Source organism: Flavobacterium sp. (assembly GCF_050696275.1).
GTDB lineage: Bacteria > Bacteroidota > Bacteroidia > Flavobacteriales > Flavobacteriaceae > Flavobacterium.
Genome location: NZ_JBOGUT010000003.1, coordinates 1 through 115,343, shown reverse-complemented (window position 1 = coordinate 115,343; position 115,343 = coordinate 1). Strand labels below are relative to the sequence as shown.

Here is a 115,343-nt window from a genome sequence, read left to right as displayed (position 1 = left end):
CAATATGAGCTTTTAAAACAACAGGTTAATCCGCATTTTTTATTTAACAGCCTTAATACCTTAAAATCAATGGTAGAGATTCAGGATCCGCAAAGCGCTGATTTTATTCTCAAACTTTCCGATTTTTACCGTTTTACGCTGGAAAGCAGAAAACTGGATTTAATTCCATTACGGGAAGAACTCCAAATATTAGAATCGTATACTTACTTGCTGAAAGCCCGTTTTGAAGAAGGTTTTATTGTAACAAATGACATCAACTCTTCTTGTTACGATTCAGCTATTCCGCCATTTACCCTGCAATTATTGATAGAAAACTGTATTAAACACAATATTGTATCACTTGATAAACCTTTGGAAATTCGATTGTATACAGCCGATGACTTTCTTGTGGTCGAAAACAAAATACAATTGAAAAAAGGAGCATTATCAACAGGTGTCGGACTCAATAATATCAACCAGCGGTTTATGCATCTAATCCATAAATCAATCGAAATTGAAAAAGAGGAAACGGTCTTTAAAGTAAAAATACCCCTAATTTATGACTATAGTAATCATTGAAGATGAAGTAAAAACAGCCAAAGCTCTTGGCCAGCTTATTTTCAGCATCAGACCAGATGCCCAGATCTTATCTTATATTCAAAGTGTGGACGGAGCTGTGACCTATCTTTCGGAAAATGACCAGCCCGATCTTATTTTTATGGACATTCAGTTAGCAGATGGTCTTTGTTTTGAAATTTTCAAAAATGTAGAAGTACTGTCTCCTGTGGTATTCTGTACTGCTTTTGACGATTATGCGATAGAGGCTTTCAAATCCAATGGCATCGATTATATCCTGAAGCCTTTTTCAAGAGAAAGCATTGCACAAGCCATCAAAAAGGCCGGTGAATTGAAAAACTTTTTCCAGAGGAATAAAAAAGCGCTGCCCGATTTTGATTACCTGCTGACCCGGTCTGGAGAATATACTGGAAAAAGCAGTTTTCTGGTATTTAAAAACAATAAATACATGACGGTACAAACCGAAAACATTGCTTACTTTTTCATCAAAAACGAAACTCCGACTATTATGTCCTTCGATAAGTCGGAGTATCAGATAACCCAATCATTGGACGAAGTGCACAAATTGTTATCTCCGAATCAGTTTTTCAGAATTAACAGACAGTACTTAGTCAATTTTACTGCCATAAGGGAAACTGAGCACTATTTTTCACGTAAGCTGATTGTCAAATTAACTGTTCCAACCGAAGAAAAATTATTAGTCGGCAAAGACAAAGCCACTGCCTTTCTGAATTGGCTGGAAAACCGATAAACAAAATCTTATAGAAATAAGAGTAAACTATTAATCGAGTTGGGCTTTTGAAGCAGCATTAATACTACCTGTAGCTTTCTTTTGTATGAACCCTATAATTTCCCAGTTTTTGGTATTGAAGTCTTTCGGCTTTGCAATAACCAGATGACCATCTTTTTTAGAAAGAGCAATGCTATTGGCTTGTCTTACAATTTGGACATGATGCAGCAAACGTCCTCCGTTTTCCCCACGTTTTACTTTTGTGTCAGCTTCTTTCAGCACTGTCGCAATAAACAAATCAGTATTTTTAATTTCTGCATCCGTTTTATATTCAACTTTCAGCGAATCACCTTTCGATTGAGTATGCAATGCTAAAACAGTATTCGGACTCATTTGCAATGCATTAGAAATTTGGTTATAAAGTGTTCTCGTATCGTCTCCCCCAAATTCCGAAGCGCCATTTATAACGAATTGCGGTGTGTACAGGACGTTCTGCCCCATCCAATCTGCATATTGTTGCTGACGGTTCGTAAATTGAGCATCACTGAAACTGTCTTTCCAGTTCAGATGATTCCAATAATCAACATGGAAGGCTAAAAAGTAAATATCTTTTCCGTTTGCTTCTTTTTGGATTTTAGCCATAAGAGCATCCGCTGGAGGACAACTCGAACATCCTTCAGAAGTAAAAAGTTCTACTACCGCGAATCCTTGGTTTTTTGTCGTTTGAAGGTACGGTACTCCAAGCCAGTTTCTGTTGGGAAACAGAAAATAATAGAACACCATAGAAATAACTATCAAGCTGGTTATCAAGGCAATCTTATCTTTCTTTTGCATATCATTAGTTTTTTTAAGTAAATTTTATCCAAAGATAAGAGCGTACTATCAGAACCGAGCAGAGAAAAAGGCCAACCCGCCCGATTAACAGCTGATAAGGACATTTGAAACCTTTAAAAGAATGTTGGACTCCTGTCATTTTCAATACTGATAAAGCCTAATTTCAGTAAAATAAATAATTTTTATATTTTTTTAAAAAAATTTGTCCAATATCGAAAGTCCGGTTGTCATTAGGGTATAACATTTAAATTTAATAAAAATGGAAACAAGAATTAATGTATTCGAAAAAGGACAAAAAGCGTTAAGCACTTTATTTGGTATTACTGGTCATCTAAAAAAATCAGCTCTTGAAAGCTCGCTTCTGGAATTAGTTAATTTCAGGGTATCACAAATTAACAACTGTGCTTATTGTCTGGATATGCATTCTAAAGATGCTCGCGCGGCCGGTGAAACGGAACAACGTCTTTATGGTTTAAGCGCTTGGAAGGAAACTCCTTATTATACAACACGTGAAAGAGCCGCTTTGGCCTGGGCAGAAGCTGTAACAGCATGCCATGTGCCTGACGAAGTTTACAATGAAACAAAAAAAGAATTCTCAGATGAAGAATTGATAGATCTTACCCTTGCTGTTACTACTATTAACACCTGGAACCGTTTCAACCTGTCTTTTCCTAATACTGTCGGTACTTATAGAGTAGGTCAATTCGGATAATATAAGATATGAAGGTTTTTTTGTAAATTGTGGCAGCGTTTGCCATCTGACAAAAATGTTGACCTTAAAAATACCATACGAAAATACGTATCACCTTTAAAAAAATAAAAAATGAATGAGTTCCTATTAATTTTCCGCAGGGATTTTACTACCAAAGAAATTCAGCCCTCACCAGAAGAGCTGCAGCAACAGCTAAGACAGTGGCAGGAATGGTTCGGCAGTCTGGCAGCTCAGGACAAACTAGCCAGGCCTTTACAGCGATGGGACGGTCAAGGCATGATTGTAGATCCAAAAGGCGTTACAAACGGCCCTTATGCCGAGATTAAAGAATCTATTGGCGGCCTTATTATCGTTAAAGCAAAAGATTATGACGAAGCAGCCCACATAGCCAAAGACTGTCCTATCCTTATTCTGGGCGGTAATGTAGAAATCAGAATGGCTATTTAAGATCCGAATTGGTTAATAATTAAAAAATGCCTTTGTATATTTACGAAGGCATTTTACTTTAGTATGGACAGCAACCAACTTATTCCCAAATTATTCAGAACCGAATACCAGAAAATAGTTTCGGTTCTTTGTCATTTATTCGGTATTCAGCATATTGAGATTGCTGAAGATATCGTCAGTGATACCTTTCTTGCCGCTACGGAAACCTGGAGTATCAAAGGAGTCCCGGAAAACCCAACAGCATGGTTGTATACTGTAGCCAAAAACAAGTCCAAAAACTATTTTAAGAGAAGTGCCGTCTTTGAGCAGAAGATTGCTACTGAGCTGAAATACAATGCTTCCAAAAGCGGAGAAGAAATCGAAATTGATTTATCCGATAAAAATATTGCAGACAGCCAGCTTGCGATGCTATTTACCACCTGTAATCCGTGCAATTCAAACGAAGCACAAATTGCATTGGCTCTTAACCTTCTTTGTGGTTTTGGGATAAATGAAATAGCAGAAGCATTTCTTTCCAACAAAGAAGTGATTTATAAAAGGATTAATCGGGCCAAGGAAAAATTAAAAGAAGAAAACATCAAAATAGAACAGCCTACAGCTTCTGAAATAAAAAGCAGACTGGAAACCGTTTTGAAAACCATCTACCTGCTTTTCTCAGAAGGTTACTATTCTACTTCACAAAACACAACCCTTCGCCAGGATCTTTGTGCCGAAGCGATGCGTCTGACGTATCTGTTACTTCAAAATAAAACTACAAATCTGCCTACGGTAAATGCGCTGATGGCACTGATGTGTTTTCATTCTTCCCGGTTTGAAGCCAGAACAAACGAAAACGGCGAGATTATCTTGTATCAGGATCAGGATGAAAGCCTTTGGAATATGGAATTAATCGATCGCGGTATCTATTTTCTCAGTGAGTCTTCCAGCGGAGATACACTTTCAAAATACCATCTCGAAGCCGGCATAGCCTATTGGCATACACAGAAAAAAGACACACCCGAAAAATGGGGACACATATTGGAACTGTACAATAACCTGCTTATTTTAGAGTACTCTCCTATTGCGGCCTTAAACAGAACTTTTGTCTTATCTAAAGTTAAAGGGACGGCAGTTGCCATTGTTGAAGCCGAAAAACTGAATCTGAAAGACAACCATTTTTACCACTCGCTATTAGGAAACCTATATACCGGCTATGACAATACGAAAGCGATACAGCATTTTGAGATCGCATTATCCCTTGCTAAATCCTCTTCAGACAAGGCTATTATTATTAAAAACAGGGATAAAATCAATACTTCTGCTTAAAGTGCTCTTGCGCTGACAAAATGATGGAACAATGCAATGAAAATAAATCCCGCAGGAACTACAACAGCAAAAACCCTTCCGAATTTGGCGAATGCCCTGGAATATTTATTACTGAAACCCACTGATTGCATCGAAGAATAAAATCCATGCCATAAATGAAACCCTAATAACACAAAAGCGGTACAATAGAATCCTGTTCTAAACGGATTTTTGAATTTATGGACGAGCTCTCCGAAATACCTCTCAGAATCCGGCACTTTTACAGCTATAAATTTATAATGCAGTTCCTGAAACCAGAAATCATACCAATGCAATCCGAAGTAAGTCAGGATGACCAATCCGGAAATAATCATATTTCGGGAACTCCAGGTAGAGCTTGCCCCGGGACTGTTATAAGCGTAGGCAACCGGTCTTGCTCTGCTGTTCTGTATTTCCAGAATGAATCCCATAAAAAAATGAAAAAATACTCCAAAAGCCAATATCGGCTGGCCAATATATTGTACCAAAGGATTGTATCCCATAAAATGAGAAATCTCATTAAAGAGCTTTGCACTGATAACCGAAGTCATATTCAGTGATACGTGAAGGCATAAAAAAGTGATTAAGAAAACACCCGATAGCGCCATGGCTGTTTTTCTCAAAATAGACGATGTCATTAGTTGTTTTTTTGTCATAGTTTGCTGAGTTATGGGCATACCCATTTATATACATTAAATATTATTCAATTGCCATTCTTATCTCGATGACAGCACCATAGCGCAGTGCCGGACAGCCTTTTGCAATGGCAACGGCTTCCTTGTAATCTTTGGCCTTTATTAAAAATAAACCTCCGATTGATTTTCTTCTTTCGGTTAACAGTTCATTGGGCTTTTCCTGATTTTGCCTTACAATATGACTTTCCAAATCCCATATTTTAGGCAGATTCACAAACTTATCCTGCACGGTAATGCTGCCAATCCAATCCCGGAACAATTGAGTTGAAGCCTCTATTGCTTCGGACAGAACTGCTGTTGCCAAATCATCATGAATCAGTATTAAAAATTCGTTCATTTTGCTTACTGGCTAATTTTACTTTTCTGAATCAGGCACTTCACCTTCTTTACTGATACTATCATCAATCCCTTCATCTCCTTCGTTTTTATCGTAATGATGCTTGGATGGAGGAGCGATACTTTTGCCTGTAAAAAACCTGTAGATTGCTAAAAATATTTTTTTCATGATTCTCTTTTTTAAAGTTTAAGAACAGATCATAGCTGACTTTGTTTTTTGAACCAATCTTCGTACCGGATGGAACCAATACGCGGATTATCGCCTGGTACCAGCGTTTTATCATTTAGTGCTGCCCCAAAATAGCGAGCATGAACATCCGTAACAACTTCCTGAGTGCTATGGGTTAATCCAAAGAATTTCCGAACCAATTCATCAAGGCGGAATTGTTCCGGTCCGGCAATTTCAATCGTACCATTAATTGGCGTTCCAGTTACAATGGGTACTATTGCTGCAACAACATCGTCAGAAGCAATGGGTTGTATGAGTGCCGGTGACATGTGAATCTTTTCTCCCACTATTCCTGACTGTGCGATCCCAGCTACGAATTCGAAGAACTGTGTAGAATGTACAATAGTGTACGGAATCTTAGCGGCTTTGATTATATTTTCCTGTACTTGCTTGGCACGGAAATAACCGCTTTCCTGAAGCCGTTCGGTCCCAACAACCGACAAAGCAATAAAATGTCCTATACCCGCCGAAGCCGATGCTGTCAGAAGATTATGTCCCGATGTTTGAAAAAAGGCCAAGACAGCATTATCTTCAAAAGAAGGAGCATTAGCCACATCAACTACAACCTGAGTTCCCTTCAGCGCTTCAGCCAATCCTTCTCCCGTAATGGTATTGACACCTGATGAAGGAGAAGCCGCTATTACTTCGTGTCCAAGCTGCCGAAGACTGTTAACTAATTTAGATCCAATAAGGCCAGTGCCTCCAATAACTGTTATTTTCATACTATTAATTTTAAGCTGCGCTCGATTTTAAGTTTTTACTTTCGATTAAAGAATGATGTTGTGTTACGGTTTTGATAAAGGAGGAATGTCTGTTTCTCCTAACATTTCTCTTAAATCCATTTCGGCCATATGACATAGTTGTGAAATGGGTACATCATTGGCATTTCCTTCAAATGGATTTTCTGTACTTTCACCAACTTGCACTAATGATGCATATATCCAGGAAAGAATCACACTGAAAGGGACAACAAGCCAAACCATATTCCCTTTCATTACGCCTTCGATACTTTCGTTGAGTTTGTCAAACTCTTTGAGCATTCCAAAAGGCAGCAAAAAGCAAAACAAACTGACCAAAAGAGTATTGATAATCGCATATTGTCTTGGGTACGGAGAATTTTTTATATGTTCACTCTTTGACTGCTGCACATAAAATTCCTTAACTGTTCGTTGCATTTCCACAAATTGAAGTACTACAATAGCCTGAGCATCGTAAAGTTCTTTTATTGTTTTACTTTGCAATGCCATGATTTGAGTTGACTTGTTTGCTGTTTTAAGAATTTGCTGCAATTCTTCGGCAGGCATGTATTTAGAAAGTTCGGTTTCAAGAGCTACCTCATGTTCTGGTACGGTGTAAAACTTCCGGTATTCTGCATTGTGTCTTTTCTCAGTTGTTTCCCAAACTCTATAGCCTCTCATTTCATAACGCAATGCCGTTAACCAGGCAAAATGACGGTAAATCAATTCTTTGGTTTTTTCCGGATTGTTCAGGAAATCCCTGCTCATAGTGCCCCAGATCCTGCTGCTGCTTAAAATGGCTGTCCAGATTTGATGCGCTTCCCAAGTCCTGTTATAGGTTTGCGTATTTTTAAAACCCACGATAAAGGCTGTAGCCGTTCCCAAAAGAGCTACCACAGTCCAAGGAATACTCAGCCATTTGAACCCTACAACCTGATACAATACAACAGGAATAACTCCTAAAAAAAGTAACTTATAAATACTTTTTCTTGTCCACACCAGAAACTCTGAAAGTTTATATGATTTACCTACATGCATATTTTATTTGTTCGTTATAACTATTTAGATAACAATCGAGATTTCAGAATTGGACAAGACAGTTGCCTTATTTCACACATAAAGTTAACACAAAAAACCGAATAGCTATTCAATCATTTAAAAATCAATTACTTATAACTTCAACCCAATAAAGTTTTTTTCTAATTTATTTTTTAAAAAAGTGAATTCGAAGCCCGAACAATTCCAATTATTACAGTCTTATAAAATCAGATAAATTCTTAAAAAATATTTTTTAACGTATTTCGTAGGTTTTATCTTGCATTTTATCGATTTTATTCGTAACATTGATTAAGTAAATTATAAGAATTTTTTTAACAAAATTGTTTTGACATTATTTATTTAAAAGTTTAAAAAAATAACTATTATGTATTCTTATAGTTAAAATTATTTTTTTATAAAAAACAACCAATCGTATCGTATTGCTTGAGTTTAAACCAAAAAACAATCAAATTATGGGAAAAAAAATACTTCTTGGCTTGTGGCTAACCATTATATTCGCCGCCATATCCGTTTTGTTTTGGGAGAATGAATACAAATACAGCCTGCCTACTCCGATTCCTAAAAATCATCATGATATTGCTATGGGAACGCTGATAGATTTAACAGAAAAGATTTCAGAAAAAAGCAAACCGATCTTCATTCACTTTTTCAACCCAGATTGTCCTTGTTCCCGTTTTAATGTGCCTCACGTAAGCGAATTGATTAAAAAATATGGAGATAGAATCAATTTCAATATTGTAGTTCTCAATAAGGAGAAAAATTTTACAGTAGCAGAAATCCAGCAAAAATTCAATGCGGATATTCCTGTTTTCTTTGATGAGGCTATTGCCGAAAAGTGTGGTGTTTTTTCTACTCCGCAGGCGGTTCTCCTTGATGCTTCACAAAAATTATATTATCGGGGAAACTATAACAAAACCAGGTATTGTACGGATGCCAGCACCAATTTTGCACAAATGGCTATCGACTCTCTGATACACCGGAATAACAATCCTTCGTTTGATGCTTTAGCACTGCGAAGTTATGGGTGCTCATTACCAAAATGCAACAAATAAAACCTAACCTTAATCTAATACTATGAAAACAAAAGCAAGTTTGAATGAACAAGATTACCTTCACAATTTTATGTCAACCATGACACAAAAATCAGACAATATTATCAACTACGTTCTTGCGGCTTATTTCCTCCTTGGAGTAGCTTTAGCCTTCAAATACGATACATGGGAAATTGGAATTGGAGTTGGAGCCCTGAATCTGATCGCTTATTATTCTGCAAAATTCTTTCTCAAGAAATCAAAACTTTACCAATATATTCTCGCCGTGATCCTGGCGGTATTTATGGCTCAATATATTTATCAGATGCATGGTATGTTCGAAATGCACTTTACCGTATTTATTGCCAGTACCATCCTGATTATTTACCAGAACTGGAAACTACAAGTACCGCTTACGCTTTTGGTAGTAGCTCATCACGGAGGATTGGCTTACTTACAAAACTATGTCTATAATGATCCAAACGGTCCTCAAGTCTATTTTTCACAGGTTAATTTTGATTTGGAAACATTCCTTGTCCACGTTGTACTGGCGGCAGTTGTGTTTATTATGAATGGCTATTGGTCTTACTATTTTAAAGAACACAGTGAAGTTCATATTTCTAAAATATCCGATGAATATGAATTGGAAAATATCAAACTGGCTTCTGCAAAATACAGTTCGCTGTCAGCCACAAATGAGTTCAATAATTTTGTTCACAAAACAGCTCAGGATTTAAGGTTTCCAGTCAATTCCGTATTGAATCTTATCGATGTTTCCAAAGAACAAACGGATAATGAAGTCCTCCTTGGCTATTTTGACCTGATTAAGGAAAATACGAAAAAGATTGACGTTCTGGTAAATGATATTCACGGTAAATCAGTCGACAGGGTTTCATAATTATTCGGAAAGAAAATCTTCCGGTGCTTTTTGAAAATACAATGGCATCAGAAACGGTTTTTGTTACCATTATTAAAAAGCTACAAATTAATTTTAAAATAACTATTTTATGGAAATACGAACTACACGCCCAAACCCTTCTGACAGGGAAGTTGATTGGAATAAAAACAAAGTACTGCTAAGTAAAACAGACACAAAAGGAACGATTTTATATGCTAATGAAGATTTTATTGACGTGTCGGGTTATGACGAGTTTGAGCTAATTGGGCAACCACACAATATCATACGGCACCCTGATATGCCAAAAGTAATTTTTAAGTTTTTATGGGATAGTATTAAAGCTAATAAAAACATCCATGCTATCATCAAAAACATGTCTAAAACAGGCAGATACTATTGGGTCATTACCGATTTTAAAATCATTGCCGATACTGATGGTGAAATTGCCGGATACTTCGGAACAAGAAAATCAGTGTCTGAAGAAATTGTTGTGAAGTTTATCGAGCCTATTTATAAGAAACTGCTGCATATAGAAGAAGTGAGTGGTATGTCTGCTGCTGAAGAATATCTTATCGGTTTTCTGGAAGAACGCAACAAGACTTATATGGAGTATATAGACCATTTGGTAGCCACTGGAAAAGACGATAAGGAAAAAATAAAAAAAGGATTCCTTAACGGCATTTTTGAGAAAAAGAATGGAGTTAAGAAATAGATTGAAGAAAATAAATAATAGAAAAAGACGCTTTGAGGCGTCTTTTTCTATTATTACAACTTGATAATCTTGTTATCTGATTAAAATATAATTACATTTAACTACATTGCATGCTATTATTTACCTTAGTTTAATAGTAATCCCAAAAATTACTGCATGAGAAAAATTATTTTACTGGTATTTTTATATTCCGTTCCCTTCACTTGTTTCGCTCAGGAAATCAAAGACAGAGATAGTATTGCTGTAGATACACTGCAAAACATTAAATTTAACTACAAACAGGTAGTAATTCCTGCCGTGCTCATTGGTTATGGTTTTTGGGGTATGGAAAGCGGGCAAATCAAAAATTTCAACCATCAGATCCGAGATAAAATAACCGATATAGACCAGAAGACAACTATTGATGATTTTTCTAGATGGGCTCCGGCAGCCTCCGTCTATGCCCTGAATGCCTTTGGAGTGGAAGGAAAAAACAACCTCAAAGACCGCTCTGTCATCTTTGTTACTTCTTATGTTATTATGGGTGGTACTGTGTTTGGGTTGAAATCGGTTACTCACATGGAACGGCCTGACGGAACTTCAAACAATTCTTTTCCCTCAGGACATACTGCAGCTGCTTTTGCCGGTGCCGAGTTTCTATATCAGGAATACAAAGACAAATCGATATGGTATGGCATTGCCGGCTATGCGGTAGCCACCGGAACGGGCTTATTTCGGATGTACAATAACAGACATTGGCTGACAGACGTTGCTGCCGGTGCCGGAATAGGTATTATGAGTACTAAAATAGCCTATTGGATTTATCCTTACGTAAACCGTACTTTATTTGGTGGAAAAGAGTCAAAATCAACCTCATTTATAGCTCCTTCTTATAATGGAAAACAGCTAAGCCTTTGTTTTGTAAAAATTTTTTAAGAATAACACACCGTTAAGCCGTGGATTTTATTTTCATTTTCATTATTTTAACTAAAAATATAAGAATTTTATGATTTTTAGTATATTCGCACCACCAAATATTTTCACAATTTCCTAAAATGAAAACAAATTGCCTATTCCTGCTTTTGAGTGTATTTTTTATCTCTTGTTCTTCAGACAGTTCGGGAGATGATTCTTCCGACCTTCCCGCTACGCTTTATTATCCGTCGAATACAGGAAATTTTTGGACCTATGATATCGAAGGAACTCCTTCCGGCAGGGATTCTCTTTATATTTCAAATGATACGGTAATCAATGCTCTTATTTATAAGAAATTCAAAACCAAAAACCAGCCACTAGGATTTTATTCCAATTCGCTTTCCAAAAACGGAGTACGAAAGTCCGGAGACCAATTATTAGTTTCAGGAAAACTGGGTCTGAACTTTACCGATCAGTTTCCGTTAAACATTACCCTCTCTGATTTTATTGCTTTTAAAGAAAGTGCCGCACCAAATGAAATTCTGGGTACAACTACCGGTTCTTTTCAGCAAACTGTCCAGGGATATCCTTTAACCTTTGACTATTCCCTGACCTCAAAAGCAATTGGTACACTTGCCAGCTTTACTTCTCCAAATACGGATGTATATCCGGATGTGAAATCAATAAGCGTTACTTTAAACTTAAAAATAACTACAATTTATCAAGCTCCTGGCCTTCCAATCTCAATACCAGTGACCATTTTACCTGCTCAGGATGTAATTATTTCAACTCAATACTATGCCAAAAATATTGGAGTAGTTCACACCAACACGGATATCCATTATCAATTGGCTTCGCTGCCTTCACAAATACAGCTGCCGATTCCAAGTTCCGGAAGCCAAAATCAGCAGGAGTTTTTAGATACTTATCATATCAATTAATTTTTTTTACAGGTAAAAGCCTGTTTTCCGTAACCATATGTTTCGTGTTTATCCTAAAATATAGGCGATGCAATTCTCAACATTGTCCTATTATTTTCATACACTGTAAGAACTTTATTACTATTTTTGAAATATAGAATAATAACACTCTTACAAATCCCAAATATGAACAAGAGAATCTTCCTGCTATTATGCTTTTTTTGCTTTTTGATAGGCAATGCACAAAAATTGTATTTTCCTAAAACCAATTATACAGACAGTATTACTATAGCAAAAAATTTGCCTGTCCTGGCTGATAAAATCATCACTGCCTATAAAGAAAAAGACCGGTCCGTTTATCTGGACAACATATTTAGAATCCAGTTTGCAGCCCAAAAGTATAATGACATGCAGGCTACACTGAACGCTTTCGGACGGGAAATTTTGGGTGACAGTACCAAAAATAAATACCTTGGTTTCGGATATAAAGTACACGCCAATACTATAGCCCGAAAGCCGAAAACCAAATCGGAATTTGAATCAACGTTCAATACGGTATTCCACAGCTTATACAAGCAATTGCCTAAAGAGGACCAACCTGCTGCAGACAGCTTTTATACTGGCTCACTGGCAGATATCAAAGCTGGGTTCGAACTTCAGGTCAAAACTGCCCAAGCCAGTGACAGTATCGCTATTGAAGATGCTATTACCTTATGCAGAAGTTATGCTTTTTATACTTTTTCTTCTGCTACTCTTTCTTTGGGCAAAAAAATATTGGATGCCTATGAAAAGGAGAAATACATCATTGACAACAATATTATCATCACACTTCCTAACGGTAGTACTATAGCTGGTACCATGGTACGAAACAGGACAATAACCGAACCGCAGCCTGTTGTGATGATGTACAATATTTATGCAAGTATCGAACTGCGATTATGCAAAGAAATAGCCAACAGAGGTTATGTAGGTTTTATTGCCAATACCCGAGGAAAGCGGCTGAGTAATGATCCTATTGAACCTTACGAACACGATGGCGACGATGCCTATCATATCATCGATTGGGTAAGCAAACAAACTTGGTGCAATGGCAAAATAGGAATGTACGGCGGTAGTTATTTAGGCTTTAGCCAATGGAGTACTGTCAAAAAAGTACATCCGGCCCTAAAAACCATTGTTCCTCAGGTGTCTGTGGGCGCAGGTATCGATTTTCCAATGCAAAACGGCGTTTTTATGAGTTATGCTCTGCGATGGATTCATTTTGTAGCCAACAATAAATTAATCGATAGAGATGCCTTTGGAAATAGCAGCAAGTGGGATGCTATTTTTACGGAATATTTCAAAAAAGGCAGTGCTTTTCGCTCGCTAGACCGTATTGAAGGTAAACCTTCAGTATTGTTTCAGCGATGGCTGGATCATCCGGATTATGATGCCTATTGGCAAAATATGACTCCGCAAAAGGAAGCGTTCGGACAAATCAATATACCGATACTTACCACAACAGGATATTATGACGACGACCAGTTAGGCGCGATGTATTATTACAAACAATATCAGAAATGGAATAAAAGTGATAATTACTACCTGCTTATCGGTCCATACGACCATGGAGGGGCACAAGGACACCCAAGCAGCCAATTGGGAGGCCATACGATTGATGAAAAGGCAAACATTTCTATTACCGATGTCGTTTTCGAATGGTTTGATCATATTTTAAAAGAAGCGAAACGTCCTGAAATACTGAAAGACAAAGTAAACTTTCAGGTTATGGGAACAAACGAATGGAAACATGTACCTGCTCTGGATCAAATGCACAACCAGCAATTGACTTTCTATTTGGGCACGGAAAACCAAAAACCTGCTTTACTCCAAATAGCACCCAAAAAGACAGGCAGCATTGCACAAACCGTCGATTTTAAAGACCGCAGCGAAATCAATATCTATTCAGACAGTAACTTATGTGGTTTTACTGCCATAAACCATGAGAGTTTAAACCCTGAAAAACAAATGCTGGTTTTTGAAAGCAAACCAATAACAGCTCCCCTTACCATTAGCGGTTCATTGTCGGCTTCACTCAAGGTAAGCAGCAATAAAAAAGATCTGGATATTGTGATTCAATTGTATGAAAAAACTCCGGACGGGCATTATTTTGCTTTAACCAATAACCTGCAAAGAGCAAGTTATACCAAAGACCGATCCAAAAGACAATTACTGAAACCCAACAAAACAGAAACTATTACATTGCATAATACTTTTATTATTTCCAAACAATTGCAGAAAGGAAGTTCAATAGTCATTGTGCTTGGAGTCAATAAAAACCCGAATTGGGAAGTCAATTACGGTACCGGGAAAGCGGTAAGCGAAGAAACAATGAAAGATGCAGCCATACCATTAGAAATCAAATGGCATAATGACAGCAGTATTAGCATTCCTATTTTAAAGGATGCCATACAGGGGACCAACTAAATCCCAGTTTCCGTTGCCTGAAGTTCTCGAGGGCAACGGGAATTACTCAATAGTACAATGTAAATCCTAACGTTTTAGACAGCGCATATTGTTTCTGGTACAATTCCTCTACGATATCAACCACATCATCATGCTCTTGGCACAAATCAAAAAAGACACAATCCAGCACCGTACTCAAAATAGGAACGGACTGACTGTAACCTGAAACTGCCCTCGCTCCTGTTACATCTATAAAATACTGCGCGGCATCTTCGCTCAATTCTAAGTTCATGGTATTGGCAAAATGCAATATTTTTCCTTTTAGCTTTCCTTCAAAAACTTCGGCAATTTCTTCAAGGCTGTAGTAATAATGGTTTAAAATAATACTATTTTCTTTACCTCCAAAGACTAGGTAAATGATACTATAATCACTGAAATTATTATCTCCGTACAACAACGCACTCAAACTTTCTTCCAGTCCTTCGATAGTGTCACAGGTTTTATAAATACTTGTAATTCTTTGTTGCAGGGCCAAGGATTCTAAGGCTGGTAAAATGGGGCTATGATGGCTTGCATCAATATCTGCAACACCTTCCAGGCAAAAAAGTTTCAAATTTTCAATATCGTAGGGCATCTCGATAATTTTTAAGTCGTCATTTTTTTAGAAAGCCCTAATGTGGAAAAGCTTTCCAATGTACAAAACTACTAAAATCAATGTAATGCTATTGTTAATATCTGTAAAATCACTATCTGGGCCAGTTTGTGCGTTACCATAAAAAGACACTAACAATAATGCAAATAGTAGTTTTTTCTTCATCAACTTTGGTTTAAGTTGAGAATGTATCTTTTTTTGATGGATTGAATTTTGCTTTAGAGATATTTAACTATTTCATTATGAGTGCAACACAGTAGGGTTGTCATTGCAAACGCAACGTAGAGAAGCAACCTTACTGCAGCGATAATCCATCCCCAATTCCCCCACCACAAAAAAACAAAAACCCCATACTCAACAGCACAGGGTTTCAAAAAAATCAAAAAGCAGAAAACAAACAACCTACACCACCTCTAAGATATTTAACACGTTATATTCCTCATTCTTCAAAGAATACTGTACCCCGTTCACTTGCTGATAGAACGAAATCAGCAGCAGGAAAAACTGCTGTCCGCTTCCGGCAGGTATATTCGCCGGCGTCAGCGTAACGCTTGTTAGAGTCAGGTTCAGCGGTTTGTTCACTATAGGGCTGTACGCAATCTCTGAATCTTTGGTGTCAAAATCCAATACCAGTATGGCACTCTGAAAGCTCACATGCGTCGCACCCTCTAGAAAATGCACCTGTTCTGATGGAATAAAATTCGTCAGACTGACAACCCCAGTATTCATATTCAATGAGTAAGGAGCAAAAAGTACGCCGTTCAGATGCGCATTGGCATTAAAATCAAAACCGCGCAATACCTGTTTTCCTTCTGCTGTCTCAAGACCAACACTCACTCTCCCCGACCCTCTCAGCGAAACCGCATCCGTATTTTTAACCTGTAGCATCACACCCATCAGCCTGCTGGTAAGCTTACTGTCCTTCGCTTTAAGCACCATACTTCCCAATGCATTTCGCAACGCTTTCCCACTGGTACCGCTGTGCCCAAACTCTAAATTATTTTCCCTCGTACGTACAAAATTGGGTTCGCTGCCAATTCGCTCTTTAGAGATGTCCCCTTTTTTACGCACATAACTTACCCCGTCTATTTTGTAGAACGTCAAACCTTCTACTGTTCCTTCGATCTTAATGATCCAGCTAACTTTTGCCATCTTTTTATATTTTAATAGATTAATAATACAAAAGCAGCAACAAAGGCCAAGCCAGAATTTCGTGTCATTTCCGAAATCGTCACAAGGGTACCTCGTCACTTCAATGAGTAGTACTGTTTAATTGTTGTACCTATTGAAAGTTCCGAAGCGAACAGTCGTATCCGAACTAATTTCTTTATTTTTGGGAGCGTATTCCAACTACCATAACAAAAACCATTACTTGTTGCAATGAAATCACTTTATTCCATCGCCATACAGCCTTCTGAAGAAATTATTGCTTCGGTTAAATTGATGAAAGAACAATTGGCAGCAAAAATAGGATGGTTCAACAGCAAGAACTCCCTCGCCCACATCACACTCAATGAGTTTGAGGCTTCGGATGCTGATCTGTTAAGAATTAAAAAACAGCTGACCCAACTATGTGACAGCCTGCACCCTACTCAGGTTTCTTTTACTTCTTATGGCAATTATCCTAACAATGGCGCCTTCTTTCTCGCGCCGGATGAAGAATCTAAAAAGGATCTGAAAGTCATTATGAAGCACATTAATGACGGTTTAAAAGCACCATCCAAGTTCAAAAGCAGTGACCCGCACATGTCTATAGCAAGGCGGTTATCTCCGGAGAAGCTGGCTGTAGCCGATGGGTTCTTCCCTCCTGCTGACTTTTCATTTTTATGCGATAGTGTGGTACTGCGGGAATTCAACCCGGAAAGAAAACAGTTTGAAGTAACGGAGGCTTTTACATTCAATGGCAATACCTCATCGGTATTTGTACAGGGAAGTCTATTCTAATCAATACCATTCCCCGTCCACATAGTACCAATTCTCACCTTCTTTCTTAAATGCAGATTTCTCATGATGGACCATTGGTGCCAGCTTACTATTTAAATAATAGGCTTTAAACTCCACAATGGTTGCTGAGGCTGTAACGATTTCGAGTTTTACCCAATGGTTTTCGGAAGCAAAAGCAAGTGTTTCCTTCTTGTCATGGTCTTTTCTAACCGAAGCATGCGTCGTTGCTATAAGATAATCGGCATCCTGAACACAATACGCTGAGTAACGGGAACGCATTAATGCTTCTGCTGTAGGGGCTTTTTCCTTCCCTGAAATCAAGGGCTGGCAACAATCTTCAAATGGTTTTTGGGAACCGCAATGGCATTTTTCCAAGGTGTTATTCTTTTCTTGTGTCATGAGACAAAAATAGATAATCTTATAGTGCTTACCACATCTCTCTTCACAAATAACACAATATAAAAGTAACCTTTTTATAATATCAGACCCTTTTCTGCACCTTCTTTTTTGGCCAAAAAGCAACAACAATCTACTGGTTTTATGACAATTACAGCAATTATTAGGATACAATGCAAAAACAATCTATTAGTAATGTGTTCTTAACGCTCATTTTATGTTACAGTCATAGGTTTGCCGGCTTAAACAACATCTTTAACTTATGAAAAAACTATTCTTTTTGTTTTTAATTTGCACCCTGATGCCCTCAGCTTATGCTCAGAAGAAAGGGATTATATCAGGAAAGATTACCGATGTGGAAGGGAAGATTTCATTACCCGGAGCCATTGTCCGTTTGCTGAATTCCAACAACCGCTACACTGTATCGGATTATACCGGGGATTATCAGTTCCTGAACGTACCGGCCGGAACCTATCAAATGGAAGTACAATACATTGGTTACCAATCAAAAACACAGGAAATCACTATATCGGAAGGCAAAAATACTATTGCTAACATTGCTTTAACTACACAAACCGAAGACCTCAAAGAAGTGGTTGTTACCGGTGCTTCTTTAAAAGGACAGGCAAGAGCAATCAACCAGCAAAAGAACAACCGAAATATTACTAATGTTATTTCTTCAGATCAGGTAGGCCGCTTCCCCGATGCCAATATAGGAGATGCTTTAAAAAGGGTTCCTGGAATTACCATGCAAAACGATCAGGGCGAAGCACGTAATATCATTATCCGTGGTTTGGCTCCTTCTTTAAACTCCGTTACTTTAAATGGAGATCGTATTCCTTCTGCCGAAGGTGACAATCGAAATGTGCAAATGGACCTTATTCCTTCTGATATGATTGCGACCATTCAGGTAAACAAAACCCTGACTCCGGATATGGATGCGGATGCTATTGGTGGTTCGGTGAATTTGGTTACTCGTGCTACTCCGAATACCGAAAGGATTTCAGCTACTTTGGCTGGTGGTTACGGCCCTATCCGAGAAAAAGGAAACTATACAGGTGGTCTTGTCTATGGAAACCGCTACCTGAAAAGCAACTTCGGAATGGTATTGAGCGGTTCTTACAATGTTAACAATTATGGCTCCGATAATATTGAAGCTTCTTGGGTAAAGGACGACTTTACTAACGTGTATGTAGAAGATGCTGAAATCAGAAGATACGATATCCAACGAATCCGTCGCAGTTTCTCTGCTGCTTTGGATTATAAATTCAATGACAACAATATCCTTTTTGCCAATGCTATTTACAATTGGAGAGACGATAGAGAGAATCGTTTTGGTGCTGTTTACGATGGTATGGAACCTGAATACACAGGAGAAATAATCACTGGTTTTACAGGAAGTGTGGTACGCCAGAACAAAGGTGGTATCGGCAATAACCGAAACAAAGACAGCCGCCTTGAGGAACAGCGTGTGCAGAATTATGCTTTGCGTGGCGAGCATTTATTAAGTGCGAAACTGGACTTAGACTGGTCTGTAAACTATGCTACTGCGAAAGAATATGCGCCCAACGAGCGTTATATCGAATTTGAACAGGAAGACGTTATCTTCTCTCAGGACCTCAGCAATCCCCGTAAACCTTTTATTGTACCTGCCGGTGAAGATGCTTCAGAATCGGAATTGGCTTCTTTAACTGAAAATACAGATAATACACATGAAAGCGAACTGGGTGCCAAAATCAATATCCGTTTTCCTTTTTCTGCTGTTAATGGTGAGAAAGGACGCTTGAGAACCGGCCTTCGCATGCGTATTAAAGACAAATCCAGAGAGAATATTTTCTATTCTTATGAGTCACTAAATGACCTTACTCTTGCTGATGTGCCTACTTCTTATTATGGAGGTAACGGCTTTAACCCCGGAAGTCAATATGTACCTGGCTTGTTTGCTTCTGCTTCTTATGTTGGAAGTTTAGACCTTAACAACCCTGCTCTATTTGAAGGTGAACTGGATCCGTCAGAGTACTTAGCGGTTAACTATAAAGCCAAAGAGAATATATATGCAGGTTACCTGCGCTGGGATCAGGATTTCAACAGCAAGCTTTCCATGATAGTGGGTGCTCGTGTAGAGCACACTGCTATTGAGTACACAGGAAACAGGGTTTTAGATGAAGAAGAACTGGAAGGAACGATCAATACTTCCAATTCTTATACTAACATTTTACCTAGCCTTTCATTCAAATACGATGCAAATAAAGATTTAGTATTTCGTGCCGCATTGACTACTGCATTGGCTCGTCCGGACTACTATGCACTGGCTCCGTATATCAATAACATCGCCGAAGATGCCGAAATAGAAGCAGGAAATCCGGAATTGAAAGCTACTTACTCTTACAATTTTGATCTGATGGGAGAGAATTACTTTAAATCGGTAGGTTTGTTCTCTGCTGGTTTCTTCTACAAAGAATTAGACGATTTTATTTATACATATAGTAACAATCAATACACTACTGCTGACTTCGCACAGGACTTCCCTACGCAAGCCAACCCTATTCCAACTGGAGAGAACTGGAGTTTTATCCAATCCAGAAACGGAGATAAAGTAAATGTATATGGTTTTGAGGTAGCTTTTCAAAGGCAATTGGACTTTCTTCCTACAGCATTTTTAAAAGGTTTTGGCGTATATGCCAACTATACTTACACGCAATCCAAAGCGAAAGGAATTGCTGACGAAGACGGTAACGAAAGAAAAGATGTAGTATTACCCGGAACAGCTCCTCATATGCTAAATGGCTCTCTTTCTTGGGAAAATAGTAAATTCTCGGCCAGAGCATCGGCTAATTTCACATCTGACTATCTGGACGAATTAGGTTCTGATGATTTTAATGATAGTTATTACGATAAACAATTCTTTCTGGATATGAATGCTTCGTATAAAATTACCAAAAATATCAGGATATTTGCTGAAGCCAACAATATCACTAACCAGCCTTTGCGTTATTATCAAGGGATTACTTCCCGTACAAAACAGCTGGAGTATTATCAGGCAAGGTATAATCTTGGTCTTAAATTAGACTTCTAATCATCACAACAATGCAAAAAAACATACATACAATGCAAAAGACATTACTGCTCTTCCTTGGTTTTCTACTATTTTCATGCAAAGGAAGACAACTGGCTCCCGTACGTCAGGATGCTATTAAACCGACAGTTACTACACAGCCCACACCACACGATACGGATGATCCTGCTATCTGGATCCATCCCTCAGATGCTTCAAAAAGTCTGATTATTGGTACCGATAAAGATTCCGATGGCGGATTATATGCTTACGATACAAACGGTAAAATCGTTGGTCGTTCTGAAAAGCTGCTAAGACCCAATAATGTCGATATCGCTTATGGGCTGCTTATTAATGGTTCCAAAATGGATATAGCTGTTACAACCGAACGGGAAACCAATAAAATAAGGGTTTTTTCTTTGCCTGATTTAAAGCCTATAGATAATGGCGGTATTGCTGTTTTTGAAGGGGAAACAGAACGCGATCCAATGGGGATTGCTTTGTACACCCGTCCCTCTGATCATGCTGTTTTTGCCATCGTTGGAAGAAAAACAGGAACTTCAGGTGCTTATTTATGGCAGTACAAACTTTCTGATTCAGGTAAAGGTTTTGTGAACGCTACCGTAGTGCGTAAGTTCGGCAGTTTTAGCGGTAAAAAAGAAATTGAAGCTATTGCAGTAGATAACGAATTAGGCTTTGTTTACTATTGTGACGAACAAATGGGTATAAAAAAATATTGGGCAGATCCTGAAGCAAACAACAATACGGAAATCGCTTTCTTTGGTCAAACAGATTTTAAAGAAGACCACGAAGGAATTGCTATTTACAAAAAAACAGCAACAACTGGTTATATCTTAGTCTCTAACCAACAGGCAAATACTTTTATGGTATATCCAAGAGAAGGACATAACGGCAACCCGAACGAATACCCTCTATTGGCAGAAATCCCAACATCGACCATTGAGTGTGATGGTGCCGATGTAACAAATATTTCACTAGGAAACCGTTTCCCTAATGGTATGTTTGTAGCCATGAGCAACGGTATGACTTTTCAGATGTACGACTGGAATCAAATTCAGGCTTTAATTGATGCTAATCTGAGAAAATAAGCGCCATAGAATATGTAATAAAATAAAAAGCCGGTCAGTAATAGACTGGCTTTTCAGATAAAAATACTATCTCCAACCTCCTCCAAGGTCTCTGTACACACATACATGAGCATTGAGTTGTTCCTTTTTAGTTTCGATCAGTTCTAATTTTGATTCCAATGCATAAGGATTTCAGGATTTAAGCGTTAAAAAAGCAAAATTTATCCTTTCAACAGATTAACACTTACAGTGGCATAATCAGTATTAGGAAACTTTTTAAAATACGAGTAATCTGGTTTTAAACCTGCTTCAGCTGCTATTTTATTCAGCACATCAATTTCTACGATATACTGGTCTGAGAAACCATGTGTAGCATCATAAGCCGTAGCAGCCGTTTTCCCTAAATGAACTGCAGTAAGCTCTGGTGCAATCGTATGCAATTCAATAATAAGCAAACCGAATTTATGCACAAAAGGAGCCCATTTATTGAAATGCTCCAACAAATTATCCTCTACATCGCTATTTGCTATCCGTTTCCCTCTGTGTGCAAAAGCCCCTGTTGAGGTACTGATTCTGTTTGCCGTTTTTACTTCTGGTTCAGACCAAATACGGTTGTGATCCAGAAAAGTTCTTACATTCAACAAGTCTTTTAAATCAATATTATAATTTTCCTGCAGGTCTTGAGCCAGTAAATCAGGTCTGCCAATATCTCCCCAGATTACTTTCGCCCAAATATCGGATTTGATTAAATTGGCTCTGGTTACTTTAAGTGCTGCCTGATTATAATCGGCTCCCACTAAAAATAAAGGATATTCATCGAACATCTTGCCCCGCAGTGTTTGTCGTTCTATAACTTCAAAAATATGCTGTAAGAAAGCACCGTTTCCACAACCCATGTCTAGAATACCTTTCGGTTGTTCTTGTATGGGTTTATTGAACAGTTCGATGATAATTTCATCAATTACTTTAAAATAAGTGGTATGTGCTCCTCCACTTCCCCATACGTTCATTTCCCTGTTAACATGAAGTTCTTCATCATTTACTCCAATATTTCGTAACAGCGAAGCATTTCCGAATAACATTTCATCCAAATGCTTGAACATAGGCAAATAAGAAACCGTTACACCATAAGCTGTAGCCCTTTTGGCGAAAAACAGCCCGGTTTCTGTAAATTGATAATTGCCGTTTTTTTCGGTAAACCAGTTAAGATGTGTGAAAAAATCAAGTATGATTTTAAATACTTCGGGTTCTTTATGAAATTCTTCAGGACGAAAAGACGTTTCCATAAAATACTTATGAAACATTCCTGTCATTCCCAAACTTACAATAATCGGCCCGACTAAATAGCCTTCAATATGCATCAGGACTTGCTCTTGCAGTGCTTTTTCTTCCGCATCATCCGAGGCAACGATTCCAAAGCGACTCTTATATTTCTTAAAAACGGCTTCCAGCTGATTCAGTGATTTTGTCGCAATATGTACCGAAGTAAATAAATCAGTCTGTTCTAAAAGTGCAACCACATCTTTATAAAATGGAAAAAGAGAAAAAGCATAAGCACTCTTAGCATTGATACTGATACTAATTTCATCTGTCTCATTGCTTAACTTATAATCAATAAATCCTTGTGAAGCGAGTGCTCGTAAAGCTACGTTGAGGTAACCTTCATTGACTTTGTGCTTTTCAACCAACGTTGTTAAACTGATTTTATCTGCAGTTAATAAAGTATTCAAAACTCCGTTTTTATGCAGTGCATAAGCTACAGGAGCAGTTACAAGTCCGTCTAAATGGGAAAATATAGTATTACGGTGTTCGTTTTTTTCTATCATAAGAAGTGGCTGTTTCCTCAAATTTAACAAAATAATTCAAATGACAGACGCAATGTCAAAATACAATTTTTTAATCTTTAAAAATAATTCAGCTACTGCAATTGTTATCTAAATTTTAAGAACCAAAATAAAATATATATCCTACTTTTGTGTTATCAAAAAGAAACAATAACAATGCATATAGAACAAATTTATACCGGATGTCTTGCACAGGGTGCCTACTATATCACTTCTGATGGAGAAGCAGCAATTATTGACCCGTTGCGTGAAATCCAGCCTTATTTGGAGCGATTGGAAAGAGATCATGTAAAACTGAAATATATTTTTGAGACTCATTTCCATGCTGATTTCGTTTCAGGACATTTGGATTTGAGCAAAAAAACAAATGCTCCTATCGTATATGGTCCAACTGCAAATCCTGCATTCGAAACCATTATTGCAACTGACAATCAAGTTTTTGAAATCGGTAAAATAAAAATACAAGTCCTACACACTCCCGGCCATACATTAGAAAGTTCTACTTATCTTCTGATTGACGAAAATGGAAAAGACCATGCTATTTTCTCAGGTGACACCTTGTTTATTGGTGATGTAGGAAGACCTGACTTAGCTCAAAAATCGGCTACAATGACTCAGGAGCAATTAGCCGCTATTTTATTTCATTCGTTGCGAACAAAGATCATGACCTTGTCTGACGATGTAATTGTATATCCTGCACATGGTGCTGGCAGTGCTTGCGGTAAAAATATGAGTAAAGAAACCGTTTCGACTATTGGTGAACAAAAACAAAAAAACTACGCTCTTCGTGCTGATATGACCGAAGCGGAATTTATAACCGAAGTTCTTGACGGATTAGCGCCACCTCCTGCTTATTTTGGAATGAACGTTGCTATGAATAAATCCGGTTATCAAAGTTTCGAAAAAATACTTAACAATGGAATGCGGTCTTTATCTGTAACCGAATTTGAAGTAGCTGCTGAAGAAACCGGCGCTTTGATTCTGGATACCCGTACAAGTGGCGATTTCTGCAAAGGATACATTCCACAATCCATCAATATTGGCATTGCCGGGGATTTTGCTCCTTGGGTTGGTGCCTTAATTGCTAATGTAGCTACTCCTCTATTACTGGTTACAGAAAAAGGGAAAGAAGAAGAAAGCATTACGCGTTTAAGCCGTGTTGGTTTTGATAATGTCATCGGGCATTTAGACGGCGGTTTTGAAACCTGGAAAAATTCAGGCAAAGAAATCGATACAGTAAAACGTATTACTGCCGAAGAATTTGCCAGCGAAGTGGTTATTCCTGAGCATACTGTTATCGATATCCGAAAAGAAAGCGAATATTCTGCTGAACATGTGGAAGAAGCCTATAACAAACCTCTGGCAGTTATTAATGACTGGATAAAAGATATTAATCCGCAGGAGCATTTTTACATTCACTGCGCTGGCGGATATCGTAGTATGATAGCGGCGTCAATACTTCAGGCAAGAGGCTACAGAAACTTCACTGAAGTAGAAGGTGGTTTTAATGCCATTGCAAAAACCGGCATTTCCAGAACCGATTTTGTGTGTCAAAGCAAAATGATGAAATAACCAATTGTACAACGAAGATTATTTATCAGGATTTTCTTCGTTGTATTTTTTTATAATGGCTTTTAGTTGAGCCGCCCGATCTAACTTCGCTTTTTTAGCTTTGTTTTGCGCCTTGTGCAGTTTGTCATTGTGCTTTTTGATATTTTTCTCATTGTTTCTGCTCATTGTATGTTTCGTTTTATTTCTTCCAAAGTCTTTCTGCTATAAATTAGCTCATTGACTATTATTTTCCTCAACTGATTTATGTCCTCGCTTTCAAAATAATTGACCCAATTGGTCAAAGTTAAAATATTTCTGGCTTGTTTGAGCCTTTTTCTGGTTTCCGAAGTATCAAACAAAATAGCTTTCTTGTCGTATTCAGGATTGTTTTTGTGTTGGTATTGGATTGTATTATTTACAAAATCTGCTTCTAAATAGTATAATTTTTCGATGTCATTATCAGGGTAAAATTCAGTCCAATTCGCATAACCCAGCTTCACTTTAGATCCTGAATCCATTTCCGAAACCAAGCGCCATTTACTGTTAGCTAACCTTCCCCAATGATTTGCTAACCGATACATTCCCAATTCTGTATAAAAATAATGACTGTTGGAATCGCTTGTAAAATCAGGCTTTTTATTTTCAATTTCACTTAAATCAACTTCCCTAAAAACGCAGAATGTATTTTTAAACGATTTTGGATGTGGTTTAAACGCTTTTGACATATCTTGTGGTTTGTAAAATTATTCTTTATAATTAACAACAAAATAACACATTTTGTGTCCATTTAAGAATAAAAGAATAAATAAAAAATCTATTTTTGTATCCAAATAATTTAAAAAGATGAAAAAAATACTTGTAATTGCATTTTCCGGACTATTATTATCATGTGGCGGGAATGGATATGAAATTTCCGGAGAAATTAATGGTTTAAGTGATGGAACACGTGTTTACCTTGAAAAACAAGATCCTGAAAAAGGAGTTGTTCCTGTTGATACAGTAAAAGTTGAAAAAGGTAAATTTACTTTTGAAGGCAAAGCAGATGAACCTGAAATTCACAGTATCCGTTTTGATGGTACTCAAGGTGGATTTATTGTTGTTGTTGAAAAAGGAGACATCAAAGCTGTTATCAATAAAGACAGTGTTTCAAGCCCAAAACTTAGCGGAACTTATAACAATGAAGAGTTAAATAAATACAACGCTGAAATGTCTAAAATTCAAAAAAGAATGATGGCATTTCAACAACAAAACGGACCGGTAATGCAACAAGCCCAACAAAAAATGGACACTGTTGTAATGAATAAATTAAGCAAAGAATACGCTAAATTCCAAGAAGATTTTGTGAATTACAACTATAAATATGTTGAAACAAGTCCAAAATCTTTCTTATCTGTTTTATTAATTGAAGGTATGTTTAATGAAATGCAGCCTAAATTAGATAAAATAAAAAAATACTACGACGCTCTTGATTCTGAAGTAAAAAATACGAAACCGGGAAAACGTATCCAAACTAAACTTGATGATTCAAAATCAGTTGAAGTTGGTAAACCGGCTCCGGATTTTTCTGCTAAAACTCCAGAAGGAAAAACAGTATCATTAAAAGAATCTTTAGGAAAAGTTACTGTTATCGATTTTTGGGCTTCATGGTGTGCTCCTTGTCGTCAGGAAAACCCAAATGTAGTTGCCTTATATAACGAATTCCATGCAAAAGGCCTTAACATCATCGGCGTTTCTCTAGACAGAGAAGGTGAAGCTGACAAATGGAAAGAAGCTATTGCTAAAGATAAATTGACATGGACACAGGTTTCAAACTTGAAATTCTGGGAAGATCCAATTGCTGTTAAATATGGTATCAAAAGTATTCCTGCCACATTCTTACTTGATGCAAGCGGAAAAATTATTGCTAAAGACCTTCACGGCGCTGAGCTAAAAGCTAAAATTGCCGAATTATTAGCTAAATAATTTTCCATATCATACATAAATAAAAAATCTCCTTTAACAGGAGATTTTTTATTTTGTTTACAACCAAACAGTTACAAAAAACCTTAAAATATTCTTTATTTTTTGTTTGCAAAGCCAAAAAACAATTTTATATTTGCAACCGCTTAGGGGGAGATACTCAAGCGGCCAACGAGGGCAGACTGTAAATCTGCTGTGTGAACTTCGCAGGTTCGAATCCTGCTCTCCCCACGATTGTAAAACCAATCAATCTCAAAACCCAGTAAATCTTATGATTTACTGGGTTTTTGCTTTTCTGATACCTTCAAAATATTCATTCAATCTTAAAACTTAGGATGCAAAATCGATGCCCTTTCAAATCACGAAAAAAAGGGCATCGCTAAATCTTCTTAAGCTTTACAAACACTGTACTTACGACCTGTATATTATACAGTTCAGTTAGTGTTAAAACAAAAACTTATCCAACAACCTTTTATAAAAAGTTCATAAAAATAAATATTTTCACCTAAAGAAAACTAACATGATTAATATCATATTTTACAAAATAACTACTCTCTAGCTTTGTAAAAAATATTTGATATGATACATTGTAATTCAGCTGAAGAAGCAGTAAAAATAATACGATCAAATAGCCGCGTATACGTACAAGCGGCTGCGGCTGCACCTTCACAATTAACAAAAGCTTTAAGTAATAGAGTTTCAGACCTTAGAAACGTAGAAATTTGTCATTTACACACCGAAGGTGAAGCACCTTATGCTCACCCTTCAATGTCCTATGCTTTTCATGTAAATTCCTTTTTTATTGGTAAAAATGTACGACACACACTTCAAACGGGTAATGGTTCTTATACGCCAGTATTCTTAAGTGAATTACCCAATCTTTTTAGAAAAAAAATAATTGCACTTGACTATACATTAATTCATGTCTCTCCTCCTGACATTCATGGTTATTGTTCACTTGGTGTTTCTGTTGAAGCTACACTCGCTGCTATTCAGAATTCTAAAGTTGTTATTGCACAGGTTAACCCTCAAATGCCTCGAACATTTGGTGATGGTATAATTCATATTTCTGAAATAGATTATCTAGTTGATGTTGATGTTCCAATTTTTGAACAACAGATGAAAAACCCTTCTGCTATCGAAAATAAAATTGGAAAATATATTGCATCACTAATCGATGACAAAAGTACACTGCAAATGGGTATAGGTTCTATACCAAACGCAGCATTGGCAAATCTGACTAATCATAAAGATTTAGGATTGCACACCGAAATGTTTTCAGATGGTGTTATCGATTTAATTGAAAGTGGTGTTATCAATTGTAAATACAAAGGAGTGAGTAATGGTAAAGTATTAGCAACCTTTCTTATAGGATCTAGAAGATTATATGATTTTGTCGACAATAATCCATTTATTGAAATGCGTGAATCATCTTATGTAAACGATACCGCTATTATCAGACAAAATCCAAAAATGATAGCTATTAATTCAGCTATTGAAGTTGACCTTACTGGACAAGTATGTGCTGATTCAATAGGCGCCCGAATGTATTCTGGTGTTGGTGGTCAAATGGATTTTATCCGAGGTGCTGCACTTAGTGACGGTGGAAAAGCAATTATTGCGCTACCTTCTACTACTCGCAATGGTGAAAGTCGTATTGTTCCATTTTTAAAACAAGGTGCAGGAGTAGTTACCACACGCTCACACGCTCAATATATTGTTACAGAATATGGTATTGCCGATTTATATGGCAAAACTCTCAAACAACGTGTTAAAGCTTTGGTCAATATTGCACATCCTGATCATCAGGAAAATATTGAAAGACTATATCACGAATTAATAGGTGATACCAATATAAAATTCATTGAATTCGCATAATAAATTGCAATATATCATAAAATAGAAATATCAAATTATGAAAATTTCACAACATATTATATCACTAGTCTTCTACTCCTTTTTTTTAATAGTAAATACATGTGCAAAGGATGATGAAGAAGCTTATGATGAAAACGTAATGGAAGTAACGTATGGCAAAAATGACCATGTAACGAAAGAAATGGCTATTGAGAATTGGGAACTATTTTTCAAACAATCGCAAAAATTAATCAGTATCACAGAAACCAATATTGCAAGTATTCAAGTTAAAATCGAAACAGCAAACGAATCTGAAAAAACCGAATTACAAAAAATTTACAATACTAGCAGATCTAAACTTTTAAAAATAAAAACAGCCCGTTTAAAACGTAATAGTGAATTTTCAACAGAAATTAAAAACTATAATGAATACATACAGCCAAAAAACGAAAAATTCAAAAAGCAATTCAAACAAAATATAATCTCAATAAATACAACTTTAGAAAATTATATTGAAAGAAACAAGTAGTAAATGTAACATCTTTTTTAAACTCGATAATTCTTAAAAAATCTTCGTGAAGATATGAATCTACATACTAACCAATATATAAAACTTCTAGAACATGATAATTGTCATGGTAACATAACAAAGCCATGGCTAATTTTACATTAGAAACAAAAAACATGAGAAAATCGCTCTTACAAAAATACAATGTGCCAGGACCAAGATATACTAGTTATCCCACTGTACCTTATTGGGACGAAAATTTCCATTACCAAGAATGGGAAAATACCTTTGTCAAAGCATATACAGAAAGTAAAGGCGAAGGCATTAGTCTTTATATTCATTTACCATTTTGTGAAAGTATGTGTACTTTTTGCGGTTGCCACAAGCGGATTACCAAAAATCATTCCGTTGAACATCCATACATTCAAGGCCTTTTAAAAGAATGGAGTCTTTATTGTAGCCTACTTAAAGAAAAACCATTAATTGCTGAAATTCATCTAGGTGGTGGAACACCAACATTTTTTTCAGAAAAAAACCTTGAAGATTTGATCAATGGAATTTTTTCATATTCTAGGAAAACCGAAAATTGCGAAATGAGTTTCGAAGGTCATCCTAACAATACTACCCGTGGTCATTTAGAAAAATTATATAATTTAGGATTTAGAAGAGTGAGTTTTGGAGTGCAGGATTATTCCCAAAAAGTCCAACATGCAATTAACCGAATTCAATCACTTAGCGAAGTTGCGAAAGTTACAATGTGGGCAAGAGATATTGGTTACACTTCAATTGGACATGATCTAATTTTTGGGTTACCATTTCAACGGGTAGAAGATATTGTAGATACTATAGAGAAAACTAAAACATTGCATCCCGACCGAATTGCTTTTTACAGTTATGCACATGTGCCCTGGATTAAAGGCAATGGACAGAGAGGTTTTAAAGAAGAAGACATTCCAAAAGATGACGAAAAAAGAATACTTTATGAAATTGGAAAAAAATTATTACAACTCAACGGGTATCATGAAATTGGCATGGATCATTTTGCTTTACTATCAGATTCATTATATCTTGCAACAGTAAATGGCAATTTACATCGTAATTTCATGGGATATAGTTCTTCAAAAACTAAAATAATGATAGGTTTAGGGGTTTCATCCATTGGTGACAGTTGGTATGGTTTTGCACAAAACGTCAAAAATCTTGAAGATTATTATCAAATCCTAGAGTGGAACAAATTACCTTTAACAAAAGGGCATATACTTACTTCAGAAGATCTAGTTATTCGTCAGCATATTTTAAACCTGATGTGTAATTTTGAAACTAAATGGGAAGATCAAGATTTATTCTTTCAGGAGATTCCAGAAGTGGTGTCACAACTACAGGAAATGAAAAAAGACGGCTTGCTTATAATTAATGATTCCGGAATTACAGTTACTACTGCTGGAAAAGCATTTATTCGCAATATCTGCATGGCTTTCGATCTAAGGATGAAACGTCAGATTCCTGAAATGCAGCTATTCTCTATGACTATTTAATAAATTCTTAATTTAATACTATGATGAATTTTTTTAAAAGAAAAACCTGTTGGTCAAATGCCGAAATGATATGGTTAAAACTTTGTATTGGAGCTACTTATCTTTTTATCGGCTCTTATTTTAGCCAATTTTTTAGTTCTTATTATTTTGCTATTCTAACAGTATTTGTAATAACAGTAATTCAGTCCCTTTTTTTGTGGCTTCAAAAAATGAAAGAAACTAAAAAAGATAATCTTAATGACAATTAGGAGCTGCTGTTACAAATAAGGAAATATTCGAAGGTGAAAGGCATGGTATATTTAAGCCCAATCCTCGTACAATAAACAAAATCCCAATGCAAGCTATTGCATATGGGATTATTTTTTGAATTTTATTTCGTACCGGCATAACCAACAATTGTTGAAGATAAACCACACCACTCATTAACGGAATAGTACCAACTCCAAATAATACCATATACAAAACAGAAAGATATAATTTTGGCATAGCCAAAGCACCGAAAACAGCTGCATAAACCATTCCACAGGGCAAAAAACCATTCAGTATGCCAATACTTAATATGGACTTAAAAGAACCTTTGGAAAACTGTTGACCTAAGCTATTTTTTATAGTTGAAACCAATTTATATATTGGTTTTGAAAAATTATATTTGGCAAAAATATTTATCGGGAGTAATACCATTATAATCATGGCTATTCCCGCAAAAATTGAAAGCTGTTGTTGTATTCCTGCCAAATAAAATCCTCGTCCAATTAATCCAAAAAGCAAACCAATACTCCCGTAAGCTAATAATCTTCCAGCGTGATAGGTTAAAATCTGAAGTGCTTTTTTCTCAGGATTGTTCTTTGCTACGGGAAGCATCATGGCAATTGGACCACACATACCTATGCAATGTAGGCTACTGATTAATCCAAGTAAAAGAGCAGAAAGCAACATCATTGGATATATAATTTTTGTTGCATAATATATTCCTTTCCTTGATAACTCCAAGAAATAGTCATGTCCCAGTTGCCGTCTGCAAAATCAGCTTTAGGTACGAGCAGCTTGGATCCGGATAATTGAATTGGACATTCAAAATCCAGGTGCTTAGCAGACGGACGATAAAGGGACACTTTACCTTTAATTTCTTTAGGCACAAAAGTTTTAGGAAAAACAATTGTTACTCCTTCAATAGTATTGGATATTATTGGTTTTTCTTTTAAATCTTGTGCATTTTGAATTTTAGCAAATTCATCACTAAAATGTGCATCATGTTTGTAATATTCTTCTACTACAAGTTCATTATTATACTTAGAATCGCTTTGCACCTTAAATACAAAATAAAGGATGAAACTCATAAAGAGTACAAATGCAATCACAATTGAAGTTCCCCAATTAATTTTCATATATGTAGAAATTATTTGTTAATAGTCATATATGTTATCGCTTTTTATTTATCGGTGTTTATTTGAAACAAACCTGTTGTTAATAGCGATTTCATAATTTAGTTAAAGGTTCTAGGTCCTAAAAAGTTTGTTTTTCTTGTTTCAATGAGGCGAGAGCCTTCATAAACTCCTATTTTAATTTTAGTTTTGTCACTACTCAGTAAGTGCTGGTTAATTTCGATGAACATAGTTCCTTGTGAAATTCCTTGCTTTGGAACAGTAAAATAATCCTTACCTACAATCCTAACATTCCCTTTTTGTGAAATCAGTGTAAAATGGATATTGTTAAAATCATGAACCGTTTTGTTGACCACTTTATAGGTATAAATATTACTAATATTCTCTCCTTTGTGCTGAAATAACTGCCCAGGCAAACGCAAAATATCCGCTTCCACATCATTTCTTAAAAACAATAAGCCAGTAAGAATACCCATCAGAATGAGTAATACAGCAGTGTAACCTTTCATTCTTGCAGTGAAATAAAAAGGTTCTTTTTTCTCTATTTCGTCTTCAGAAGCATATCGAATAAGTCCTTTCGGCAAACCCACACTTTCCATAATGGTATCACATTCATCAATGCAGGCTGTACAATTCGTACATTCAAGTTGTGTTCCATTCCGAATGTCAATGCCCATCGGACAAACATGAACACATTGCATACAATCAATACAATCCCCTTTTCCCAAAGCTGACCTATCTTCTTTCTTGTTAAATTTGGCGCGACCAACTTCTTTTTCTCCACGTACAAAATCATACGCAACATTAATCGATTTGTTATCTAAGAGAACACCTTGTAAACGACCATAAGGACAAACAATAATGCAAACCTGTTCTCGAAACCAAACAAATACAAAATAAAAAACTCCTGTAAAAATAAGCAGCGCAATGAAATTTCCAGATTGCTCCAGCGGACCTTCTTCAATCATAAGCCATAATGAGTCACTCCCTATTACATAAGCTAGAAAAACATTAGCAATCAAAAAAGAAATAACAAAAAACAAAAACCATTTCAATAATCGTTTTCTAATTTTTTCACCATCCCAAAGTTGTTTGTTAAGTCTAATCTGAGCACCACGATCACCATCAATCCAATACTCTATACGTCGAAAAACCATTTCGAGGAAAATCGTCTGAGGGCAAATCCAGCCACAAAATATCCTTCCAAAAACTACTGTGAATAAAATAACAAAAACCACCATTGTAATCATAACCATTACAAAAATGTAAAAATCTTGTGGCCAGAAAGGAAAACCGAAAATATTGAATCTTCTTTCAAGCACATTAAACATCATGAACTGGTTGCCATTTACCTTTATAAAAGGATTCGCAAGTAAAACAGCAAGTAGAAAATAACTCACTAACTTACGATAGTCATAGAACTTTCCTTTAGGTTTTTTAGGGAAAATAAATTTTCTTTTTCCCTGTTCATCCAAAGTTCCAATACTATCTCTAAAGGCTTCCTGTTCACTGTTTTTTGACATAATCCTTATTTTTTGGCTTCAACAGCTTCCGTTTTACTAAGTTCTGGATCTATCCAAACTTCACCATCAGGTGCTTTAGCGTCTTTTGGATTACTACCCTGTAATGATAGAACATAACTGGCAACCTGTTGTATTTCAGTAGGCTTTAACGTTCCTTTCCAAGCCACCATTCCCTTACCATCTCGGCCACCGTTTATAATCGTATGAAATAAGTTTTTAATATCACCACCAAAAAGCCAATGATTATCTGTAAGATTTGGTCCTATTTGTCCACCTCCATCTGCACGATGACAAGCAACACAATTATTCATAAAGATTCCTTTACCAGTGTTAATGCTCGGTGCATCGGTAAGTTTGGTGACTTTACTTTCGTCCATACGGTCGGGAGCAGTCAACATATATTTAGCAACATCAATCTTCGCTTGTGCCATTTCTTTTCGGAATTCAGTTTCTTGATCATCCCCTCCCATAATTTCATAATGTACAAAGTAGATACCTCCAAAAATGATTCCTCCATAAAAAAGATACAACCACCATGGCGGTAATTTATTGTCCAATTCCCTAATGCCATCATAATCATGATCAAGCAATAGTAAAGCTTCATTTTCAATAGGCTCTGATTGGGTAAGTCTTTTCATCAGATTTTTATACCATTGTCTTTGAGTGATAGCAAGGTTATTGGCTTCATCCAATTGGAGTTTCTGTTCATCACTCATGAGCTGATATTCAATATTTTGAATCGCAGCCATAATCATCTCTATGGCAATGAGCAGAAACATGAACAATAACAAAAACAATGCTACCATCGGGTATTTTATAAATGCTGGGCGGTCGCCAGAGTCAATAAAATATTCTATAGCTCCAAAAGTGGAAAAGAATATAACAAGAGCTCTGAGATAGGGTGGAAAAAACTTTTTCATTTCATTGAATTTAAAGGTTGGTCATTTTGTTTATCGAGTGGCATACTACTGAATATACCAATTGTTTCTTTTTTATAGGTAAATACCCAAATGCCAAGCACCAAAAAGAAGAGAAAAAAAATAAGCAACGATAGAATAGGATAAATTGCTACCCCTTCAATGGTTTCCATATTGTGTTTGATAGGTTCGAACATAGCTCTATTTTTTAGAAATATCTTTAACTTTTATATCTACTCCAAGTCTTTGGATGTAAGCAATCAATGCGACGATTTCTCTTTGATGCATTGGAACAAATTTTTCACCTCTGTCTTGCGCTTTTTTCTTGCTTTCTTCATAGCTTTTCACAAAATCAGGATCGCTATACAAGTTCTTTTCAATTCCCTTACTTTGAGCTTCAATCATTTTTGGTGCATTTTCGATTTCATAATCAGTATATGGAATACCAAGTTCACGCATCGCTTTCATTTTTTTCTCTATATCAGAAATATCCATCGCTCTATTATCAAAAAGCCATTTATAACCCGGCATGATTGATCCTGTGGAAATTGATTGCGGATCCCATAAGTGATTAAAGTGCCAGTTATCATTGTATTTACCGCCAACCCTTAATAAATCAGGTCCCGTTCTTTTCGAGCCCCATAAAAACGGATGATCGTATACAAATTCACCAGCTTTAGATTGTGGTCCATATCGTTCCACTTCACTACGGAAAGGACGTACCATTTGAGAATGGCAACTAACACAACCTTCACTGATATAAATATCACGGCCTTCAAGTTCAAGTGGTGTATAGGGTTTGACACTTGCAATAGTTGGAATATTAGATTTTACCATAATTGTTGGAACAATTTGAATAACTCCACCTATCAAAATAGCAACAGTTGCTAATAAAGTTAATTGTATTGGTCTTCTTTCAAGCCATGGATGGAATTTTTCACCCTTAATTCTTGAATTACTAATTCTTTGAAGTTCTGGAGCTTCAGCCAGTTCATCAGCAATGGCAGTATTGGCTTTTATGGTACGGATAATGTTATAAACAAGTATAAACATTCCAATAATATACATGGTACCTCCAACAGCACGCATCCAATACATTGGTATAATCTGTTGAACAGTTTCTAGAAAATTTCCATAAGTAAGTGTTCCGTCAGGATTAAATTGTTTCCACATGGAAGCCTGTACAAATCCGGCAACATACATGGGTAGTGTATACATAATGATTCCTAAAGTACCAATCCAGAAATGCCAGTTGGCTAATTTTGTTGAAAACAAAGGTCCTTTAGTCATTCTTGGAATTAACCAATAAATCATACCAAAAGCCATGAATCCATTCCAAGCTAAGGCACCTACGTGTACATGAGCAATAATCCAATCCGTGAAATGGGCAATAGCATTAACATTTTTAAGTGAAAGCATAGGTCCTTCAAAAGTTGCCATACCATACCCAGTAATCGCTACAACAAAGAACTTAAGCACTGGTTCAACACGTACTTTATCCCAAACACCTCTTAAAGTTAGTAATCCGTTAATCATACCACCCCAGGAAGGCGCAATAAGCATAATTGAAAAAACAACTCCAAGATTCTGGGCCCAAGTTGGCAATGCTGAATATAACAAATGATGAGGGCCAGCCCAGATGTAGATAAATATTAACGACCAGAAATGTACAATTGACAAACGGTAAGAATACACCGGACGATTGGCCGCCTTAGGAACAAAATAATACATAAGTCCGAGGAAAGGTGTCGTTAGGAAAAATGCAACAGCATTGTGTCCGTACCACCATTGTACCAAAGCATCCTGAACACCAGCATAAACCGAATAACTTTTCATAAGAGATACTGGAAGTTCTATACTATTGAAAATATGTAAAACAGCAACAGTTACAAATGTTGCCAGATAAAACCAAATTGCAACATACAAATGACGCTCTCGTCTGCGAAGAATAGTCCCAATCATATTAATACCAAAAATCACCCAAATTAGAGCAATAGCAATATCAATAGGCCACTCCAATTCAGCATATTCTTTTGAAGAAGTATAACCAAGTGGTAATGAAATAGCCGCAGCAACTATAATCAGTTGCCATCCCCAAAAATGGAGGTTGCTCAAAAAATCACTAAACATCCTCGTTTTCAGAAGGCGTTGTAAAGAATAATAAATACCGGCAAACATGGCATTTCCCACAAAAGCAAAGATTACCGCATTGGTATGTAGCGGACGAAGTCTTCCGAAACTAAGCCACGGAATACCATCTGTAAGATTTGGAAAAAGAAAGAGGAAAGCTAAAAGAAGTCCGACTGCCATTCCAACTACGCCAAAAATAATAGTGGCATAAAGGAATTTTTTTACAATTTTGTTGTCGTAATAAAACTGTTGTATCTCCATAATTAAATCTGTTTTTTATTTGGTTTGTATTGGTGTTTCTTTATCGTCTTTTTTTAATTCATCATCAAAAAGCATGCGTACCGAAGGGGTGTAATCATCTTCGTATTGACCACTTTTCACTGCTCTGATGAAAGCAATAAAAAAGCCTATAGCGACGATAATACTGATAGAAATTAATAAATAAATGACACTCATATCTTATGTTTGTGGGTTCAAAATTACTTTACCAGATTTTCGCAAACCATGATATATATCATACTTTTTAATTGTTGTATTTCTTTTTAGTCCATGAGCATAAAAATTACTCATCAGTGTTACAAAACTGATAATGGTTATGGTACTTAAAGGCATAATAATGGCAGCTACCAAAGGCAATAAATTTCCAGTAAGCGCGAATGTTAAGCCTACTAAATTATACAGCAACGAGAGTGTAAAACTCATTTTAATTGTAAGTATGGCTTTTTTGGAAAGGTGCAAGTATCGATCAAGTTTACCCAAAACCGAAGCATCGAGAATAGCATCACATGCTGGTGAAAAAACATTTACATTTTCGGAAATAGCTATGCCAACGTTGCTTTGTGCCAATGCTCCGGCATCATTAAGCCCATCCCCTATCATCATTACAAAATGTCCCTTTTGTTGCAGCTTGTGAATGAATTCTAGTTTTTGTTCGGGCGTTTGATTGAAAACCAATTCACTTTCTTTTGGAAGTAACTGTTCTAAAATTATACGTTCTCCATCATTATCACCAGAAAGCACTTTAATAGTATAATCTTTTTGAAGTCTGGCAAACAAATCTGAAAGTCCAGGACGGTATTCATTATGGAAAATATATTTTCCAAATACGACTTCATTAATACTGATATAAACTGCTGTTTGAATCAGCTTTTTTTCTTCAATTTTACCCACAAATTTTGCCGAGCCTATACGAATGAAATTACCTTCAATCTGAGCTTTAATTCCTTGTCCGTTAATTTCTTCAAAACTTTCAACTTCCATCGCTTTAGCAAAAGGCAATTCATCATAAAGCATTCGACTTAATGGATGATTAGACGCTTTTATAATATTCTTAATCCATGAGAGATGAGTATTGGAAAAAGGTTCTCCTTGATACATTATATCTGATAATTTTCCTGAAGTAATTGTTCCTGTTTTATCAAAAACAATAGTGTCAATTTTTGAAAGTTGCTCAATAACCGTAGTGTTTTTAAGGTAAAATTTAGCACGCCCATAAATACGTAGCACATTACCCAATGTGAAAGGAGCTGTAAGCGCTAAAGCGCATGGACAAGCAACTATAAGCACTGCTGTAAAAACATTAAATGCCGTATTGGTATCGTAAAAAATCCAATAGCCAAATCCTGCAAGGGCAATCAATAATAATAATGGTGTAAAATAACGGCTTACATTATCGGTAATAGATTCAAATTTTCGTGTTGCTTTCTTCTCAAAAACCTCATTACTCCAAAGTTGAGTGAGATAGCTTTGAGAAACGGATTGAAGCGCTTCCATTTCAATAAAAACACCGTTAAGTCTACCTCCTGCAAATATCTTATCTCCTGAAATTTTGTTCACAGGCACTGATTCACCTGTTACAAAACTATAATCTATAGCCGCGCTTTTAGATAAAAGAATTCCGTCGGCAGGTATTAATTCCTGATTCCGGATAAGCAATCGATTTCCTGTTGTTACTTCATAAATTGGTATATTTTCTTCAGTCCCATCATTTTTAATTCGAGTAACGGCAACTGGAAAATAAGATTTGTAATCACGTTCAAAACTTAAAAAACGATACGTTTTTACCTGAAAAGACCTACCGAGTAACATAAAAAAGATTAATCCGGTGAGACTATCAAAAAATCCTGGCCCATAATTAAATACAATATCTACCACGCTTCTAACGAACATGATGACAATCCCTAAAGCAATAGGAATTTCAATACTCAGCATCTTAGCCTTAAGGCTTTTATAAGCAGCAACATAATAACCACTTGCTGAATAGAAGAAACTCGGCAAGGAAAGTATAAAAATTAGTGTTCTGAAGAATCCACGATATTGATCGAGCCAAAATTCTTTCATTTCAAAATACTCTGGAAAAGAAAGCAACATGATATTCCCAAAACAAAAGAAGGCAACCCCTAGTTTATAGGTCAGTGATTTATCTAGTTTCTTTTTTTGAGCATCATATTGCTCAAGCGAAATATAAGGTTCATAACCAATTTTACATAAAAGCGCTACTATTTCTCTTAATGAAATGTTTTCTGAATCAAAAGTGATTCTAACTGTTTTTTCGTGAAAATTAACTTGTGAAGAAGTAATTTCAGGTTGCAATTTTCTTAGGTTTTCCAAAATCCAAATACAAGAACTGCAATGAATATGTGGAATGTGTAAAGAAACAATCTGAGTTTGACCTTCATTAAATTGCAGCAACCTTTCGGCAATTTTCTCATTATCTAAAAAATCATATTTGTTGCTATTTGTCAAAGGTGTTGCTCCTGGTGACTTTTCTAAATCATAATAAGAACTCAATCCGTTGCTGTTGAATATTTCATATACGGTTTTGCAACCATTACAACAGAAATTTCTATTATCAAATAGGATTTCTTCCGCTGGTTTTATATTCAATCCACAATGGAAACAATTTGTAGTATCCATAACTGCTCATTTTACCTGTGGCAAAGTTGAGGCTACAATTCTTTAAAAAATATGATATATATCATGTTAATAACTACCTTTGTTTGCCATTAATCCGTTTTAATATGAGCAAGTGTGAGCAGTGTATTGTAAGGGAGTTTAGCTCGTTAAAAGAACTAAATAAAGAAGAATTGGTCAAAATGGCCAATTGTAAAACATCTAAAATTGTCCGCAAGGGAGAAACTATTTTTAGTGAAGGAGAAAACATCAATGGTGTTTTTTGCGTTAAGGATGGCGTATGCAAAATGACAAAACTTAGCCCTAATGGTCGCGATCAGATTGTACACTTAGTAAAAAAAGGGGAACTATTAGGTCAGCGATCTATGATTAGTGATGAACCTGCTAATCTTTCTGCCATTGCAATTGAAGACATGCAGGTCTGTTTTATTCCAAAAAATGAAATCTTAGGTTTTTTTAATGATAATAATCGTTTTTCTATGAATGTCATGAAAACTATTTGTGGTAACCTTAGAGAATCAGATGACATTATGGTAAACATGGCACAAAAAACTGTCAAAGAAAGGCTTGCTTACACTTTATTATATTTAGAAAACAATTTTGGAGTCAATGCAGATAAATCACTTAAACTCCAATTGACAAGAGATGAAATTGCAAGTATGATTGGAACAGCGACTGAAAGCTGTATTCGTTTACTTTCTGAACTAAATAAATCAGGATACATAACAATTATTGGAAAAAAAATTAGTATCACAGATCATAAAGCCTTAGCAAAAATGTGTGATATATAATCCTGTTCGTCATTTTAAAAGAACAACAAAATTCATCCTTAAATACTTCTTCAATTAAAAGAAAAAAACATAATATGATATTTATCATCCTATTATAATCATAATTTGATAAAATTCGCAACTTAATCTATGATGTTGCCCATTTTATGAAAAAAACACCTATTCATACTTTCCACATTCCTGTAATGGGGTTAGCTTATACCATTGACAGCCCAATTCGAGTGGCGCAATACGGTATTTCTTCAGTCATTTCAATTACAGACGACGAGTTAATTGAAAAAATGAGAGCTTTTTACAGTAAAAAATTCGAACTCCCATACAAGGAAATATCACAAAAAATTCAAGATTACAGAGCAGAAAGAATTACAAGTTATCTGAATTTGGTCAATCGAATTGTAAAGGAAAAATTTGAAAATTTCAAAAAAGAAATAGTTGATAATAAAACATGTTTAGAAAATTTTATTTCCACACTTCCAAACAAATCAGAACTAAAAGAAAGATTACAAAACTTGATTAAAGAAGGAAGTGATAACATTCGTGACTTTCTGGAAGACTATTTATCTCCCGGTGAAATTGATGTCAATATCATGACTAAAGTAGATAAAGATAATTTTGACAAAGAATTGCAGTTATCTATCGAATTTAACGATGCTCATGCCTCATTAAGAGGTTTTGCTAATAGTGATTTGAATTCCTCAGTAGTACTTTCAGCAGGTATGAATCCAAGACTATATAGCTATTTTGAGAATTTTAGTGATTTTTTTCCTGATGCCAATTCTAACTTAAAAAAGAAGATCATTCTAAAAGTTAGTGACTTTCGTTCGGCAATGATACAAGGTAATTTTTTAGCCAAAAAAGGCTTATGGGTTTCAGAATATCGCATTGAATCAGGATTAAATTGTGGAGGACATGCTTTTGCAACAGATGGTTCTTTATTAGGTCCCATATTAGCGGAATTTAAACTAAAGAAAAAAGAATTAATTCAGTCTGCACACGATTTATTGGTAAAAGCATTAAATCAAAAAGAATTACCTATTCCTAAAAATCCACTTCCATTAAAAATAACGGCTCAAGGCGGAGTCGGTACCGCCGAGGAGCATGACTTTTTACTCGAACACTATCAATTGGATTCCATTGGTTGGGGCTCTCCTTTCTTATTAGTTCCAGAAGCCACATCTGTGGACAATGAAACTCGAAAATTACTACTAAACGCCAAAGAAAATGATTTTTACCTCAGTAATATTTCCCCATTAGGAGTCCCTTTTAACTCTGTTAAAGGAGTGACCAATGATATTTGGAAAGAAATGAGAATCAAACAAAATAAAGCGGGAAGCTCCTGTCCCAAAAAGCTGTTAGCACTGAGCAAGGAGTATGATAACAAAGGGATGTGTTCCGCATCAAAAAAATATCAGGATATTAAGTTGGAAGAATTAGAGAAAATTAAAAAAAAATTATCAGTAAAGGATTTTCAAAACAAAAAAGATAAAATCACAGAAAAATCCTGCTTGTGTGTCGGGTTGGTAAATGCAGCTTATCTCGAAAATAACATTGAAGTAAAAGGACAGCAGCAAGGAGTGGTTATTTGTCCAGGTCCAAATTTAGCCTATTTTGATAAAGAAGTTTCACTATCAGAAATGGTAAAACATATTTATGGGAATACCAACATCATCAGCAATGAAGACAGACCAAATATGTTTATCAAAGAATTGAAAATGTACATAGATTATCTAAAAAATGAAATCAATACTTTTTCCGGTGAAGTTAATGCTAACCAATTAAAAAAATGGAACACATTTAGGGCTAATATTAATGCAGGAATTGATTACTATCAAACATTATTCACAATAACACTCTTTTTGAAAAAAACAGCTCCAAAAATCTTCACCGAACTGGAATTCTATAAAAAAGAAATTAATACTATTGAAATATAAAAATGGAAAGCTGGCAAAAAATACCCTCAGAGGACCGATTAAAAAGAATCACAAAAGCATTACATGAAAATGTAAACTTTTCTAAAGATATAACCTTAGGTTACCCTGCATCAAAATTGGATGGAAAAGTGTTTTATGAGGATGCTTCTTTCTTAAAAGATGCTCCCGTTTTGATGACTTATCTTTCCAACCCAAATCACATTGGCTGTCACACTACAGGCGTTTCTGAAAAAGCTTTTAAAGGTACTCAGGAAATTGAGAAAGAAGTTTTAGAAATCGTAGCTGTGGATATTTTTAAAGCAAAAACTAATGAGTATGATGGTTACATTGCTACCGGTGGAACGGAAGCCAATATTGAAGCACTATGGATTTATAGAAACTTTTTTATGAATTCATACCAAGCAAATTTATCAGAAATTATGATTATTGCTTCAGAAGACACCCATTATTCTATCGCAAAAGGCAGCAATCTTTTAATGATTGATTGGATGAAAGTCCCTGTCGATTTTGAAAGTAGAAATATCCTTGAAAATGAATTTGAAGGATTGCTTTTAAAAGCAGTTTCAGATGGAAAAAAATATTTTATCATAGTAGCTAATATGGCTACAACTATGTTTGGTTCCATTGATGATCCTGAAGTATATACAAACATTTTAGAAAAATATGAATTAAAATTCAAACTCCATGTAGATGCAGCTTATGGTGGTTTTATATACCCTTTTCTTGTAACAGACAGTAAATTGGATTTTATGAATAAAAATGTCTCATCAATAACTATAGATGCTCACAAAATGTTACAAGCACCTTACGGAACAGGAATATTTATATGCAGAAAAAATTTAATAGAAAATGTATTAACCAAAGAAGCAGAATATGTAGAAGGAATGGATTTGACATTATGTGGCAGTCGTTCTGGAGCAAATGCCATTGCCGTTTGGATGATTTTGAAAACCTATGGAGAACATGATTGGTTTGAAAAAGTAAAAATTCTTCAAATGAGAACCGATTGGCTTTGCAATCAATTGGATTCTATGAAAGTGGAATATTTTAGAGAACCGTTTATGAATATTGTAACTATAAAATCGAAATACATACCAAATGAATTAGCTTTAAAATACAATTTGATACCTCAAAAACACAGTATTGACAACCATTGGTATAAAATTGTTTTAATGGATCATGTAAACGTTAGTGGTTTACAACAATTAATAAGCGATTTGAAAAAACTCGTTTTTGTTTAAATGGCATTTTATCTTTTTTGCAGCCATAAAATCTGAATAAGATAGTATTTATAATAAAAACTAATTACTTCATTTACAACAAAATGGAAGGAATATTTTTCATAACTTCGTTTTAAATCAACAAAAATACGTGCCATCAAAATAAACATAACGACACAAAGTTGAAAGACACTGCATCTAATTTTAAAAGCAACGAACAAAAGACAAAATGATTACAATTGACAATTATTTAGAAAATCATTATATCCATAGAAGCAATTGGTTAAGAGCTGCTGTCTTGGGTGCCAATGACGGTATAATTTCCATATCAAGTCTTGCTATAGGAATTTCTGCTGCAAGTTCAACTAGAGAGCCTATTATTTTAGCTACAGTCGCAGGACTTGTAGCGGGAGCATTATCTATGTCGGCAGGAGAATATGTTTCCGTAAGTTCACAAACTGACACTGAAAAAGCTGACATTGAAAGAGAAAAACAGGAATTAAGAGAAATGCCAGAAGAAGAGTTAAATATATTAACACAGATCTATGAAAAGAGAGGTCTAAAAAAGGAAACAGCAAGACAAGTTGCCATAGAATTAACAGAAAAAGATGTTTTAGGTACACATATTAGAGATGAATTAGGCATCAACGAAATTAGCAAAGCAAAGCCTATACAAGCCGCATTAGCTTCTGGATCAGCTTTTACAGTTGGAGGAGTTTTACCCCTTTTAGTCATACTTTTTGCTCCTTTAAAAGGTATGGAATATTGGTTATATGGTTTTACCATAATTTTTCTAATTATTTTAGGTGCAATTGCGGCAAAAACAGGAGGTTCAAGTATTAGAAAAGCTATTTTAAGGATAACTATTTGGGGTACAATTGCCATGGGATTATCTGCTTTAGTAGGCTACATGTTTGGAGTTAAAGTATAAATTTTAAAAATTAATCAATGTAAACAAAGCTTGTTTTCATCTAAATATATTAAATAAAAAACGAAAGCGAAAAGAATAAATATTACAGTAAATAAATTATGTAAGCTCATAACAAATCAAATAAAAAGACATGATTGAAAAATACTACCTCTTTTTAATACTGGCATTGCTATCTGAAATAATAGGTACCGTTTCGGGGTTTGGCTCTTCAATTCTATTTGTTCCTCTTGCATCGATGTTTTTTGATTTTAAAATAGTGTTGGGCATTACAGCAGTTTTCCATGTTTTTAGCAATCTTTCAAAAATAGCTTTATTCCGAAAAGGGATTAATAAGGACATTGCTTTAAAACTAGGAGTACCTGCTATAATAGCAGTAATCATCGGATCATGGTTAACTGCTTTTTTACCTACAAAACAAATAGAGTTGTTTATGAATATTGCTTTGGTTTTACTTTCCATCTATTTATTATATAATTTTAATAAAACCATTAAACAAACAAATACAAACCTATACCTTGGAGGAACAATGTCAGGATTCCTGGCAGGTCTTGTTGGAACAGGTGGTGCCATAAGAGGTATTACATTAACTGCCTTTCATTTACCAAAAGATATTTTTATTGCTACATCGGCGTTAATAGATTTAGGTGTTGACAGTAGCAGAGCTATTGTGTATATAAGTAATGGTTATTTTTCAAAAGAGTTTTTAATTTTGATTCCATTTTTAATAGGAATTAGCTTTATCGGTAGTTATTTAGGAAAAATAATTCTGAAACATACTTCAGAAATAGCTTTCAAGTACATCGTTCTAGTTACTATTATTTTAACCTCCGTTTTTCAAACAATTAAATCTTTTATAACTTAATAAAAAGCACAAATAAACATTTAAATGTCAAATTAGTCGCAGCTATCTTAATTAAAATTTAGAACCGTTCTAGTTTAATTTTTAGCGCTTTACAAATTTAAAAATGTAATTTTATATTAAATATCATTTTTATCATATCATGAACACAATCAAAGACGAGGCCGATCTAAGAAAAGAGCTGGCAGCCATTGATATAAAAATCAACCAACAAAATGATAAGAAAATTAAACTTTTCTTAGAAGCAATAGGTTTACAGGAAAAAGAATTACCTAAAGAATATTTAAAATGGAAAACCATTTTAATTGTAGTCCCTAACAAACATATTTCTAGTGAACTCAAACAATATAGGTTTTCTATCTCAAGAATTGCCTTTACAACAAATAACAATGCTGAAAAAATACATATTTATGATCAAGAAGAATGGAAAGAGACTTTTCGCAACAAAACACAATTACAAATTCGGAATTTATTAAAAACAACTTTTGGAGGTATTAAAAAAGTTCCTTCAGATTAATAAATACAGTAAATGATAGCATGCAGACATAAAAACATTTCATAAACAGAAGCGGTTGGCTTGGGCTATTACCTCTATTTATAACCATACTTGCTCCATTCAAAAACATGGTAGTTTTTCAATATAGCTTTGCTATAATCTTCTTGGCAATTTCAGGAACATTAGCTGCAAAAGCTGGAGGGTCAGATATTATTAAAGCTGTTATAAGAATCTCAATATGAGGAACATTTGCCATGATGATGTCTGCTCTAGTTGGTTACCTCTTCGGATCAAATATTGTTTAACCAAATCTTAAGAAAACAACAACACTAAATGTTTTTTTAAATCGTTAATATTAAAAGAATAAAACATAATAACAACTTCTATGAAATTAATTACACTATTGTTACTGTTTCTCCTACCAATACAATGGGAAACTGATTTTGAAACTGCAAAAAAAACAGCAAAAGAAAAGCACGAATTAATACTTCTAAACTTCTCCGGTTCTGACTGGTGTGGTCCTTGCATTATGTTACGAAAAGAATATCTCGAAAGTGAAACGTTTTCAAATATGGCCAATGATAATTTAGTATTGGTCAACGCAGATTTTCCAAGAAAGAAAAAAAATCTTGGCACACCTGAACAGATAAAACGTAATGAAGCATTAGCAGAACTATACAACAAAGAAGGATCATTCCCATTAACTCTTTTATTAAGTGCTGATGGTAAAATTTTAAAATCGTGGCATGGAAAACCTGAAATTTCAGTAGACCGATGGACATCAGAAATTAAAGCCATTTGCGATGCAAATAAGTAATTTCCAAATGGAAAAATTTTCTGAATCTCTTAAATTAATGGGAAATAACTTTACCATTACTGTTGTTGCTGATACTATAGATTTTGCAAAACAAAGCGTTGAATTAGCCATAGATGAAATCAGAAGAATTGAAAAACTCTTTACAACATTCAGCCCAGACAGTCAAACCAATCTCATTAATGATAATGCCGGGATCAAGCCAGTAAAAGTTGATGAAGAGGTTTTTAATTTAATTGAACGAAGTATAGGAATTTCCAAGATTACTCAAGGTGCTTTCGATATCACTTATGGAAGTATTGATAAAAGCTTATGGAATTTTGACAGAACCATGACTACACTTCCTTCAGCAGAACAAGCTCTTAAAATGGTTCATCTTATCAATTATAACAATATCATTCTTGATACTAATAACAAAACAGTATTCTTAAAAGAAAAAGGAATGCGTATTGGGTTTGGTGGTATTGGAAAAGGTTATGCTGCTGAAATGGCTAAAAACCTAATGATTAAAAATCATGTCAAAAGCGGAATTATAAATGCCAGTGGAGATTTAACCGCATGGGGAAAACAGCCTGATGGAAAACCATGGACAATAGGCATTGCCAACCCTGACAGTCCTCAGGATGCTTTTTCATATTTGGAAATATCAGGTAAAGCAATTGCTACCTCCGGAAATTATGAAAAATACATCATGATTGGCGGAAAAAAATATTCACATACTATTGACCCAAAAACTGGCTTACCCATTACGGGAATTAAAAGTGTTACCGTAATAAGTAACAATGCTGAATTTGCCGATGCTATGGCCACACCAATTGCTGTAATGGGAATTAAGGCAGGACTCTTTTTAGTAAATCAATTACCTGATTTACACTGTATTATAATAGACGATGACAATAAAATATATAACTCAAAAAACATCAATCTTAGATGAAAAAAGCAAAAATAAAAATTATGATCCAAACCTGTATTTTTTTGGCAGCCATTGGCTTAGTTTCCTGTGAATCAGTAAAAGAATACCAAAAAGGAAAAATCAATGATGCTGAAATGGTTTTGGCTAACCGCAAAATTCAGAAAACTGAAAACAGTTTTCAAACGTATCGAGAAGGTGCTTCGGGTGCAAATGGAGGAAAAACTGGTGGTGGCTGTGGCTGTAATTAATTCAATCTCTAACGAACCAAACAAATGAAAAGAATATTTATTACAGGATTTGCCCTGCTAGGTTTGATGCGCCTATCTGCACAAACGACACCAACAGATTCGACAAGCTATAAAAATACTAAACTAAAAATTGATGAAATCAATCTTGTTTCAAGTTATTACAAACAGGACGGAAACAATTCGGCTGTAACAGGAGGAATTGAATCTGAAAAACTGACAGACATTTCAAATACGATTGATGTCAAATTATTGAAGTACGGAAAAACAGGGATAAAACATACATTTGATATAGAAGCTGGAATAGACTACTATACCTCAGCTTCATCAGACATGATAGACCTTCAAGCAAATTCATCTGCTTCTTCTTCAGACATTCGTTTTTATCCGTCAGTATCCTATACTAGAGAAAATGAAGAAAAAGGAAATACATTAGGAGTAGGCATATCTTCTTCAACAGAATTTGATTACCAGTCTTTCGGAGGTAATATAAGTTATTCCCAGAAAACAAAAGACAAAAACGGAGAATTCACCGCAAAATTCCAGGCATACCTAGATCAGGTAAAACTGATTTTACCAACCGAATTGCGTCCTCCAGGAGTAGCAGGATATAACAATGCCTCTCGAAATACATTCGCAGGTTCATTGAGTTATTCTCAAGTAGTCAATAAAAATCTGCAAATTATGTTCTTAGCAGACGTTATTACACAAAGTGGTTACCTAAGTTTACCTTTTCACCGTGTCTATTTTAACGATGGTACAGTTCATCAGGAAAATTTACCAGACAATCGTTTAAAAATACCAATAGCATTTAGAGCCGCCTATTATCTTGGTGATAATATGATTATTAGAGCCTATTATAGGTATTATTCTGATGATTGGAAATTAACAGCACATACCGCAGATATAGAAATGCCGATAAAACTCACCTCTTTTTTTTCCATCAGTCCATTTTATAGATATTATGCACAGCAGGGAACAAAATATTTTAATGGATATAGAGTACACACGGCTGCAGAAGAATTTTACACTAGTAATTATGATCTCTCAACATTTAATAGCAGTTTCTTTGGCGCTGGCTTAAAATTCACACCTCTTAAGGGAGTTTTAGGAATGAAACATTTTAATGCTTTAGAAATCCGTTATGGTCATTATACAAAAACAACACAAATGACATCTGATATTATAAGTATCAATTTAAAATACAGATAAAATTTGTTTGATTTGTTCTTAATTCAGTAAATTTCAGTTCTTTTATTCTTGATTATGAACCCTCAAAAAAGGTTATTTCCGCTTTGTTAGTTTTTTTTATATTGGTTTGTCTTTGTAATTTCAAAACTATATAAGAAAATAAGAAGCCCAATTTTAATTATTGGGCTTCTCATGAAAGACCTAGCTAACTTCTATCAATTTGGTAGGTTTTGATTTACTAACTTCTTTTTTCGGAAGTGTGAGTCGCAATACTCCATTTTCATATTTAGCATCTACTTCATCATCCAAGAGATTATCTGGAAGTGAAAATGATCGACTAAATGAGTTGAAAGAAAATTCTTTTCTTCTGAAATTTTTTCCTTTTTCTTCTTTTTCTTCTTCTTTTTCAGCACTAATACTCAATACCCCATTTTCAAGTTCAATTTTAAAATCTTTTCGTTGCATACCTGGTACCGCAAGCTCTATCTGGTAATCTTTCGGATTTTCAATAATGTTTGCTTCTGGTATTTTGAAATACCTATCCATTAAAAAACCATTAAACAAAGGGGAATCAAAAATAAATTCTGGAAAAAAATTTTCCATTAATTTAGGAAATGAACTTCCTTTTTTTGCTACTGTTGACATGTTGATTGAATTAAGTTAGACATTTAATATTAGTCAAAGCTACCCCCTATTAATTCTAAACTAAATGATAGAAGACATTTGGATCAATGATTTGGATCACATTTGATTTACATCATATGATAATGGTCATTTTTTAATCTTTTTTATGATCGTACATTCGCATAGACTTCCACAGAATAACTTTTAATCTCAATACATTTACATGAAATCATGAAATCAAATCAAACCTTGAAAGCAAAATATGAAACACGAGATCAGGTTGAAAAAGCCCTAAAAAAGCTTGTGGTTATAGGTTACAACATAAACCAATTATGGATAATATCGACGGATTTATATTTAGAAGATCATGTCGTAAATTGTGACAACTCTGATTTACAAATTCAAAATCGAGAAATAAAGTATGAGAGCAAAATAAGAGCAGGTACTTATACATTGGTTATAACCGGCAATGATAAAGAACTTGAAAAAGCGCGTCAAATACTTAAATTACACATTCCAAAAGAATAATAACCTTATATAATAAAGTCATGAAAAATATAATTAAAAATACTGTATTTGTCTTTGCAATATTTGCTTTAATGGCAACGCGTTGCGCTAAAGATGCACCAGAAACGATAGTAGATGAGGATCAAGCAAGTGCCGATGCCATTCATTATCAGAAAAAAGAACAGGCGATTGCTGATTGGAATAGTTTTAAAAAAAAGGCAGACAACCTAAACGCAATAGCCCAAAACAACAGGAAAACACTTATGATTAAGATGAAGGAAATTAAAGGGAAATTAATAGTCGATCTTGATGCAGTTTATGCTAGATCTGGTTATGATCTTCTAGTGATGCAGGATCGACTAAAACATCGGGATTTGGAATTCACAAAAGAACTTAAAAAATATGATGAATCATCTGATATCAAGAATCAGGTTTTCCAGGAGGCTTATCTTAGTGAAATCGTCCAATTAAATATCCTTTTGGAGAAAACGATTAACGAATAGTTTCAAAGTCAAACAATCACACTATTTTCAATTAAATCAATTGATATGGCTGTAAATACTGAGAAAAATACAGAAAATACATTTATAACAACTGTACGCTCATTCCTAATTGAAATTGGCGAACTCTCCTATTTTGCACGTCGTTTTTTTAACGAAGTATTCAGACCTCCTTTTGAATCGAAGGAATTCTTTAAGCAATGTTTCAATGTAGGAAATCGTTCTTTACCGCTTATAGCTGTTACAGCATTTATCATAGGATTGGTTTTTACACTCCAGTCTCGGCCAACACTTGAAGAATTTGGTGCTTTATCTTGGATGTCTTCAATGGTTAGTATATCAATTGTTAGAGAAATTGGACCAATTATTACAGCCTTGGTTTGTGCAGGTCGAATCAGTTCGGGCATAAGTGCCGAAATTGGTTCTATGAGGGTAAGTGAGCAAATTGATGCCATGGAAGTCTCTGGAACAAACCCTTTCAAATATCTTGTGGTAACAAGAATTGCGGCAACAACATTGATGCTACCATTATTAGTTATCGTGGGCGATGCAATTTCGATCTATGCTTCTTATCTTGTTGAACACTTTAAAGGTAATGTTTCGTTTCATTTATATTTTAATGAAGTTTTCGAAGCGCTTAAGTTCCGTGATATTATGCCAGCAACTATAAAGACTTTCTTTTTTGGTTTTGCCATTGGTCTTGTGGGAAGCTTTAAGGGTTATTTTTGCAAAAAAGGAACAGCTGGAGTAGGAATCGCAGCCAATTCGGCGGTAGTATTCACCTCCATGTTGCTATTTTTTATTGATTTTATTGCTGTTTTTATTTCTAATATTATTTATCATGAATGATTCAGAAACTGCAGTTAAGAAAATTATGATTGAGATTAAAGGTCTTTGTAAAAGCTATGGAAAAAACCATGTATTAAAAGGTTTTGACATGAAACTTTATGAAGGAGAAAATCTTGTTGTTATGGGAAAATCAGGTTCCGGAAAATCGGTCATGATAAAGTGTCTGGTAGGTTTAGAAGATTATGAGGAAGGAACTGTAAAGGTCTTTGGAAAAGATATTAGACAATTTCAAAATAGAGAACTCGATGAATTACGTACCAATATAGGTTTCTTGTTTCAAGGAAGTGCACTATATGATTCCATGTCTGTAAAGGAAAATCTCGAATTCCCATTGAGACATCATCGTGAAAAATTTGGAAAAACAGAAAACACAATGGCATTAGTCATGAAAGCATTGGAAAATGTAGGTTTAGAACAAACTCTCGAGCTTATGCCCGAAGAACTTTCTGGAGGAATGAAACGAAGGATAGCATTGGCTCGGGCACTAATATTACAACCAACGGTCATGCTTTATGACGAGCCTACAACTGGTCTCGACCCTATTACCGCAAAGGAAATCGTTGCACTAATAAAATCCATACAAGAAAAACACAAAACCTCATCGGTTATTATTACACACGATCTTGACTGTGCAAGAATTATCTCAAACAGGATGATATTACTTATTAACGGGATTAATTATGCCGAAGGTACATTCGAACAATTGTCTGCTTCGGAAGATCCTGAGATTCAAGCCTTCTTTAAATAAAAAATCATGAAAGAAACTCCATATCAAAAATTACGACTCGGCATTTTTATGGTTCTCGGCACGTTGGTCTTTATTCTGGCAATTTATTTTGTTGGGAATAAACAAAGTATGTTTGGAAGAACTGTAATCTTAAATTCGGTATTCACCAATGTGAATGGTCTCCAGCCGGGAAACAATGTCCGTTATTCCGGAATCGACATTGGTACAGTGAGAAATATTGAAATGATAAACGACACTACCATAAAAGTTGAGATGGCCATCGACAGAAAAATACTGATTCATATAAAAAAAAATGCTGTAGCAACCATTAGTACCGACGGCCTTGTTGGGAGTATGATTGTAAATATCATTCCAGGAGCAGGAAATAATGCTTCAGTTTCTGATGGTACTACAATTAAATCATACAGCAGAGTCCGAACTGATGATATGCTAAAAACATTGACGGTTACTAATGAAAATGCTGCGCTTCTCACGGAAGACTTACTAAAAATTACCAACAGAATTACTCAAGGTAAAGGAAGTATAGGTCTTTTGCTTAACGATACAGCAATGGCAAACGATGTAAAAGAAACGCTTTATTATTTAAAAATAAGCAGTAAGGAAACCGCAAAATCAATTGAAAAAATCAATCAATTAATTACATCACTCGATAAAAAAGACAATACAATAGGTGTCTTAAAAGATACTGTTGTTGCAGGTAAAATAAGAAACATCATTATCAATTTAGAAAATTCGAGTCAGGCAGTAAATCAAACCATTGCAAAACTTGATGAAGTAGCTGTAAGTATCAAAGATGGCCACGGTGCCTTTAATTATCTAGTAAAAAATCCAGAATCTGCAGAAAAAGTAGATTCTATCCTAAAAAACATTAATGAGGCAAGTATTCTACTCAAAGAAGATCTAGAAGCTGCGAAACATAATTTTCTACTTAAAGGTTATTTCAAAAAACAAGAAAAATCAGCGAAGAAAAGTAAAAAATAAAATGATTAAGTGCTTATTTCTTTTCGTTAAAAAATCATATTGGCAAGCAACGCATCCCTCTGATAAATATCTTCATAAAAAGACACTTGTCCTTGTAAATCAGCCCATGCTGTAAAATAAGCGATATAAACTGGTATTTTTCTGCGTAGTAGATAACCTTTTTCTTTACCTGAATTCATAGCAGAAATAGTTTGTAATTCTGTCCAACCATAATCGCTTTCCATAATGATTGTTGCAAGCTCACAAGCCTTTTCTACGCGAATACATCCATGACTAAATGCTCTTTTTTCTTGATTAAAAAGTGACTTTTGAGGTGTATCATGCAGGTAAATATTATTAGAATTTGGAAATATGAATTTTACGAGTCCCAATGAATTATCTTTTCCCGGCTTTTGTCTTACTTTTCCATTATGCCATTCCATATGATGTTGCAAAAGGTAATTTGGATTTTTATTAATTGCTGGCATAATTTCTTTCACAAGAATCGATTGAGGAACATTCCAATAAGGGTTAAAAATAATCTGGTTAATTTCTCCTTTGAAAACAACTGTTTTATTAAGCTCTTTTCCGACCACTACTTTTGAAATAAAAAAAAGGTCGTTTCCTTTAAAATAGAATAATTTATAGGATGGGATATTAATAGCGATATAATCGACTGGTGAAATATCGACCCATCGACAGCGTTCCATATTAACTGATATGCTTTTTATTCGATTCTCAACTGATACATTAAGTGATGTGATTAATTTATTCGTAATCAAACTATCATATTTGAGGTTATGATGCATTTGATAATTACTTATTCCGTTAAGTAAATCGTCGTCAAATTCATTCTTACCAGAATCTCCAATCAGATAACCTTCTGTCGCGAGTCTAGTTCGCACTTGAGTGATTAAAGTTGAAATTGTGCCAAATTTAATAGACTTGTCTTTTATAGCATCTATTTTTTGCCAACCCCCTTTTTCAGCAATTGTTTTATATTTTTTTAATCCATTTCTTAGACTATAATATTGACTAAACAATTCTGTCATCTCTTTTTTTTTCAACTCGGGGTTAAATAGAAGTGTATCAATTCCTGTTGAATAAATTTCTTTTTCTTTCGTAAGAAACCATCCCGTACGCATTCTTTTCTCTTTGGAAATCCCAGAATAAACTTTTTTTATGTAATAAAAATAAAGAGAACTGATTAATAATTCTGCATCTGTCATGTTTTTTGAATTTCCGTAAAATACTTGATCTAGTTCTTCTTTGTAAGGAATGTACTGTGGGAGTCCTTCATCATTCAATTGGTTGGCGCTTTTAAAAAGCATTGATGCGAATTTGGTAATCACATCCTTGTCATGCCATATAAGATGATTATTCTTATAATAGAGTTTCCTAACGTCAGATTTAAACTCATTATATTCGGGATGATGCTCAAAAAAGCCTACAATTTTGTTAGTATCAATAATTTCTGAGTTTGCACATCTAGGAAATGATACTTTTTTATTCTTATTTTCCAGATTTACATTCACAAAAAAACAAATGTTTAAAATAATACTTGTAATAATTGCAATGTGTAATGTATTTTTCATGTGCCCATGTATTATTTGTAAAAGTTTTTTTCAACTTAACGCCAATATAAAATGCTGAACATTACCAGTACTGTAAAAATCTCTGACTACAATTGATTTTTCATCAAGCGCATTTAATATTGAATTTCTAACAGCATATTCATCATGTTGCTCATTTTTTTTCAGGTTAATTATAATATTAAAGTGAATTTCCATTGGAGAATATTCCTTGGATATGGGTAATCGATAATGGTCAGATTCTTGATAGTCATCAACCAAAATGAATGTACCATTTCCAATTAAAAATTCCTCATTTAGATAACCTTTTAACAAATGTGATAGTTCTTCAAAAGTAATATTGTCATTAAATTTAATATTACCTCTGAATTTTATTTTGACGAGTGACTTAACCATAGGAATTTGTTTTATTTGTAAAAATTTATAAGAACTTTACACGTTTGATTTGGGAACTTCAATACCCATACGTTTCATCTCAGTTAACAATTTTTCGGAAATCGTACGACAATTGCAATTTTTAGCATGATTCAAGTGCCATGCTATTCGTTGTTCTGTTGTTGGTCTTTTGGGCATCTTGTGCGCTTTATGCCATTCAATATTTATTTTCATAAAAATCATTATTATAAATCATTATGAGGCATTCCCAATAATGGTATTGTGGAATGATAGCCAAGTTTTCTAGAAAGGCTGTAAGCAAATATTTTTTTGAAAAAACCTTTGTGGTGTACAGGAATGGATACAATATCTATTTTGTTGATATCTATGAAATCAATTACAGTACCTTCAGTATCATTGCTAGCCAGAATATAAAAATTTATGCCGGCCTTCGGAAAAAAACTTTTCCATTTAAGAATCGTATTACTTTCTTCGGCTTCATGATGCTCCTTTACCTCAAGAACATCAATATGAGCGTGAAGTAATATTGCTAATTCATTTAATCTTCTCAACAAATCAATATTGGTGCTTTTTAAGTGTGAAAGAAAGAGCATTTTTTTTATAGGCTTAAAATGGCAATGGGCTGGAATGGCAAGTACTGTTTTTCTAGACTGATTCATTACATTATCTGTCACTGAGCCTAAAAAAACATCAGAAAATCCACTTGCACCATTAGTTCCCATAATGACATAATCCACATTTTCTTTTTCGGCAACTTCTTTTATCGTTGCAATAGCATTTCCTTCTTGAAGCATGTGAGTAACTTTAATATGCTCCATTTTTTCTTTTTCAATGATGACCCGTAGTTTTGGTATTTCGCTTTTAAAATTTTCAAACTCATCCCACTCGCTTATATTAAAATTTATGGCTAGAAAATTATTGTCTATATAACCATTGACAGGAAACTCATAAGCATGAAGTGTAATAATTTCAGCATTTATCATTTCTGCAAGATGTAAAGCATAAACAAATGCATTAAATGATGTTTTAGAAAAATCTGTTGGGAAAAGAATTTTTTTCATAATAATATATTTTAATTGAATTGTAAATTAATAATCCTATGTTCGTAGAAGAATACCAATAATCATATACCTGTAAATAGTAAACATAAAATCTTTTTAAAAGATACTACTTCTTTGTTTTTAAATCATCTTCCTTAAGCATTTGCTGCTGTCCTTTTTTAAGTTCGCTTTTGATATCCTCAATCTGTTTCTCCATAGGAAGGGTTTCTGGAGTCTTACCTGTATTGTTTATAATAATTTTTCTAATATCACGGCCAACTTCAAAATGGGTTTGCTCCAGATTCTGCTGACCTTTAATATGACTTCTTTTAATCCGCTCCTCGGTTTGTGTTACGCGAAAAAGATTTGCCGCAAGTTCAGCACGACCCATTTGATCAATAAGGCTCCCTTTTATTATTTTGCGGCGAGCTTTTAATTTCCATGCCTCCATATTGTACATACCTAAATAACCTGCATTTTGAAATTTAGAGAAATCTGTTACACCTGATTGCTTAACTATAGATGCTAATGATTTATTCCCTTCTGATAAGTCTTCTCTAATAAGCATGCGTTTAATCTGTGAATTGTCTTTCATATACAATTCAAATTTTCTGGTTTGGTTTGCAAAATAGACTTGAGCCTCCGCCACCTCCTTTTTTTTAGGATCACCGTTCATTACAGCTAAATAGCATGCAAACCGGGTCAATCTGAAATCCTGCCAGGACTTTCCATTATTACTTCTTTCTTCAGCAATAATATTTTCATAATATAGAATATCCAACGCAGAAAGAGCTTTCGTTACATTATCAAGTACTTTCTGGAACGATTTCATACTCTTATAACCCAACATCGTCATAAGGTCTGTTGCCCACCAATAAGTCATTCCATTTTCATTCCTGAAATCCTCAAAAGTGATCTTTTCTTTAATTTGTTTTTGTGTATTCATGATTTTCAATTATTAAATTAATGGAGTTCATTTTCAGTATTCTTACCTTGCGCCCAACAATCTAAATTATACATGGTCGTTTCAGCAATATTTAATAGTGCTTCAACAGTGGCAAATGCCTGATGTGGTGTAATGATAACATTCGGGTAAGTAAGTAATCTAGCCAAGACTGAATCAATTTTACCATTTAAGGAATGATCATAAAAAAACACCCCTTTTTCGTTTTCATAAACATCAATACCAAGATAACCAATGCTATTATTTGCCAATGCCTTTAACACACTAGCTGTATTTAATACTGAACCTCTTGACGTGTTTATAAGTATTACGTTACGTTTCATTACATTAATCATTTCGCTTCCTATCAAATATTTAGTTTCCGAATTAAGCGGCATATGAATGGTGATTATATCAGATTCACTACATAAAGTTTCTAAATCGGTATAATTGAAATCATACTTTTGGATTAATTCTTCGTTTTTTATTTTGTCAAACCCAAGTAATTTACATCCAAAACCATTCATAATTTTTGCCATTACGCTCCCAATCCTACCTGTTCCGATAATCCCAACAGTTTTATTATTCAAATCAAATCCAATTAGATTATTTATTCTAAAGTCACGATTATGTACTTGTTTATCTGCCAAAATCATTTTCCGATTAAGTGCTAGGATAAGTGCTACGGCATGTTCCGCAATTGCATAGGGTGAATATTCAGGTACATTGGCACATTTAATTCCTAAGTAGTTTGCAATCGAAACATCCACATTATCAAAACCTGCAGCTCGTATCGCTATATATTTGACACCAATAGCTTTTAATTTTTCTATTACATTAGCTGAAACATCATCACCAGTAAAAACGACTACAGCTTCATGACTTTCTGCTTGCATAATTGTATCTGCTGATAATGCATCTTTAGTGAAAGTTAGATAATGATTAAAACTGTTTGCTTTAACCAAGTAAGTGCGTTCAAAGTCTTTACTACTGTAAATAATAATTTTCATTTGTCTAATTCCGATATCTATAATTAATAAACTGATTTTAAAGAGGTAAAACTACAAAACATACAATTTTAGTAACATGACGAACATCACAATTCAGAAATTTCAATACTTATTTTGGTGTGTGTTTTAATGATATCTATCATTTTTAGGAGATCGCTGAATTACTAATTTTACTTATCATCTAAAAAAATAAACAAATGAAAAAAACATATTGGACAAGCATTATTATAACATTTTGTTTCGTAAGCTGCGGAACATCAAAAATTACAGATTCATGGAAGGCAAATAATGAAAATCTAGGCACTTATAATAAAATTATGGTCTTAGGTCTTATTAGTAATTCAGAAAGCTGTGTGCAAGAAAAAATGGAAGATCATATGGTTGGTGATCTTAAAGATTTAGGATACAATGCTATTTCTTCACTTAGCGAATATGGGCCCAAATTCTTTGAAAATATGGATGAAAAAACAGCATTAACAAAGATTAGAAACAACGGAGTTGATGCTGTAATTACAATAGTAATGCTTGATAAAAAAAGTAAAAAAGATTATGTACCAGCTTACATACATCACTCTCCTTACGGATATTATCATGATCGTTTCTGGAACTATCAGGCAGTATTGTATAATAGAATATATGAATCTGATTACTATGTTACAAACACAAAATATTTTTGGGAAAGCAATTTTTATCGCATGGTCGACCAAAAACTTATTTATTCAGTTCAGACAGAATCATTCGATCCTTCCAATTCCGAAAGGCTTGGTCATGAATATGGAAAGTTAATTATAAAAGACATGGTTCGCCAGAAAGTATTTCACAAGTAAAAAGCAGTTTAATGAAACTATTCGAATACTAATTTATTCGTAAGGAATTGCCAATACAGGAATTTTAGAATGAAAAACTATGTTTCTTGCTATGCTACTTAAAAAGAGTTTTTCAAGTAGTCCTTTGTGTTTTACAGTCATGGCGACAAGGTCGATATGATTCTTTACAATAGTATCCAAAATAGTATTTTCAATATCATCACTTTCTATAATATTAAAATCAATACGCTCTTCCATATAATTATATTCCCAATCCTTGAGTGTATTCCATTCATCATCGATAGGGTTTGACTTTACTTCTAGCACATTAATATGAGCATTGAAAACGCCAGATAGATGCAGTAATTTTCCTAATACAGCCCTATGTCTTCTTTCGAATTGGGTTAGAAATAGTATTTTATTTAATGGTTTGAATTGGCAATACTCTGGAATGGCAAAAACTGGTATTTTTGTACTATTCATGACTTTTTCAGCTACTGTACCAAGTAAAACTTCCTCAATCCCGGAAGCACCTTTAGTGCCCATGACTATAAAATTGATATGATTACTTTCTGCAACTTCTAAGATTATATCAACTGGGTTTCCTCTCTCAAGTACATAGGAAAGATTAATGTGATGTCCCTTATTTCTTTCTGCTATATCCCTGAATATGGGAACGTCACTTTTGTAATTCTCAAATTCACTCCATTCAAGAGTTTCATAATCCAATGGAAGAGAACTATAATAATCACCAAAAACATTCATAGGAAGATCAAAAACATGTAGAATGATGATTTCAGCATTCAATTTACTGGCTAGGTGAATTGCATAAACAAAAGCATTAATCGAAGCATGTGAAAAGTCTGTTGGGAATAGTATTTTTTTCATGATAACTACTTTTAATATAAACAAGATGGGTATTTCTGATGTAGATTATTTAAATTTCAATTTCTTGACCTATTAAAGGAACAGCGCAGTTGTAGCCGTATCGTTCTTTTATTTTAAGTCGTAATTCATCTGCTGCTTCATTTTCTCCATGTACCAAAAAAACTTTTTCCGGTTTTGCTTCGAGTGCTGAAAGCCATTCTAACAAACCTTCCTGATCGGCATGTGCTGACAGACTTTCAATTTCATATACCTTCGCCCCTACTGTATAATATTTACCTCTCATTTTAATTTCTGCAGCATGATCTAATAATTTTCTGCCACGTGTTCCTTCAGCTTGATAACCAGATATAATTATTGAAGTGCTTTCCATGCTTAAATAATATTCTAGATAAGATAAAATCCTACCACCTGTAAGCATACCACTAGCAGCAATGACAACTTTTGGCTGCTTGTCATAAATAGCATCAATAGTATCTTTGTAATCTGAAATCATCGTAAACATCGCACACATCTCCGTAATATCTTCAGCTGGTAACTTGTGCCATTTCAGATTAGCATTAAAAATACTTACAACGCTAATTCCCATTGGCGTATCAAGGATATAAGGTACATCAGGTATTTTTTTCTCCTTTTTAAGTTGCCAAAGAAGATACATGATAGACTGTACTCTTTCTACAGCAAATCCAGGAATAAGTACAGTACCGTTATTTCGAATGGTGTCGTTGATATAAGTTTCAAGCTCTAGTTTAGCATCGTCTAAAGGATGGAGACGGTTACCATAAGTACTTTCAAGAAAAATATAATCGCCCTTTTTGGGGCGCACTGGAGGAAACATCAACACATCATTATCTCTTCCTATATCACCTGAAAAAACAAGTACTTTATTTTCAAGAGAAAGTTCAATACTGCATGCCCCAATAATATGTCCTGCATTGGTAAACACTGCACTAATTTCTGCATCAAGCATAACTGGTTTCCCTACTTCGATTACTTTAAACATTGGCAAGACGTTTTCCGCTTGTTTTACAGTATAAAGTGGCTCAGCAATTTCATGAGCTGAATAATGCCCTTTATTTGCCAGTTCGGCTTCTTCTTCCTGAATTTTAGCACTGTCGAGCATTACAAGCCTTGCCACATCTTTTGTAGGTGAAGTACAATAAATCTTTCCGTGAAACCCTTCGGCAACCAATCGAGGCAGCCAGCCACAATGGTCCAAATGTCCATGAGTTAGAAGTACAAAATCAATAGAGGATGGCAAAACTGGAAGTGGCTCCCAATTCAATTCCCTCAAAGCCTTCACTCCTTGAAACTGTCCGCAGTCAATAAGTATGGTGACACCATTGCTTTCAATAAGCGTTTTTGAACCAGTGACTGTACCGGCTCCACCAAGGAATTTTATTTTCATTTTATAAAATAATTGCAAAGCCCAGCGGCTTCATTAAGGATATTTTTTTTGCGACCCTCACTAACACCTATTTTTAGCAGCGTATCAGAAGAATCGATGAGTTGTTTAACAAGTATAATATTTAAAATGAGTAATTTTTCTTTTTCTACCATAGACAGCGTGGTAAGACAAGTTAGAGGATACAATACTCCAATATCAATTTTTGTTTTCAGATTATTTTCCGAAGGATAATCCCAACTCAACATTTCCAATCCCGAACAACCAGCAAATGTAATGGCATCAACTGTAAAACGATTATTGGTAACAATCAAACATTTGTCTATAGTTTCCGAATTAGAAAAAATTTGATGCCGAGAGTCCTTAATATCATTAAAACGGGATAGAATATACATTGGAACCTTAACATCAGACACTGCGTTACTTCCTGCATGGAACTTACATTCCACCATAGTTAAGATATCCATCTTTTTGAGTACAATATCAATTTCGTGGAGCACGCAGTTTCCTTGTAGCATGAGGTTAGTCTTGGTTATATATCCTTCTGACATAAAAAGAAGTGATACAAATTTTTCAAAGAAAAACCCCGCTGGACCTAATTGTTGTATTGCAGCTCTCAGATTGTATCTTGCTGCATGTGATGCGGATATTTTTTTTAGCATTTTACCTGCTAATCGGTAAATTTCCCTGGTTCTCATACCATTATGCAATTTCCCGTGAATATGAGCCATAATCCCCTCAACAGCTATTGCATCTGCTCCTGATCTTAGTAGTGACTTTCTTAATTTTTCAGGATTGAAGTCTACAATATCTCCCGAATTCTTGATGATTTTCATAGCCTCTCTATTTTATATAAACTAATAATTCCAATGATTTCTTTCAATAATTTTAAGGATTATTGAGCCCCTATTCAGATATCCTGAATGAATCCATAACTGTTTTCCATTCCTGAAAAGCATTAAAGTCGGAAAGTTAGTCACACAATAATTTTCAGCCAATTGTTTGTTTTTATTAACATTAACTTTTACAATAACTACTCTTTTTTGCAGACAATTTTGTACGCGTTCCAAAACAGGGAGTAACGATTGTGATGAGTCACAAGTCGGTTTATGAAAATCAATAAGCACTAGTCTTTTAGAATTGATAATTGTAGAAAGTTTGACACTCATAATTGATCCGTTTATTTCTTTAATTTGTTTTTTCTGATGGTACTGAATTTGAATGGCCGATAAAGCAAACAAAATCCATTTATTGAAGAAAGTATCAATATCACCGCAATAACACCCATTAAAATCTGGGTTGTATCATCCCAACAATCTATAAAGTAAAATAGTGTAGCCACTAGGACAATCCTGACTGTTCTATCTATTGAACCCATATTTTTTTTTGTTGTATTCTTATTAACTAACATAAATTCTCTTTTTAATTGTAAAACTACCACTGATTATAACTATGAAAAATGACCTTCATCACAGAAATTACTTTTCACATGTACTTTTCACATGTACTTTTCACATGTACTTTTCCAAAAAAAGAAAGCAGGATTCACATCCTGTCTTTATTTTTTTGGAAAGCGTGCTCGTATTCCACCTTTAGGTTGTTGATGACCGACCAAACTCCTGGGGTTTTCCAAGTAATTCGACCTGCCTCTTCTTTTTGATATAACGAAGTAACAAAACCAGCTAGGGTTACCGTGGTTCCTGAAACATCTACAGTGATGGTGTCTCCGTTTATAGACCAATGACGTTTAAGAGCATTTTTTATTAATTTTTCCTCCAGTTCATCATGAACCTCAGATTCGATCGTAATATTATTGATGACTCCTTTAACTCCTTGTATATAATATAACACTCTTTTTACTGCTTCACGTTGGTAATCCCATGAAAAAGTACCATCAAGGTAAACCCAACCATTTTCAACTTTAATCTTAACTTTCAAATCAGGAATAGACCAATTGTTTTTAAAAGCACTGAGTAATTGCTCTGCAATCTCTTGATCCGTTTTACCAGCAGCATGAGGCAATCTTACTTCTATTTTTTCAACTACAGCCTTAACACCTTCAACTTTCTTGGCCGCTTTTTCGGCTTCAATTCTTTTTAAATAATTATCTACCGTTCCCATAAGAGTAACAACTCCATCTTTAACAGTTACTCCAATTTCCGCTGCATGTAATAAAGGTTCCCATTTAATAGCATCCTCTACATCTTGTTGTATTTGTTCATTATTCTTCATTATAATAGATTTTTAAGTTAAATTATCATTTACACTTTTTCAAAACTGTAATAATAATATTCAAATTTCTGCATTATCTAATATCAATAAAATGATCTGCATCAGCTTAAAATGTAATTTCGCTCATATTATTATTTCAATATGATTTAATAAATATTACCTTTGATAATAAGCCAAAATACTTGTTGAATGAAAAGTTCAGAATTATTACATGCCGTTGTCCAGAATGCTATTGACGGTATTATTTCTATTGATGAAAACGGTATTGTGGAAAGCATCAACCCTTCAGCTTGTAAACTATTTGGATATGTTCCTGATGAAGTCATAGGAAATAACATTTCCATGCTCATGCCTCCACCCGACAAACTCCAACACGATCACTATTTACGACGTTATCAGGTAACGCATAAACCCAGAATTATAGGTATTGGTCGTGAAGTAACCGGATTAAGGAGAGATGGCAGTACTTTTCCTTTACGATTGGGGGTTAGTGAGGTGAGGTATAATGAAAGAACATTTTTTGTGGGATTTATTCACGATCTAACACAGCAAAAGGAGGTTGAAGAAAGACTCAAAGATTATGCTATGCACTTGGAGGAATTGGTTGAAATTAGAACCCAATCACTTAATGAAACGATTCATGCATTAGAAATTGCTAAAGAGCAAATTAGCAATTCACTTGAAAATGAAAAAGAACTTGGTAAACTTAAAAATATGTTTATCTCTATGGCTTCACATGAATTTAGAACACCATTAAGTACAATTCTACTTTCGGCTTCCTTGATAGATAAATACGCAGCACCCGCAAAATTGGTGGAAATCAACAAGCATGTCGAAAAAATAAAAGGATCAGTAACAGGTCTTAATGCAATACTGAATAATTTTCTCCAAATGGAAAAGTTAGACAGTGGTAAAGTAGAAGCTGCCAAGTCTAATTTTGACATACAGAATTTCTCCAAAGAAATAACCGAAGAAATGCAATTATTGGCTAAAACAAACCAAACTATCAAATACAAGCATATAGGTTCAGAAAAAATGATAAATCTTGATAGAAACCTGATTAAAAACTGTATTGTCAATTTGATAACCAATGCTATAAAATATTCGGGTGATGATGCCTTAATTGAACTTAGTACCGAAACTAATACAGACAATTGTATTATTCAAGTAAAAGATAATGGGATTGGCATTCCTAAAGAGGATCAAAAATATTTATTTGATGCTTTTTTCAGAGCACATAATACGGGTACTATACCCGGAACTGGATTGGGTCTTAACATCGTGGCTCGATATGTTGCACTAATGAATGGAACGGTATCTTTTGAAAGCAACACTAAAAACGGAACAATTTTTTCACTTAAATTTCCTATGACATGATTAAAGTATTGATTATTGAAGACAACGATGACATCCGTGATAATGTCAAGGAAATCTTGTTTTTAGGGGGGTATGAAGTTTTTGAAGCAAATAATGGTAAAACCGGAGCCGAATTAGCAATGAAAAATATGCCTGATATCATTCTATGTGATATCATGATGGGTGACCTTGACGGCTATGGAGTGTTGCATCTTTTGAATAAACACGATCAGACCAAAGCAATTCCGTTTATTTTTATGACTGCAAAATCTGAGAGAACTGATGTACGCAAAGGAATGGAATTAGGAGCCGACGATTATCTGACCAAACCTTTTGACGATACTGAACTATTAAATGCTATTGAAACTAGATTAAAAAAAAGACAGATACATGCTGAATTTTACACCAAATCAATTCGTAATTTATCCGAGCTAGTATCTCAAAAAGAAGGATTAGAAGAGTTAAAAGCCGCTTTAGAGGATCGAAAAGTAAGAGTTTTCAAAAAAAATCAAATCATTTATTATGAAGGTGATCGCGCTAATGGTATTTGGGTAATTCTTGACGGAAAAATAAAAGTAACCAAAATGGCAGAAGACGGAAGGGAATTGATGTCTGGAATATTTGAAACAGATCATTTTTTAGCTGTCAATACACTTTTTTCAGAAGGATTATTTATTGATACTGCAACTACTGTAGAAGAAAGCCATTTGGTTCAGCTTCCAAAAGAGCAATTTGAAGAATTTATCAATTTATACCCAGATGTCGCTGGAAAATTCATTCGAATACTCGCCAGCCAAATAAGAATCCAAGAAGAACGACTGATACAATTGGCTTACCAATCTGTAAGAAAGCGTATTGCGGAAAGTTTATTCCGACTTCATTCACAAAGCAATAAGCAGGAAAATGTTATTATTAGCAGGATTGATCTTGCCGCTTTGTCAGGAACGGCTCCTGAAACTGTAAGCCGAACGCTATCTGATTTAAAAGATGAAGGCATTATTGAAAAAAAAGGAAGTAACATTATAATCCTAGACCTTAAAAAATTAGAAAATGTAAAAAACTAAGAGTTTTAAAATCCTGATTTATTATAATGTAAAGTCTGAATCCGTTAATGTCATATTTCGTCTATAGTTAAAAAATTTTCAACTTCATTAACTCCTGCTACACTGCGTACCAAACGTGTGACAAGATTTTTTTGATTCCTATTTTTTATTGAGCCTTTTACGATTACCTTATATCTAAAAATTTCAACCTTGATATCGCTGGTAATTGAACGATCACTATAGATGGCTGCCAAAACATCCTTTTCATTTACTAAAGACTCAGCAGTTTCAGGTATAAAAATGTTATTATTAATATCTTTAATACCATTGATACTACTGATACATTCTACTGCTAAATCTTTCTGATATTTCCAAGCCAGTCGGCCTTCAAGACTAACATATCCATTCCTTACTGAAACATGTACATCGGTATGTGCGTAACCGAAGTTTTTACTGAATTTTTCATGAATAGCAGTTTCAATTTCACTATCGTTTCTTATATCACTATCATTCAACTCTACAATCAGGCTCTCTGTAACTAACCTAATACCTTCAACTTCATGAGCAATTTTTTTGGCTACTTCCTTTTTATTATATCTATCAACATAACCAGAAAGTATAGCCTCACCGTTTTCAACTTTTACATTAATTTCACAGTGGATTAATAGGCTATTTTCCAAAGCCTTTTCGATTTGTTTCTTTATATTAAAATCATTCATCATCTAAACTGAAAATTTAAAACAAATTTGCATCAAACTTCTAATTTAAAAAATGACTATCATCATGTTTGATTAATGACATAGGACAACTACAGATAAAGCTCGTACAATAAATAGTCATTTAGATAGTAAACCTCACATGTGAGAGTAGTATGATATTTATCATATTTCCTTTTATAAAGTTTATTAAACTTTGCGACTCAAGAACTTTATAACGCTGATAAAAGAAAAAATGATTGAAACAGACATACTCATAATCGGTGCCGGACCAACGGGACTTTTCGCAGTTTTCGAAGCAGGATTATTAAAATTAAAATGCCATCTTATCGACGCTTTGCCACAAATTGGTGGCCAATTGTCTGAACTTTACCCAAAAAAACCCATTTATGATATTCCCGGTTACCCGGAAATCTTAGCAGGAGATTTGGTAAGCAATTTAATGGAACAAATCAAACAGTTCCAACCTGGGTTTACCTTAGGAGAAACGGCAGAAACCATCACCAAATTAGAGGACGAAACTTTTGTCGTAACCACAAATCTAGGAACCAAACACCACGCCAAAGCGATTGCTATTGCAGGAGGATTGGGGACTTTTGACCCCAGAAAACCTACAATCGAAAACATCGCTTTCTACGAAAAAAAAGGGGTTGAATATTTTATAAAAAACCCTGAATTATTCAGAAATAAAAAGATTGTCATTGCAGGCGGTGGAGATTCAGCCTTAGATTGGAGCATTTTCTTATCGGATGTGGCTTCTGAAGTATGGTTAATTCACCGTAGAAATGAATTCCGTGGCGCTTTGGATTCTGTAGAAAGAGTGCAGGAATTAACAAATTTAGGAAAAATAAAACTGATCACCCCCGCTGAAGTAGTTGGACTAAACGGATTAGAACATTTAGAATCCATAGACATTAATGAAAATGGAACAATTCATAATATTAAAACAGATTTCTTTATCCCGCTTTTCGGATTGACACCAAAATTAGGTGCTATCGCCAATTGGGGATTAGAAATAGAAAAAAATGCTATCAAAGTAAATAATGCGTTAGATTACCAAACGAACATCGACGGCATTTACGCCATTGGTGATGTCAACACCTATCCTGGAAAATTAAAACTGATTTTGTGCGGTTTCCACGAAGCAACATTAATGTGTCAAGGTGTGTTTAAAAGAATCAATCCAGACAAAAAATACGTCTTAAAATATACTACAGTTTCAGGTATCGACGGATTTGACGGTAGTAGAAAAGAGTCTGAAAAAGCAGTAGTAAAATCCATATACTAATATGCTACAAGATATTACTATAAATATTACAGACCGTGAAGGTATAACTCACGAGGTACTCGCACCTACGGATATGAATATGAGCATCATGGAATTGGTGCGAGCCTATGAATTAGTACCCGAAGGTACCATAGGCATCTGCGGAGGCATGGCAATGTGTGCTTCGTGTCAGTGTTACGTTCTAAATGAAGTCAAATTACCCGAGAAAAGTGCTGAGGAAGAAGCCATGCTTCAGGAAGCTTTTAATGTAAAAGACAACAGCCGATTGGGCTGTCAAATTCATATAACCGAAGCCATTGGAGGATTGAAAATTGAACTGGCACCAGAAACTTAAAAAACAAAAGGGTTCAGAAATAAAACAAATTTTATAAGATTCAAATATAAAGTATAATCTTGATATACAAGTTTCAAGAGAAAAAGGTGGGATATTAAAACCATTTTAAAAATTATCAAAATCTGGTGGAGTTGTGAATGCCTACAACATCTTATTAATGGCAAAAGAAGTAAATAATAATAACCTATTTATTATATATTATATAATATTATATATTTTTTATTTATTACTCCAAATTTTGATTACCAATTTGAAGACTCCTCAAATAATTATAAACCTTTCAAAGTCACAATAAAACTACTTCCTGAGCCCAATTCACTCTCAACAGAAATAGTCCCCCCTTGAGCTTCTATGAACTCTTTACTGATTGCCAGACCAAGACCAGTGCCTTCTTTGTCAGTTCCAGGAACTCTAAAGTATTTATCAAAAACTTTGTCTTTATATTGAGATGATATACCTAAGCCACTATCAACAACACTTATCATAACATTATTGGTTGCCTTTTTCGCCTTTATGATTACTATAGAATTTTCATAAGAATATCGAATAGCATTTGAGATTAGATTTGAAACAACCCAAACCGTTTTTTCTTTATCAATTTTAATTTTAGGTAAATCATCGTCTATCAATAATTGCAATGTAATTTTATTTTGTTCGGCTAAGTTTTTTGTAGCTTCCACCGCTTCCATAATGATGGGGCTAACCTCGGATGATTCGATATTTATTTTGGATTTTCCCGATTCTACTTGGGTAATATTTAATAATTCACCTGTAGTTTTTAATAACCTGTTCGCATCGTCATAAATACTGTGAATCAATCCTTTCTGCTCTTCATTGAGTTTTCCTATTCCTTCATTCTCTAAAAGTTGCAAACTCATTTTCATGGAGGCTATTGGTGTTTTAAATTCGTGTGAAACTGTGGAAATAAAATTTGTTTTGGCAAAGTCCAATTCTTTATAAGCAGTAACATTTTTGAGTATAATAAACGAACCTATTTGTCTTTTTTCTTTTTCTCCCGTTGGAATAATGACAATCGGAACCAGTTGCCTTTCAAAATAACTTTCTTTCTTGTCGGCATAAATCTTCATCGCCTCTTGTTTTTTATTTGTTTCTGAATCCATCAAATCTATCAGTAATGTGCGGATTAGGTCATTTGTGAGTGCTACTTGTTGGGCTAGCTTTCCAATTATCTCGTTGGCTTTTAACCCTGATATTTTCAATGCCTCTTCATTTGCAAAAAGAATAGTTTGTTTATCATCCAGTCCTATAACTGGGTCATGCATATTATTAATGAGTGTTTCGATTCTCTTTTTTTCCATCATCAATTTTGCCAGACTACTGTCATTGTATTCCTGTAATTTCTCAGCCATGGTATTGAACGATTTTGCCAAATCCCCAAACTCATTATGGTCTTCAAAATGTACTCTCTGATGGTAATTTTTAGCGGCTATCTGTCTAATACTTTCTGATAAGTCCTTTATCGGATTAGCAATACTACTCGGTAGATTGATTAATAGTGAAAAGGCTATCATAAAACACATGGCTCCTGTAATGGAAATCCAGAGAATGGCATCTTGAGCCGTTTTAGAAGCCACTAGGCTTTTACGTTGTATGGCATCCATATTAAGCTTCATAATGTCATTCAAATCCTTTCGTATCTTATTGGCAAAAGCATCTTTTGGATTTTTTTTATATTCGGAAAAGTCTTCCACAAGACTTTGTGTGAGTTCTTTTTCTCCTATTTCAGTAATATTATTAGATTGCAGTTCAAGGTAGGTACTGAATTTATCTGAAAGTTTATTTTCAAATTCAATTTTATCCAATTCTTTCAACATATTGCGGGAATACTCCACGGAATTGTAATTGGCTACTAAAATATTTTCGGTATCGTTCGACAGTTTATGCACCTGACGAACTCCTAAGCTTACCAGAAGTATAATCAGAAAGAATAATAGACCCACGCCAAGCGTAAGTTTCGTTTTTATTTTCATTTTATCAACTTAAAATGATTAAATCAATGTCACTCGAAGATAACTTATTTAACAGCTCTTTGAAAACATTTGTAGAGAGAATAATTTTCATCAAATTAATTCGAGGTTTCCCAATACAAATAGTGGTTATGTTTTTCAATTCAGCATTCTCAATAATGGCTTTGGCAATTTTAGTATGTTCAACCTTTATAACCTCAGCACCCAATTCAGTGGCTAATTTGAAGTTATTAATGAGGTGGCGTTGTTTGTCCAAAGGTATTTTATCTGCACTTTCCTGTGGCAACTGAACATACAAAACATACCATCTGCTATTGTAATAATTAGCCAAACGTGCTGTTTTCCTAATTACTTTTTTTGCAGTATGCTCGTTACTGCTGATACAGGCTAAAAACTTTTCATGACGTACCGCTTTGCTTTTTGGCACTTCATTTTCCACTTTACGTTCAACCTGACTTGCTACTTCCTTTAAAGCCAACTCTCTTAATTGCAATATATGATCGCTTTTAAAAAAATTTTTAAGTGCTTGTTCAATTTTTTCGACTTTGTATATTTTTCCTTCTTTTAAGCGAGAAATTAATTCATCTGCCGTTAAATCAATATTAACCACTTCATCGGCTAGTGCCAATACATTATCTGGAATTCGTTCTTTAACCTCAATATTTGTAATGAATTTTACTTCTTCATTCAAACTTTCAATGTGTTGAATGTTTACCGCGCTAATTACATTAATACCTGCTTCCAGTATTTCCATTACATCCTGCCAGCGCTTTTCATTCTTGCTTCCTTCAATGTTAGTGTGTGCTAATTCATCGACTATAACTACTTCAGGGCGAAGATTGATAATGGCTTGAACATCCATTTCTTCCAATTCCTTTCCTTTGTAGAAAAGCTTTCTACGAGGTATTACAGGCAGGCCTTCTAAAAGTTCATGTGTCTCTTTTCTGTGATGGGTTTCGATGTAACCTATTTTGACATCAATACCGTTTTTAAGTAGTGAGTGTGCTTCCTGGAGCATACGATAACTTTTGCCTACACCGGCAATCATACCGATGTAGACTTTAAATTTCCCTCTTCGTGACTTTTTTATTAAATCGAGAAAGTGTTGAACATTATCTTCTCTCTTGTTTTCCAAAATAAGGACTTTAAATTGTTTTAAAACGAAATAGCTAAAGCTGTTACTGCTACGAAGTTCTGAGTTGTAGGGTCTCCATTTTTTTGAAAAACCTCATCCTTACTGCTCAGATTTCTTGCTTCTATGCGCCAAACCACATTGTCATAGATACTATAGTCTAAATTTAAGGAATATCCGAATGTTTGGAAACCATTTAGAGTACCCGTTGCAATAATTACCCCGTTTTTATCTGAATAATACTCTCCGCGAGCTGCTATATTAATTTTATTGGTTGCTTTATATTTAGCAATCAGAACCGGAGAATACCAGCAATTATAGCTGTCGCTTCCTTTGGATCTTTGTTCCGCACCTATATCAAAACCAGTTATTATTCCCCATTTATCACTTATCTGGAATTGCCCGTAAAGATTATGAAAGTAGCGCATCTGTTTAGCGTCATTTGGTTTGTCATTTCCAATGAAAGAGCTACTGTTTAAAGTAACTTTTGCATTAGGTTTATAGGTTAGTTGATGACCAAAAGCCAAGGTTTTATTCCCATCCACACGCTGAATGCGTTGCCAACCATTTAAAACTAATCCACTGACAAACCATTTTCCACTATCTGAAGTGTAGGATAATTTTGCACCACTTTCATAATACGGCGAATTATCCGCTAACATACTTCGGGTAAGATTCCAACAATCTTTACCAATAGCACTTTCAAAACCAATGTGTGATGCAAAAATACCGGCATCAATCCATAAATTTTTTGATTTTGAAAGTTTAATTCCCGCATTGGCTTCATAAATGTTTTTCAGGACACCTTCTTCTGCTGCTAAATTAGCGTTACTATAAGTTCCAGCCATTAGGGCAAGGTTAGCTCTTACATTGTCTTTTTCATAAACTGCTTTAATCAAACCCAAATTCAAAGCTACTTCATTGTGTCGGTTGTGAGAGTAAATAAAAGCAGGTCTTGTATTGTTTTCAGGTTGCCCAGAATCGTAGGCATAATAGGTTTCTATATATCCACTTATTTTTAAAGGATTTTCTTTTTTTATAGTATCTGTTTGTGCTTGTAAACCGAATGAACTTATTGTGGTAAACAAGGTAATAATTTTTATATTCATTTTATTTTAATTTATCTAAGGTAATGTTTAATTCGAGGACATTAATTTTTTCAGGACCGAAAATACCCAATACTGGTTTTTCGGTTTTTTCAGTTATTAAAAGTTCCAATTTTTGCTCATCTATGTTTCTGATTTTTGCAATTCGTTTCACCTGAACTTTTGCAGCTTGAACTGAAATATTTGGATCTAATCCACTACCCGAAGCAGTTACCATATCTGATGGTATATCTGATTTTTTCAAATAGGGGTGCGCCAATAAAAAAGTGTCAATTCGTTTTTGAACCTGTACTAAATAATCAGGATTACTTGGTCCTTTATTGCTTCCTCCACTACCTGCGGCGTTGTAATCTACCGCAGAAGGACGTCCCCAAAAATAATTTGACTTATCAAACTTTTGTCCGATTTTTTGATAACCAACCACTTTGTTCTTCACAGTGATAGTTTCTCCTTTACCCTGATTTGGGGAGAATTGTGCGATTCCCCAAATTATTATCGGATAAAGAAAGCCAAATACAATTATGGTTAAAATTGTAAATTTTACTATTGAAATAATTTTTTTCATTGCTTTAATTTTAATTTTTAAAAAAATATTGAAACCACCATATCAATTAGTTTTATTCCAATAAATGGGATGATAATTCCACCTAGACCATAGATTAAAAGATTTCTTTTTAAAATGGCACTTGCGCCAATTGGTTTGTAATCAACACCTCGTAATGCTAAAGGAATTAGTATGGGTATAATAATAGCGTTGAAAATGACCGCTGATAAAATCGCACTTTCTGGGCTGTGTAAACGCATAATATTTAACCCTTGTAATGCCGGAATTGAAGCTATAAATAAAGCGGGAACTATAGCAAAATATTTAGCAACATCATTGGCTATAGAAAATGTTGTCAACGTTCCTCTGGTCATTAATAATTGTTTTCCGATTTCTACAATTTCAATTAGTTTGGTTGGATCATTATCTAAATCTACCATGTTTCCAGCTTCTTTAGCAGCTTGTGTTCCACTATTCATCGCTACACCTACATCTGCCTGAGCTAATGCCGGTGCATCATTTGTTCCGTCACCCATCATGGCAACCAGTTTACCGCTTTGCTGTTCGGCTTTGATATAGTTCATTTTATCTTCAGGTTTGGCTTCTGCAATAAAATCATCTACTCCTGCTTTTTCTGCAATGAATTTGGCTGTTAAAGGATTATCACCCGTAACCATGACAGTTTTAACTCCCATTTTTCGCAAACGGTCAAAGCGTTCTTTCATGCCCGTTTTGATGATATCCTGCAATTCAATTACCCCTTGAACCTTATTATTTTTGATTACAACTAAAGGTGTTCCTCCATTGGAAGAAATTTCGATAACTTGTTTGGCAGTATCTTCCGGGAAAATATTCCCGGCTTGTTCTGAAATATTTTTAGCAGCATCTTGAGCTCCTTTTCTGATGTTTGTTCCATCTTTTAGAACTACACCACTAGTTCTGGTTTCAGCCGTAAATTTGATTAAAGTAGCTCCTTCAATAGATAATTTTTTAGCTATTTCATGTCCGGCTAATTCTACGATACTTTTTCCTTCCGGTGTGTCATCAGCTAATGAACTCAACACTGCTGATTGAATAAAATCTTCTTTGGAAACACCATTGGTAGGATAGAAATTAGTAGCCTTTCTGTTTCCTATTGTAATAGTTCCTGTTTTATCCAATAATAAAACATCAATATCTCCGGCAGTTTCTACAGCTTTTCCAGATTTAGTAATTACATTAGCACGTAAAGCTCTATCCATTCCCGCAATACCTATGGCTGACAATAAACCTCCAATAGTAGTTGGAATTAAACAAACAAAAAGAGATATAAATGCAGCAATAGTAATCGGTGCATGGGCATAATCAGCAAATGGTTTTAACGTTACACAAACAATGACAAATATTAAAGTAAAAGCAGCTAGAAGAATTGTTAATGCAATTTCATTAGGCGTCTTTTGACGGCTTGCACCTTCTACCAATGCAATCATTTTGTCTAAAAACGATTCTCCAGGCTCTGTTGTAACTTTAACTACGATTCTGTCACTTAATACCTTGGTCCCTCCAGTTACTGAACTTTTATCTCCTCCAGCTTCCCTGATAACTGGAGCGCTTTCTCCTGTAATGGCACTTTCATCAATTGTTGCTAATCCTTCAATGATTTCTCCATCTGTAGGTACAATGTCACCTGCTTCGCAGAAAAACATATCATCCTTTTTTAATTGTGATGAAGAAACCATTACAATATCACTTGAATAAATTTTGCCTAATTCTAAAACTTTTTTTGCTGGTGTCTCTTCACGTGTTTTTCTTAAACTATCAGCCTGTGCTTTTCCACGTGCTTCTGCTATTGCTTCTGCAAAATTGGCGAACAAAAGAGTTAGTAATAAGATTAAAAACACAATAAGATTATATATAAAGCTGCCTTGGTTTTCTGCACCCATTAAAATGGCGATGCATGCAATAAACATAATAGCAGTTCCTATTTCAACGGTAAACATTACCGGATTTTTGTACATTATTTTAGGATTAAGCTTCACAAAAGATTGCAAAAAAGCTTCTTTTACTTGCTGACCTTCAAATAATGTATTGGATTTATTCTTACTCATTTTATATATTATTTTAATGTAAAATATTCCGCTAATGGTCCTAAAGCTAATGCTGGGAAGAACGATAAGGCTGCAATTATGGCAATCACTGCAAAAACCATTACTCCAAAAATGGTAGTATCTGTTTTTAAAGTTCCTGCGCTTTCTGGGATGTATTTTTTATTAGCCAATAAACCTGCAATAGCTAATGGTCCGATGATTGGTAAAAATCTTCCAAGCAATAAAACTATACCAGTTGTGATATTCCAAAACGGATTATTATCTCCTAACCCTTCAAAACCAGAACCATTATTCGCAGCACTCGAAGTATATTCGTAAAGCATTTCTGAAAAACCGTGATTTTGTGGATTGTTTAACCAGCCTGTTGCATTTCCGCTAAACCAATATCCCATAGCAGTATCATTGGCTGCGAAATAAGAAGCTAGTGCAGTTCCCGACAAGATTAATAGTGGGTGGAGGATTGCAATAATTGCTGCAATTTTAACTTCACGTGCTTCAATTTTCTTTCCTAAAAATTCCGGGGTTCGACCCACCATTAATCCAGATATGAAAACGGCAAGAATAATGAAAATATAGAAATTTAGCCAACCTACACCACAACCACCATAAAATGCATTGACCATCATAGCCAATAATTGCATGGCTCCAGAAACTGGCATACTACTGTCATGCATACTATTAACCGATCCTGTGGAAATTACTGTTGTGGCAATACTCCAAAATCCTGAAATTGCAGGGCCAAAACGTACTTCTTTCCCCTCCATTGCTCCATTAGTTTGGGTAATTCCCATTTTTTCAAGGGCTGGATTTCCGCTTAATTCAGCATTTATTGTTGGAATAACTAAGAGTAAAAAACCGATGGTCATTACAGCAAAAATGACATAGGACAATTTGCGTTTTTTTAAATAAAATCCTAATGCAAAAATCATTGCAAACGGAATAATTAACTGTGCCCAAAGCTCTACTGCATCTGTAAAATAAGTTGGGTTTTCTAGTGGATGCGCTGAGTTTACTCCAAAAAAACCTCCACCATTGGTTCCAATATGTTTTATTCCTATAAATGCAGCTGCTGGCCCACGGGAAACTTCAACCGTAGTACCTTGTAAGGTTGTTATTTTGTCTTTTCCTTCAAAAGTCATTGGTGTGCCACTAAAAACTAAAATTACGGCTACAATTGCTGCAAGAGGTAATAGGATACGAGTACAACTTTTGATGAAATAATTGTAAAAATTGCCAAGTTTTTCAGTGGTTCTCTCTTTCATAGCATTGAAAACCATCGCTGCGGCAGCCATTCCCACACCAGCAGAAACGAATTGCAAGAACATCAGGAACATTTGAGATAAATAGGAAAGTCCTGTTTCTCCTGAATAGTGTTGCAAATTGCAATTTACAAGAAATGAAATAGCGGTATTAAACGCTAAATCAGCTGACATGGATGGATTCCCGTCAGGATTTAAAGGCAATGAACCTTGAAAGATAAGAACGAAAAAACAAAAGAAAAACCACACCATATTGACACTTAAAAGCGCTTTAAGGTGTTGTTTCCAATTCATTTCTTCCTTATCGTCAATGCCACTAATTTTGAAAATAAATTTTTCAATTGGATTGAAAATGGGGTCTAATAAGGTTTTATCTCCAGTATAGACTTTAGCGATATATTTCCCGATAGGAATTGCTAAAACTATAGTGAGAAGAAAAACGACAATAACGCCAATTAATTCTGAATTCATAATGTGATTATTTGTTATTTAATAAAATTTTAGCTTTTATATAAACAATGTAAACCAGTGCAAGCGTAAATACCCACGCAAAAACAATGAGAAGTACCTGTTTAACTTTTTCCTTGTTCATTTTAGAATTTTTCTGGTTTTATAAGTACATAAACCAAATAAACGAATACAGCTATAGCTATTATAAATAGTGCTACCATGATTTATATTTTTTCAAAAAATTCGACACATTTAAAACAAATTATAAAAAGGATTGAACCTAATGCGAGTAAAAGAATAGTTGCTATCATAACAATAAATATTAGCTTTAAACGCTGGTTGCATTTATCTGTTTAATGTACTCCGTTTTTAACCCTGTTGGAAATAGATTTGAAATGTTACAATGACGTAATTCCATAAATGTTGACACGGAAAAAACATACACATTTGAAATAACACTTTTTGTTTCATTACTCCCTGTTTCTAAAAGTTGTTCAGCAATTGACAAGCATTTTTTGGCTCTTTTAATATTCCCGGAAATAATTGCTCTTTTAGTAATTTCAGCAAAGCGTTCTGCATCTTTGTAGATGGTATTTATTTTATTTTTCATAAGTATGAATTATTATATTCATATCGCTTATGCCAAAATCTATTCCACAAACCAATACAAAGGTCGCAAACAAAACACTATCAATGATTTAATTGAAATCATAAATTTTTATAAATAAAAAACCCTATCAAAACGATAGGGTTAGGTCTTTCAAAACGATAGGGTTTTAGCTAATTTTATATTCTTCTAACTTTCGATAGAGAGTTGTTAATGCAATTCCGAGCAACCTTGCAGTCTCCGTTTTATTGCCATTAGTATGGTTTAATATTTTTTGAATATGTAATTTTTCAGAAGAAGCTAATGAAAAAGCGGAAAGAACCATTTCTTTATCATCCTTTTGACTTAAGTTTTTTAGCTGCTGAATTTCAATTGGTAGGCTATCTGTCATCAAAGTATTTTCAGTTTCCAATATAACACTACGTTCTAAAACATTTTTAAGTTCACGAATGTTTCCCGGCCAAGTATGTAATTTAAGTAATTGTAAAAAATCTTCTGAAATAGATTTTATTTTTTTGTTCGTTTTTAAAGCAAAGAAATGAAGAAAATGCTTTGCCAAAAGTTCAATGTCAATCACACGTTCGCGTAATGCGGGCAATTGAATTTGAAAGACCGAAAGTCGATAATACAAGTCTTGACGGAATTGTCCTGTCTCAATTTCTTTAATCAAATTACGATTGGTGGCGGTAATGATTCTTACATCAACTTTGGTTACTTTACTCTCACCAACTTTTATAAATTCACCATTCTCAATAACTCTAAGTAGTTTAGCTTGTAAATCGAGTGCCATTTCGCCAATTTCATCCAAAAAGATCGTTCCTTTATTTGCTTCTTCGAACAAACCTTTTTTATCCTTGGTTGCTCCAGTAAAAGCCCCAGCAGCGTGACCAAACATTTCGCTTTCCAATAAATCATGACTGAATGCAGAACAGTTTATCGCTACAAAATGTTTGTTTTTTCTACTACTTGACTGATGAATGGCTTGTGCAAAGACTTCTTTACCTGTTCCAGTTTCCCCCGTAAGCAAAACAGTAGTGTCTGTTACGGCTACTTTTTTGGCTAATTCAATAGCTTGTTGCAACGATTTTGAATTTCCAATAATTCCATTAAACGAGAATTTATTGTCTAACTGTGTTTCGAGTTGAGCCACTCTTTTGGTAAGACTATTTTTTTCGATGGCACGATGCAGTAGCGGAATTATTTTGTTATTATCATCACCTTTAACGATATAATCAAAAGCTCCGTTTTTAATGGCTTGAACCCCATCAGGGATATTCCCGTAAGCTGTAAGCAAAATCACTTCTGCAGATGGATTTTTTTCTTTTATAATAGCTGTTAAATCTACACCATTGCCGTCGGGAAGTTTAACATCGCAAAAAACAACATCAATATCATTTTGTTCCAGTTTCTTTAGACCTGATTTACAATCCCCGGCTTCTAGAACCTCAAAGTCTTCCAAACGAATAATTCGGGCAATTAAACCACGTAGTTTTTCTTCGTCGTCGATAATAAGTATTTTTTTCAATGCAGTAAAATTTGTACAAAATTACGGATTTGATTAATGGCAGACAAACATTTGCTATAAAGTATAATCAACGATCAGTATTCATATTCTAACTATACTATTTTAATTTTCAACTTTATTGAATTTTAGAATTCAAACAAACTATACTTTACTACCTCATTTTAACTTATTACAATTATGATTCTCAAAAACTTTTTATCTGTAATCTTATTTGGAATGTAATTTTAATACAATACTTTTATTAGTGGTAAATGAAAAGCTAAATATAAAAGGTTAGGATATCATTGCTGGGAAGAACAGCTATTTTGAAAAAAAACAATCTAAACCGTTGGTGCGGTATTTTTATCAGAAGGTATTCAAAAATTTTTGTTCCCTGACACACTCGGAGCAGGACGATTTACAAAAATCGGCTTGCTTATGCCTAAATTTTTAAGGACTTTTGTCGGCTTTTTTGAAATACTTTGCGGTGTACTAATCCTAATTGGACTTTTTACTCGTTTAGCAAGTATCTCAATAATTATAATTATGTTTGTTGCTATCGCAACAACAAAAGCAGAGGTTTTAAAAAATGAAGGCTTCTGGGAAATGCTTCACGGCAGTAGAACCGATTGTGCAATGTTACTCGGAGGAATTTTCTTTTGATTGAAGGTGTAGGGAAATGGTCTTTTGATGATAAATTAAATCAAAATGGAAGAAAAAAATAGTTTAAAAGAAATAGCAAAATTATTTTTGAAACTTGGTGTTATTGGTTTTGGTGGTCCAGCAGTTCATATTGCAATGATGCGAGACGAAGTAGTTGTCAAAAAAAAATGGCTAACCGAACAACATTTTCTTGACTTAATTGGAGCAATTAACTTAATTCCCGGCCCGAATAGTACAGAAATGGCTATTCATATTGGACACGAAAAAGCAGGTTGGAAAGGATTGATTATTGCAGGATTTTGCTTTATTTTTCCCGCTGTAATAATTACAGGTTTTTTGGCTTGGTTGTACAAAGAATATGGACAAATTCCAGAAATAAAACCTTTTTTATATGGAATAAAACCAGCTATAATTGCAATCATACTTTCAGCAATTTTTCCATTAGCAAGAAAATCATTCAAAACAATTCAATTAAGCATTATTGGAATTATAGCTTTATTTCTTTCACTTCTAAATTACAATGAAATAATTTTAATGTTCGGTGCAGGAATGATGTCATCGTTCATTTATTATTTAAACCAAAAAAGGAATAATAGCATAAATGCTTTTATTCCAATAACATTATTTCAATTTTCAAACAACAATTTAATTTCACATACAAACCTAAATTTATTCTTGATTTTCTTAAAAATAGGAGCTATTTTATACGGAAGCGGTTACGTTCTTTTTGCGTTTCTTGATGCCGAATTAGTTGCAACAGGTCTTTTGTCGAGAACACAATTAATCGATGCAATTGCTGTTGGACAATTTACACCCGGTCCAATTTTTTCATCTGTAACTTTTATTGGTTATCAAATTAATGGTTTTTCAGGAGCATTAATTTCTACAATAGCAATTTTTTTACCCTCATTTATTTTTGTTGCATTATTAAATCCATTGGTTAAAAAAATGCGAAATTCCAATGCTTTTTCTGCTTTTCTAGACGCTATAAATGTAGCTTCAATAGCAATTATTATTTCTATATGCTTAGAAATGGGAAAAGAAACTATAATAGATTGGCGAACAATTTTAATTGCAACAATAAGTATAATTGTAACATTTAATTATAGAAAAATAAATAGTGCATTCATAGTCTTAGGAGGTTCAATAATTGGATATATTTTAAACTTTGTAGGATAACACTAATGAGATTTTAAAGAAGAAAATGACCGTGCATATCTCAATTCACTTCATTCATTGGGGCTTTGTTATAACCGTATTGGTAAATATTAATTGTGTAGCCAGGTAAATCAAACAGGATTAAGTGCAAGTCGAGAATTTGAAATTCTAGAAATGGTTCCATATTTCTTCCATTCCGAAGGAGTCAATCAATATTTCAAGCACAATTATGCCGATGCAATAACTAAATTAGTAGGGACGCTACCTGATATTAGAGCCAATAAAGACTTTGCAAACGAAACTGTAGCCTATTTTTATATTGGGAAAAGTTATTGGTCACAAAATCAAAAAGAAATAGCGCTCTTTTTTTTTCGAAAAGTAGACTATGCATTCGAAAAAGAAAACTACATGCGTCCTGATTTACGAGAAGCTTATGAATTATTGATTAATTATTACAAACAGCAAAACAACAAGGAAGCACAATTACTTTACATCAACAAACTTTTAAGAGTTGATCAATTGCTCGGACGCAATTACAAATACCTTTCAGGTAAAATATTCAAAGAATACGATACTAAAAAGCTGTTGCAAGCTAAATTGGATATCGAAAATACAATGCGACTTCGAACTGTTTTTTCTACAATTGTAATTGTATTTTTGGGATTTATAATTGCATTTCTCATTTCCAGGCATTTTAAGAATAAACGATTATTTGAAGAACTTATCAATCGCAAACCGGATAATATAAAAACAATAGTATCTGGTAACAATGGTAAAGAAACTTTGGATATAAATCCGGAAGTCGTCGCCACAATTCTAAAAAATATTGAAAAATTTGAGCGCAATAAAAAATACCTCGATAAAGACGTGAATTTGGTCAAACTGGCTTCATTATTAAATACCAATACCAAATATGCTTCAAAGATTATTGCTAGATATCATGACAAAGGAACAATAGAATATGTCAGTGATTTAAAAATTGATCATATTGTAGAATTACTCAAAAACGAAAACAAATACCGCAATTATACAAACAAAGCACCAGGAGAAGAAGCAGGATTTGGTTCTTAACTAGAACTCCATGCTAAGTTAGCACATCCTGTTGAAAGTTAATTTTATAAAAAAGGCACTTAAAAAAGTGCCCTCAAAAAAAACTAACCAATAAATTTTAAATTAAATGTCTATAATTGTTGAAATCCCATTATTCTTAACAATTTCTATCCCATTATCTCTTCTTGATTCATTTTCATACATTTCACTTCTGCCAATTATTTGTCCGTTAGACGCTTTTAGATTAAAAAAATATCTTCCACTTAATGAGGTTTTCTTATCATACCTAGAATCAATTTGAGAATTACTTTGAGCTGACTCAATTCCATTTAAACAACTATACTTTACACTATATCCATCACTGGCCAAAATTGTTTTGCCATTTTCATCTTTCAAATCAAATTGAAATTCTCCGTTTTCTCTTTTACTAATTACATATTTTCCCATACTGGTATTGATTAAATTCAAAACTTATTAAAAAAAATTGATTCCTAAAACTAATGATAACACACCCTTATAACATCAAAGTTTGAATGATAAAACTGCGACACACTTCACAGAATATAGATTCAAAGCAGATCAAAGCACAATTTTAAATTTCCAACGTATTAATCAGGTTTTATTATTTCTTTACAAACTTGGTTAAAATAACTATTGCCTGACCTTCCACTTTTCCTTCAATTTGTTCATGATTATCATGGACTAGTCTAATATTACGCACTGCTGTTCCTATCTTAGCATTAAGTGAAGATCCTTTTACATCCAAATCTTTAATTAGTGTTACAGTATCGCCATTTTGAAGAATATTACCATTACAATCTTTATGAAACTCAACATTCCCATCATTAATATGATCACCGGTTGCTTTAGCCCATTCCAAATTTTGATCACTAATATACATTGTCTCCAATGCGTCTGCAGCCCAGCTTTCATTACGAAAACGATTAAGTATTCTCCATGATACAACTTGTACGGTACTTACCTCACTCCACATTGAAGTTAAAAGGATATTTTCCCAAAAAGAACTATCTAATACTTCTTTTTTTTCAATTTGATTCAGGCATTTTTCATTAATTAAAATTAAACCATCTATCCCATTATTTTGAGCTGGTGGCACTTCATAAACAATCAGGTTTTCTGTAACTCCACTTAATTCACATGCATTCCCACTTCTTTTCTGAAGTAATTCTTCTAATTTCATTTTGTATTATTTTTTATGTTTATGCCTAATGTTTATTTAAAAATGATTAAACTATTTTTTTCCAAAAACTTAAGATCCCATTATAATCTAAAAATTCTAAATTAAAACTTTCAGGAATCTCACTCCAACTACTCCAATAAGTAACCAGTTTTGTTCCTATAGGAGTTGTGTCCAATTGATCCCTAAGGTAACTTGTATACAACTTGTACAATTCTTCGCTAGGAGCAATTAACCTATCAATGGGACATGATGTATCTATATTTTCCTGGAACGAATTATAAAAATAGAAAGCATCATAATTTGAAAAAGAGATTTCAGTTATATTTGAATGTATAAACTCTACATTATCAACCTTATGCTTTTTTGCTATTCTTTTTGATAATTTTATAAGAGACTCTCGTTGCTCTACACCATAAAAACTTCCATTCGTTGAAGCGGCACCCACCAAACAAAATTTCCCTGCACCTGAACCAATGTCTAATATTTTTTTATTGGACTCGTCAACCAAAAAGTTAGCAGCCTTCTTCGCTACTTCAACAGGAGTCCAATGTCTAGCGGAAAGTTTCTTCACTCTAATAGGATACAATTCGTTGAACTCACTATCCTCAATAGATTTGTTTTGCTTAAGGTTCTCAAAGATCATTCTAATAAAAATTATTATTCTTATCGAAAATTTATTTTTTTATAAATGGGAATTTAATAATCTGGGCTTTCACGGCTTTATCACGAATATTAACAAAAATCTCTTCACCAACATTTGATTTACCGGAAAAAATATACCCCATGCCGATTCCCTTTTTTAGTGTTGGAGACATCGTTCCCGATGTGACTTTTCCAATAACCTGGTTTCCTTCATTCCAAATTTCATAATCATGACGGGGAATTCCCTTGTCTAACATTTCAAAACCTACTAGTTTTTTAGTTCCTCCATTTATTTTTTGAGCGTTAAAAAAATCACGATCAATAAAATTTTTCTCAGGTTTAGCAATCCAACTTAAGCCAGCTTCTACAATTGACGTAGTATCATCAATATCATTTCCATACAGGCAAAAACCCATTTCAAGACGTAGTGTATCTCTCGCTGCTAACCCTATGGGTTTAATACCACATTTATTTCCGGCTTCAAATATTGCATTCCAAAGTTTCTCTGCGTGTTGGTTCTTAACATAAATTTCAAAACCACCAGCACCGGTATACCCTGTGGCAGAAATGATAGTATCAGGTATACCGGCAAATTCACCAATCTGAAAAGTATAATATTCCATTTCAGCTAAATTAATGGTAGTTAAACTTTGTAAAGCTTCTGCTGATTTAGGGCCTTGTATGGCTAATAAACTTATATCTTCAGAAATGTTTATTAGCTCCGCTCCAAAAGAATTATTACTATTAATCCAATCCCAATCTTTTTGTGTATTTGATGCGTTTACGACTAATAAATAATGGTTTTCTTCAATCATATAAACCAATAAATCGTCGATTATGCCTCCTCTCCCATTAGGCATACAACTATATTGTACTTTTCCTGGAAAAAGCTTTGATGCATCATTTGAACTGATTTTTTGAATAAGATCAAGAGCTCTGTCTCCTTTAATCAAAAATTCACCCATATGTGAAACATCAAAAACACCTACAGCATTTCTTACGGTTTCATGCTCATCATTAACGCCTGTAGTATATTGAACTGGCATTTCATATCCTGCAAACTCAACCATTTTGCCTCCAAGCTTAATATGAATGTTACTTAGTGCTATTGTTTTTATGTTAGTAATGCTATTTCCCATTTTAGTGACCAATTAGTGATTTATAGGTATCAAATTTCAATAATCCTTCCGCATCAGAATTATCAGTCATTTTTAACTTAATCATCCAGCCTTCTCCATAAGGATCCGAATTTACTAATTCAGGATTGGTTTCTAATTTCGGATTCAATTCTAATATTTCACCCTTGACAGGTAAAAAAAGATCTGATACAGTCTTAACGGCTTCTACAGTTCCAAAGACGTCATGTTGCTTTAATGTTTCTCCAACAGTTTCAATTTCAACATACACAATATCACCTAGTTCACGTTGTGCAAAATCAGTAATACCAATATATACAATATCATTTTCAATTCGTAACCACTCATGGTCCTGAGTGTAAAAAAGATTTTCAGGAAAGTTCATATGTTTTTTTTAGAATATAATTTATCGTTAATTTTTTTTAAAATACTATCATTACAAGCACACTCAAACGACACCTAAAATAATAGGAGCCCCTTCCATGATCTCTTTGTTAGCAAATGATTCAAAGGTTTTGAAATTCTGTACAAACTGACCTGCAAGTTTGTGAGCTGTCTGATCATAATTTTCTTTATCAGACCACGTATTTTTAGGATTTAAAATATCTGATGGTACACCTTCACATTCAATAGGCATCTTTAAGCCGAATACTGGATGCTTTACAAAAGCAACTTTTTCAAGTTTCCCATCAAATGCAGCAGCTATCATTGCTCTGGTATAAGAAAGTTTTATGCGTTGTCCTACTCCATATCCACCGCCTGACCAACCTGTATTGATAAGCCAAACATTTACATTATTTTCTTTTAATTTCTTTCCTAGTAACTCTGCATATTTAGTAGGGTGAAGAGGTAAGAAAGGCTTTCCAAAGCATGCCGAAAAAGTTGTTTGAGGTTCAGTAATTCCAGCTTCAGTGCCAGCAACTTTTGCCGTGTATCCAGATATGAAATGATACATGGCCTGACCTATCGTAAGTTTTGATATTGGAGGTAACACCCCAAAAGCATCACAGGTTAGAAAGAAAATGTTTCTTGGTATCCCCCCTACCGAAGGTTCGATAGCATTCTCAATATAATGAATTGGATAAGCCGCTCTTGTGTTTTCTGTAACAGAAATATTATCATAATCTACAATATTTGTATCTTCAACGAATCGAACATTTTCAAGTAATGTTCCAAATTTTATGGCAGAAAATATTTGGGGTTCTTTTTCCTCACTAAGATTCACACATTTTGCATAACATCCTCCTTCAAAATTAAATACATTTTCATTGTCCCAACCGTGTTCATCATCTCCAATTAACTTTCTGGTTGGGTCGGCTGAAAGTGTTGTCTTTCCTGTTCCAGATAAACCAAAAAATACCGCAGTATCCCCTTTAAGTCCAATATTGGCGGAGCAATGCATTGAAAGTACATTTTTCTCATGAGGTAAAATATAATTTAGTACTGTAAAAATTCCTTTTTTAATTTCACCAGTATAAGAGCTGCCTCCAATAAGGATTACTTTTTTTGTGAAATTTATTATGGTAAAATTATGTTGACGTGTTTTATCAATTTCAGGATTGGCTTTAAACTCTGGAGCAACAAGTATTAACCAATCATGTTGGAAAGATTCAAGTTCTTTCTCTGATAGTCTTAAAAAAAGATTATTTGCAAATAAACTCTGCCATGGATTTTGAGTAACTATCCTTATATTTAACCTATATTTTTGTTTAGCACAGGCATATACATCTTTTATATAAATTTCATTTTGAGAAAGGAAATCAGTTACCTTGTTGTACAACTTATCAAAATCAGCTGGAAGAAAAGGATGGTTTATATCTCCCCACCAAACAGAATCAGCGGTTATGTCATCCTTTACAACATATTTGTCTTTAGGGGATCTTCCTGTAAATTCACCTGTATCACAAGCTAATGCCTCTGTATTGGTTAAAACTCCTTGTTTTTTTAAAAGCGTTTCTGCCATTAACATAGACTCTGATGAATTCCAATGAAACATCTTAGAAGGGTTTATCCCAATTTCTTGTAATTGACTCAATTTATCCATAACTATACTAAAAAGTGTTAATTGATGCCAAAAGTATAGAGATACCTGATATGTTTTATTGATGCATACACTAATTAAATTTGATTTAAATCAAAAAAACAAATCATGAGTTAAAAAAATGTAACTTTGAGATTTTGATATTATGATTTCAAAATTCACTTTTAATAATCAATATATTCTAACTGGATTACCTCAGAAAGACAAAATTTTGCTTGAAAATATCATGCAGAATAAAAAATATGCTAAAAATCAAGCAATTTTTACTGAGGGAACATTGCCAACTGGGATATTTTTTATACAGACTGGTAAAGTTAAAAAATATAAAGTGGACAATGATGGTAGGGAACAAATTATATATATCTATACCTCAGGGGAGTTTCTTGGTTATTCTGCCGTATTGGGTGAAGAAGCATATAGTGATACTGCAGTGGCTATTGAAAGTTCAATTATTTCATTTATTCCCAAAGATGACTTTATAAAAATACTTGATAATTCTTCTATCTTTTCCCGAATACTTTTAAAAAGTCTAAGTCATGAATTTAGCGTAATGGTTAATTTGATGGCAATACTATCACAAAGAACTGTCAGGGAGCGAGTCGCATTAAGCTTATTAATCTTATACGATAAATATAAAGGAAATAATTCTGATAATATTGTCACTATTTTACTTTCACGATCGGATTTAGCCAATATGGTTGGGACAGTAAATGAAACACTGGCAAGAATACTTCATGATTTCAAATTAGAAGGCCTTATCACAACTGAAGGACGTAAAATTCAATTACTAAATATTCAACAACTCATTAGCATAGCAAACTTTAGATAAAAAAATTCATAAAATTTTTATTAGTTAATTTTTTCTAATTCCATATCGATATTTATTATGATTGCTTTACAATATCCCTAACACTATCTCCAGTGAGTTTTTTTATCCAATAAATTCCCTTACGAATTCATTTTACTTATAAACATTTATTTTTTTAGCCTTAAAAAAGCTTTCAAACTTTCTATATATTTGTAATACTCAGTTACTAAAAATAATTTTAACATAAAGAGAGTGCATTTAAAAGTAATCAAATGCTTTCAATAAAAAATTACAAATAGATTTATGTTTAGACATAAAGGTAAGACAAGAACTTTAAAACACAATTTAAGAATTGCGTCCTTATTGTCGTTTGTAGCAGGAATTGTAAATACCACTGGTTTTTTAGCAATTCAACGTTTAACAACAAATGTTACTGGTCATTTTGCTTATTTAATAGAAGAGGTTTTTAAGTTTGAATTTTGGAAAGGATTCATATTTTTCCTTTACATCTTCTTTTTCTTTCTGGGTTCATTTGTTTCTAACTTGTTTATTGAGCTGATTTCAAAAAACAGTAATAAGTTGAGTTATACAGTCCCTATTTTTATTGAAAGTGCAATTTTATTTTTAACAGCAATTTTCGGGCAATTTTTAATTTTGGAAAGCCCTAATTCCTTTGCATTCATTCTCCTTTTTGCTATGGGTTTACAAAACTCGCTAGTGACCTCAATTTCAAATTCAAAAGTTAGAACTACACATTTAACCGGACTATTCACCGATTTAGGAATTGAATTATCACAATTGTTTTTTTACACACAGGAAGATCAACAATTAAAACTTTATTCGTCAATAAAATTGCGTTTAACAATCATCAATTTCTTTTTTTTAGGAGGAATAATTGGGGCAATACTATACTCTCAAATCAATCTATACACACTAATATTTGCTGGATTAATCTTAATTTGTGCAGGAGTATATGACAGTATAAAACTCAAATGGATACTTTTAAAAAGAAAAAGGATGCGATAATAAATAAAACATATATAACATTTCTCCATATATTCGTTCTCACAAAATTTTGCAATTTCATACTACAATTATTGCCTACTGATTATGGAAAAAGTAATAGTTCCACGAAAATATCTTCATGAGTTAGTTTGGAGTTTCCTTTTTTGAATAGTTTTGAATAGACTTCAGCTTTTTCTACGCCTTTTTGAAAACGCTCTAGATTTACAGATTTAATGAGGTAATCAATGACATCAACCTCATAGAACAACTATTTCTTCATCAGTATAAAAAAACCGTTTTTATTTAAAATCTTTTTGCGTTTTGTAGGTGACAAAATAGATTAGTATACTCCTTTCACTAGATAAAAAAGTTAGTGATGATATGAGTATTTTGAATGATATTTTTTTATTATTGAAAGTCCAGAAAAACAAAACATTGGTTAACTTTTCAATGCTTTAGTACAAATTTTAGTTAATTTTGTATTGATTTTAATTATACTAAATTCATTTTAGTAAAACTGCTGTAAAATGAACCAAACTCTAAAAAAATTATTTCCTTCTTTTTCGAATGCACTTATTGAGGATATAAACTCCAATGCTATTGAACAATCATTTGCATCTGGATATGTCATAATGAGAACTGGTCAATACATAAAAAACACCATATTAGTATTAAGTGGTAGTATTAAAATTTATCGTGAAGATAACGATGGTGGTGAATTTTTCATGTACTATCTTCAACCTGGACAAGCTTGTGCTATCTCAATGATTTGCGCCACCAAAAGCGAAAAAAGCCAAATTATGGCTAAAGTTGTAGAAGATGTAGATCTGGCTATGGTTCCTTTACATTTGATGGATAAATGGATGATGCAACATCGTTCATGGTATGAATTCGTTATTGATACATACAGAAGTCGTTTTGAAGAAGTATTGGAAGTTATAAACAGTATTGCCTTTAAAGCTATGGATGAAAGACTGGAATTTTACTTAAAACGACATCAGGAAGCTTGTGGTTGTGATGATTTAAAACTATCACATCAAGAAATTGCAACAGAATTAAATACTTCTAGAGAGGTCATTTCCCGATTACTCAAAAAATTAGAACAACGAGGGAGATTAAAATTGCATCGCAACCATATTGAACTTTTAAAATAAAAATTTCCAATGTGATAAAAGTTACAAATTGTAAAATTATAATGATCAATATTTGTACTATAAAATTTTACAATTTATGGAATACATAGGCTATTTCGCATCAGTACTTATTGGTGTTACTTTAGGGTTAATAGGAGGAGGTGGTAGCATATTAACAATTCCTATTTTGGTTTATTTGTTTCAAATTAATCCGAAATTAGCAACAACCTACTCTCTCTTTATTGTTGGTTTTACAGCTACTATTGGTGGCTTAAGACATTATCGCATGGGGAATATCAAATTAAAATCAGCCATGCTATTTGCTATTCCATCTTTAATAACCATCCTTTTTGTTAGAAAAATTATTTTACCAATAGTGCCCGAAATAATCCTCAATATTAATGGTTTTATACTCACAAAAGATATTTTTATCATGGCTTTTTTTGCCGTACTTATGATTGTCGCTTCTTACTCTATGATTAAGAAAAGTAAAGACGTTGTAATAAATCCCTCAACAAACTCACTAAAAACTATGCTTATTGGAGCTATAGTAGGCATTGTTACTGGTTTTTTAGGAGCTGGCGGAGGTTTTTTAATTATACCTACTTTACTGTTTTTTACTGCTATCAATATGAAACAAGCCGTTGGAACTTCATTACTAATAATAGCATTTAATTCATTATTGGGCTTTTTAGGAGATGTTGTTAACGGGGTTTCAATTGACTATGGATTCTTGTTTGTTGTAACTGCATTTGCTTCAATAGGCATTTTTATTGGAACCGTGCTTTCTAAAAAAATTGATGGTGCAAAATTAAAACCTGCTTTTGGTTGGTTTGTTCTTGTCATGGGTATATATATTATGATCAAAGAACTTTTCTTAAAATAAAAAACTCGATGATAAAAGTCACTAGTAAATAGCTTCGATTGTAATAATTTGGTAATGGCAATACAGGAATATTTGTAGCATCACAACTACAAAGGTGATGTGTTTTTTTTTTACATGTGACCCTCAATGGTAAGGTGAAATTAGACGATATGAGTTATTAAAAATTATAAATATTTATTATTAAATAAAATATCTATAAAATTAATTATCATAAGTGACAATGATCACTAATAAGAATAGTTCACCTCAGTAACTTTGTTATTATTAAATAATCAAATAATATAAGTAATGGAAGAAAAAGCAATATTAATGCCTAGAATTGGCGATATGGCTCCAGACTTTGAAGCTGTAACTACAACAGGAAACCTAAAGTTTTCAGAATATAATAAAGGAAGTTGGATCGTATTCTTTTCACATCCTGCAGATTTCACACCGGTTTGCACTACAGAAATGAGTGGCTTTGCCAACGAAAAAGATTTTTTTGCAAAACACAATACTAAATTAATGGGATTAAGTATTGATAGTATTCATGCACACATTGCTTGGGTAAATGCAGTACAAGAAAAAACAGGGATTTTATTTGAGTTCCCAATCGTTGCAGATATTGATATGAGTATTTCAAAATTGTATGGAATGCTACAACCGGGAGAAAGTGAAACTGCAGCAGTAAGAGCAGTATTCATAATGGACCCGGAAAGTAAAGTGCGTTTAATTATGTATTATCCCTTAAATGTTGGTAGAAACATGGATGAAATTAAAAGAGCATTATTGGCTCTTCAAACTTCAGATGAACACAAAGTGGCTATGCCTTTAAATTGGCAACCTGGCGAAAAAGTAATTGTCCCGGCTCCAAAAACCGTTGAAGCATTAGCTGAAAGAAAAAAAAGTGATTTAGAAATGGTGGATTGGTATTTGGCAAAAAAATCTATTTAATTTAGTTCATCAAAAATTACAAAAACCATTCTAACTGAAGAATGGTTTTTTTTATGATTTACACCTAAAATTTACTTCTAAAGTTTTCTCGTGACTTTTGTCACATACTATAAATACTCATAAAATAATTATTTTTATGTGATAATTATCACTTTAAATAAAATGCAATACCTATAATTTTGTCTCATTATTAATTAAACAATGTATTATGAAAATCGAACAAATTTACACAGGATGTATTGCACACGCTGCATACTATTTAGAAAGCGATGGAGAAGTTGCAATTTTTGACCCATTGCGTGAAGTACAGCCTTATATTAATAAAGCCTTTAAAAACAATGCAAAAATTAAATATGTTTTTCTTACCCATTTTCACGCTGATTTTGTTTCGGGTCATTTAGATTTGGCTAATAGAACGAATGCGAAAATTGTCTATGGTCCAACCGCTAAACCAGCCTATGAAGCTATCATTGCCAAGGACGATCAGGTATTTGAAATTGGAAACTGCAAAGTAAAAGTGATTCACACACCAGGTCATACCATGGAAAGTACCACTTATCTACTGATTGATGAAAAAGGAAAAGAACACGGAATCATAACAGGAGACACCCTGTTTATTGGAGATGTGGGCAGACCTGACTTGGCACAACACGTTGTCGCCGACTTAACCCAAGATAAATTAGCACGTTATTTATTTCATTCATTACGAGAAAAAATCATGCCTTTATCAGATGATTTAATAGTATATCCAAATCACGGTGCAGGTTCTGCTTGTGGCAAAATGATGAGCAAAGAAACTACCGATACTTTAGGCAATCAAAAGAGAACGAACTATGCTTTAAATCCAAAAATGACCGAAGACGAATTTGTATCGGCTGTTTTAACAGGTTTAACAAATCCACCGGGTTATTTCCCTTCCAATGTTTTAATGAATATAAACGGGTATGAAAGTTTAGATGCTGTTTTGAAAAAAGCTAAAACGCCTTTAAATCCAACTGAATTTGAACTAGTCGCAAACGAAACCATGGCATTAGTTTTAGATACTAGAAATGCTGAAGAATTTGCAAAAAGATTTATTCCCAACAGTATTAATATTGGTTTGGATGGTAGTTTTGCCATGTGGGTTGGTGAAATGATTGCCGATATTAAACAAGAAATCTTATTGGTTACTGATATTGGTAAAGAAGAAGAAAGTATGGTACGTCTATCTCGAATTGGGTACGATCATACTATTGGATACTTGAACGGCGGAATTGATGCATGGAAAAACGAAGGTTTTGAATTGGATACCATAACCAGAATTACAGCCAAACAGCTAGAAGACACTATAAATTTTGACGAAACGTTAATTTTTGATGTTAGAAAGAAAAGTGAATTCTTATCAGAGCATCTTGTTGGTGCAATTAATGTCCCCTTAAACGAAATCAACAATCATCTAGCTGAATTTCCAAAAGAGAAAAAATTCATCTTACATTGCGCAGGAGGTTATCGCAGTATGATTGCAGCATCAATTTTGAAGCAACGTGGCTGGGATAATTTTGTAGACGTTATCGGTGGTTTTTCAGAAATCAAGAATACAAATCTTTTAAAATCAGATTATGTTTGCCCAACAACACTGTTATAAACCTAACTATGTCTAATTTTTACCGCAATGGCATTATTTAATGCTGATTGTAAAAACAATGGCTACTCAGTTCCAATAAAAAAATAAAGAAAATGAGTAAATTTAATGATATAATCTATTCCGAAAAACCAGTTTTGGTAGATTTTTTTGCCACTTGGTGTGGTCCTTGTCAAATGCTGTCTCCCATATTGAAACAAGTAAAAGACAATCTTGGCGAACGCATCACTATTATTAAAATCGATGTAGACAAAAACCAAGAACTGGCTTCAAAACTTCAAGTTCGTGGTGTCCCTACAATAATTTTATTCCAGCAGGGAAATCAATTATGGAGACAGTCTGGTGTTTTGTCTAAAGATGAAATCACCAAAATTATATTAGAAAAAACTAACGGATAATTTAATACCTATTTTATCATGAGAAAAAACATGGGTTTCGCAGATAAAAAGTACGAACAATTATTTCAAAGAGCTTTTGTTTTCAATTCGATTTCATTGGCGAAAGATTCGGTTCCTAAAAGAGAAAAATCAGAATTGTTTATTGAGTTTCAAAAAAACAGCTTCGGTCAGATCAATTTATACTACTTTGAAGGTATTACTTGCAATAGTTGTATGAATACCATTTCAGCTAAATTTATAGAAATTGATGATGTTTTAAGCGTAAGTATGACTATCGATTTTTCAGAAATTTTAATTGTTAGCAAAGCAGAAATTCCTTTAAAAAAATTACAAGAAATCGTTTCTTATGATAAAAAATATAAAATAAATAAAGTAAAATGATACACATTATAGAAGTTGAAAACATAAAATGTGGCGGCTGTATGAACAGTATAAAAACCGCATTACAAAAAACCGAAACAGTTACAGATATCAAAATCGATAAAAACACAGAAACCATAACAATAAATGCAGCTAGTGAAAGAGAACTATTGGTAAAAATACTTTCAAAATTGGGCTATCCAGAAAAAGGACATAATTCAATACTTCATAAAGGAAAATCTTTTGTAAGTTGCGCTATTGGAAATTTATCAAAATAGAATCTGAGAAAAGTGTTTGAGAATTCAAACACTTTTTTTCTTATGTGACAAATGGTACAAACCAATACTTTTTTATAGTTCAATTTTGCATTACAAAATTATAACTATGGAAATCATTGAACTCATTAAACAACCCTGGACTTGGTACATAGCTGGTCCGTTAGTTGGTCTTACTGTGCCAACATTATTAATTTTAGGCAACAAAAATTTTGGTATCAGCGCCAATTTACGTCACGCTTGTGCCGTTTGCTTACCTGCAAACATTCCTTTTTTTAAATACGACTGGAAAAAAGAAGTCTGGAATATGTTTTTTGTGTTTGGAATTTTGATTGGAGGCATTATTGCTTTTAACTTCCTATCAAACCCAAATCCAATCACAATAAATCCGAATTTAAAGTTACAATTGGCAAATTATGGAATTACAAATATCAGCGGAATGTTACCTGAACAAATTTTTTCTTGGGAAAATATATTTACACTTAGAGGTTTTCTAATGATGGTTGTTGGCGGATTTATGATTGGCTTTGGCTCTCGCTATGCCGGTGGTTGTACAAGCGGACATGCCATTTCAGGTTTATCAAACTTACAATTACCATCACTAATTGCTACTTGCTGTTTTTTTATTGGTGGACTAATAATGATAAATTTCATTCTGCCTTATATCCTCTCACTGTAAATTAAATAATCATGAAAATTAAAGATCAAAATAAAGATTTTGAAACACGCTCATTAGATACTGTTTGTATTAATGAAAGTCATTTAAAACATAAATGGTATCACAATATTAAATACCTTATTGTAGGAGTATTGTTTGGAATTGTATTCATCAAAGCTGAAATCATTAGCTGGTACCGCATCCAAGAGATGTTTCGTTTCCAGTCGTTTCATATGTACGGTGTTATTGGTAGTGCAGTTGGGGTGGGAATAATTTCTGTTTTTTTAATAAAAAAATTTAATATCAAAACCATATATGGTGAAAAAATAGAATTCCACGATAAGACATTTAACAAAGGGCAAATCATTGGCGGGTTAATATTTGGTTTAGGTTGGGCAATTACTGGAGCTTGTCCGGGACCCATTTTCGCTCAAATTGGAACTGGAGTTACCGTTATGATTGTAACCTTATTTTTTGCTATTCTTGGCACATGGGTTTACGGATATTTTAGAAATAAGTTACCTTATTAATCTTTACAAAAGAAATTAAAAATAAGCAATGTTGTATCTTCCAGAATTGGTGAAACTTCCAAAAACCTCAAAACTATTTTTGATAAAGCGGCCAGAGAAAATGCTATTCTGTTTTTAGATGAATTTGACCAAATAGGGAAAATGAGGGAAAATAGCGATAGTGATGTTGGCGAAATGCGAAGACTTGTAAACACATTAATTCAGCTTATCGATTATTTTCCTGAAAAGTCGTTATTAATTGCTGCCACCAACCATTTGGAGATTCTTGATAAAGCAATAATAAGACGTTTTCAATTGGTCGTAAAATACGAAATGCCTAATCAAAACACCTTAGACCAATATTACACTAAACTACTAGCCCATTTGCCTGAACATCTTCGAACAATACAACGCAAATACGAAATTTCATTTGCAGAAGCTAAAGACCATGCTTACACAAAGGCCAAATCTTTACTATTAGAAGAGTTAGAAGCTAATTCTCAAAATCTGGCACTAACCATTTCTTAGCTGGTACCAAAGACTTTACAACTGGTACCAAAGACTTTGTAACTGGTACTAATCATTTCTTAGCTGGTACAAAAGACTTTGCAACTGGTACTAATCATTCCTTAACTGGTACCAAAGACTTTACAACTGGTACTAACCATTTCTTAACTGGTACAAAAGACTTTGCAACTGGTACTAATCATTTCTTAGCTGGTACCGAAGACTTTATAACTGGTACTAACCATTTCTTAGCTGGTACCGAAGACTTTACAACTGGTACTAACCATTTCTTAACTGGTACCAAAGACTTTATAACTGGTACTAACCATTTCTTAACTGGTACCAAAGACTTTACAACTGGTACTAATCATTTCTTAACTGGTACTACTCATTTCTTAGCTGGTACCGAAGACTTTGTAATTGGTACTTTAAAACTTCCTAACCAATATTTTCCTATCTTCGTTTCAACAGAAAGAATACTGCTCGTATTCAGCATAACCAATACCAACTAAAATCATTGCATCATGGGGAAACTAGCCGAAATTAAAACGAAAGAAACTAACGCAAGTGTTGAAGATTTTTTAAACAACATTGCCGAAGAACAAAAGCGTAAAGACAGCTTTACTATCCTTGAAATGATGAAAAAAGCAACCGGAGAAGAGCCTAAAATGTGGGGAACTTCCATCATTGGTTACGGAAACCTGATCTATAAGAGTCCTGCCTCCGGAAGAGAAGTCGAATGGTTTAAAATAGGTTTTTCTCCACGTAAAGCAAATTTGACATTATATCTCATTGGTGGTATTCAATCTTGTGCTGAAGACTTAGAAAAATTAGGCAAGCACAAAACGGGAGGCGGCTGTCTTTATATCAATAAGATCCAAGACATCGACATCCATGTTTTGGAAACTATTATTAATGCATCCGCAAAAGGAGAATAATCTTCTTTATCCAGCCCGAGTCCTAACTTCACAGCAATCCGAAGAATACAAACCTCTTTACATTAAGTAAATGAGGCCAATACATTATGGGCTTTTTCTGCTTAACAGTTAATTAACTTCCCTACTGTTTAATAACTTTTTCTTAATTTCAAAATTTTACAAATATTAATATTTATACGTTTTTTTGCAACGTATTTTTAATATATGTAAACATGAAATCGAAATTTAAAACATTCCTGTTGTTCATAAGCTGCTTTTTAAGCATGCTGTCCTATGGTCAAAAACAATCCATTTCAGGAACTATCAATGATGGAAACCTACCTTTACCGGGTGCTTCAATTACTATCAACGGAACAATAAAAACAGCCGTTACAGACTGGGATGGTAAATTTTTAGTAACTGATGTGCCGGTTGGGGAACTCACACTTAAAATCACTTATTTGGGGTATGTTGGAATTGAAAGGCAAATTTCAATTAAAGAAAACCAACAATTCAATATCGGAACCATAACTCTTATTCCAGAACATAAAGAATTAAATGAAGTTGTTGTGGTAGCACAGAACTTAAGAAACAGCGAATCCAGAGCATTAAACATGCAAAAGAACTCGGTGAGTATAATGAATGTTATTGCTGCTGACGGAATTGGTAAATTACCAGACAGAAATGCTGCAGAAACAGTACAGAGAATTCAGGGTGTTTCCATTGAAAAAGATCAGGGAGAAGGCCGATTCGTTTCTGTTCGCGGATTACCTCCGTTTTGGGCTTCAACAACCATCAACGGAAATAGAATCCCAACTGCCGAAGAAGAAACAACTTCAAGAGCCACGGCTTTCGATTTTTTTCCGTCGGAATTAATTGCTTACGTACAAGTTAATAAAGCTATAACTCCCGATATTGAAGCAGATGGCATTGGCGGAAGCGTTAATTTCATTACTCAGACACCACCGGAAAAAACAACGATAAGTGCCACGCTCGGAAGCGGTTATAATACCAAATCCGACAAAGGAATCTACAATATTTCGGCCACTTTAGGAGGAAAAACCAAAGACAAAAAGTTTGGATATTTAATTAACCTTACCCAATGGAACAGAAACTGGGCTACTGATAACTTTGAAGCCAGAAGAGACGGAGACGAAGGTGTATTCCGCTTAGAATTAAGAGATTATACCGGAATAAGGAAAACTACCGGAATAAATTCTGCATTTGAGTACTCTATTTCTCCCAAAAATAAAATATACCTGAAGAGCCTTTATGGGACTTTGGCTGACAATGAAACACACTACAAGCACCGCATCCGTTTTGATAAATTCAATTCGGCAACCAATGTAGCCAGAGTAGAATTACAGAATATCCATAATGAATTAATTACGGAGTTAAAAGCGGTTAATTTTGGCGGTAAGCATGAATTATCAAGTGGTAAAATAGATTGGGATTTGGCCGTTTATGAGAACGAATTCAGATACGGAAACATTCCTGACAGGGAAAACAAATCGTATTATGTTGTAAAATTTCGTCAGGATGGCGTAGGAATTAACCCTAATTACATTTCTGATAAAGGAAAAGGCCCAAGAGCTTATTGGTCTGTTGATGGCGGTCAGCTCGACTATAAAGATACTGATGCTTTGTTTGGGTTTTACAGTAATCCGGATTTCAAAATGGATGCTTCAAAAATGAAATTTTCCGATTTGGAATTTTATAAGATTTCAATTATTGAACGGGATAATATAGTAGCTGCGTTTAATCATGAATTTACTACTTCCGAAAAACTCTCTTTTAAATACGGACTTAAGTTCAGAGACAAAGACAGAAGAGCAAAATTTGAAGATGTTTTTTATACCTGGAGCAGCACTAACCCAGCTCCTTATTTGTCTAATTATGCACAATACATTACCGAACAACCTGGCAGAACTGATTATTTAACAGAAATAAATGCGACTGTTTCCAATTCTTTCGGACCGGTATTGTCTACTCAAGGAATGAATCAATTCTGGAATGAAAACCAAAATAATGTATCGGTAAGTACTGCCGATTCTGAAGGACTGGCCTTTAATTCAGGCTTAGGGAGAAATTTCGATGTCGATGAAACACATGCAGCCGCTTATGGTATGGGAACTTATACTATTTCGGATAAATTGACTCTTTTAGGAGGAATAAGAGCCGAAAATACTACTACAAAAGTGAGTGGTTATAATGTTGTAAACGGTGATTTGCTAAAAGTTCAGAACAAGAAAGAATATCTGGCGGTACTTCCCATGATACATGTAAAATATTCGCCGACTAATGATATGAATTTACGTTTTGCAGCAACAAGAACATTTGCCAGACCAAACTATGGAGACATTACTCCGGGTGGCTCTTATGTAGAAGCTGACAATGAATTTAAAGGGGGAAATCCGTCCCTGAATCCTACTTATTCTTTAAATTTTGATTTGATGGGTGACTATTATTTTTCTAATGTAGGTACTATTAATGTCGGTTTATTTTACAAATCAATCACTGATCCTATTTTTCAGGATACTTACAGAGCAAGTTACAATGGCAATACAGGCGTAGAATTCAGCACACCAAATAATGGTGATAATGCTTGGATTGGTGGTTTTGAAGCAGGAATTACAAAACGTTTCGACTTTTTACCAGGCTTCCTGAAATATTTCGGAACGCAGTTAAACACTACCCTAATGACTTCTGAAATGACAAAACCCAGCGGAAGAAATGTAAACTTACCGTATCAGGCAAAACAAATATACAATGCTCAATTGTTTTTTGAAAAAGGAGGTTGTAACGTAAGATTGGCATTCAACCACAAAGGAAAATACGCTATTGCTTATGGAGAAAGTGATATAGATGATGTTTATTATGGAAAATACAGTTCTCTTGATTTAGGATTACAAGTCAAATTGACAAAACACATTTCGATTTATACCGATATAAACAACATTTTAAACGAACCGCTTATTTACCATTATGGTGCATCTGAAGATCGTCCAAAACAAGTCGAGTATTATGGAATTAAAGGAAGTTTTGGAACAAAATTCAATTTCTGATAATATGTCAAGCTCCCGATTTCTTTCGAAAAATAATGAGTTTGTGCTTAGAGCGGCTTTTGCAGCTTTTGGAGTCTATTTTTGCATGTACGCATTTAGAAAACCCTTTACTGTTGCTACTTTTGAAAACATCTCTTATTTAGGTATCGATTATAAAATACTGCTAATCATCGCTCAGGTTTTCGGGTATTTCATTTCTAAGTTTTTAGGGATAAAAATCATCTCAGAGATGAAATCAAACCTAAGATTAAAATATTTACTCGGGTTTATACTCATGGCAGAATTGTCACTTTTGGGATTTGCCGTAGTTCCAAAACCGTATAATATTCTTTTTATGTTTTTGAACGGACTTCCTTTAGGAATGATTTGGGGAATTGTTTTTTCTTATCTCGAAGGAAGAAAATCAACGGAATTGCTAGGATTGATACTTTGCTCAAGTTTTGTAGTTTCTTCCGGATTTGTAAAGACCGTCGGAAAATTTACTATGGATTCTCTTGGAATAAATGAATTTTGGATGCCCTTCTGTACAGGATTATTTTTTCTGATTCCTTTGTTATTTTTTGGACTTCAATTAGAAAAATTGCCTCCGCCAAATGCGGAAGACATGGCACAAAAAACAAAACGACTGCCTCTTAACAAAAAAGAGCGATCAAAATTGCTGCAAAAGTTCTTCTATCCTCTTTTATTCCTCACCTTTTTCTATGTTATTCTAACTGTTTTGCGTGATTTCAGGGATAATTTTACACGGGAAATCTGGGATTCACTCGGTTATAAAAACAATGCAGTCTTGTACACCTTGAGTGAGATTCCAATTGCGATTATTGTTTTGACAGTTTTTAGTTTTTTAGGTACAATGAAGAATAATTCAAAAGCGTTTTTGTATTATCACTATGCGCTTTTCGCAGGAATTTTAATCATTGGGCTGTCAACATTATTTTTCAGGCTTTTACTAATCGGCCCCGTCCTTTGGATGGTTCTCTCTGGATTGGGCATGTATTTATGCTACATTCCTTTTAATGGGATTTATTTTGACAGGATGATTGCCACTTTTAAAATAAAAGGAAATGTGGGCTTTTTAATTTATTTTGTAGATTCTTTTGGTTATTTAGGAAGCGCCCTGGTTCTTTTATACAAGAATTTTGGTCAGAAAAACAGCTCCTGGCTCCAATTTTATATTAATCTGAATTACATCATTGTTTTCTTCGGATTTACAGCAGTTACAATCACATTGCTATTTTTTAAAAAATCAACAACACAAATCAATTTAAGATATGAAAACCAAATATGATTTAATCATCATTGGCGGCGGTGTTTTAGGTACTTTTCATGCCTATCATGCTTTGAAGAAAAAATTAAAAGTCGCCATATTTGAAAAAAATGCCCAGCCTTTGGGAGCAACAGTCCGGAATTTCGGGCAAGTCGTTCCTTCCGGTATGGATTTGAAATGGCAAAATTTCGGCAGAGAAAGTTTGTCAATTTACAAAGAACTTCAAACACAAACGGATATTTCAGTTAGAGAAAACGGTACAATCTATATCGCTTCAAACGATGAAGAAGTTCAACTGATTGAAGAATTGCATCAAATCAATAAAAATAATAATTACAATTCTATTTTACTTTCAAAAGGAGATTGTCTAAAAAAATATGATGGTTTGCGCTCTGATTATTGTAAAGCTGGTCTATTTTTTCCAGATGAAATTACTGTCGAACCGCGCCTGATGATTAATAAACTGCAACAATTATTAATTAAAAATTATGGCTTGGATATTTTTTTCAATACAACCGTACTTAATACTCAAGAAGTCAATAACCGTTGTGAAGTCACTACTGCTGATGGCGAAATTTTTACAGCGGGGAAAATAATTATCTGCGGAGGCAGTGAGTTTAAACTATTGTATCCTTCAGTTTTTGAGAATAGTGATATCGTGGTGACTAAACTACAAATGTTGCAAACAAAGCCCCAAGGCATTTACACCCTTCCTGGCTCTATTTTGACAGGACTAACCATCCGTCGTTATGAATCGTTTGAAGAATGCCCCTCTTACAAAGAAATTAAAGAGAAAGAGGACTCAAACAGCTTTGAAAAAAAATATGGGATTCACATCTTGTTCAAACAAGCAACGGACGGCTCTGTAATTTTGGGAGATTCACACGAATATGCAACGGCAAAAGAGATCGATTCGTTGGGTTTCGATTTAAATATGGAAATTGATGAATTTATGATTAATGAAGCTAAAAAAATCATTGATTTGCCAACTTACGAAATCAATAACAGATGGTCAGGAATTTATTCACAATGCAAAAACAAGGATATTTTTGAGCATACTGTTGGCACTAATATTCATATCATTACAGGAATTGGAGGTAAAGGAATGACCGGAAGTGCAGGATATGCAAAATATAGTATCGATACCATTTTTAATTACAATTAATGAAAAATAAAAATATCAAATTGGTTGTTTTCGATATGGCCGGAACAACTATAAATGAAGACAATTTGGTTTATAAAGCCTTACACAAGGTGTTTGTCAAAATGGGTTATACCGTTACTTTAGATTATGTTTTACAACATTGTGCAGGGAAAGAAAAGTTGAATGCCATAGTAGAACTCCTTAACGATTTAAACTACCCAACAACCCAAGCTGATGCCATTTTTGAAGAATTTTCCAAAACATTAAAATCAGTTTATGAAGAATCCGAGGTAAAACCTATAACGGGAGTCGGTACTTTTCTGACAAAGCTAAAAGCAGCTAATATCAAAGTCGTTTTAAATACCGGATACAATAGTTATACAGCTAATCAATTATTGGATAAACTGAATTGGAAAAAAGGAATTCATTTTGATGCACTGATTACAGCTGATGATGTGTCCAAAGGAAGGCCTCATCCCGATATGATTTTAAAAGCTATGGATGAATTCGATATTGACGACTCTCAGAATGTTTTGAAAGCAGGTGATTCTGTAGTTGATATTGAAGAAGGTAAAAACGCAAATTGCGGGCTGACGGTTGGTGTGCTTTCAGGCGCCCAAACAAGAGAAGAGCTTCAAAAAGCGAACCCGGACCTTATTGTAACTACTATAACGGAGCTGGATTTCTTATTTGCTCAGCCTGTTATTAGATAATTATTTTTTTGTTTTAATTTGTCAAAAGAGGTTTCCATAATCAGGAGCCTCTTTTGTTTTTTTATAATTTAGATTGAACTGTTTTTAATTTTTATCCGAATAAAAATAAAGCACAAGCATCGTGCAGTCTTTTGCAGAATTATTCATTGGTACATGAGGAAATTTTCCGTTAAAATATAAAGAATCTCCTTCTTTTAAATCAATTTGTTCATTATCGATCAAATACGTGATTTCTCCATTTAAAATATACTTGAATTCCCACGCATCTGTAATTACTTTGTCTCTCTTAGAATTCGGTTTAATAGTTAATAAAACTGCTTCAAACCCTAAAGCATGTAAACTTTTACTAAATATATGCATATAGCTAAACCCTTCAGCTTCTACTTCTTTTTCCAGATTTTGCTGGTTTTCTTTTGGAATATGAATGAATTTTGCATTCGATTTCTTTTCTACTCCTTCAAAAAAATAACTGGCATCAATCTCTAAAGACTGTATCAAATCTAAAAGCACCGGTAAAGAAGGAATAGTTCTTCCATTCTCAATACGGGAAATCAAGCCGTTACTGACATTGGCTCTATTTGCCAACTCGTTTATGGTCAGATTGTTTTTTTTTCTGATATCTTTCAATCTTTTCCCTATTCCTATTAAAAAATCATTCATGTGAGAACTGCTATTGTATAAATGTAAAGTACGCCAAAATTATCTTTTTGAGCAATCGTAATGGTATAAAATTAAAAAAACATAATTTCTATTAATTTCAGTTTTTATTTCCAACCGAAGGAAGGTTAAAATCAAAAAACGGAATCCAACAAAAAAACCACTCCTAAGAGTGGCTTTTCTAACTGTAAATAGTATTAATCTAAAATAAAAGCAACTTGAACATTTGCTGTTATTTCTATCTCTCCTACTGCAAGTGTTTCTCTTGGCATAGAAGCATCGGCTGCTCCGGCCATCATTGCTCCTTTGTACATTGGTTGTGGGTAATAATTTTGGGAATTATCCGAAATTAAAATCACTTTGCCCACTTTTTGATTTAAAGCCGAAGCATAATCTACTGCTTTCTGTTTCGCATCTAGTATTGCTTTCTTACGAGCTTCAGATTGGTATTGCTCTAATTTTGAAGATTTAAACTCTACTCCATTAATATTTGTAATACCTGTATCCGTAATTCCCATCATGAACTCATCGTACTTTTTGATATCTTTCAATGTCACACAAATACTTTGGTGTGCAACATAGTTGTATTTCTTTTTCTCGTAATCATAGTTTTTACTCAAGCTGACAGCTGTCGTTTGAAAATCAGATTGCGGAATGTTACTTTGCTTGATAAACTTAATAACTTTTTCAATGATAATATCATTTGCTTTTTTTACTTCCGATGCATCTTTTCCTGTATTCTCAACTCCCAATGTAATAATTACCTGATCCGGAGTTACTTTAACCTTCCCTTCTCCAGCCACATTGATTTGAGGAACCGGATTCTGTTTTTGATCTTGTGCGTATGTCATCACAGTAAAAAGTGTTATTAATGTTACTACTAAATTTTTCATATGTATGTTATTTTTGATTTTCTTGGGTACTGCAAATCGCGTGCCAAACTAAATTTTGCCCATCTTGGCCAGAATAAAAAGCAGAACAATAGGAACTGCCAAAAGCACCACTGTTGATGTATTTTCGAACAACATAGCCGGGTCTTTCGATAATGTAATAATGTATCCGCCTATCGCACCTCCAAAATGAGCCGTATGGCCGATATTATCTCTTTTAGATTTCATTCCGTAAATAGACGATAATAAATACAGAAAACCATAAATATACCCAGGTATAAACCCAAAGATATACATCCCTTTTTCCAGCAAAATAGCACTGAAAATAATTCCTGTTACCGCACCTGAAGCTCCTATAGCTCTGTAATTATAATCATTTTGATGAAAATAAAGCGTGAGCAGACTTCCGCACAACAAACTTCCTATGTAAATCATCAAAAATGAAAAACTTCCAAAATACACAACGATTACCGGAGCAAACATATACAATGTCAACATATTAAAGAACAAATGCCCCCAATCTGCATGAAGAAAAGCCGAAGAAATCATCCTGATTTGTTCTCCCGCCCGAATGCTGCCGATATGAAACTCAAACTTTCTAAAAAAAGAGACATCTGTAAAACCTTTATAACTAAAAAACACGTTTGCGGCAATTATAGAAATCAGAAAAGTATTCATAAATAAAAATTTGATAGTAAATATACTAAAACCATTTTATATAGAATTATATCTAAAAGCAGAATAAGAAGTATATTTGCTAAAATTTTATCTAATGCAATTACTTGTTTACCTCATAGTTTATCCCATACTTTGGCTTATTTCCATACTTCCATTCCGATTGTTGTATCTTTTCTCCGATTGTATTAATTTCCTAGTGTATCACATTATAGGATACCGGAAAAAAGTGGTCCGTGCAAATTTGGCATTGGCATTACCCCATCTTTCTGATACAGAGCGGTTGGCCATTGAAAAGAAATTCTACAGCCATATGTGCGATATGTTTTTAGAAATGATAAAAACCATGACTATTTCCGAATCCGAAATATTCAAAAGATATAAGCTTACCAATCTGGAAGTTTTGAACAGCCTGGAAGAAAAAGATAAAAGTGTTGCTTTAATGTGCGCACATTATGCCAGTTATGAATGGGCTGTTTCACTTAACTTGCACACCAAATTTATTGGTTATGGAATATATAAACGATTGGCCAATCGTTATTTTGATCAACTGGTACGCAAAATCCGTTCGAGGTTTAAAGCAGTTCTGATTACGACCAAAGAAACAATCCCTACAATTGAAGAAAATTTCAGAGCCAAAAAATTAGGCACCTATGGTTTTGCAAGCGACCAATCACCAAAACCTAACGCACCACATTGGACTACTTTTATGGGAATTGAAGTTCCCGTTCATACTGGTGCCGAGATGTTGGCTAAAAGATTTGACATGAACGTCATCTTCATGAAAACCAAAAAGATAAAACGTGGTTATTACGAAGGTACTTTTGAAATACTTTCAGAAAATGCTTCTGCCGTGCCAAATTATGAAATTACCGATAAGTTCTTACAACTTGTGGAAGAACAGATACACGAAGCTCCTGAATACTATTTATGGACACACAAGCGTTGGAAACACAGAAGATAGAAAATATATCGCTAAATTTTAAACCAGGATTTCACCATTTCTTTTTCCATATTTCTTGCGTTTTTATGGATAAATTCATTCGTTTTGGCATTGTAAATATAATCTTTTGACCATATTTTGTGGTTTTCTGCCAATGATTTAATGCTTTCGCAAACGTATTGTACTTCTTCTGAAGTCGTTGTCGGATGGATGGACATTCTAATCCAGCCCGGCTTTTTAATCAAGTCCCCCGAAGTAATCTGGCAAATCAAATCTTGTGAAGTAGCCTGATCTACATGCAGCAGATAATGTCCGTAAGTTCCGGCACAACTGCAACCGCCTCGGGTTTGGATTCCAAATCGGTCATTCAGTATTTTTACTCCTAAATTAAAATGAAGGTCATTAATATAAAATGAAATCACACCTAATCTGTCTTGGTGCTCTTTAGCCAGAATATTGATGTTTTCAATATCTACTAATTGCCCAAAAACAAAATCTACGATTTCATGCTCACGCTCCAAGATATTGTTTACACCCATTTGCTCTTTCAGCTGAATAGCTAAAGCAGTTTTAATAACCTGAAGAAAGCCTGGAGTTCCACCGTCTTCCCTATCTTCAATATTATCGATGTATTTGTGCTCGCCCCAAGGATTTGTCCAAGAAACTGTTCCTCCTCCCGGACAGTCAGGCACGTTGTTTTTATATAAGTTTTTATTAAAGATTAAGACTCCTGAGGTTCCTGGTCCGCCTAAAAATTTATGTGGAGAAAAGAATATTGCGTCTAAATAGCTCTCAGGATCTTCCGGATGCATGTCAATTTCAACATAAGGACCCGAACAGGCAAAATCTACAAAACAGACACCATTATTCCGATGCATTATCTTAGCTACCTCGTAGTATGGTGTTTTAATCCCGGTCACGTTGGAACAAGACGTAATTGATGCAATTTTAAAACTTCTGTCTTTATATTGTTCTAATAGTTTTTTAAATTCTTTTATGCAAAATAGTCCATTATCATCTGCAGGGATTACCACAACATCTGCAATAGTTTCCAGCCAAGATGTTTGATTGGAATGGTGTTCCATGTGTGAAATAAAAACAATAGGCTTGATTTCTTTTGGAATTGCAGTAAATTCTTTTAAGTTTTCAGGAACTTTAAGACCTAAAATACGTTGAAATTTATTTACAACGCCAGTCATTCCCGTACCATCATTAATCAGGATATCATTGTCGTTAGCATTTACATGACGCTTAATAATATGTCTCGCTTCATGATACGCCATTGTCATTGCTGTACCGGAAATAGTAGTTTCAGTATGTGTATTAGCAACAAAAGGGCCAAAATCATTCATCATCTTCTCTTCAATAGGACGATACAGGCGGCCACTTGCCGTCCAATCTGTGTAAATGATTTTCTGCTCGCCGAAAGGAGATTGAAATTTTTGATCGATTCCAATAATATTCTGACGAAATTGTTGAAAATAGTGTTCTAACTCAGTTGTTGGTTCAGTAATAGTCATGTAGGCCTAATTTGGTTCAAATATAGAGTTTTTTGTGGAAATGGAAGCAGGAGGCATGTTATTTGTTTTTTGATATTGATGAATCCAGCAATCTATTATTTAAGTATAAACCACTGATAATGTGATAAATAAACTTTAATGTTTTTTGAGGAAAAACCGTAAATCTATTTCCATTAATCCTATTAATTTTAATAAGAAAATTCTAAGTAAAGTGTGGAAGCTATTCCGCACTCAGTTGTTCCCCCAACAATTGGATAAACTAAATTCCTTTTTTGGCAAAGTTTATCCAACAAAATGTTTACGGAACAAGCCGAAAATCCGATCCAAGAGTAGGCAAAAAAAACAACTTAAAAATGGCTGAAAAAAGAAATCTTGTAACCATCAGGGCAAGAAAAGAAGATGCTAAAAATGCAGACGCACTAATTGCATACTTAGTAAACAACAACGGAGAACTCATTGAATCTTCGCCTTTCAAAGGAGGTGATGCTCAATTCAAAACAGATGCAAAATCGATTCACGGAAAAACAAAAATTTTTATTGGACCAACAATTCCTGCCGAAGCCGGTAAAAGAAAGATAACAGAAAAAGCACTTATTAAAATGGGAGCCTGGCAACCTTCCATACGTCCGGGAATTAATGATATAATCAGCTTACCTTTATTACCGCCTATTATCAGTCCGCTTCCTTTTAAATGGTGTCATGTAACGGGTACATTAACCAAATCATTCACTATTGATGGCGTAAACAAAGTACTTCCTGTCTGCAATGCTCGTGTACATATTTGTGAAGTGGATCCTATAAAAATCTTTTGGCCAAAAATTCCAGATAAAATTATTATTGATTTGTGGTGGAGACTCAAAGATATTGTAAGGAAGCCTATTCCATTGCCAGATCCGAATCCCGGCCCGATACGCTTTCCAAGACCGTTAGCATTAAGAGATTTAACACCTTCCATCAGTAATCGAATTGATTTTCAACCAACTGATTTTATAAAGCGAAGTGAAATAGTGAATCAGCAAGCTAAATTACCCGCTTTCCCGCTTCAGGTTCAAAATGCTATCTTATCTGACTCAATTACTGTATTCAGTGATACATTGAAGAACAATTTCACCCTGTTTCATCCTTATTTATGTTTGTGGCCTTGGTATTGGCCTTGGTTTTATAAAACGGACCCTATCGCTACAGTTTCAACGGATTGCAATGGTCAGTTTGATTACAAAATGCTTTATTTACTTTTAGGAGACCATCCAGACATTTATATTTGGGTTGAAGTATTAATTGATGGGCAATGGGTTACTGTTTATCGTCCTCGTGTTGCCTGCAATACACATTGGAATTACGCTTGCGGTTCAAATATTAATATCCGTATCACTGATCCTCAGGTAACTCCTTGTGTTTGTGATCCGCTCCCTGGAGCTATAGTATGGATGAAGCGTGTTAATAGCGGCGTAAGTATTAGAAGAATTCAACAAAATGAAAATCCTTCAGGTCATTTAGCAAATGCTGTGGGTCTGACCGCTTTTGCGACTACCAATACGGTAAGTCCTTTTGGATCATCTTTCCCATTTGTAGTTCAGTTTGGCAGTGGTTTTCCAAGTGCAGGCGTAACACATTACCGCTGGAAATTCAGAAAATTAAAAGACGGTTATCTGCAAAATGACATAAGTAATATTAAAATGCTTGAAGGTGAGATTGCAAAACCATATACTTACGAAGTTGAAACACCTGACGGAACTGTCTTTGCTTCAGATAGTTTTAGGCTTGGCCCAACTTATGACGCTGCAGGTATCCCAAGATATAAAATTCCTCATGTAGAGGCGTCAGATGATGTACCGACACGTCCAACAGCAGAATGGAATCAGGATACAGCTTCAATATACATTAATTCATTAAATCTTTCCGATGGCTTGTATGAGTTCATTTTCGAACTGCTCAATAATGCCGGAGACGTAGTTCCTGTTCCTGCCAACACTTTTGTTGTCGATACTAAATTAACAACAGGTCCTGCAACAGTTATTGCTGATGGATTGCCTGAAAATTATCTCGAAAAAAATGTGGGTGGTCAAGCTCTTAATTTTAAATTTAAGATGAGAATTGACAATACAAGATGTTATGCTGATGTTCTTGATGCTCTGGTTGATGGAAATACTACTGATACAGAGTGCGGATTTGGACATTACAACAATAAAGCAGGAGATTTTGCAGCTCTTAGATTCCTTGCCGGGCAAGAACATGATTTTGCTACTTACAACTTTAGCGTTGTTAAAGGAAACAGCAATCCGGTAAGCACTGCAAACGCAGCTGCTCCGGTAACTGTAGGTAATAATGGTTATGCAATCACGGAAGTAATTGTAGCCGGCGTTGTAAAAGACAGGTATCAGAAAAGCAATATTCCATTGTCAACAATGCTTGGAACATGTACATTAGCTGCTTTTGCAGAAAACCTTCATGTAAAAGCTACACACACTGACGGAAGCAGAGTCTTAGAAGAATATGATGCAGGAGATACTGCAGCAATTGCAATTGCTCCATAGTTCACTAAAACGAAGATTAAAACCTGAAAACCTTGAGTTCATGCTCAAGGTTTTTTTATGAAATAAAGATTTCAATTATATATTTTTTAGCAATTTCAAAGCCAACTTATCCCATAATAATTACTAATTTTGAATAACATAATAACGATTAGTTTTTATTAAAAATCATGAATTTTACTATCAAAAATAGGTTTACTTCTGAGCTTCCAGCCGATATTGACGAATCTAACGTATCCCGACAGGTTCATAATGCCTGTTTTTCCTATGTTACACCCCGAATTCCATCAAATCCAAAACTAATCCATGCTTCAACAGAAACAGCGGAATTAATTGGCCTCACAGGAAAAGAAGTCCAATCCGAAGAATTTACAGCTGTTTTTTCAGGAAAAAAGATTTTAGAAGGAACGAATCCTTTTGCCATGTGCTATGCCGGACATCAGTTTGGCAATTGGGCCGGGCAATTGGGAGACGGAAGAGCTATTAACCTGACAGAAATAGAATATCAGAATCAATCCTATACTTTACAATTAAAAGGCGCCGGAAAAACACCTTACTCCAGAAATGCAGATGGCTTAGCCGTTTTACGTTCTTCTATCCGAGAGCATTTATGCAGCGAAGCAATGCATTATTTAGGTATTCCAACCACAAGATCGCTTTCTTTAATTTTAACCGGAGATGAAGTCCTTCGTGATGTTATGTACAACGGAAATCCTGCTTATGAAAAAGGAGCTGTAGTTTGTCGTGTCGCACCTTCTTTTATCCGATTTGGAAGTTTTGAAATTTTCGCCTCCCGAAATGATATAAAAAACCTCCAGCTCTTAACTGATTTTACTATCAAACAGTATTATCCGGAAATTGCTTCTGAAGGCAAAGACAAATACCTGGAATTTTTCAAAACAGTGGCAGACAGCACCCGAAAAATGATTCTTGACTGGCAGCGTGTAGGTTTTGTACACGGCGTCATGAATACGGACAATATGTCAATTCACGGAATTACCATCGATTATGGCCCTTATGGCTGGCTGGAAGATTTTAACACTGACTGGACTCCTAATACCACTGATATACAGCACAAACGCTATCGTTATGGCAACCAACCTGAGATTGCCTTATGGAATTTGTACCAATTGGCAAATGCTTTATACCCTTTAATTGAAGAAACATCAGGTCTGGAAGAAATTTTAAACTCCTATGCAAATCTTTTTGAAAGAGGCTATTCCGAAATGATGCGAAACAAAATCGGTATTGAACTGCATAACATAGAAGACACAGCGATTATTGAGCAACTAACGCAAAATTTACAACTTTCAGAAACTGATATGACGCTCTTTTTTAGGAATTTAAGCCTTGTTACGAAAGACGATACTCCTGAAAAAGCAATGCTTAAGATTCATGATGCTTTTTACAAGCCATCAGAAATAAAAGATCGTATTTTGGATACTTGGGTATATTGGTTTACAAAGTATATCAATCGATTAAACAAAGAAATGGTATCAGACGATGTGCGTAAAACCAAAATGGATGCTGTAAATCCAAAATATGTACTGCGAAATTATATGGCACAACTAGCTATTGAAGCTGCAGAAAAAGAAGATTATTCACTCCTGAATGAAATACATGTTTTATTAAAAAAACCATATGATCATCAACCTGAATTTGAAAAATGGTTTGTCAAAAGACCGGATTGGGCAAGGGAAAAAGTAGGAAGTTCAATGCTTTCCTGTAGTTCATAATTTCACAATGCAATAAATCACCTAAAATAATACTATGCAATTTAATCTGGAACACTCAATACTATTTTTGGAGCGTACTCCTCTTATTTTGGAAACTCAACTCAAAGGCTTACCTGAAATATGGACATCTACTAACGAAGGCCCGGATACCTGGAGTCCTTTTGATGTAGTGGGACATTTAATCTACGGTGAAAAAGCCGACTGGATTCCGCGTCTTGAAATTATTATGTCTAGCATCGGAAATAAAACATTTGAACCCTTTGACCGGTTTGCCATGTTTAATGAAAGTGAAGGAAAAAATCTCAATCAGCTTCTGGAAGAATTCAAACAGCTGAGAGAAAAAAATCTTACTATTTTGAAGGCAAAAAAAATTACTCCCGAAGATTATACAAAAACCGCCATTCACCCAGTCCTTGGGGAAGTCATGCTTTCCAACCTTTTATCATGTTGGGTTGCTCATGATTTAAGCCATTTGGCCCAAATAAACAGAGTAATGGCAAAGCAATACAAAGAAGAAATAGGACCTTGGATTGAATTTTTCAGGATGCTTCAATAAAGAAAACTTTAAGGAACGATTCGGGAAAGCAACCACCTTAGAGATCAGCAATGACATCATAAAACAAGTGAGACGAAAGTGTCTGCAAAAGAGATTGTGGCTATAAATAAAATTGCGACAATGATCTTCATTAAATTAAAACCTGTAGTTCTTTTTTACTGCCAAAAGATAAAATTGAAAATATCGATTGTCTAAAAACAAAACTGAAAGAACTGGCTTCCTATTTGAATGTTCCACACAATAGTGAGGAAAATTGGAAATGGAAATAAATCAATTTGGAAAGATTCAATAAAAAACCCTGAGCTTTCACTCAGGTTTTTATTAAATTCCAGCAACGGCCTTTATTTCATCTATAATTCTTAATGCCAATTCATCAGCTTCCTGCTGTGTTTTAGCTTCTGTATAAATACGAATAATCGGTTCAGTATTCGATTTTCTCAAATGCACCCAGTTTTCTGCAAAATCAATTTTTACCCCATCAATAGTTGAAATATTTTCTGCTTTGTACTTTTCTGTCATTCCTTCCAAAATCGCATCCACATCAATTTGAGGTGTCAATTCGATTTTGTTTTTACTCATATAATACTGAGGATAACCAGCTCTCAATTCCGCTACCGTTACATCTAAAGCTGCCAAATGTGTCAGGAACAAAGCAACACCAACCAGACTGTCACGACCATAGTGCGACTCAGGATAAATAATCCCACCGTTTCCTTCCCCACCGATAATCGCGTTGGTCTTCTTCATCAACTCTACAACATTTACTTCACCAACCGCACTCGCCTGATAACTTCCGTTGTGTTTTTCGGTAATGTCACGCAGTGCCCTTGAGGATGACATGTTGGAAACTGTATTCCCATGTGTTTTGCTCAATACATAATCGGCCACAGCCACAAGCGTATATTCTTCCCCAAACATTTCACCATCATTGGAAATAAAGGCCAAACGGTCAACATCCGGATCTACAACAATACCAAAATCTGCTTTTTCTTCCACTACAAGCTTGCAAATATCTCCCAAATGTTCTTTCAATGGTTCCGGATTATGAGGAAAATGTCCATTAGGTTCACAATACAACTTTACCACTTCTACCCCCATTTGCTCAAGCAGATTTGGAATAATAATTCCTCCCGAAGAATTTACACCATCAACCACTACTTTGAATTTTCTTTTGGCAACTGCTTCCGCATCAACCAAAGGCAAATCCAATACTTCATCAATGTGAATATCCATGTAAGCGTCATTGATTGTAATTTCACCCAAATCATCTACTTCAGAAAAATCAAAAGCTTCCGCATCAGCAATTTCAAGAATTTTAGCACCATCGGCTCCGCTCAGAAACTCTCCTTTTTCATTCAGTAGTTTCAAAGCATTCCATTGTTTCGGATTGTGAGAAGCTGTCAGGATAATTCCCCCGTCAGCTTTTTCCAAAGGAACGGCTATTTCCACCGTTGGAGTTGTCGAAAGCCCTAAGTCTATAACATCAATTCCTAATCCGATTAACGTGTTTACAACCAGATTATGAATCATTGGTCCAGAAATACGGGCATCACGGCCCACTACTACTTTTAATTTAGCACTGGTTTTATTCCCGTAGCTTTTCAAAAATGTTCCATATGCAGAAGCAAATTTTACAGCATCGACCGGTGTTAGGTTATCTCCAACTTTACCGCCAATAGTCCCGCGGATTCCTGATATTGATTTTATTAAAGTCATTTTTCCAATTTAATTTATAAGTTACAAATATAATAAAGTTGCCGGGTGGCGAAGTGACTTAGGTAGTAACTTTTTTTATATATTTACAAAAAGCCATGAGGCTCGTACTCTTAGCAACACAAAAAAAATGAACTTTCTCGCACATATCTATCTTTCCGGTGACAATGATTTGATGAAAATTGGCAATTTTATGGCCGATGGCATCAGAGGAAATGATTATATGAATTTCCCGGAAGAGATAAAAAAAGGGATACTCTTGCACCGGGCTATTGATACATTTACCGATGCTCATCCCATGTACCGAAAAAGTAAACACCGATTACACCAAAAATACGGACATTATGCCGGAGTGATTATGGATATTGTGTACGATCATTTCTTAGCTAAAAACTGGTTCGCCTATACTGATGAACCCCTTGACGATTATGCCGACAGGTTTTATCAATCGTTAAAGGACAATTACGACTCGCTTACCGAAAAAACAAAAGGTATGTTGCCTTACATGATGGCTCGCAACTGGTTACTAAGCTATGCAACACTTGCCGGTTTGGAAATGATTTTATTTCAAATGGATCATCGAACTAAAAACCGCGTTCATATGCAAGAAGCAATTGTTGAACTTCAGGAATATTATTCTGATTTTGAAAGCGAATTTACTTCATTTTTTGCCGAACTTCAACTGCATTGCCACGAAAAAATCAATTCGCTAAACAATATTTTGTAAAAAATTCTAGTGTGTCCTTCCTTCAGGTTGGGTTGTTCGCTGTCTTTTTTTATCCGGTTACTTGCTTAAAAAGCTCATTTTGCTTTCATTTAGAGGTTTTTGTTCCCCTTTTCAGCACAAAACAAGCTCCAAAAACCCTAAATAAGCCGGTTTCTGGTGTTTTTGAGCCTTACTTTCTGTAAAACAAAAACC

Annotated in this window: 116 protein-coding genes, 1 tRNA gene and 2 pseudogenes (1 of these 119 running past the window's edge); 66 read left to right on the top strand and 53 right to left on the bottom strand. The window is 34.4% G+C overall.

Annotation, left to right across the window (positions count from 1 at the left end; all coding sequences use genetic code 11):
- Positions 1-558, top strand: the 3' portion of a protein-coding gene (locus ACRDEC_RS02985; RefSeq protein WP_431496843.1) for a sensor histidine kinase. The gene continues 462 nt to the left of window position 1, outside the view; only the last 558 of its 1,020 coding nucleotides appear in the window; its start codon lies beyond the left edge, outside the window; the stop codon is at positions 556-558.
- Positions 539-1,306, top strand: a complete 768-nt coding sequence (locus ACRDEC_RS02980) for a LytR/AlgR family response regulator transcription factor (protein ID WP_431496842.1) — start codon at positions 539-541, stop codon at positions 1,304-1,306. Before ACRDEC_RS02985 ends, ACRDEC_RS02980 begins: the two co-directional genes overlap by 20 nt.
- Before the next feature lie 30 nt (positions 1,307-1,336).
- On the opposite strand, the gene ACRDEC_RS02975 is transcribed toward ACRDEC_RS02980, so the two are convergent.
- Entirely contained in the window at positions 1,337-2,119 is a 783-nt protein-coding gene (locus ACRDEC_RS02975) for a DUF1223 domain-containing protein (protein WP_431496841.1), read from the bottom strand.
- Positions 2,120-2,378: 259 nt separating this feature from the next.
- Here ACRDEC_RS02975 and ACRDEC_RS02970 point away from each other — a divergent pair, with 259 nt between their 5' ends.
- The 3 genes from ACRDEC_RS02970 (at position 2,379) to ACRDEC_RS02960 (ending at position 4,583) form a co-directional block, all read left to right on the top strand.
- Positions 2,379-2,831 carry a carboxymuconolactone decarboxylase family protein gene (locus tag ACRDEC_RS02970; RefSeq protein ID WP_431496840.1) on the top strand — a complete coding sequence of 151 codons (453 nt, stop codon included), beginning with the start codon at positions 2,379-2,381 and terminating at the stop codon, positions 2,829-2,831.
- Positions 2,832-2,942: 111 nt separating this feature from the next.
- Positions 2,943-3,278 (top strand): YciI family protein, encoded by a 336-nt coding sequence (locus tag ACRDEC_RS02965; RefSeq protein ID WP_431496839.1) that lies wholly within the window; start codon positions 2,943-2,945, stop codon positions 3,276-3,278.
- A 63-nt stretch (positions 3,279-3,341) separates the two neighbouring features.
- The gene (locus ACRDEC_RS02960) at positions 3,342-4,583 is read left to right on the top strand and encodes an RNA polymerase sigma factor (RefSeq protein WP_431496838.1); all 1,242 of its coding nucleotides are present in this window, start codon (positions 3,342-3,344) and stop codon (positions 4,581-4,583) included.
- On the opposite strand, the gene ACRDEC_RS02955 is transcribed toward ACRDEC_RS02960, so the two are convergent.
- The 5 genes from ACRDEC_RS02955 to ACRDEC_RS02935 form a co-directional block, all read right to left on the bottom strand.
- Positions 4,580-5,257 carry a succinate dehydrogenase cytochrome b subunit gene (locus ACRDEC_RS02955; protein ID WP_431496837.1) on the bottom strand — a complete coding sequence of 226 codons (678 nt, stop codon included), beginning with the start codon at positions 5,255-5,257 and terminating at the stop codon, positions 4,580-4,582. The two genes, ACRDEC_RS02960 and ACRDEC_RS02955, sit on opposite strands and share 4 nt — an antisense overlap.
- Positions 5,258-5,300: 43 nt before the next feature.
- Positions 5,301-5,633, bottom strand: coding sequence for a YciI family protein (locus ACRDEC_RS02950; RefSeq protein ID WP_431496836.1), 333 nt, complete (start codon positions 5,631-5,633; stop codon positions 5,301-5,303).
- A gap of 18 nt (positions 5,634-5,651) precedes the next feature.
- Positions 5,652-5,801 (bottom strand): hypothetical protein, encoded by a 150-nt coding sequence (locus ACRDEC_RS02945; protein WP_431496835.1) that lies wholly within the window; start codon positions 5,799-5,801, stop codon positions 5,652-5,654.
- A gap of 29 nt (positions 5,802-5,830) precedes the next feature.
- Complete coding sequence (locus ACRDEC_RS02940) at positions 5,831-6,583, bottom strand: SDR family oxidoreductase (protein WP_431496834.1); 753 nt, start codon at positions 6,581-6,583, stop codon at positions 5,831-5,833.
- A gap of 63 nt (positions 6,584-6,646) precedes the next feature.
- Positions 6,647-7,636, bottom strand: a complete 990-nt coding sequence (locus ACRDEC_RS02935; protein ID WP_431496833.1) for a bestrophin family protein — start codon at positions 7,634-7,636, stop codon at positions 6,647-6,649.
- Positions 7,637-8,109: 473 nt separating this feature from the next.
- Here ACRDEC_RS02935 and ACRDEC_RS02930 point away from each other — a divergent pair, with 473 nt between their 5' ends.
- The 6 genes from ACRDEC_RS02930 to ACRDEC_RS02905 all read left to right on the top strand — a co-directional run bounded on the left by ACRDEC_RS02930 (position 8,110) and on the right by ACRDEC_RS02905 (position 14,578).
- Positions 8,110-8,709, top strand: coding sequence for a TlpA family protein disulfide reductase (locus tag ACRDEC_RS02930; RefSeq protein ID WP_431496832.1), 600 nt, complete (start codon positions 8,110-8,112; stop codon positions 8,707-8,709).
- Positions 8,710-8,731: 22 nt separating this feature from the next.
- A complete protein-coding gene (locus tag ACRDEC_RS02925; RefSeq protein ID WP_431496831.1) occupies positions 8,732-9,586 on the top strand; it encodes a hypothetical protein in 855 nt (284 codons plus the stop codon).
- A 109-nt stretch (positions 9,587-9,695) separates the two neighbouring features.
- Positions 9,696-10,298 (top strand): PAS domain-containing protein, encoded by a 603-nt coding sequence (locus tag ACRDEC_RS02920; protein WP_431496830.1) that lies wholly within the window; start codon positions 9,696-9,698, stop codon positions 10,296-10,298.
- A gap of 156 nt (positions 10,299-10,454) precedes the next feature.
- The gene (locus ACRDEC_RS02915) at positions 10,455-11,213 is read left to right on the top strand and encodes a phosphatase PAP2 family protein (RefSeq protein ID WP_431496829.1); all 759 of its coding nucleotides are present in this window, start codon (positions 10,455-10,457) and stop codon (positions 11,211-11,213) included.
- Between the two features lie 119 nt (positions 11,214-11,332).
- Complete coding sequence (locus ACRDEC_RS02910) at positions 11,333-12,133, top strand: hypothetical protein (protein ID WP_431496828.1); 801 nt, start codon at positions 11,333-11,335, stop codon at positions 12,131-12,133.
- 165 nt (positions 12,134-12,298) lie between these two features.
- Positions 12,299-14,578, top strand: coding sequence for a CocE/NonD family hydrolase (locus ACRDEC_RS02905; protein WP_431496827.1), 2,280 nt, complete (start codon positions 12,299-12,301; stop codon positions 14,576-14,578).
- A 46-nt stretch (positions 14,579-14,624) separates the two neighbouring features.
- Here the strand turns inward: ACRDEC_RS02905 and ACRDEC_RS02900 are convergent, their stop codons facing one another.
- Positions 14,625-15,191: a DUF6642 family protein gene (locus ACRDEC_RS02900; protein ID WP_431496826.1), complete on the bottom strand. Its 567-nt coding sequence runs from the start codon at positions 15,189-15,191 to the stop codon at positions 14,625-14,627.
- Between the two features lie 420 nt (positions 15,192-15,611).
- On the bottom strand, positions 15,612-16,361 hold the full coding sequence (locus ACRDEC_RS02895) for a hypothetical protein (RefSeq protein WP_431496825.1): 750 nt from the start codon (positions 16,359-16,361) through the stop codon (positions 15,612-15,614).
- A gap of 228 nt (positions 16,362-16,589) precedes the next feature.
- Here ACRDEC_RS02895 and ACRDEC_RS02890 point away from each other — a divergent pair, with 228 nt between their 5' ends.
- Positions 16,590-17,153 carry a 2'-5' RNA ligase family protein gene (locus ACRDEC_RS02890; RefSeq protein ID WP_431496824.1) on the top strand — a complete coding sequence of 188 codons (564 nt, stop codon included), beginning with the start codon at positions 16,590-16,592 and terminating at the stop codon, positions 17,151-17,153.
- Here ACRDEC_RS02890 and ACRDEC_RS02885 read toward each other — a convergent pair whose 3' ends face one another.
- The gene (locus ACRDEC_RS02885) at positions 17,154-17,552 is read right to left on the bottom strand and encodes a YchJ family protein (RefSeq protein WP_431496823.1); all 399 of its coding nucleotides are present in this window, start codon (positions 17,550-17,552) and stop codon (positions 17,154-17,156) included. It lies immediately after the preceding gene.
- Between the two features lie 259 nt (positions 17,553-17,811).
- Here ACRDEC_RS02885 and ACRDEC_RS02880 point away from each other — a divergent pair, with 259 nt between their 5' ends.
- Complete coding sequence (locus ACRDEC_RS02880) at positions 17,812-20,625, top strand: TonB-dependent receptor (RefSeq protein WP_431496822.1); 2,814 nt, start codon at positions 17,812-17,814, stop codon at positions 20,623-20,625.
- Positions 20,626-20,657: 32 nt separating this feature from the next.
- Positions 20,658-21,713: a phytase gene (locus tag ACRDEC_RS02875; RefSeq protein WP_431496821.1), complete on the top strand. Its 1,056-nt coding sequence runs from the start codon at positions 20,658-20,660 to the stop codon at positions 21,711-21,713.
- A gap of 200 nt (positions 21,714-21,913) precedes the next feature.
- Here the strand turns inward: ACRDEC_RS02875 and ACRDEC_RS02870 are convergent, their stop codons facing one another.
- Entirely contained in the window at positions 21,914-23,518 is a 1,605-nt protein-coding gene (locus ACRDEC_RS02870) for a class I SAM-dependent methyltransferase (protein ID WP_431496820.1), read from the bottom strand.
- Positions 23,519-23,692: 174 nt separating this feature from the next.
- On the opposite strand from ACRDEC_RS02870, the gene ACRDEC_RS02865 reads away from it, so the two are divergent.
- Positions 23,693-25,108 carry an MBL fold metallo-hydrolase gene (locus ACRDEC_RS02865; protein ID WP_431496819.1) on the top strand — a complete coding sequence of 472 codons (1,416 nt, stop codon included), beginning with the start codon at positions 23,693-23,695 and terminating at the stop codon, positions 25,106-25,108.
- Positions 25,109-25,126: 18 nt separating this feature from the next.
- Here the strand turns inward: ACRDEC_RS02865 and ACRDEC_RS02860 are convergent, their stop codons facing one another.
- Complete coding sequence (locus ACRDEC_RS02860) at positions 25,127-25,273, bottom strand: hypothetical protein (RefSeq protein ID WP_431496818.1); 147 nt, start codon at positions 25,271-25,273, stop codon at positions 25,127-25,129.
- Complete coding sequence (locus ACRDEC_RS02855; protein WP_431496817.1) at positions 25,270-25,812, bottom strand: hypothetical protein; 543 nt, start codon at positions 25,810-25,812, stop codon at positions 25,270-25,272. Before ACRDEC_RS02855 ends, ACRDEC_RS02860 begins: the two co-directional genes overlap by 4 nt.
- Before the next feature lie 118 nt (positions 25,813-25,930).
- On the opposite strand from ACRDEC_RS02855, the gene ACRDEC_RS02850 reads away from it, so the two are divergent.
- The 5 genes from ACRDEC_RS02850 (at position 25,931) to hemN (ending at position 30,946) form a co-directional block, all read left to right on the top strand.
- Positions 25,931-27,049, top strand: a complete 1,119-nt coding sequence (locus tag ACRDEC_RS02850) for a redoxin domain-containing protein (protein WP_431496816.1) — start codon at positions 25,931-25,933, stop codon at positions 27,047-27,049.
- 147 nt (positions 27,050-27,196) lie between these two features.
- Positions 27,197-27,277: transfer RNA gene (locus tag ACRDEC_RS02845), tRNA-Tyr, on the top strand.
- A gap of 348 nt (positions 27,278-27,625) precedes the next feature.
- A complete protein-coding gene (locus ACRDEC_RS02840; RefSeq protein WP_431496815.1) occupies positions 27,626-28,924 on the top strand; it encodes an acetyl-CoA hydrolase/transferase family protein in 1,299 nt (432 codons plus the stop codon).
- Positions 28,925-28,961: 37 nt separating this feature from the next.
- Positions 28,962-29,432, top strand: coding sequence for a hypothetical protein (locus ACRDEC_RS02835; protein WP_431496814.1), 471 nt, complete (start codon positions 28,962-28,964; stop codon positions 29,430-29,432).
- Positions 29,433-29,587: 155 nt separating this feature from the next.
- Positions 29,588-30,946 carry an oxygen-independent coproporphyrinogen III oxidase gene (hemN, locus tag ACRDEC_RS02830; RefSeq protein ID WP_431496928.1) on the top strand — a complete coding sequence of 453 codons (1,359 nt, stop codon included), beginning with the start codon at positions 29,588-29,590 and terminating at the stop codon, positions 30,944-30,946.
- A gap of 234 nt (positions 30,947-31,180) precedes the next feature.
- Here the strand turns inward: hemN and ACRDEC_RS02825 are convergent, their stop codons facing one another.
- The 8 genes from ACRDEC_RS02825 to ACRDEC_RS02790 form a co-directional block, all read right to left on the bottom strand.
- A complete protein-coding gene (locus tag ACRDEC_RS02825) occupies positions 31,181-31,882 on the bottom strand; it encodes a sulfite exporter TauE/SafE family protein (RefSeq protein WP_431496927.1) in 702 nt (233 codons plus the stop codon).
- On the bottom strand, positions 31,882-32,331 hold the full coding sequence (locus ACRDEC_RS02820; RefSeq protein WP_431496813.1) for a FixH family protein: 450 nt from the start codon (positions 32,329-32,331) through the stop codon (positions 31,882-31,884). The genes ACRDEC_RS02825 and ACRDEC_RS02820 overlap by 1 nt, the downstream gene beginning before the upstream one ends.
- Before the next feature lie 98 nt (positions 32,332-32,429).
- On the bottom strand, positions 32,430-33,851 hold the full coding sequence (gene ccoG, locus ACRDEC_RS02815; RefSeq protein WP_431496812.1) for a cytochrome c oxidase accessory protein CcoG: 1,422 nt from the start codon (positions 33,849-33,851) through the stop codon (positions 32,430-32,432).
- A gap of 5 nt (positions 33,852-33,856) precedes the next feature.
- The gene (locus ACRDEC_RS02810) at positions 33,857-34,567 is read right to left on the bottom strand and encodes a cbb3-type cytochrome c oxidase N-terminal domain-containing protein (RefSeq protein WP_431496811.1); all 711 of its coding nucleotides are present in this window, start codon (positions 34,565-34,567) and stop codon (positions 33,857-33,859) included.
- 200 nt (positions 34,568-34,767) lie between these two features.
- Positions 34,768-34,965, bottom strand: coding sequence for a CcoQ/FixQ family Cbb3-type cytochrome c oxidase assembly chaperone (locus ACRDEC_RS02805; RefSeq protein WP_431496810.1), 198 nt, complete (start codon positions 34,963-34,965; stop codon positions 34,768-34,770).
- 4 nt (positions 34,966-34,969) lie between these two features.
- Positions 34,970-37,159, bottom strand: a complete 2,190-nt coding sequence (ccoN, locus tag ACRDEC_RS02800; RefSeq protein ID WP_431496809.1) for a cytochrome-c oxidase, cbb3-type subunit I — start codon at positions 37,157-37,159, stop codon at positions 34,970-34,972.
- Between the two features lie 15 nt (positions 37,160-37,174).
- A complete protein-coding gene (gene ccoS, locus ACRDEC_RS02795; protein WP_431496808.1) occupies positions 37,175-37,354 on the bottom strand; it encodes a cbb3-type cytochrome oxidase assembly protein CcoS in 180 nt (59 codons plus the stop codon).
- Between the two features lie 3 nt (positions 37,355-37,357).
- On the bottom strand, positions 37,358-39,814 hold the full coding sequence (locus ACRDEC_RS02790) for a heavy metal translocating P-type ATPase (protein ID WP_431496807.1): 2,457 nt from the start codon (positions 39,812-39,814) through the stop codon (positions 37,358-37,360).
- Positions 39,815-39,918: 104 nt separating this feature from the next.
- On the opposite strand from ACRDEC_RS02790, the gene ACRDEC_RS02785 reads away from it, so the two are divergent.
- The 10 genes from ACRDEC_RS02785 to ACRDEC_RS02740 all read left to right on the top strand — a co-directional run bounded on the left by ACRDEC_RS02785 (position 39,919) and on the right by ACRDEC_RS02740 (position 49,223).
- A complete protein-coding gene (locus ACRDEC_RS02785; RefSeq protein ID WP_431496806.1) occupies positions 39,919-40,602 on the top strand; it encodes a Crp/Fnr family transcriptional regulator in 684 nt (227 codons plus the stop codon).
- Between the two features lie 146 nt (positions 40,603-40,748).
- Positions 40,749-42,533, top strand: a complete 1,785-nt coding sequence (locus ACRDEC_RS02780) for a hypothetical protein (protein WP_431496805.1) — start codon at positions 40,749-40,751, stop codon at positions 42,531-42,533.
- A 2-nt stretch (positions 42,534-42,535) separates the two neighbouring features.
- Positions 42,536-43,774 carry a pyridoxal-dependent decarboxylase gene (locus ACRDEC_RS02775; RefSeq protein ID WP_431496804.1) on the top strand — a complete coding sequence of 413 codons (1,239 nt, stop codon included), beginning with the start codon at positions 42,536-42,538 and terminating at the stop codon, positions 43,772-43,774.
- A gap of 208 nt (positions 43,775-43,982) precedes the next feature.
- On the top strand, positions 43,983-44,684 hold the full coding sequence (locus ACRDEC_RS02770) for a VIT1/CCC1 transporter family protein (protein ID WP_431496803.1): 702 nt from the start codon (positions 43,983-43,985) through the stop codon (positions 44,682-44,684).
- A 130-nt stretch (positions 44,685-44,814) separates the two neighbouring features.
- Positions 44,815-45,546, top strand: a complete 732-nt coding sequence (locus ACRDEC_RS02765) for a sulfite exporter TauE/SafE family protein (RefSeq protein WP_431496802.1) — start codon at positions 44,815-44,817, stop codon at positions 45,544-45,546.
- Positions 45,547-45,685: 139 nt separating this feature from the next.
- Positions 45,686-46,060 (top strand): hypothetical protein, encoded by a 375-nt coding sequence (locus ACRDEC_RS02760; protein ID WP_431496801.1) that lies wholly within the window; start codon positions 45,686-45,688, stop codon positions 46,058-46,060.
- 364 nt (positions 46,061-46,424) lie between these two features.
- Positions 46,425-46,856 carry a thioredoxin family protein gene (locus ACRDEC_RS02755; RefSeq protein WP_431496800.1) on the top strand — a complete coding sequence of 144 codons (432 nt, stop codon included), beginning with the start codon at positions 46,425-46,427 and terminating at the stop codon, positions 46,854-46,856.
- 7 nt (positions 46,857-46,863) lie between these two features.
- Entirely contained in the window at positions 46,864-47,787 is a 924-nt protein-coding gene (locus tag ACRDEC_RS02750) for an FAD:protein FMN transferase (protein ID WP_431496799.1), read from the top strand.
- 20 nt (positions 47,788-47,807) lie between these two features.
- Positions 47,808-48,014, top strand: a complete 207-nt coding sequence (locus ACRDEC_RS02745) for a DUF4266 domain-containing protein (RefSeq protein WP_431496926.1) — start codon at positions 47,808-47,810, stop codon at positions 48,012-48,014.
- 24 nt (positions 48,015-48,038) lie between these two features.
- On the top strand, positions 48,039-49,223 hold the full coding sequence (locus ACRDEC_RS02740; protein WP_431496798.1) for a DUF3570 domain-containing protein: 1,185 nt from the start codon (positions 48,039-48,041) through the stop codon (positions 49,221-49,223).
- A gap of 180 nt (positions 49,224-49,403) precedes the next feature.
- Here the strand turns inward: ACRDEC_RS02740 and ACRDEC_RS02735 are convergent, their stop codons facing one another.
- Positions 49,404-49,847, bottom strand: a complete 444-nt coding sequence (locus ACRDEC_RS02735; protein WP_431496797.1) for an Hsp20/alpha crystallin family protein — start codon at positions 49,845-49,847, stop codon at positions 49,404-49,406.
- Between the two features lie 210 nt (positions 49,848-50,057).
- Between ACRDEC_RS02735 and ACRDEC_RS02730 the strand changes: the two genes are divergently transcribed.
- From ACRDEC_RS02730 to ACRDEC_RS02710, 5 genes are read left to right on the top strand one after another with little or no spacing between them, the layout of a single operon-like run.
- Positions 50,058-50,354 (top strand): hypothetical protein, encoded by a 297-nt coding sequence (locus tag ACRDEC_RS02730; RefSeq protein WP_431496796.1) that lies wholly within the window; start codon positions 50,058-50,060, stop codon positions 50,352-50,354.
- Positions 50,355-50,374: 20 nt separating this feature from the next.
- Positions 50,375-50,836 carry a hypothetical protein gene (locus tag ACRDEC_RS02725; protein WP_431496795.1) on the top strand — a complete coding sequence of 154 codons (462 nt, stop codon included), beginning with the start codon at positions 50,375-50,377 and terminating at the stop codon, positions 50,834-50,836.
- A gap of 45 nt (positions 50,837-50,881) precedes the next feature.
- On the top strand, positions 50,882-51,682 hold the full coding sequence (locus ACRDEC_RS02720) for an MlaE family ABC transporter permease (RefSeq protein ID WP_431496794.1): 801 nt from the start codon (positions 50,882-50,884) through the stop codon (positions 51,680-51,682).
- Positions 51,675-52,430: an ABC transporter ATP-binding protein gene (locus ACRDEC_RS02715; RefSeq protein ID WP_431496793.1), complete on the top strand. Its 756-nt coding sequence runs from the start codon at positions 51,675-51,677 to the stop codon at positions 52,428-52,430. Before ACRDEC_RS02720 ends, ACRDEC_RS02715 begins: the two co-directional genes overlap by 8 nt.
- A 6-nt stretch (positions 52,431-52,436) precedes the next feature.
- Entirely contained in the window at positions 52,437-53,411 is a 975-nt protein-coding gene (locus ACRDEC_RS02710) for an MlaD family protein (RefSeq protein WP_431496792.1), read from the top strand.
- Positions 53,412-53,437: 26 nt separating this feature from the next.
- Here the strand turns inward: ACRDEC_RS02710 and ACRDEC_RS02705 are convergent, their stop codons facing one another.
- From ACRDEC_RS02705 to ACRDEC_RS02685, 5 genes are all read right to left on the bottom strand, one after another.
- Positions 53,438-54,985 (bottom strand): L,D-transpeptidase family protein, encoded by a 1,548-nt coding sequence (locus ACRDEC_RS02705; protein ID WP_431496791.1) that lies wholly within the window; start codon positions 54,983-54,985, stop codon positions 53,438-53,440.
- 30 nt (positions 54,986-55,015) lie between these two features.
- Positions 55,016-55,378, bottom strand: a complete 363-nt coding sequence (locus ACRDEC_RS02700) for a hypothetical protein (protein WP_431496790.1) — start codon at positions 55,376-55,378, stop codon at positions 55,016-55,018.
- A gap of 224 nt (positions 55,379-55,602) precedes the next feature.
- Complete coding sequence (locus ACRDEC_RS02695) at positions 55,603-56,439, bottom strand: universal stress protein (RefSeq protein WP_431496789.1); 837 nt, start codon at positions 56,437-56,439, stop codon at positions 55,603-55,605.
- Between the two features lie 106 nt (positions 56,440-56,545).
- Complete coding sequence (locus tag ACRDEC_RS02690) at positions 56,546-57,364, bottom strand: BRO family protein (RefSeq protein ID WP_431496788.1); 819 nt, start codon at positions 57,362-57,364, stop codon at positions 56,546-56,548.
- Positions 57,365-57,381: 17 nt separating this feature from the next.
- Positions 57,382-58,371 carry a 2-hydroxyacid dehydrogenase gene (locus ACRDEC_RS02685; protein ID WP_431496787.1) on the bottom strand — a complete coding sequence of 330 codons (990 nt, stop codon included), beginning with the start codon at positions 58,369-58,371 and terminating at the stop codon, positions 57,382-57,384.
- 197 nt (positions 58,372-58,568) lie between these two features.
- Between ACRDEC_RS02685 and ACRDEC_RS02680 the strand changes: the two genes are divergently transcribed.
- Positions 58,569-59,198: a hypothetical protein gene (locus ACRDEC_RS02680; protein ID WP_431496786.1), complete on the top strand. Its 630-nt coding sequence runs from the start codon at positions 58,569-58,571 to the stop codon at positions 59,196-59,198.
- Positions 59,199-59,231: 33 nt separating this feature from the next.
- On the opposite strand, the gene ACRDEC_RS02675 is transcribed toward ACRDEC_RS02680, so the two are convergent.
- The 6 genes from ACRDEC_RS02675 to ACRDEC_RS02650 form a co-directional block, all read right to left on the bottom strand.
- Positions 59,232-60,065: a universal stress protein gene (locus ACRDEC_RS02675; RefSeq protein ID WP_431496785.1), complete on the bottom strand. Its 834-nt coding sequence runs from the start codon at positions 60,063-60,065 to the stop codon at positions 59,232-59,234.
- A 49-nt stretch (positions 60,066-60,114) separates the two neighbouring features.
- Positions 60,115-61,470 carry an MBL fold metallo-hydrolase RNA specificity domain-containing protein gene (locus tag ACRDEC_RS02670; RefSeq protein ID WP_431496784.1) on the bottom strand — a complete coding sequence of 452 codons (1,356 nt, stop codon included), beginning with the start codon at positions 61,468-61,470 and terminating at the stop codon, positions 60,115-60,117.
- Positions 61,467-62,303: a restriction endonuclease gene (locus ACRDEC_RS02665; protein WP_431496783.1), complete on the bottom strand. Its 837-nt coding sequence runs from the start codon at positions 62,301-62,303 to the stop codon at positions 61,467-61,469. Before ACRDEC_RS02665 ends, ACRDEC_RS02670 begins: the two co-directional genes overlap by 4 nt.
- Positions 62,304-62,324: 21 nt before the next feature.
- Positions 62,325-62,636, bottom strand: a complete 312-nt coding sequence (locus ACRDEC_RS02660; RefSeq protein ID WP_431496782.1) for a thioredoxin family protein — start codon at positions 62,634-62,636, stop codon at positions 62,325-62,327.
- 11 nt (positions 62,637-62,647) lie between these two features.
- Positions 62,648-62,845, bottom strand: a complete 198-nt coding sequence (locus ACRDEC_RS02655; RefSeq protein WP_431496925.1) for a YgaP family membrane protein — start codon at positions 62,843-62,845, stop codon at positions 62,648-62,650.
- Positions 62,846-63,012: 167 nt separating this feature from the next.
- Positions 63,013-63,699, bottom strand: a complete 687-nt coding sequence (locus ACRDEC_RS02650) for a BON domain-containing protein (protein WP_431496781.1) — start codon at positions 63,697-63,699, stop codon at positions 63,013-63,015.
- Positions 63,700-63,888: 189 nt separating this feature from the next.
- Between ACRDEC_RS02650 and ACRDEC_RS02645 the strand changes: the two genes are divergently transcribed.
- On the top strand, positions 63,889-65,076 hold the full coding sequence (locus ACRDEC_RS02645) for a PAS domain-containing sensor histidine kinase (protein WP_431496780.1): 1,188 nt from the start codon (positions 63,889-63,891) through the stop codon (positions 65,074-65,076).
- Positions 65,073-66,119 (top strand): response regulator, encoded by a 1,047-nt coding sequence (locus ACRDEC_RS02640; protein WP_431496779.1) that lies wholly within the window; start codon positions 65,073-65,075, stop codon positions 66,117-66,119. Before ACRDEC_RS02645 ends, ACRDEC_RS02640 begins: the two co-directional genes overlap by 4 nt.
- Before the next feature lie 50 nt (positions 66,120-66,169).
- Here the strand turns inward: ACRDEC_RS02640 and ACRDEC_RS02635 are convergent, their stop codons facing one another.
- Positions 66,170-66,820 (bottom strand): BON domain-containing protein, encoded by a 651-nt coding sequence (locus tag ACRDEC_RS02635; protein ID WP_431496778.1) that lies wholly within the window; start codon positions 66,818-66,820, stop codon positions 66,170-66,172.
- A gap of 229 nt (positions 66,821-67,049) precedes the next feature.
- Between ACRDEC_RS02635 and ACRDEC_RS02630 the strand changes: the two genes are divergently transcribed.
- Both ACRDEC_RS02630 and ACRDEC_RS02625 read left to right on the top strand, forming a co-directional pair.
- Complete coding sequence (locus ACRDEC_RS02630) at positions 67,050-68,102, top strand: NAD(P)/FAD-dependent oxidoreductase (protein ID WP_431496777.1); 1,053 nt, start codon at positions 67,050-67,052, stop codon at positions 68,100-68,102.
- Position 68,103: 1 nt separating this feature from the next.
- Positions 68,104-68,436 (top strand): ferredoxin, encoded by a 333-nt coding sequence (locus ACRDEC_RS02625; RefSeq protein WP_431496776.1) that lies wholly within the window; start codon positions 68,104-68,106, stop codon positions 68,434-68,436.
- 269 nt (positions 68,437-68,705) lie between these two features.
- Here ACRDEC_RS02625 and ACRDEC_RS02620 read toward each other — a convergent pair whose 3' ends face one another.
- The 9 genes from ACRDEC_RS02620 to ACRDEC_RS02580 form a co-directional block, all read right to left on the bottom strand.
- Positions 68,706-70,427 (bottom strand): ATP-binding protein, encoded by a 1,722-nt coding sequence (locus tag ACRDEC_RS02620; RefSeq protein ID WP_431496775.1) that lies wholly within the window; start codon positions 70,425-70,427, stop codon positions 68,706-68,708.
- Between the two features lie 4 nt (positions 70,428-70,431).
- Entirely contained in the window at positions 70,432-71,559 is a 1,128-nt protein-coding gene (locus tag ACRDEC_RS02615; RefSeq protein ID WP_431496774.1) for a sensor protein KdpD, read from the bottom strand.
- 20 nt (positions 71,560-71,579) lie between these two features.
- Positions 71,580-72,665 carry a porin gene (locus ACRDEC_RS02610; protein WP_431496773.1) on the bottom strand — a complete coding sequence of 362 codons (1,086 nt, stop codon included), beginning with the start codon at positions 72,663-72,665 and terminating at the stop codon, positions 71,580-71,582.
- 1 nt (position 72,666) lies between these two features.
- Positions 72,667-73,227, bottom strand: a complete 561-nt coding sequence (locus ACRDEC_RS02605; protein WP_431496772.1) for a K(+)-transporting ATPase subunit C — start codon at positions 73,225-73,227, stop codon at positions 72,667-72,669.
- A gap of 17 nt (positions 73,228-73,244) precedes the next feature.
- Entirely contained in the window at positions 73,245-75,293 is a 2,049-nt protein-coding gene (kdpB, locus tag ACRDEC_RS02600) for a potassium-transporting ATPase subunit KdpB (protein ID WP_431496771.1), read from the bottom strand.
- A gap of 8 nt (positions 75,294-75,301) precedes the next feature.
- Positions 75,302-77,023, bottom strand: a complete 1,722-nt coding sequence (kdpA, locus tag ACRDEC_RS02595; protein WP_431496770.1) for a potassium-transporting ATPase subunit KdpA — start codon at positions 77,021-77,023, stop codon at positions 75,302-75,304.
- Positions 77,024-77,145: 122 nt separating this feature from the next.
- Entirely contained in the window at positions 77,146-77,223 is a 78-nt protein-coding gene (gene kdpF, locus ACRDEC_RS02590) for a K(+)-transporting ATPase subunit F (RefSeq protein ID WP_431496924.1), read from the bottom strand.
- A 107-nt stretch (positions 77,224-77,330) separates the two neighbouring features.
- Positions 77,331-77,612 (bottom strand): DUF7674 family protein, encoded by a 282-nt coding sequence (locus ACRDEC_RS02585; RefSeq protein WP_431496769.1) that lies wholly within the window; start codon positions 77,610-77,612, stop codon positions 77,331-77,333.
- A gap of 166 nt (positions 77,613-77,778) precedes the next feature.
- The gene (locus ACRDEC_RS02580; RefSeq protein ID WP_431496768.1) at positions 77,779-79,134 is read right to left on the bottom strand and encodes a sigma-54-dependent transcriptional regulator; all 1,356 of its coding nucleotides are present in this window, start codon (positions 79,132-79,134) and stop codon (positions 77,779-77,781) included.
- Between the two features lie 366 nt (positions 79,135-79,500).
- Here ACRDEC_RS02580 and ACRDEC_RS02575 point away from each other — a divergent pair, with 366 nt between their 5' ends.
- The 3 genes from ACRDEC_RS02575 (at position 79,501) to ACRDEC_RS02565 (ending at position 82,005) form a co-directional block, all read left to right on the top strand.
- Positions 79,501-79,776 carry a DoxX family protein gene (locus ACRDEC_RS02575; RefSeq protein WP_431496767.1) on the top strand — a complete coding sequence of 92 codons (276 nt, stop codon included), beginning with the start codon at positions 79,501-79,503 and terminating at the stop codon, positions 79,774-79,776.
- Positions 79,777-79,821: 45 nt separating this feature from the next.
- Positions 79,822-80,955 (top strand): chromate efflux transporter, encoded by a 1,134-nt coding sequence (chrA, locus tag ACRDEC_RS02570; RefSeq protein ID WP_431496766.1) that lies wholly within the window; start codon positions 79,822-79,824, stop codon positions 80,953-80,955.
- Positions 80,956-81,108: 153 nt separating this feature from the next.
- The gene (locus tag ACRDEC_RS02565; RefSeq protein ID WP_431496765.1) at positions 81,109-82,005 is read left to right on the top strand and encodes a hypothetical protein; all 897 of its coding nucleotides are present in this window, start codon (positions 81,109-81,111) and stop codon (positions 82,003-82,005) included.
- A 102-nt stretch (positions 82,006-82,107) separates the two neighbouring features.
- Here the strand turns inward: ACRDEC_RS02565 and ACRDEC_RS02560 are convergent, their stop codons facing one another.
- The 6 genes from ACRDEC_RS02560 to pckA form a co-directional block, all read right to left on the bottom strand.
- The gene (locus ACRDEC_RS02560; RefSeq protein WP_431496764.1) at positions 82,108-82,431 is read right to left on the bottom strand and encodes a YegP family protein; all 324 of its coding nucleotides are present in this window, start codon (positions 82,429-82,431) and stop codon (positions 82,108-82,110) included.
- A gap of 175 nt (positions 82,432-82,606) precedes the next feature.
- Entirely contained in the window at positions 82,607-83,185 is a 579-nt protein-coding gene (locus ACRDEC_RS02555) for a PhnA domain-containing protein (RefSeq protein ID WP_431496763.1), read from the bottom strand.
- Between the two features lie 46 nt (positions 83,186-83,231).
- Positions 83,232-83,828, bottom strand: coding sequence for a methyltransferase domain-containing protein (locus tag ACRDEC_RS02550; protein WP_431496762.1), 597 nt, complete (start codon positions 83,826-83,828; stop codon positions 83,232-83,234).
- 31 nt (positions 83,829-83,859) lie between these two features.
- Positions 83,860-84,945: a glycine cleavage system aminomethyltransferase GcvT gene (gcvT, locus tag ACRDEC_RS02545; protein WP_431496923.1), complete on the bottom strand. Its 1,086-nt coding sequence runs from the start codon at positions 84,943-84,945 to the stop codon at positions 83,860-83,862.
- 22 nt (positions 84,946-84,967) lie between these two features.
- On the bottom strand, positions 84,968-85,348 hold the full coding sequence (gcvH, locus tag ACRDEC_RS02540) for a glycine cleavage system protein GcvH (RefSeq protein ID WP_431496761.1): 381 nt from the start codon (positions 85,346-85,348) through the stop codon (positions 84,968-84,970).
- Positions 85,349-85,411: 63 nt separating this feature from the next.
- On the bottom strand, positions 85,412-87,007 hold the full coding sequence (gene pckA, locus ACRDEC_RS02535; RefSeq protein ID WP_431496760.1) for a phosphoenolpyruvate carboxykinase (ATP): 1,596 nt from the start codon (positions 87,005-87,007) through the stop codon (positions 85,412-85,414).
- A gap of 142 nt (positions 87,008-87,149) precedes the next feature.
- Between pckA and ACRDEC_RS02530 the strand changes: the two genes are divergently transcribed.
- From ACRDEC_RS02530 to ACRDEC_RS02445, 18 genes and pseudogenes are all read left to right on the top strand, one after another.
- Positions 87,150-87,833, top strand: a complete 684-nt coding sequence (locus ACRDEC_RS02530; protein ID WP_431496759.1) for a Crp/Fnr family transcriptional regulator — start codon at positions 87,150-87,152, stop codon at positions 87,831-87,833.
- A 282-nt stretch (positions 87,834-88,115) separates the two neighbouring features.
- A complete protein-coding gene (locus tag ACRDEC_RS02525; protein WP_431496758.1) occupies positions 88,116-88,838 on the top strand; it encodes a YoaK family protein in 723 nt (240 codons plus the stop codon).
- Positions 88,839-89,344: 506 nt separating this feature from the next.
- Positions 89,345-89,971, top strand: a complete 627-nt coding sequence (locus ACRDEC_RS02520; protein WP_431496757.1) for a Crp/Fnr family transcriptional regulator — start codon at positions 89,345-89,347, stop codon at positions 89,969-89,971.
- A 76-nt stretch (positions 89,972-90,047) separates the two neighbouring features.
- Positions 90,048-90,836 carry a sulfite exporter TauE/SafE family protein gene (locus tag ACRDEC_RS02515; RefSeq protein WP_431496756.1) on the top strand — a complete coding sequence of 263 codons (789 nt, stop codon included), beginning with the start codon at positions 90,048-90,050 and terminating at the stop codon, positions 90,834-90,836.
- 288 nt (positions 90,837-91,124) lie between these two features.
- Positions 91,125-91,769 (top strand): peroxiredoxin, encoded by a 645-nt coding sequence (locus ACRDEC_RS02510; RefSeq protein WP_431496755.1) that lies wholly within the window; start codon positions 91,125-91,127, stop codon positions 91,767-91,769.
- A 208-nt stretch (positions 91,770-91,977) separates the two neighbouring features.
- The gene (locus tag ACRDEC_RS02505) at positions 91,978-93,393 is read left to right on the top strand and encodes an MBL fold metallo-hydrolase (RefSeq protein WP_431496754.1); all 1,416 of its coding nucleotides are present in this window, start codon (positions 91,978-91,980) and stop codon (positions 93,391-93,393) included.
- Between the two features lie 92 nt (positions 93,394-93,485).
- On the top strand, positions 93,486-93,788 hold the full coding sequence (trxA, locus tag ACRDEC_RS02500; protein WP_431496753.1) for a thioredoxin: 303 nt from the start codon (positions 93,486-93,488) through the stop codon (positions 93,786-93,788).
- A gap of 18 nt (positions 93,789-93,806) precedes the next feature.
- Complete coding sequence (locus tag ACRDEC_RS02495) at positions 93,807-94,169, top strand: heavy-metal-associated domain-containing protein (RefSeq protein WP_431496752.1); 363 nt, start codon at positions 93,807-93,809, stop codon at positions 94,167-94,169.
- Positions 94,166-94,426: a heavy-metal-associated domain-containing protein gene (locus ACRDEC_RS02490; protein WP_431496751.1), complete on the top strand. Its 261-nt coding sequence runs from the start codon at positions 94,166-94,168 to the stop codon at positions 94,424-94,426. The genes ACRDEC_RS02495 and ACRDEC_RS02490 overlap by 4 nt, the downstream gene beginning before the upstream one ends.
- A 106-nt stretch (positions 94,427-94,532) precedes the next feature.
- Positions 94,533-95,102, top strand: a complete 570-nt coding sequence (locus ACRDEC_RS02485; protein ID WP_431496750.1) for a YeeE/YedE family protein — start codon at positions 94,533-94,535, stop codon at positions 95,100-95,102.
- Positions 95,103-95,113: 11 nt separating this feature from the next.
- Positions 95,114-95,611 carry a DUF6691 family protein gene (locus tag ACRDEC_RS02480; protein ID WP_431496749.1) on the top strand — a complete coding sequence of 166 codons (498 nt, stop codon included), beginning with the start codon at positions 95,114-95,116 and terminating at the stop codon, positions 95,609-95,611.
- A gap of 15 nt (positions 95,612-95,626) precedes the next feature.
- Positions 95,627-96,118 (top strand): annotated as a pseudogene (locus ACRDEC_RS02475) (AAA family ATPase); the annotation flags it as partial.
- A gap of 38 nt (positions 96,119-96,156) precedes the next feature.
- Positions 96,157-96,609, top strand: a pseudogene (locus ACRDEC_RS02470) (hypothetical protein); the annotation flags it as partial.
- Positions 96,610-96,621: 12 nt separating this feature from the next.
- Positions 96,622-97,035 carry a DUF1801 domain-containing protein gene (locus tag ACRDEC_RS02465; RefSeq protein WP_431496748.1) on the top strand — a complete coding sequence of 138 codons (414 nt, stop codon included), beginning with the start codon at positions 96,622-96,624 and terminating at the stop codon, positions 97,033-97,035.
- A 212-nt stretch (positions 97,036-97,247) separates the two neighbouring features.
- Complete coding sequence (locus tag ACRDEC_RS02460; RefSeq protein ID WP_431496747.1) at positions 97,248-100,079, top strand: TonB-dependent receptor; 2,832 nt, start codon at positions 97,248-97,250, stop codon at positions 100,077-100,079.
- Positions 100,039-101,367 carry a DUF5690 family protein gene (locus tag ACRDEC_RS02455; protein WP_431496746.1) on the top strand — a complete coding sequence of 443 codons (1,329 nt, stop codon included), beginning with the start codon at positions 100,039-100,041 and terminating at the stop codon, positions 101,365-101,367. Before ACRDEC_RS02460 ends, ACRDEC_RS02455 begins: the two co-directional genes overlap by 41 nt.
- The gene (locus ACRDEC_RS02450; protein WP_431496745.1) at positions 101,351-102,511 is read left to right on the top strand and encodes a TIGR03364 family FAD-dependent oxidoreductase; all 1,161 of its coding nucleotides are present in this window, start codon (positions 101,351-101,353) and stop codon (positions 102,509-102,511) included. The genes ACRDEC_RS02455 and ACRDEC_RS02450 overlap by 17 nt, the downstream gene beginning before the upstream one ends.
- Positions 102,511-103,203, top strand: a complete 693-nt coding sequence (locus tag ACRDEC_RS02445) for a phosphonatase-like hydrolase (RefSeq protein WP_431496744.1) — start codon at positions 102,511-102,513, stop codon at positions 103,201-103,203. Before ACRDEC_RS02450 ends, ACRDEC_RS02445 begins: the two co-directional genes overlap by 1 nt.
- 84 nt (positions 103,204-103,287) lie before the next feature.
- Here the strand turns inward: ACRDEC_RS02445 and ACRDEC_RS02440 are convergent, their stop codons facing one another.
- From ACRDEC_RS02440 to ACRDEC_RS02430, 3 genes are all read right to left on the bottom strand, one after another.
- A complete protein-coding gene (locus ACRDEC_RS02440; RefSeq protein WP_431496743.1) occupies positions 103,288-103,863 on the bottom strand; it encodes a helix-turn-helix domain-containing protein in 576 nt (191 codons plus the stop codon).
- A 194-nt stretch (positions 103,864-104,057) separates the two neighbouring features.
- Positions 104,058-104,753, bottom strand: coding sequence for an SIMPL domain-containing protein (locus ACRDEC_RS02435; protein WP_431496742.1), 696 nt, complete (start codon positions 104,751-104,753; stop codon positions 104,058-104,060).
- Between the two features lie 48 nt (positions 104,754-104,801).
- Positions 104,802-105,428, bottom strand: coding sequence for a rhomboid family intramembrane serine protease (locus ACRDEC_RS02430; RefSeq protein ID WP_431496741.1), 627 nt, complete (start codon positions 105,426-105,428; stop codon positions 104,802-104,804).
- A gap of 94 nt (positions 105,429-105,522) precedes the next feature.
- Between ACRDEC_RS02430 and ACRDEC_RS02425 the strand changes: the two genes are divergently transcribed.
- Positions 105,523-106,389, top strand: coding sequence for a lysophospholipid acyltransferase family protein (locus ACRDEC_RS02425; protein ID WP_431496740.1), 867 nt, complete (start codon positions 105,523-105,525; stop codon positions 106,387-106,389).
- Between the two features lie 11 nt (positions 106,390-106,400).
- Here ACRDEC_RS02425 and ACRDEC_RS02420 read toward each other — a convergent pair whose 3' ends face one another.
- Positions 106,401-107,888: an aminotransferase class V-fold PLP-dependent enzyme gene (locus tag ACRDEC_RS02420; protein ID WP_431496739.1), complete on the bottom strand. Its 1,488-nt coding sequence runs from the start codon at positions 107,886-107,888 to the stop codon at positions 106,401-106,403.
- Positions 107,889-108,241: 353 nt separating this feature from the next.
- On the opposite strand from ACRDEC_RS02420, the gene ACRDEC_RS02415 reads away from it, so the two are divergent.
- The 3 genes from ACRDEC_RS02415 (at position 108,242) to ACRDEC_RS02405 (ending at position 112,711) form a co-directional block, all read left to right on the top strand.
- Entirely contained in the window at positions 108,242-110,422 is a 2,181-nt protein-coding gene (locus ACRDEC_RS02415) for a hypothetical protein (protein WP_431496738.1), read from the top strand.
- A gap of 167 nt (positions 110,423-110,589) precedes the next feature.
- A complete protein-coding gene (locus ACRDEC_RS02410; RefSeq protein WP_431496737.1) occupies positions 110,590-112,155 on the top strand; it encodes a protein adenylyltransferase SelO in 1,566 nt (521 codons plus the stop codon).
- Positions 112,156-112,189: 34 nt separating this feature from the next.
- Entirely contained in the window at positions 112,190-112,711 is a 522-nt protein-coding gene (locus ACRDEC_RS02405; RefSeq protein WP_431496736.1) for a DinB family protein, read from the top strand.
- 321 nt (positions 112,712-113,032) lie between these two features.
- Here ACRDEC_RS02405 and glmM read toward each other — a convergent pair whose 3' ends face one another.
- A complete protein-coding gene (glmM, locus tag ACRDEC_RS02400; RefSeq protein WP_431496735.1) occupies positions 113,033-114,427 on the bottom strand; it encodes a phosphoglucosamine mutase in 1,395 nt (464 codons plus the stop codon).
- 127 nt (positions 114,428-114,554) lie between these two features.
- Between glmM and ACRDEC_RS02395 the strand changes: the two genes are divergently transcribed.
- On the top strand, positions 114,555-115,151 hold the full coding sequence (locus tag ACRDEC_RS02395; protein WP_431496734.1) for an ACP phosphodiesterase: 597 nt from the start codon (positions 114,555-114,557) through the stop codon (positions 115,149-115,151).
- Positions 115,152-115,343 lie beyond the last annotated feature (192 nt).

What these genes read in the sequence shown, in the direction of transcription:
- ACRDEC_RS02675 (WP_431496785.1), bottom strand. Translation starts at nt 60,065, where the DNA reads ATGAAAAAAATACTATTCCCAACAGACTTTTCACATGCTTCGATTAAT.
- ACRDEC_RS02850 (WP_431496816.1), top strand. Translation starts at nt 25,931, where the DNA reads ATGAAAAAAATACTTGTAATTGCATTTTCCGGACTATTATTATCATGT.
- ACRDEC_RS02705 (WP_431496791.1), bottom strand. Translation starts at nt 54,985, where the DNA reads ATGAAAAATACATTACACATTGCAATTATTACAAGTATTATTTTAAAC.
- kdpF (WP_431496924.1), bottom strand. Translation starts at nt 77,223, where the DNA reads ATGGTAGCACTATTTATAATAGCTATAGCTGTATTCGTTTATTTGGTT.
- ACRDEC_RS02875 (WP_431496821.1), top strand. Translation starts at nt 20,658, where the DNA reads ATGCAAAAGACATTACTGCTCTTCCTTGGTTTTCTACTATTTTCATGC.
- ACRDEC_RS02855 (WP_431496817.1), bottom strand. Translation starts at nt 25,812, where the DNA reads ATGTCAAAAGCGTTTAAACCACATCCAAAATCGTTTAAAAATACATTC.
- ACRDEC_RS02495 (WP_431496752.1), top strand. Translation starts at nt 93,807, where the DNA reads ATGAGAAAAAACATGGGTTTCGCAGATAAAAAGTACGAACAATTATTT.
- ACRDEC_RS02525 (WP_431496758.1), top strand. Translation starts at nt 88,116, where the DNA reads ATGTTTAGACATAAAGGTAAGACAAGAACTTTAAAACACAATTTAAGA.
- ACRDEC_RS02645 (WP_431496780.1), top strand. Translation starts at nt 63,889, where the DNA reads ATGAAAAGTTCAGAATTATTACATGCCGTTGTCCAGAATGCTATTGAC.
- ACRDEC_RS02745 (WP_431496926.1), top strand. Translation starts at nt 47,808, where the DNA reads ATGATCCAAACCTGTATTTTTTTGGCAGCCATTGGCTTAGTTTCCTGT.
- ACRDEC_RS02620 (WP_431496775.1), bottom strand. Translation starts at nt 70,427, where the DNA reads ATGAAAATAAAAACGAAACTTACGCTTGGCGTGGGTCTATTATTCTTT.
- ACRDEC_RS02550 (WP_431496762.1), bottom strand. Translation starts at nt 83,828, where the DNA reads ATGATCTTTGAGAACCTTAAGCAAAACAAATCTATTGAGGATAGTGAG.
- ACRDEC_RS02805 (WP_431496810.1), bottom strand. Translation starts at nt 34,965, where the DNA reads ATGTTCGAACCTATCAAACACAATATGGAAACCATTGAAGGGGTAGCA.
- ACRDEC_RS02940 (WP_431496834.1), bottom strand. Translation starts at nt 6,583, where the DNA reads ATGAAAATAACAGTTATTGGAGGCACTGGCCTTATTGGATCTAAATTA.
- glmM (WP_431496735.1), bottom strand. Translation starts at nt 114,427, where the DNA reads ATGACTTTAATAAAATCAATATCAGGAATCCGCGGGACTATTGGCGGT.
- ACRDEC_RS02490 (WP_431496751.1), top strand. Translation starts at nt 94,166, where the DNA reads ATGATACACATTATAGAAGTTGAAAACATAAAATGTGGCGGCTGTATG.
- ACRDEC_RS02865 (WP_431496819.1), top strand. Translation starts at nt 23,693, where the DNA reads ATGCATATAGAACAAATTTATACCGGATGTCTTGCACAGGGTGCCTAC.
- ACRDEC_RS02560 (WP_431496764.1), bottom strand. Translation starts at nt 82,431, where the DNA reads ATGGGAAAATATGTAATTAGTAAAAGAGAAAACGGAGAATTTCAATTT.
- ACRDEC_RS02640 (WP_431496779.1), top strand. Translation starts at nt 65,073, where the DNA reads ATGATTAAAGTATTGATTATTGAAGACAACGATGACATCCGTGATAAT.
- ACRDEC_RS02710 (WP_431496792.1), top strand. Translation starts at nt 52,437, where the DNA reads ATGAAAGAAACTCCATATCAAAAATTACGACTCGGCATTTTTATGGTT.
- ACRDEC_RS02630 (WP_431496777.1), top strand. Translation starts at nt 67,050, where the DNA reads ATGATTGAAACAGACATACTCATAATCGGTGCCGGACCAACGGGACTT.
- ACRDEC_RS02530 (WP_431496759.1), top strand. Translation starts at nt 87,150, where the DNA reads ATGATTTCAAAATTCACTTTTAATAATCAATATATTCTAACTGGATTA.
- ACRDEC_RS02415 (WP_431496738.1), top strand. Translation starts at nt 108,242, where the DNA reads ATGGCTGAAAAAAGAAATCTTGTAACCATCAGGGCAAGAAAAGAAGAT.
- ACRDEC_RS02555 (WP_431496763.1), bottom strand. Translation starts at nt 83,185, where the DNA reads ATGAAATTAGAAGAATTACTTCAGAAAAGAAGTGGGAATGCATGTGAA.
- ACRDEC_RS02905 (WP_431496827.1), top strand. Translation starts at nt 12,299, where the DNA reads ATGAACAAGAGAATCTTCCTGCTATTATGCTTTTTTTGCTTTTTGATA.
- ACRDEC_RS02515 (WP_431496756.1), top strand. Translation starts at nt 90,048, where the DNA reads ATGGAATACATAGGCTATTTCGCATCAGTACTTATTGGTGTTACTTTA.
- ACRDEC_RS02975 (WP_431496841.1), bottom strand. Translation starts at nt 2,119, where the DNA reads ATGCAAAAGAAAGATAAGATTGCCTTGATAACCAGCTTGATAGTTATT.
- ccoS (WP_431496808.1), bottom strand. Translation starts at nt 37,354, where the DNA reads ATGAGTGTCATTTATTTATTAATTTCTATCAGTATTATCGTCGCTATA.
- ACRDEC_RS02505 (WP_431496754.1), top strand. Translation starts at nt 91,978, where the DNA reads ATGAAAATCGAACAAATTTACACAGGATGTATTGCACACGCTGCATAC.
- ACRDEC_RS02485 (WP_431496750.1), top strand. Translation starts at nt 94,533, where the DNA reads ATGGAAATCATTGAACTCATTAAACAACCCTGGACTTGGTACATAGCT.
- ccoN (WP_431496809.1), bottom strand. Translation starts at nt 37,159, where the DNA reads ATGGAGATACAACAGTTTTATTACGACAACAAAATTGTAAAAAAATTC.
- ACRDEC_RS02980 (WP_431496842.1), top strand. Translation starts at nt 539, where the DNA reads ATGACTATAGTAATCATTGAAGATGAAGTAAAAACAGCCAAAGCTCTT.
- ACRDEC_RS02960 (WP_431496838.1), top strand. Translation starts at nt 3,342, where the DNA reads ATGGACAGCAACCAACTTATTCCCAAATTATTCAGAACCGAATACCAG.
- ACRDEC_RS02885 (WP_431496823.1), bottom strand. Translation starts at nt 17,552, where the DNA reads ATGACACAAGAAAAGAATAACACCTTGGAAAAATGCCATTGCGGTTCC.
- pckA (WP_431496760.1), bottom strand. Translation starts at nt 87,007, where the DNA reads ATGGATAAATTGAGTCAATTACAAGAAATTGGGATAAACCCTTCTAAG.
- ACRDEC_RS02635 (WP_431496778.1), bottom strand. Translation starts at nt 66,820, where the DNA reads ATGATGAATGATTTTAATATAAAGAAACAAATCGAAAAGGCTTTGGAA.
- ACRDEC_RS02410 (WP_431496737.1), top strand. Translation starts at nt 110,590, where the DNA reads ATGAATTTTACTATCAAAAATAGGTTTACTTCTGAGCTTCCAGCCGAT.
- ACRDEC_RS02775 (WP_431496804.1), top strand. Translation starts at nt 42,536, where the DNA reads ATGGAAAGCTGGCAAAAAATACCCTCAGAGGACCGATTAAAAAGAATC.
- ACRDEC_RS02700 (WP_431496790.1), bottom strand. Translation starts at nt 55,378, where the DNA reads ATGGTTAAGTCACTCGTCAAAATAAAATTCAGAGGTAATATTAAATTT.
- ACRDEC_RS02840 (WP_431496815.1), top strand. Translation starts at nt 27,626, where the DNA reads ATGATACATTGTAATTCAGCTGAAGAAGCAGTAAAAATAATACGATCA.
- ACRDEC_RS02750 (WP_431496799.1), top strand. Translation starts at nt 46,864, where the DNA reads ATGGAAAAATTTTCTGAATCTCTTAAATTAATGGGAAATAACTTTACC.
- ACRDEC_RS02585 (WP_431496769.1), bottom strand. Translation starts at nt 77,612, where the DNA reads ATGAAAAATAAAATAAATACCATCTACAAAGATGCAGAACGCTTTGCT.
- ACRDEC_RS02690 (WP_431496788.1), bottom strand. Translation starts at nt 57,364, where the DNA reads ATGAATACACAAAAACAAATTAAAGAAAAGATCACTTTTGAGGATTTC.
- ccoG (WP_431496812.1), bottom strand. Translation starts at nt 33,851, where the DNA reads ATGTCAAAAAACAGTGAACAGGAAGCCTTTAGAGATAGTATTGGAACT.
- ACRDEC_RS02915 (WP_431496829.1), top strand. Translation starts at nt 10,455, where the DNA reads ATGAGAAAAATTATTTTACTGGTATTTTTATATTCCGTTCCCTTCACT.
- ACRDEC_RS02435 (WP_431496742.1), bottom strand. Translation starts at nt 104,753, where the DNA reads ATGAAAAATTTAGTAGTAACATTAATAACACTTTTTACTGTGATGACA.
- ACRDEC_RS02695 (WP_431496789.1), bottom strand. Translation starts at nt 56,439, where the DNA reads ATGAAAAAAATTCTTTTCCCAACAGATTTTTCTAAAACATCATTTAAT.
- ACRDEC_RS02910 (WP_431496828.1), top strand. Translation starts at nt 11,333, where the DNA reads ATGAAAACAAATTGCCTATTCCTGCTTTTGAGTGTATTTTTTATCTCT.
- ACRDEC_RS02625 (WP_431496776.1), top strand. Translation starts at nt 68,104, where the DNA reads ATGCTACAAGATATTACTATAAATATTACAGACCGTGAAGGTATAACT.
- ACRDEC_RS02890 (WP_431496824.1), top strand. Translation starts at nt 16,590, where the DNA reads ATGAAATCACTTTATTCCATCGCCATACAGCCTTCTGAAGAAATTATT.
- ACRDEC_RS02930 (WP_431496832.1), top strand. Translation starts at nt 8,110, where the DNA reads ATGGGAAAAAAAATACTTCTTGGCTTGTGGCTAACCATTATATTCGCC.
- ACRDEC_RS02870 (WP_431496820.1), bottom strand. Translation starts at nt 23,518, where the DNA reads ATGATAGAAAAAAACGAACACCGTAATACTATATTTTCCCATTTAGAC.
- ACRDEC_RS02680 (WP_431496786.1), top strand. Translation starts at nt 58,569, where the DNA reads ATGAAAAAAACATATTGGACAAGCATTATTATAACATTTTGTTTCGTA.
- ACRDEC_RS02565 (WP_431496765.1), top strand. Translation starts at nt 81,109, where the DNA reads ATGGTTCCATATTTCTTCCATTCCGAAGGAGTCAATCAATATTTCAAG.
- ACRDEC_RS02740 (WP_431496798.1), top strand. Translation starts at nt 48,039, where the DNA reads ATGAAAAGAATATTTATTACAGGATTTGCCCTGCTAGGTTTGATGCGC.
- ACRDEC_RS02730 (WP_431496796.1), top strand. Translation starts at nt 50,058, where the DNA reads ATGAAATCAAATCAAACCTTGAAAGCAAAATATGAAACACGAGATCAG.
- ACRDEC_RS02835 (WP_431496814.1), top strand. Translation starts at nt 28,962, where the DNA reads ATGAAAATTTCACAACATATTATATCACTAGTCTTCTACTCCTTTTTT.
- ACRDEC_RS02405 (WP_431496736.1), top strand. Translation starts at nt 112,190, where the DNA reads ATGCAATTTAATCTGGAACACTCAATACTATTTTTGGAGCGTACTCCT.
- ACRDEC_RS02760 (WP_431496801.1), top strand. Translation starts at nt 45,686, where the DNA reads ATGAACACAATCAAAGACGAGGCCGATCTAAGAAAAGAGCTGGCAGCC.
- ACRDEC_RS02450 (WP_431496745.1), top strand. Translation starts at nt 101,351, where the DNA reads ATGAAAACCAAATATGATTTAATCATCATTGGCGGCGGTGTTTTAGGT.
- ACRDEC_RS02725 (WP_431496795.1), top strand. Translation starts at nt 50,375, where the DNA reads ATGAAAAATATAATTAAAAATACTGTATTTGTCTTTGCAATATTTGCT.
- chrA (WP_431496766.1), top strand. Translation starts at nt 79,822, where the DNA reads ATGGAAGAAAAAAATAGTTTAAAAGAAATAGCAAAATTATTTTTGAAA.
- ACRDEC_RS02820 (WP_431496813.1), bottom strand. Translation starts at nt 32,331, where the DNA reads ATGAAAATTAATTGGGGAACTTCAATTGTGATTGCATTTGTACTCTTT.
- ACRDEC_RS02765 (WP_431496802.1), top strand. Translation starts at nt 44,815, where the DNA reads ATGATTGAAAAATACTACCTCTTTTTAATACTGGCATTGCTATCTGAA.
- ACRDEC_RS02445 (WP_431496744.1), top strand. Translation starts at nt 102,511, where the DNA reads ATGAAAAATAAAAATATCAAATTGGTTGTTTTCGATATGGCCGGAACA.
- ACRDEC_RS02650 (WP_431496781.1), bottom strand. Translation starts at nt 63,699, where the DNA reads ATGAAGAATAATGAACAAATACAACAAGATGTAGAGGATGCTATTAAA.
- ACRDEC_RS02655 (WP_431496925.1), bottom strand. Translation starts at nt 62,845, where the DNA reads ATGGGTTCAATAGATAGAACAGTCAGGATTGTCCTAGTGGCTACACTA.
- ACRDEC_RS02425 (WP_431496740.1), top strand. Translation starts at nt 105,523, where the DNA reads ATGCAATTACTTGTTTACCTCATAGTTTATCCCATACTTTGGCTTATT.
- ACRDEC_RS02715 (WP_431496793.1), top strand. Translation starts at nt 51,675, where the DNA reads ATGAATGATTCAGAAACTGCAGTTAAGAAAATTATGATTGAGATTAAA.
- ACRDEC_RS02735 (WP_431496797.1), bottom strand. Translation starts at nt 49,847, where the DNA reads ATGTCAACAGTAGCAAAAAAAGGAAGTTCATTTCCTAAATTAATGGAA.
- ACRDEC_RS02950 (WP_431496836.1), bottom strand. Translation starts at nt 5,633, where the DNA reads ATGAACGAATTTTTAATACTGATTCATGATGATTTGGCAACAGCAGTT.
- ACRDEC_RS02900 (WP_431496826.1), bottom strand. Translation starts at nt 15,191, where the DNA reads ATGCCCTACGATATTGAAAATTTGAAACTTTTTTGCCTGGAAGGTGTT.
- ACRDEC_RS02520 (WP_431496757.1), top strand. Translation starts at nt 89,345, where the DNA reads ATGAACCAAACTCTAAAAAAATTATTTCCTTCTTTTTCGAATGCACTT.
- kdpB (WP_431496771.1), bottom strand. Translation starts at nt 75,293, where the DNA reads ATGAGTAAGAATAAATCCAATACATTATTTGAAGGTCAGCAAGTAAAA.
- ACRDEC_RS02480 (WP_431496749.1), top strand. Translation starts at nt 95,114, where the DNA reads ATGAAAATTAAAGATCAAAATAAAGATTTTGAAACACGCTCATTAGAT.
- ACRDEC_RS02955 (WP_431496837.1), bottom strand. Translation starts at nt 5,257, where the DNA reads ATGACAAAAAAACAACTAATGACATCGTCTATTTTGAGAAAAACAGCC.
- ACRDEC_RS02785 (WP_431496806.1), top strand. Translation starts at nt 39,919, where the DNA reads ATGAGCAAGTGTGAGCAGTGTATTGTAAGGGAGTTTAGCTCGTTAAAA.
- trxA (WP_431496753.1), top strand. Translation starts at nt 93,486, where the DNA reads ATGAGTAAATTTAATGATATAATCTATTCCGAAAAACCAGTTTTGGTA.
- ACRDEC_RS02510 (WP_431496755.1), top strand. Translation starts at nt 91,125, where the DNA reads ATGGAAGAAAAAGCAATATTAATGCCTAGAATTGGCGATATGGCTCCA.
- ACRDEC_RS02860 (WP_431496818.1), bottom strand. Translation starts at nt 25,273, where the DNA reads ATGAGCAGAAACAATGAGAAAAATATCAAAAAGCACAATGACAAACTG.
- ACRDEC_RS02440 (WP_431496743.1), bottom strand. Translation starts at nt 103,863, where the DNA reads ATGAATGATTTTTTAATAGGAATAGGGAAAAGATTGAAAGATATCAGA.
- ACRDEC_RS02780 (WP_431496805.1), top strand. Translation starts at nt 40,749, where the DNA reads ATGAAAAAAACACCTATTCATACTTTCCACATTCCTGTAATGGGGTTA.
- ACRDEC_RS02605 (WP_431496772.1), bottom strand. Translation starts at nt 73,227, where the DNA reads ATGAAAAAAATTATTTCAATAGTAAAATTTACAATTTTAACCATAATT.
- ACRDEC_RS02465 (WP_431496748.1), top strand. Translation starts at nt 96,622, where the DNA reads ATGGGGAAACTAGCCGAAATTAAAACGAAAGAAACTAACGCAAGTGTT.
- ACRDEC_RS02670 (WP_431496784.1), bottom strand. Translation starts at nt 61,470, where the DNA reads ATGAAAATAAAATTCCTTGGTGGAGCCGGTACAGTCACTGGTTCAAAA.
- ACRDEC_RS02430 (WP_431496741.1), bottom strand. Translation starts at nt 105,428, where the DNA reads ATGAATACTTTTCTGATTTCTATAATTGCCGCAAACGTGTTTTTTAGT.
- ACRDEC_RS02925 (WP_431496831.1), top strand. Translation starts at nt 8,732, where the DNA reads ATGAAAACAAAAGCAAGTTTGAATGAACAAGATTACCTTCACAATTTT.
- ACRDEC_RS02685 (WP_431496787.1), bottom strand. Translation starts at nt 58,371, where the DNA reads ATGAAAATTATTATTTACAGTAGTAAAGACTTTGAACGCACTTACTTG.
- ACRDEC_RS02455 (WP_431496746.1), top strand. Translation starts at nt 100,039, where the DNA reads ATGGAATTAAAGGAAGTTTTGGAACAAAATTCAATTTCTGATAATATG.
- ACRDEC_RS02810 (WP_431496811.1), bottom strand. Translation starts at nt 34,567, where the DNA reads ATGAGTGATGAACAGAAACTCCAATTGGATGAAGCCAATAACCTTGCT.
- ACRDEC_RS02880 (WP_431496822.1), top strand. Translation starts at nt 17,812, where the DNA reads ATGAAAAAACTATTCTTTTTGTTTTTAATTTGCACCCTGATGCCCTCA.
- ACRDEC_RS02460 (WP_431496747.1), top strand. Translation starts at nt 97,248, where the DNA reads ATGAAATCGAAATTTAAAACATTCCTGTTGTTCATAAGCTGCTTTTTA.
- ACRDEC_RS02770 (WP_431496803.1), top strand. Translation starts at nt 43,983, where the DNA reads ATGATTACAATTGACAATTATTTAGAAAATCATTATATCCATAGAAGC.
- ACRDEC_RS02755 (WP_431496800.1), top strand. Translation starts at nt 46,425, where the DNA reads ATGAAATTAATTACACTATTGTTACTGTTTCTCCTACCAATACAATGG.
- ACRDEC_RS02720 (WP_431496794.1), top strand. Translation starts at nt 50,882, where the DNA reads ATGGCTGTAAATACTGAGAAAAATACAGAAAATACATTTATAACAACT.
- hemN (WP_431496928.1), top strand. Translation starts at nt 29,588, where the DNA reads ATGAGAAAATCGCTCTTACAAAAATACAATGTGCCAGGACCAAGATAT.
- ACRDEC_RS02790 (WP_431496807.1), bottom strand. Translation starts at nt 39,814, where the DNA reads ATGGATACTACAAATTGTTTCCATTGTGGATTGAATATAAAACCAGCG.
- ACRDEC_RS02610 (WP_431496773.1), bottom strand. Translation starts at nt 72,665, where the DNA reads ATGAATATAAAAATTATTACCTTGTTTACCACAATAAGTTCATTCGGT.
- ACRDEC_RS02395 (WP_431496734.1), top strand. Translation starts at nt 114,555, where the DNA reads ATGAACTTTCTCGCACATATCTATCTTTCCGGTGACAATGATTTGATG.
- ACRDEC_RS02660 (WP_431496782.1), bottom strand. Translation starts at nt 62,636, where the DNA reads ATGAGTGTCAAACTTTCTACAATTATCAATTCTAAAAGACTAGTGCTT.
- kdpA (WP_431496770.1), bottom strand. Translation starts at nt 77,023, where the DNA reads ATGAATTCAGAATTAATTGGCGTTATTGTCGTTTTTCTTCTCACTATA.
- ACRDEC_RS02825 (WP_431496927.1), bottom strand. Translation starts at nt 31,882, where the DNA reads ATGTTGCTTTCTGCTCTTTTACTTGGATTAATCAGTAGCCTACATTGC.
- ACRDEC_RS02920 (WP_431496830.1), top strand. Translation starts at nt 9,696, where the DNA reads ATGGAAATACGAACTACACGCCCAAACCCTTCTGACAGGGAAGTTGAT.
- ACRDEC_RS02970 (WP_431496840.1), top strand. Translation starts at nt 2,379, where the DNA reads ATGGAAACAAGAATTAATGTATTCGAAAAAGGACAAAAAGCGTTAAGC.
- gcvH (WP_431496761.1), bottom strand. Translation starts at nt 85,348, where the DNA reads ATGAACTTTCCTGAAAATCTTTTTTACACTCAGGACCATGAGTGGTTA.
- ACRDEC_RS02420 (WP_431496739.1), bottom strand. Translation starts at nt 107,888, where the DNA reads ATGACTATTACTGAACCAACAACTGAGTTAGAACACTATTTTCAACAA.
- ACRDEC_RS02895 (WP_431496825.1), bottom strand. Translation starts at nt 16,361, where the DNA reads ATGGCAAAAGTTAGCTGGATCATTAAGATCGAAGGAACAGTAGAAGGT.
- ACRDEC_RS02945 (WP_431496835.1), bottom strand. Translation starts at nt 5,801, where the DNA reads ATGAAAAAAATATTTTTAGCAATCTACAGGTTTTTTACAGGCAAAAGT.
- ACRDEC_RS02665 (WP_431496783.1), bottom strand. Translation starts at nt 62,303, where the DNA reads ATGAAAATCATCAAGAATTCGGGAGATATTGTAGACTTCAATCCTGAA.
- ACRDEC_RS02935 (WP_431496833.1), bottom strand. Translation starts at nt 7,636, where the DNA reads ATGCATGTAGGTAAATCATATAAACTTTCAGAGTTTCTGGTGTGGACA.
- ACRDEC_RS02965 (WP_431496839.1), top strand. Translation starts at nt 2,943, where the DNA reads ATGAATGAGTTCCTATTAATTTTCCGCAGGGATTTTACTACCAAAGAA.